The 112,533-nt window shown below is 71.9% G+C and carries 103 protein-coding genes and 2 pseudogenes (2 of these 105 cut by a window edge); 33 read left to right on the top strand and 72 right to left on the bottom strand.

Features of this window, described 5'->3' with window-relative positions; all coding sequences use genetic code 11:
• The 18 genes from ACIQZN_RS00995 to ACIQZN_RS00910 all read right to left on the bottom strand — a co-directional run.
• Positions 1-5, bottom strand: partial view of a DUF6126 family protein gene (locus ACIQZN_RS00995; protein ID WP_203602020.1) — the beginning only. It extends 172 nt beyond the left edge of the window; only the first 5 of its 177 coding nucleotides appear in the window; its start codon is at positions 3-5; the stop codon falls past the left edge of the window.
• Between the two features lie 10 nt (positions 6-15).
• The gene (locus tag ACIQZN_RS00990) at positions 16-624 is read right to left on the bottom strand and encodes a helix-turn-helix domain-containing protein (protein WP_403986421.1); all 609 of its coding nucleotides are present in this window, start codon (positions 622-624) and stop codon (positions 16-18) included.
• Between the two features lie 61 nt (positions 625-685).
• Entirely contained in the window at positions 686-2,083 is a 1,398-nt protein-coding gene (locus ACIQZN_RS00985) for an aspartate aminotransferase family protein (RefSeq protein WP_403986418.1), read from the bottom strand.
• Positions 2,080-3,987, bottom strand: coding sequence for a 1-deoxy-D-xylulose-5-phosphate synthase (dxs, locus tag ACIQZN_RS00980; RefSeq protein WP_403986415.1), 1,908 nt, complete (start codon positions 3,985-3,987; stop codon positions 2,080-2,082). Before dxs ends, ACIQZN_RS00985 begins: the two co-directional genes overlap by 4 nt.
• 82 nt (positions 3,988-4,069) lie before the next feature.
• On the bottom strand, positions 4,070-5,089 hold the full coding sequence (gene hpnH, locus ACIQZN_RS00975) for an adenosyl-hopene transferase HpnH (RefSeq protein WP_403986412.1): 1,020 nt from the start codon (positions 5,087-5,089) through the stop codon (positions 4,070-4,072).
• Positions 5,090-5,094: 5 nt separating this feature from the next.
• Complete coding sequence (locus tag ACIQZN_RS00970; protein ID WP_403986409.1) at positions 5,095-5,745, bottom strand: 1-hydroxy-2-methyl-2-butenyl 4-diphosphate reductase; 651 nt, start codon at positions 5,743-5,745, stop codon at positions 5,095-5,097.
• Entirely contained in the window at positions 5,745-7,748 is a 2,004-nt protein-coding gene (gene shc, locus ACIQZN_RS00965; protein WP_403986405.1) for a squalene--hopene cyclase, read from the bottom strand. Before shc ends, ACIQZN_RS00970 begins: the two co-directional genes overlap by 1 nt.
• A 106-nt stretch (positions 7,749-7,854) precedes the next feature.
• Positions 7,855-8,958, bottom strand: a complete 1,104-nt coding sequence (locus ACIQZN_RS00960) for a polyprenyl synthetase family protein (protein WP_403986402.1) — start codon at positions 8,956-8,958, stop codon at positions 7,855-7,857.
• The gene (hpnE, locus tag ACIQZN_RS00955) at positions 8,955-10,340 is read right to left on the bottom strand and encodes a hydroxysqualene dehydroxylase HpnE (protein ID WP_403986399.1); all 1,386 of its coding nucleotides are present in this window, start codon (positions 10,338-10,340) and stop codon (positions 8,955-8,957) included. The genes ACIQZN_RS00960 and hpnE overlap by 4 nt, the downstream gene beginning before the upstream one ends.
• A gap of 149 nt (positions 10,341-10,489) precedes the next feature.
• Complete coding sequence (gene hpnD, locus ACIQZN_RS00950; RefSeq protein WP_403986396.1) at positions 10,490-11,443, bottom strand: presqualene diphosphate synthase HpnD; 954 nt, start codon at positions 11,441-11,443, stop codon at positions 10,490-10,492.
• Complete coding sequence (gene hpnC / locus ACIQZN_RS00945) at positions 11,440-12,360, bottom strand: squalene synthase HpnC (protein ID WP_403986393.1); 921 nt, start codon at positions 12,358-12,360, stop codon at positions 11,440-11,442. Before hpnC ends, hpnD begins: the two co-directional genes overlap by 4 nt.
• A 440-nt stretch (positions 12,361-12,800) precedes the next feature.
• Positions 12,801-13,586 (bottom strand): ABC transporter ATP-binding protein, encoded by a 786-nt coding sequence (locus ACIQZN_RS00940; protein WP_018100148.1) that lies wholly within the window; start codon positions 13,584-13,586, stop codon positions 12,801-12,803.
• On the bottom strand, positions 13,579-14,508 hold the full coding sequence (locus ACIQZN_RS00935; protein ID WP_403986390.1) for an ABC transporter permease: 930 nt from the start codon (positions 14,506-14,508) through the stop codon (positions 13,579-13,581). Before ACIQZN_RS00935 ends, ACIQZN_RS00940 begins: the two co-directional genes overlap by 8 nt.
• Positions 14,509-14,614: 106 nt before the next feature.
• On the bottom strand, positions 14,615-15,487 hold the full coding sequence (locus tag ACIQZN_RS00930; protein ID WP_403987367.1) for a glycosyltransferase family 2 protein: 873 nt from the start codon (positions 15,485-15,487) through the stop codon (positions 14,615-14,617).
• 8 nt (positions 15,488-15,495) lie between these two features.
• Positions 15,496-16,275 (bottom strand): CDP-alcohol phosphatidyltransferase family protein, encoded by a 780-nt coding sequence (locus ACIQZN_RS00925; RefSeq protein WP_073965688.1) that lies wholly within the window; start codon positions 16,273-16,275, stop codon positions 15,496-15,498.
• A complete protein-coding gene (locus ACIQZN_RS00920; protein ID WP_403986386.1) occupies positions 16,253-17,314 on the bottom strand; it encodes an iron-containing alcohol dehydrogenase family protein in 1,062 nt (353 codons plus the stop codon). The genes ACIQZN_RS00925 and ACIQZN_RS00920 overlap by 23 nt, the downstream gene beginning before the upstream one ends.
• Positions 17,302-18,039 (bottom strand): sugar phosphate nucleotidyltransferase, encoded by a 738-nt coding sequence (locus ACIQZN_RS00915; protein ID WP_403986383.1) that lies wholly within the window; start codon positions 18,037-18,039, stop codon positions 17,302-17,304. The genes ACIQZN_RS00920 and ACIQZN_RS00915 overlap by 13 nt, the downstream gene beginning before the upstream one ends.
• Positions 18,036-19,859 carry a DUF5941 domain-containing protein gene (locus tag ACIQZN_RS00910; protein ID WP_403987364.1) on the bottom strand — a complete coding sequence of 608 codons (1,824 nt, stop codon included), beginning with the start codon at positions 19,857-19,859 and terminating at the stop codon, positions 18,036-18,038. The genes ACIQZN_RS00915 and ACIQZN_RS00910 overlap by 4 nt, the downstream gene beginning before the upstream one ends.
• 364 nt (positions 19,860-20,223) lie before the next feature.
• Between ACIQZN_RS00910 and ACIQZN_RS00905 the strand changes: the two genes are divergently transcribed.
• The 3 genes from ACIQZN_RS00905 (at position 20,224) to idi (ending at position 22,489) form a co-directional block, all read left to right on the top strand.
• Positions 20,224-21,162, top strand: a complete 939-nt coding sequence (locus ACIQZN_RS00905) for a cation diffusion facilitator family transporter (protein ID WP_403986380.1) — start codon at positions 20,224-20,226, stop codon at positions 21,160-21,162.
• Positions 21,163-21,263: 101 nt separating this feature from the next.
• Positions 21,264-21,770: a GNAT family N-acetyltransferase gene (locus ACIQZN_RS00900; RefSeq protein ID WP_403986377.1), complete on the top strand. Its 507-nt coding sequence runs from the start codon at positions 21,264-21,266 to the stop codon at positions 21,768-21,770.
• A 125-nt stretch (positions 21,771-21,895) separates the two neighbouring features.
• Entirely contained in the window at positions 21,896-22,489 is a 594-nt protein-coding gene (idi, locus tag ACIQZN_RS00895; protein ID WP_403986374.1) for an isopentenyl-diphosphate Delta-isomerase, read from the top strand.
• A 21-nt stretch (positions 22,490-22,510) separates the two neighbouring features.
• Here idi and ACIQZN_RS00890 read toward each other — a convergent pair whose 3' ends face one another.
• Positions 22,511-22,966: an ATP-binding protein gene (locus ACIQZN_RS00890; RefSeq protein ID WP_026171141.1), complete on the bottom strand. Its 456-nt coding sequence runs from the start codon at positions 22,964-22,966 to the stop codon at positions 22,511-22,513.
• A gap of 133 nt (positions 22,967-23,099) precedes the next feature.
• Complete coding sequence (locus tag ACIQZN_RS00885) at positions 23,100-23,744, bottom strand: HdeD family acid-resistance protein (protein ID WP_403986370.1); 645 nt, start codon at positions 23,742-23,744, stop codon at positions 23,100-23,102.
• 78 nt (positions 23,745-23,822) lie between these two features.
• Here ACIQZN_RS00885 and ACIQZN_RS00880 point away from each other — a divergent pair, with 78 nt between their 5' ends.
• Positions 23,823-24,584, top strand: a complete 762-nt coding sequence (locus ACIQZN_RS00880; protein WP_403986367.1) for an enoyl-CoA hydratase/isomerase family protein — start codon at positions 23,823-23,825, stop codon at positions 24,582-24,584.
• Here the strand turns inward: ACIQZN_RS00880 and ACIQZN_RS00875 are convergent.
• Positions 24,571-25,206 (bottom strand): DJ-1/PfpI family protein, encoded by a 636-nt coding sequence (locus ACIQZN_RS00875; RefSeq protein WP_403986364.1) that lies wholly within the window; start codon positions 25,204-25,206, stop codon positions 24,571-24,573. The two genes, ACIQZN_RS00880 and ACIQZN_RS00875, sit on opposite strands and share 14 nt — an antisense overlap.
• 32 nt (positions 25,207-25,238) lie before the next feature.
• Entirely contained in the window at positions 25,239-26,204 is a 966-nt protein-coding gene (locus tag ACIQZN_RS00870; RefSeq protein WP_403986361.1) for a GlxA family transcriptional regulator, read from the bottom strand.
• Between the two features lie 134 nt (positions 26,205-26,338).
• Between ACIQZN_RS00870 and ACIQZN_RS00865 the strand changes: the two genes are divergently transcribed.
• Together ACIQZN_RS00865 and ACIQZN_RS00860 are read left to right on the top strand one after the other, a co-directional pair.
• Positions 26,339-27,196 carry a hypothetical protein gene (locus ACIQZN_RS00865; protein ID WP_403986358.1) on the top strand — a complete coding sequence of 286 codons (858 nt, stop codon included), beginning with the start codon at positions 26,339-26,341 and terminating at the stop codon, positions 27,194-27,196.
• A gap of 154 nt (positions 27,197-27,350) precedes the next feature.
• On the top strand, positions 27,351-29,717 hold the full coding sequence (locus ACIQZN_RS00860; protein ID WP_403986355.1) for a Tex family protein: 2,367 nt from the start codon (positions 27,351-27,353) through the stop codon (positions 29,715-29,717).
• 71 nt (positions 29,718-29,788) lie between these two features.
• Here the strand turns inward: ACIQZN_RS00860 and ACIQZN_RS00855 are convergent, their stop codons facing one another.
• From ACIQZN_RS00855 to ACIQZN_RS00845, 3 genes are all read right to left on the bottom strand, one after another.
• Positions 29,789-31,015 (bottom strand): amidohydrolase, encoded by a 1,227-nt coding sequence (locus tag ACIQZN_RS00855; protein ID WP_403986352.1) that lies wholly within the window; start codon positions 31,013-31,015, stop codon positions 29,789-29,791.
• Between the two features lie 35 nt (positions 31,016-31,050).
• Complete coding sequence (locus ACIQZN_RS00850; RefSeq protein ID WP_403987361.1) at positions 31,051-31,719, bottom strand: GntR family transcriptional regulator; 669 nt, start codon at positions 31,717-31,719, stop codon at positions 31,051-31,053.
• Between the two features lie 107 nt (positions 31,720-31,826).
• On the bottom strand, positions 31,827-33,464 hold the full coding sequence (locus ACIQZN_RS00845) for an ABC-F family ATP-binding cassette domain-containing protein (protein ID WP_403986349.1): 1,638 nt from the start codon (positions 33,462-33,464) through the stop codon (positions 31,827-31,829).
• Positions 33,465-33,538: 74 nt separating this feature from the next.
• On the opposite strand from ACIQZN_RS00845, the gene ACIQZN_RS00840 reads away from it, so the two are divergent.
• The gene (locus tag ACIQZN_RS00840; RefSeq protein WP_403986346.1) at positions 33,539-34,462 is read left to right on the top strand and encodes an FAD-dependent oxidoreductase; all 924 of its coding nucleotides are present in this window, start codon (positions 33,539-33,541) and stop codon (positions 34,460-34,462) included.
• A 74-nt stretch (positions 34,463-34,536) separates the two neighbouring features.
• Here ACIQZN_RS00840 and ACIQZN_RS00835 read toward each other — a convergent pair whose 3' ends face one another.
• Complete coding sequence (locus tag ACIQZN_RS00835; RefSeq protein WP_403986343.1) at positions 34,537-36,282, bottom strand: BCCT family transporter; 1,746 nt, start codon at positions 36,280-36,282, stop codon at positions 34,537-34,539.
• Between the two features lie 74 nt (positions 36,283-36,356).
• A complete protein-coding gene (locus tag ACIQZN_RS00830) occupies positions 36,357-37,682 on the bottom strand; it encodes a M14 family metallocarboxypeptidase (protein ID WP_403986340.1) in 1,326 nt (441 codons plus the stop codon).
• A gap of 173 nt (positions 37,683-37,855) precedes the next feature.
• On the opposite strand from ACIQZN_RS00830, the gene ACIQZN_RS00825 reads away from it, so the two are divergent.
• Entirely contained in the window at positions 37,856-38,896 is a 1,041-nt protein-coding gene (locus tag ACIQZN_RS00825; RefSeq protein ID WP_403986337.1) for a LacI family DNA-binding transcriptional regulator, read from the top strand.
• On the opposite strand, the gene ACIQZN_RS00820 is transcribed toward ACIQZN_RS00825, so the two are convergent.
• The gene (locus ACIQZN_RS00820) at positions 38,859-39,758 is read right to left on the bottom strand and encodes an oxygenase MpaB family protein (protein WP_403986334.1); all 900 of its coding nucleotides are present in this window, start codon (positions 39,756-39,758) and stop codon (positions 38,859-38,861) included. The two genes, ACIQZN_RS00825 and ACIQZN_RS00820, sit on opposite strands and share 38 nt — an antisense overlap.
• 125 nt (positions 39,759-39,883) lie before the next feature.
• Here ACIQZN_RS00820 and ACIQZN_RS00815 point away from each other — a divergent pair.
• Positions 39,884-40,051: pseudogene (locus ACIQZN_RS00815) on the top strand (DUF2236 domain-containing protein); the annotation flags it as partial.
• 5 nt (positions 40,052-40,056) lie between these two features.
• On the top strand, positions 40,057-40,182 hold the full coding sequence (locus tag ACIQZN_RS00810) for a hypothetical protein (RefSeq protein WP_403987399.1): 126 nt from the start codon (positions 40,057-40,059) through the stop codon (positions 40,180-40,182).
• Between the two features lie 9 nt (positions 40,183-40,191).
• Here ACIQZN_RS00810 and ACIQZN_RS00805 read toward each other — a convergent pair whose 3' ends face one another.
• The 4 genes and pseudogenes from ACIQZN_RS00805 to ACIQZN_RS00790 form a co-directional block, all read right to left on the bottom strand.
• A complete protein-coding gene (locus ACIQZN_RS00805) occupies positions 40,192-41,001 on the bottom strand; it encodes a tetratricopeptide repeat protein (RefSeq protein WP_403986331.1) in 810 nt (269 codons plus the stop codon).
• Between the two features lie 56 nt (positions 41,002-41,057).
• Positions 41,058-41,657 carry a TetR/AcrR family transcriptional regulator gene (locus tag ACIQZN_RS00800; protein WP_403986328.1) on the bottom strand — a complete coding sequence of 200 codons (600 nt, stop codon included), beginning with the start codon at positions 41,655-41,657 and terminating at the stop codon, positions 41,058-41,060.
• 72 nt (positions 41,658-41,729) lie between these two features.
• Complete coding sequence (locus tag ACIQZN_RS00795) at positions 41,730-42,704, bottom strand: GNAT family N-acetyltransferase (protein WP_403986325.1); 975 nt, start codon at positions 42,702-42,704, stop codon at positions 41,730-41,732.
• A gap of 29 nt (positions 42,705-42,733) precedes the next feature.
• A pseudogene (locus ACIQZN_RS00790) lies at positions 42,734-42,895 on the bottom strand (Appr-1-p processing protein); the annotation flags it as partial.
• Positions 42,896-43,006: 111 nt separating this feature from the next.
• Here ACIQZN_RS00790 and ACIQZN_RS00785 point away from each other — a divergent pair.
• Complete coding sequence (locus tag ACIQZN_RS00785; RefSeq protein ID WP_403986322.1) at positions 43,007-43,738, top strand: MerR family transcriptional regulator; 732 nt, start codon at positions 43,007-43,009, stop codon at positions 43,736-43,738.
• Between the two features lie 18 nt (positions 43,739-43,756).
• Here the strand turns inward: ACIQZN_RS00785 and ACIQZN_RS00780 are convergent, their stop codons facing one another.
• The 4 genes from ACIQZN_RS00780 to ACIQZN_RS00765 are packed head-to-tail and all read right to left on the bottom strand — an operon-like array spanning position 43,757 to position 49,557.
• Positions 43,757-45,964: a 3-hydroxyacyl-CoA dehydrogenase NAD-binding domain-containing protein gene (locus ACIQZN_RS00780; protein WP_403986319.1), complete on the bottom strand. Its 2,208-nt coding sequence runs from the start codon at positions 45,962-45,964 to the stop codon at positions 43,757-43,759.
• A 32-nt stretch (positions 45,965-45,996) separates the two neighbouring features.
• A complete protein-coding gene (locus ACIQZN_RS00775) occupies positions 45,997-47,211 on the bottom strand; it encodes an acetyl-CoA C-acetyltransferase (protein ID WP_403986316.1) in 1,215 nt (404 codons plus the stop codon).
• Between the two features lie 52 nt (positions 47,212-47,263).
• Positions 47,264-48,406 carry an acyl-CoA dehydrogenase family protein gene (locus ACIQZN_RS00770; protein ID WP_403986313.1) on the bottom strand — a complete coding sequence of 381 codons (1,143 nt, stop codon included), beginning with the start codon at positions 48,404-48,406 and terminating at the stop codon, positions 47,264-47,266.
• On the bottom strand, positions 48,406-49,557 hold the full coding sequence (locus tag ACIQZN_RS00765; protein WP_403986310.1) for a CaiB/BaiF CoA transferase family protein: 1,152 nt from the start codon (positions 49,555-49,557) through the stop codon (positions 48,406-48,408). The genes ACIQZN_RS00770 and ACIQZN_RS00765 overlap by 1 nt, the downstream gene beginning before the upstream one ends.
• 213 nt (positions 49,558-49,770) lie before the next feature.
• Between ACIQZN_RS00765 and ACIQZN_RS00760 the strand changes: the two genes are divergently transcribed.
• Complete coding sequence (locus ACIQZN_RS00760; RefSeq protein ID WP_403986307.1) at positions 49,771-50,961, top strand: saccharopine dehydrogenase family protein; 1,191 nt, start codon at positions 49,771-49,773, stop codon at positions 50,959-50,961.
• Between the two features lie 6 nt (positions 50,962-50,967).
• On the opposite strand, the gene ACIQZN_RS00755 is transcribed toward ACIQZN_RS00760, so the two are convergent.
• Positions 50,968-51,630, bottom strand: coding sequence for an endonuclease V (locus ACIQZN_RS00755; RefSeq protein ID WP_403987358.1), 663 nt, complete (start codon positions 51,628-51,630; stop codon positions 50,968-50,970).
• Positions 51,631-51,698: 68 nt separating this feature from the next.
• Between ACIQZN_RS00755 and ACIQZN_RS00750 the strand changes: the two genes are divergently transcribed.
• From ACIQZN_RS00750 to ACIQZN_RS00735, 4 genes are all read left to right on the top strand, one after another.
• Positions 51,699-51,992 carry a YciI family protein gene (locus ACIQZN_RS00750; protein ID WP_403986304.1) on the top strand — a complete coding sequence of 98 codons (294 nt, stop codon included), beginning with the start codon at positions 51,699-51,701 and terminating at the stop codon, positions 51,990-51,992.
• A gap of 148 nt (positions 51,993-52,140) precedes the next feature.
• On the top strand, positions 52,141-52,554 hold the full coding sequence (locus ACIQZN_RS00745; protein ID WP_403986301.1) for an SsgA family sporulation/cell division regulator: 414 nt from the start codon (positions 52,141-52,143) through the stop codon (positions 52,552-52,554).
• A 315-nt stretch (positions 52,555-52,869) separates the two neighbouring features.
• Positions 52,870-54,501 carry an ABC-F family ATP-binding cassette domain-containing protein gene (locus ACIQZN_RS00740; RefSeq protein WP_403986298.1) on the top strand — a complete coding sequence of 544 codons (1,632 nt, stop codon included), beginning with the start codon at positions 52,870-52,872 and terminating at the stop codon, positions 54,499-54,501.
• A 174-nt stretch (positions 54,502-54,675) separates the two neighbouring features.
• A complete protein-coding gene (locus ACIQZN_RS00735) occupies positions 54,676-55,650 on the top strand; it encodes an acyl-ACP desaturase (protein WP_403986295.1) in 975 nt (324 codons plus the stop codon).
• A gap of 44 nt (positions 55,651-55,694) precedes the next feature.
• Here the strand turns inward: ACIQZN_RS00735 and ACIQZN_RS00730 are convergent, their stop codons facing one another.
• Positions 55,695-59,057: a hypothetical protein gene (locus ACIQZN_RS00730; RefSeq protein ID WP_403986292.1), complete on the bottom strand. Its 3,363-nt coding sequence runs from the start codon at positions 59,055-59,057 to the stop codon at positions 55,695-55,697.
• A gap of 72 nt (positions 59,058-59,129) precedes the next feature.
• Between ACIQZN_RS00730 and ACIQZN_RS00725 the strand changes: the two genes are divergently transcribed.
• On the top strand, positions 59,130-60,047 hold the full coding sequence (locus tag ACIQZN_RS00725; protein WP_403987355.1) for a chitosanase: 918 nt from the start codon (positions 59,130-59,132) through the stop codon (positions 60,045-60,047).
• Between the two features lie 28 nt (positions 60,048-60,075).
• Here ACIQZN_RS00725 and ACIQZN_RS00720 read toward each other — a convergent pair whose 3' ends face one another.
• Entirely contained in the window at positions 60,076-61,659 is a 1,584-nt protein-coding gene (locus ACIQZN_RS00720) for a GMC family oxidoreductase (protein WP_403986289.1), read from the bottom strand.
• A gap of 97 nt (positions 61,660-61,756) precedes the next feature.
• Positions 61,757-62,011, bottom strand: a complete 255-nt coding sequence (locus tag ACIQZN_RS00715) for a WhiB family transcriptional regulator (protein ID WP_018100193.1) — start codon at positions 62,009-62,011, stop codon at positions 61,757-61,759.
• Positions 62,012-62,156: 145 nt separating this feature from the next.
• Between ACIQZN_RS00715 and ACIQZN_RS00710 the strand changes: the two genes are divergently transcribed.
• On the top strand, positions 62,157-64,331 hold the full coding sequence (locus ACIQZN_RS00710) for a DEAD/DEAH box helicase (RefSeq protein WP_403986286.1): 2,175 nt from the start codon (positions 62,157-62,159) through the stop codon (positions 64,329-64,331).
• 9 nt (positions 64,332-64,340) lie between these two features.
• On the opposite strand, the gene ACIQZN_RS00705 is transcribed toward ACIQZN_RS00710, so the two are convergent.
• The 3 genes from ACIQZN_RS00705 to ligD all read right to left on the bottom strand — a co-directional run bounded on the left by ACIQZN_RS00705 (position 64,341) and on the right by ligD (position 67,497).
• The gene (locus tag ACIQZN_RS00705; RefSeq protein WP_403986283.1) at positions 64,341-65,288 is read right to left on the bottom strand and encodes a multicopper oxidase domain-containing protein; all 948 of its coding nucleotides are present in this window, start codon (positions 65,286-65,288) and stop codon (positions 64,341-64,343) included.
• Between the two features lie 140 nt (positions 65,289-65,428).
• A complete protein-coding gene (locus ACIQZN_RS00700) occupies positions 65,429-66,490 on the bottom strand; it encodes an ABC transporter permease (protein ID WP_403986280.1) in 1,062 nt (353 codons plus the stop codon).
• A complete protein-coding gene (ligD, locus tag ACIQZN_RS00695; RefSeq protein ID WP_403987352.1) occupies positions 66,487-67,497 on the bottom strand; it encodes a non-homologous end-joining DNA ligase in 1,011 nt (336 codons plus the stop codon). Before ligD ends, ACIQZN_RS00700 begins: the two co-directional genes overlap by 4 nt.
• Positions 67,498-67,594: 97 nt before the next feature.
• On the opposite strand from ligD, the gene ACIQZN_RS00690 reads away from it, so the two are divergent.
• Positions 67,595-68,659, top strand: a complete 1,065-nt coding sequence (locus ACIQZN_RS00690) for an ATP-dependent DNA ligase (protein WP_403986277.1) — start codon at positions 67,595-67,597, stop codon at positions 68,657-68,659.
• Positions 68,660-68,676: 17 nt separating this feature from the next.
• On the opposite strand, the gene ACIQZN_RS00685 is transcribed toward ACIQZN_RS00690, so the two are convergent.
• The 14 genes from ACIQZN_RS00685 to ACIQZN_RS00620 form a co-directional block, all read right to left on the bottom strand.
• On the bottom strand, positions 68,677-69,876 hold the full coding sequence (locus ACIQZN_RS00685) for a lytic transglycosylase domain-containing protein (RefSeq protein ID WP_403986274.1): 1,200 nt from the start codon (positions 69,874-69,876) through the stop codon (positions 68,677-68,679).
• Between the two features lie 20 nt (positions 69,877-69,896).
• Positions 69,897-70,640, bottom strand: coding sequence for a hypothetical protein (locus tag ACIQZN_RS00680; protein ID WP_403986271.1), 744 nt, complete (start codon positions 70,638-70,640; stop codon positions 69,897-69,899).
• Between the two features lie 33 nt (positions 70,641-70,673).
• A complete protein-coding gene (locus ACIQZN_RS00675) occupies positions 70,674-71,204 on the bottom strand; it encodes a nuclear transport factor 2 family protein (protein WP_403986268.1) in 531 nt (176 codons plus the stop codon).
• Positions 71,205-71,279: 75 nt separating this feature from the next.
• Positions 71,280-71,867 (bottom strand): hypothetical protein, encoded by a 588-nt coding sequence (locus ACIQZN_RS00670; RefSeq protein ID WP_403986265.1) that lies wholly within the window; start codon positions 71,865-71,867, stop codon positions 71,280-71,282.
• Positions 71,864-72,385 (bottom strand): hypothetical protein, encoded by a 522-nt coding sequence (locus ACIQZN_RS00665; protein ID WP_403986262.1) that lies wholly within the window; start codon positions 72,383-72,385, stop codon positions 71,864-71,866. Before ACIQZN_RS00665 ends, ACIQZN_RS00670 begins: the two co-directional genes overlap by 4 nt.
• Complete coding sequence (locus ACIQZN_RS00660; protein WP_403986259.1) at positions 72,382-73,644, bottom strand: MCE family protein; 1,263 nt, start codon at positions 73,642-73,644, stop codon at positions 72,382-72,384. The genes ACIQZN_RS00665 and ACIQZN_RS00660 overlap by 4 nt, the downstream gene beginning before the upstream one ends.
• Positions 73,641-74,813, bottom strand: a complete 1,173-nt coding sequence (locus tag ACIQZN_RS00655; protein WP_403986256.1) for an MCE family protein — start codon at positions 74,811-74,813, stop codon at positions 73,641-73,643. The genes ACIQZN_RS00660 and ACIQZN_RS00655 overlap by 4 nt, the downstream gene beginning before the upstream one ends.
• On the bottom strand, positions 74,810-75,949 hold the full coding sequence (locus ACIQZN_RS00650) for an MCE family protein (RefSeq protein ID WP_403986253.1): 1,140 nt from the start codon (positions 75,947-75,949) through the stop codon (positions 74,810-74,812). Before ACIQZN_RS00650 ends, ACIQZN_RS00655 begins: the two co-directional genes overlap by 4 nt.
• A gap of 1 nt (position 75,950) precedes the next feature.
• Positions 75,951-76,967: an MCE family protein gene (locus ACIQZN_RS00645; RefSeq protein ID WP_403986250.1), complete on the bottom strand. Its 1,017-nt coding sequence runs from the start codon at positions 76,965-76,967 to the stop codon at positions 75,951-75,953.
• A complete protein-coding gene (locus tag ACIQZN_RS00640; protein ID WP_403986247.1) occupies positions 76,964-77,995 on the bottom strand; it encodes an MCE family protein in 1,032 nt (343 codons plus the stop codon). The genes ACIQZN_RS00645 and ACIQZN_RS00640 overlap by 4 nt, the downstream gene beginning before the upstream one ends.
• Positions 77,992-79,296 (bottom strand): MCE family protein, encoded by a 1,305-nt coding sequence (locus ACIQZN_RS00635; protein WP_403986244.1) that lies wholly within the window; start codon positions 79,294-79,296, stop codon positions 77,992-77,994. The genes ACIQZN_RS00640 and ACIQZN_RS00635 overlap by 4 nt, the downstream gene beginning before the upstream one ends.
• On the bottom strand, positions 79,296-80,099 hold the full coding sequence (locus ACIQZN_RS00630; protein WP_403986241.1) for an MlaE family ABC transporter permease: 804 nt from the start codon (positions 80,097-80,099) through the stop codon (positions 79,296-79,298). Before ACIQZN_RS00630 ends, ACIQZN_RS00635 begins: the two co-directional genes overlap by 1 nt.
• Positions 80,100-80,102: 3 nt before the next feature.
• The gene (locus ACIQZN_RS00625) at positions 80,103-80,963 is read right to left on the bottom strand and encodes an ABC transporter permease (protein ID WP_403986238.1); all 861 of its coding nucleotides are present in this window, start codon (positions 80,961-80,963) and stop codon (positions 80,103-80,105) included.
• Complete coding sequence (locus tag ACIQZN_RS00620; RefSeq protein ID WP_403986235.1) at positions 80,960-81,955, bottom strand: ABC transporter ATP-binding protein; 996 nt, start codon at positions 81,953-81,955, stop codon at positions 80,960-80,962. Before ACIQZN_RS00620 ends, ACIQZN_RS00625 begins: the two co-directional genes overlap by 4 nt.
• 795 nt (positions 81,956-82,750) lie before the next feature.
• Here ACIQZN_RS00620 and ACIQZN_RS00615 point away from each other — a divergent pair.
• Positions 82,751-83,659 carry a hypothetical protein gene (locus ACIQZN_RS00615; protein ID WP_403986232.1) on the top strand — a complete coding sequence of 303 codons (909 nt, stop codon included), beginning with the start codon at positions 82,751-82,753 and terminating at the stop codon, positions 83,657-83,659.
• Between the two features lie 77 nt (positions 83,660-83,736).
• On the opposite strand, the gene ACIQZN_RS00610 is transcribed toward ACIQZN_RS00615, so the two are convergent.
• The 3 genes from ACIQZN_RS00610 to ACIQZN_RS00600 form a co-directional block, all read right to left on the bottom strand.
• Complete coding sequence (locus tag ACIQZN_RS00610; protein ID WP_403986229.1) at positions 83,737-85,206, bottom strand: DUF6801 domain-containing protein; 1,470 nt, start codon at positions 85,204-85,206, stop codon at positions 83,737-83,739.
• A 117-nt stretch (positions 85,207-85,323) separates the two neighbouring features.
• Positions 85,324-85,938, bottom strand: a complete 615-nt coding sequence (locus ACIQZN_RS00605) for a hypothetical protein (RefSeq protein ID WP_403986226.1) — start codon at positions 85,936-85,938, stop codon at positions 85,324-85,326.
• A 110-nt stretch (positions 85,939-86,048) separates the two neighbouring features.
• Positions 86,049-86,666 (bottom strand): hypothetical protein, encoded by a 618-nt coding sequence (locus tag ACIQZN_RS00600; RefSeq protein ID WP_403986223.1) that lies wholly within the window; start codon positions 86,664-86,666, stop codon positions 86,049-86,051.
• A 764-nt stretch (positions 86,667-87,430) separates the two neighbouring features.
• Here ACIQZN_RS00600 and ACIQZN_RS00595 point away from each other — a divergent pair.
• The 6 genes from ACIQZN_RS00595 to ACIQZN_RS00570 all read left to right on the top strand — a co-directional run bounded on the left by ACIQZN_RS00595 (position 87,431) and on the right by ACIQZN_RS00570 (position 93,949).
• A complete protein-coding gene (locus ACIQZN_RS00595; protein ID WP_403986220.1) occupies positions 87,431-88,645 on the top strand; it encodes a helix-turn-helix domain-containing protein in 1,215 nt (404 codons plus the stop codon).
• A 217-nt stretch (positions 88,646-88,862) separates the two neighbouring features.
• Positions 88,863-89,126: a hypothetical protein gene (locus ACIQZN_RS00590; RefSeq protein ID WP_403986217.1), complete on the top strand. Its 264-nt coding sequence runs from the start codon at positions 88,863-88,865 to the stop codon at positions 89,124-89,126.
• Positions 89,127-89,218: 92 nt separating this feature from the next.
• Positions 89,219-89,692: an SCP2 sterol-binding domain-containing protein gene (locus tag ACIQZN_RS00585; protein WP_403986214.1), complete on the top strand. Its 474-nt coding sequence runs from the start codon at positions 89,219-89,221 to the stop codon at positions 89,690-89,692.
• A gap of 4 nt (positions 89,693-89,696) precedes the next feature.
• Positions 89,697-90,911: an acyl-CoA dehydrogenase family protein gene (locus ACIQZN_RS00580; protein WP_403986211.1), complete on the top strand. Its 1,215-nt coding sequence runs from the start codon at positions 89,697-89,699 to the stop codon at positions 90,909-90,911.
• 82 nt (positions 90,912-90,993) lie between these two features.
• On the top strand, positions 90,994-91,821 hold the full coding sequence (locus ACIQZN_RS00575; protein WP_403986208.1) for a hypothetical protein: 828 nt from the start codon (positions 90,994-90,996) through the stop codon (positions 91,819-91,821).
• 55 nt (positions 91,822-91,876) lie between these two features.
• Positions 91,877-93,949 (top strand): MDR family MFS transporter, encoded by a 2,073-nt coding sequence (locus tag ACIQZN_RS00570; protein WP_403986205.1) that lies wholly within the window; start codon positions 91,877-91,879, stop codon positions 93,947-93,949.
• Between the two features lie 25 nt (positions 93,950-93,974).
• On the opposite strand, the gene ACIQZN_RS00565 is transcribed toward ACIQZN_RS00570, so the two are convergent.
• From ACIQZN_RS00565 to ACIQZN_RS00555, 3 genes are read right to left on the bottom strand one after another with little or no spacing between them, the layout of a single operon-like run.
• Positions 93,975-94,430: a YchJ family protein gene (locus tag ACIQZN_RS00565; RefSeq protein WP_403986202.1), complete on the bottom strand. Its 456-nt coding sequence runs from the start codon at positions 94,428-94,430 to the stop codon at positions 93,975-93,977.
• Positions 94,431-94,486: 56 nt separating this feature from the next.
• On the bottom strand, positions 94,487-94,723 hold the full coding sequence (locus ACIQZN_RS00560) for a DUF397 domain-containing protein (RefSeq protein ID WP_111339243.1): 237 nt from the start codon (positions 94,721-94,723) through the stop codon (positions 94,487-94,489).
• Positions 94,723-95,583 (bottom strand): Scr1 family TA system antitoxin-like transcriptional regulator, encoded by an 861-nt coding sequence (locus ACIQZN_RS00555; protein ID WP_391262344.1) that lies wholly within the window; start codon positions 95,581-95,583, stop codon positions 94,723-94,725. Before ACIQZN_RS00555 ends, ACIQZN_RS00560 begins: the two co-directional genes overlap by 1 nt.
• Positions 95,584-95,788: 205 nt before the next feature.
• On the opposite strand from ACIQZN_RS00555, the gene ACIQZN_RS00550 reads away from it, so the two are divergent.
• From ACIQZN_RS00550 to ACIQZN_RS00540, 3 genes are all read left to right on the top strand, one after another.
• Positions 95,789-96,247 carry an ATP-binding protein gene (locus ACIQZN_RS00550; protein WP_403986198.1) on the top strand — a complete coding sequence of 153 codons (459 nt, stop codon included), beginning with the start codon at positions 95,789-95,791 and terminating at the stop codon, positions 96,245-96,247.
• The gene (locus ACIQZN_RS00545) at positions 96,241-96,675 is read left to right on the top strand and encodes a hypothetical protein (RefSeq protein WP_403986195.1); all 435 of its coding nucleotides are present in this window, start codon (positions 96,241-96,243) and stop codon (positions 96,673-96,675) included. The genes ACIQZN_RS00550 and ACIQZN_RS00545 overlap by 7 nt, the downstream gene beginning before the upstream one ends.
• Positions 96,676-96,800: 125 nt before the next feature.
• Positions 96,801-100,160, top strand: coding sequence for a DUF4132 domain-containing protein (locus ACIQZN_RS00540; protein ID WP_403986192.1), 3,360 nt, complete (start codon positions 96,801-96,803; stop codon positions 100,158-100,160).
• Here ACIQZN_RS00540 and ACIQZN_RS00535 read toward each other — a convergent pair.
• From ACIQZN_RS00535 to ACIQZN_RS00495, 9 genes are all read right to left on the bottom strand, one after another.
• Complete coding sequence (locus tag ACIQZN_RS00535) at positions 100,155-101,507, bottom strand: 6-phospho-beta-glucosidase (protein WP_403986189.1); 1,353 nt, start codon at positions 101,505-101,507, stop codon at positions 100,155-100,157. The two genes, ACIQZN_RS00540 and ACIQZN_RS00535, sit on opposite strands and share 6 nt — an antisense overlap.
• Positions 101,508-101,558: 51 nt before the next feature.
• Positions 101,559-103,127 (bottom strand): cytochrome P450, encoded by a 1,569-nt coding sequence (locus tag ACIQZN_RS00530; protein WP_403986186.1) that lies wholly within the window; start codon positions 103,125-103,127, stop codon positions 101,559-101,561.
• Between the two features lie 137 nt (positions 103,128-103,264).
• Positions 103,265-103,879 (bottom strand): GTP-binding protein, encoded by a 615-nt coding sequence (locus tag ACIQZN_RS00525; protein ID WP_403986183.1) that lies wholly within the window; start codon positions 103,877-103,879, stop codon positions 103,265-103,267.
• A complete protein-coding gene (locus ACIQZN_RS00520) occupies positions 103,860-104,231 on the bottom strand; it encodes a DUF742 domain-containing protein (protein WP_073965758.1) in 372 nt (123 codons plus the stop codon). Before ACIQZN_RS00520 ends, ACIQZN_RS00525 begins: the two co-directional genes overlap by 20 nt.
• Entirely contained in the window at positions 104,228-104,635 is a 408-nt protein-coding gene (locus ACIQZN_RS00515) for a roadblock/LC7 domain-containing protein (RefSeq protein WP_073965759.1), read from the bottom strand. The genes ACIQZN_RS00520 and ACIQZN_RS00515 overlap by 4 nt, the downstream gene beginning before the upstream one ends.
• Entirely contained in the window at positions 104,632-106,251 is a 1,620-nt protein-coding gene (locus ACIQZN_RS00510) for an ATP-binding protein (RefSeq protein ID WP_403986178.1), read from the bottom strand. Before ACIQZN_RS00510 ends, ACIQZN_RS00515 begins: the two co-directional genes overlap by 4 nt.
• Positions 106,252-106,576: 325 nt before the next feature.
• Positions 106,577-107,083 (bottom strand): MarR family winged helix-turn-helix transcriptional regulator, encoded by a 507-nt coding sequence (locus tag ACIQZN_RS00505; RefSeq protein WP_403986175.1) that lies wholly within the window; start codon positions 107,081-107,083, stop codon positions 106,577-106,579.
• Positions 107,080-108,747 (bottom strand): FUSC family protein, encoded by a 1,668-nt coding sequence (locus tag ACIQZN_RS00500; protein ID WP_403986172.1) that lies wholly within the window; start codon positions 108,745-108,747, stop codon positions 107,080-107,082. The genes ACIQZN_RS00505 and ACIQZN_RS00500 overlap by 4 nt, the downstream gene beginning before the upstream one ends.
• 120 nt (positions 108,748-108,867) lie before the next feature.
• Positions 108,868-109,722 (bottom strand): phospholipid scramblase-related protein, encoded by an 855-nt coding sequence (locus ACIQZN_RS00495; RefSeq protein WP_403986169.1) that lies wholly within the window; start codon positions 109,720-109,722, stop codon positions 108,868-108,870.
• A 116-nt stretch (positions 109,723-109,838) separates the two neighbouring features.
• Between ACIQZN_RS00495 and ACIQZN_RS00490 the strand changes: the two genes are divergently transcribed.
• From ACIQZN_RS00490 to ACIQZN_RS00475, 4 genes are all read left to right on the top strand, one after another.
• Positions 109,839-110,258, top strand: coding sequence for a hypothetical protein (locus ACIQZN_RS00490; protein WP_403986166.1), 420 nt, complete (start codon positions 109,839-109,841; stop codon positions 110,256-110,258).
• A 95-nt stretch (positions 110,259-110,353) separates the two neighbouring features.
• Positions 110,354-111,034 carry a DUF3105 domain-containing protein gene (locus tag ACIQZN_RS00485; RefSeq protein WP_403986163.1) on the top strand — a complete coding sequence of 227 codons (681 nt, stop codon included), beginning with the start codon at positions 110,354-110,356 and terminating at the stop codon, positions 111,032-111,034.
• Entirely contained in the window at positions 111,031-111,681 is a 651-nt protein-coding gene (locus ACIQZN_RS00480) for a DUF305 domain-containing protein (RefSeq protein WP_403986160.1), read from the top strand. The genes ACIQZN_RS00485 and ACIQZN_RS00480 overlap by 4 nt, the downstream gene beginning before the upstream one ends.
• 75 nt (positions 111,682-111,756) lie before the next feature.
• Positions 111,757-112,533: the 5' portion of an ROK family protein gene (locus ACIQZN_RS00475; protein ID WP_403986157.1), read on the top strand. The gene runs 465 nt beyond the window's last position; the window shows 777 of its 1,242 coding nt (coding positions 1-777); it begins with the start codon at positions 111,757-111,759; its stop codon lies beyond the right edge, outside the window.

Below are 112,533 nucleotides of genomic sequence, written 5' to 3'. Positions count from 1 at the left end.
GACATGACGGGCCTCTCAGCGACGGTGGACCTGGCCACCGAGGCACAGGTCGGCGGCGGGGCTCTGCAGCAGGGTGTGGACGAAGAGCAGCTCGGCGCCCTCGGGTTCGGGGGCGGCGATCCGGTGCGGGGTGAGCGAGTCGAAGTGCGCGCCGTCCCCGGGCGCGAGGTCGTGGACCGTCTCGCCGAGCGTCACCCGGAGGCGGCCGCTCAGGACGTACAGCCACTCCTCGCCGGGGTGGACGCGGACCAGGTCGCCCTGGGCGCCGTACGGGACGCGGACGCGCAGCGCCTGCATCGCCCGGCCGGAGCCGCCGGCCTGCTGGTACAGCCAGCCGTCGGCGGCCGGGCCCTCGAACGGGCGGCCGCGGACGATCGCGTCACGTTCCGGGGGCATCTCGCCGAGCAGCTCGGAGACCGTCGTACCGTAGATCCTGGCCAGCTGGAGCAGCATCGGCAGCGAGGGCTGGCGCCGGCCCGTTTCGAGCCGGGAGAGGTGGGCGGGCGAGAGCCCGGCCCGCTGGGCCGCGGTCTCCAGGGTGAGACCACGGCCTCGGCGCAGATCGCGCAGGCGTGGCGCGACACCGGGCAGCTCACCGGCCGCCAGGTCGTCCGGAGGGTTCATACCTCCATTGGGCCCAAGAATTTCCCCTGAGGCAAATTTCTTGCCTCAGGGGCAAAACGCCTCAGCGGTTGGCGACGGCCTGCTTCACCAGGGTCCGTCCGAAGTCCCACATCAGTCCCCCGCCGCTGTGCGCGTCGTCCATGACGGCGGTGAACGCCTCCACGAAGCGGTCGACGTCCGCGTCATCGATGACCAGCGGCGGGATCAGCTTGATCACTTCGAGGTGGTCGCCGGAGACCTGGGTCAGGATGCGGTGCTTCTGGAGCAGCGGCACGACGACCATCTGCGCGAAGAGCCCCTTGCGGGCCGCCTGAAGCATGGTCCAGCGGCTGCGCAACTTCAGCGAGGTGGGGCGGCCGAACTCGATGCCGATCATCAGCCCGCGCCCCCGCACCTCGTGCAGCAGCTCGTAGCGCCCGACGAGCGCGGACAGCCGCTCACGGAGCAGGTCGCCGGTGCGGCGCGCGTGCGCGACGGTCTCCTCGTCCTCCATCACCGACAGCACCGCGAGCCCCGCCGCCATGGCCTGGGCGTTGGACCCGAAGCTCGCGGAGTGGACGAGGACCCGGTCCATCGAGGAGTAGACCCGCTTGAAGATCCAGTCCTTGCCGAGCGTCGCCCCGACCGGGACATAGCCGCCGGAGAGCGCCTTGGCAACGCAGACGAGGTCCGGTTCCACCCCCTCCTCGTGCTGGTACGCGTAGAAGTCGCCGGTCCTGCCGAGGCCGGTCTGCACCTCGTCGGCGATGAGGAGGGCCTTGTGCTTGCGCAGCAGCTCCTGCGCCTCGCGCAGATAGCCGGGCGGCGCGGCGAGCACCCCCTTGCCCTGGATCGGCTCCACCACCAGGGCGGCCACATCGCCCTTCTTCAGCTCGCGCCGCAGCGCGGCGAGGTCGCCGAGCGGGACCGCGGTGTCGGGCAGCAGCGGGGCGAAGCCGTCCCGGAACCCGCCCTCGCCGTTCACCGAGAGCGAGCCGGTGGTCAGCCCGTGGAAAGCGTGGTCGCAGTACAGGACGCGCGGCCTGCCGGTGGCGTACCGGGCGAACTTGAGGGCCGTCTCGACGGCCTCGGTGCCGCTGTTGCCGAAGAACACCCGGTCCAGGTGCGGGCTGTGGCTCAGCAGCTTCTCGGCGAGCAGCCCGGGCAGCGGCTGGCAGTCGAAGCGGGTCAGGTCGGCGAGCGAGGCGTCGAGGACGTCGTGCAGCGCCTTGCGTACGACGGGGTGGTGCCGGCCGAGGCCCATGACGCCGAATCCGGCGAGCATGTCGAGGTAGTCGTTGCCGTCCGCGTCCCAGAAGTGCGCGCCCTCGGCCCGTTCATAGACCTTGTCGAAGCCGATGGTGTGCAGCATGCGCGGCAGTTGGTGGTTGAGGTGCCTGGTGTGCAGCTCGTAGCGTTCGGCGCCGCGCTCGGCGAGGAGCCGCGCCAGATCGAAGCCCTTGGGCTCGTCGTCCTTCATGCCCCGCTCTCCTTGTGCCCGTTGCCGCCGGCCGCCTTCCGGGCGGCCGTGACGGCGCTGATCCGGCCGGCGATCTCGACCGGTGTGAGTCCGATGTCGGCCAGCACCTCGGACCGCTTGCCGTGCGCGAGGAACTGCTCGGGGATGCCGAAGGTGCGCAGCGGTACGTCGACGCCCGCGTCCCGGAGCGCCTGCCCCACCGCCGAACCGACGCCCCCGGCCCGGCTGTTGTCCTCCACCACCGCGACGAGCCCGTGCGCGGCGGCCAGCGGCGGCAGCTCCTCGTCGACCGGCTTGACCCAGCGCGGGTCCACCACGGTGCAGCGGATGCCGGCGCCTTCGAGGAGATCCGCGGTCCGCAGACAGACGGGCGCCATCACGCCGACGGCGACGAGGAGCACATCGGCGTCCTCGTCGCGCCGCAGCACGTCCATCCCGCCGATCCGGCCGACCGCCTCGATCGCCTCCCCGACCGACTCCTTCGGGAACCGCACCAGGGTCGGCGCGTCGTCCACGGCGACCGCCTCGCGCAGTTCCTCGCGCAGCCGTTCCGCGTCGCGCGGGGCCGCGATCCGCAGCCCGGGCACGACCTGGAGCACGGACAGGTCCCACATGCCGTTGTGCGAGGCGCCGTCGGGCCCGGTGACTCCGGCCCGGTCCAGGACGAAGGTGACCCCGCAACGGTGCAGGGCGACGTCCATCAGGAGCTGGTCGAACGCCCGGTTGAGGAAGGTGGCGTAGACGGCGACGACCGGGTGCAGCCCGCCCGTGGCGAGCCCCGCCGCACTGACCGCCGCGTGCTGCTCCGCGATGCCCACGTCCCAGACGCGGTCCGGGAACGCCTCGGCGAACTTCGTCAGCCCGACCGGGTCCAGCATCGCGGCGGTGAGCGCGACGACGTCCGGGCGCTCCGCCCCGATCGCCGCGATCTCGTCCGCGAACACGGAGGTCCAGGACGGGCCCGCGGCGGGCACGAGCGGGGCGCAGGTCAGGGGGTCCATCGCGCCGACGGTGTGGAAGCGGTCGGCCTCGTCGCGCAGGGCGGGGGCGTAACCGCGGCCCTTCTCGGTGATGCAGTGGACGAGGACCGGGCCGCGGAAGCCCTTGGCGCGGTGCAGGGCGGCCTCGACTGCGGCGGTGTCGTGCCCGTCGACCGGGCCGATGTACTTCAGCCCCAGGTCCTCGAACATGCCCTGCGGGGCGACGAAGTCCTTGAAGCCCTTCTTGGCCCCGTGCAGCGCCCCGTGCAGCGGCTGACCGATGACGGGGGTGCGTTCCAGGAGGCCTTTGCCCCAGGACAGGAAGCGTTCGTAGCCGTCGGTGGTGCGCAGGGTGGCGAGGTGGCGGGCGAGGCCGCCGATCGTGGGCGCGTACGAGCGCTCGTTGTCGTTGACGACGACGATCAGCGGGCGGTCCTTGGCGGCGGCGATGTTGTTCAGCGCCTCCCAGGCCATGCCGCCGGTCAGGGCCCCGTCCCCGATGACGGCGACGACATGGCTGCCGCGTCCGCGTACCTCGTTGGCCTTGGCGAGACCGTCGGCCCAGCCGAGGACGGTGGAGGCGTGTGAGTTCTCGATCACGTCGTGCTCGGACTCCTCGCGGGACGGGTAGCCGGAGAGCCCGCCCTTGCCGCGCAGCTTGGAGAAGTCCTGGCGTCCGGTGAGCAGTTTGTGTACGTAGCTCTGGTGGCCGGTGTCCCAGAGGATGCGGTCGACGGGCGAGTCGAAGACCCGGTGCAGGGCGATGGTCAGCTCCACCACCCCGAGGTTGGGGCCCAGGTGGCCCCCGGTCCTGGCCACGGCCTGCACCAGGAACGTGCGGATGTCGTCGGCGAGTTCGCCGAGTTGTGACGCGTTCAGTGCCTTCAGATCGTGCGGCCCCCGGATGCTCTGCAGCAGCGTCATGCCCGGGCCCCCTCTCTGTGGTCCTGTTCCTGCGAAAGGTGACGGCCGGGCTCCGCGCGGGAGCCCGGCCTGGTGTCGCGGCTCAGCCGTTGCCGCTGACGGTCTCGCGCATGGCACGCAGGGACTCCTTCAGGGAGCCCATGGTGGCGAGGACGGCGGTGGGTTCGTAGCCGCAGTGCGCCATGCAGTTGGCGCAGCGCGGGTCCTTGCCCCGGCCGTACTTGTCCCAGTCGGTCTCCTCGATGAGCTGTCGGTACGTCGGCACATAGCCGTCGCTCATCAGGTAGCAGGGCCGCTGCCAGCCGAACAGGGAGTAGTTGGGGATGGCCCAGGCGGTGCACGGGAAGTCGGCCTTGCCCTCCAGGAAGTCCAGGAAGAGCGGCGAGTGGTTCAGCCGCCACCGGCTCCGGTTGCCGCCGGCGAAGGACTTCTTGAACAGCTCGCGGGTCTGCTCGACGCCCAGGAAGTGCTCCTGGTCGGGTGCCTTCTCGTACGCGTAGGCCGGCGAGATCATCATCTCGTCGACCTTGAGGTCGTCGTTGAGGAAGTTGAGCACCTCGATGATGGTCTGCGGGGTGTCGGTGTTGAAGAAGGTCGAGTTGGTGGTGACCCGGAAGCCGCGCCGCTTGGCCTCCTTGATCGCCGCCACCGCCTCGTCGAACACCCCTTCCTTGGCGACCGATTCGTCGTGCCGCTCCCGCAGCCCGTCGATGTGCACGGCGAACGCGAAGTAGGGCGAGGGGGTGAACTTCTCGATCTTCTTGCGCAGCAGCATCGCGTTGGTGCAGAGGAAGACGTACTTCCTCTTCGCCACCAGCTGGCGCACGATCTCATCGATCTGAGGGTGCATCAGCGGTTCGCCGCCGGCGATGGAGACCATCGGGGCGCCCGATTCGAGCACGGCGCCGACGGCCTGGGCCACCGGCATGCGCTGCTTGAGGACTCCGGCCGGGTGCTGGATCTTCCCGCAGCCCTCGCAGGCGAGGTTGCAGGCGTACAACGGCTCCAGCTCGACAATCAGCGGGAACTTCTCCCGCTTGCGGAGCTTTTGTTCAATGAGGTACGTCGCAACCTTGATGGACTGACGAAGCGGCATGGCCATCTAGCTCACCTCCTGGGGAGCAGCAAAGATCGGTGCCATTCATAGAAAGCCGGCAGGACGGCACGAAGAACGCGGAAAGCCGATATTCCACCGCGGAACGTGCCGATGCGGACGAGCTCATGCTCCGGAGCGTCCACGACCACCCGTACGGCGGCAACCGGGCGGGGCCCGGACCGCAGGGCGGTGCGCAGGGTGGCGGCGGACTCCATGTCCACCGCGATCGCCCCGGTGGCCCGCAGTTCGGCCCGCTCATGTCCCCGGACGACATGGTCGGACCCGGTGAGCGGGCCGGTGTGTACGGTGTGCCCCGGTACGGCTCTGGCCAGCGCCTCGGCCAGCAGCTCCGCAGCGGTGCACGGGACGGGGTCCCCGGCGGCCCGGGTCTCCTCGGCCACCACGAGGTCGCCCGGGTGCATCCCGGGCGCCAGGCCGGCGCAGAACCCCGAGGCGATGACCGCGGTGTGCGGCGCCCCGCCGTCCCGTCCGAGCGCGCGCGCCACGGCGGTCTCGGCCGCCCTGGGGCCCATGCCGGTACGGAGCACGGTGACCCGGTCCGGGGCGTCCACCGCCCTCCCCCTGCCGGTGCGCAGGGCGAGCTGTTCGATGCCGAGCGCGCAGGCGATCAGCAGCGGGGCGGCCGGCCCGGCCTCTGCCATCAGGCCCCCTCGCGCGTCGGCGTGCGGCCCGCGAACGGGTCGCCGTGCACGTACCGCCCGAGGGCGGTGAGCGGGAAGACCTGCCGGTAGAGGTGGTAGTTGATGGAGAAGTCCCAGGGGAACCCGGTGCCGGTGAAGTAGGGCTCGTCCCAGGAGCCGTCGGCCTGCTGGGTCTCGGTCAGCCAGGCGATGCCCCGGGTCACGGCGACGGTGTCCCGCCGCCCCGCGGCAAGCAGTGCGAGGAGGGCCCAGGCGGTCTGGGACGCGGTGGAGGCGCCCTGGCCGATCCACTTCTCCTCGCTGTAGGAGCGCAGGTCCTCGCCCCAGCCGCCGTCGTCGTTCTGGACGGACTCCAGCCACTCGACCGCGCGCCGGATCGCCGGGTGCGACGGGGGCAGCCCGGCGGCGGTCAGCGCGGGAACCACCGACCCTGTCCCGTATACATAGTTGACGCCCCAGCGACCGAACCAGCCGCCGCTCACGTCCTGTTCGGCCAGCAGCCACTCGATGCCCCGCCGGGTGACGGGGTGTTCGGCACGGCCCTCGACGGCCAGCATCTCCACCACGTGCCCGGTGACGTCGGCGGAGGGCGGGTCGATTACCTCGCCGAAGTCGCAGAAGGGCAGCCGGTTGGGGAAGGGGCTGGTGTTGTCCGCGTCGAACGCGCCCCAGGCCCCGTTACGGGACCGCATGCCGACGTTCCAGCGCACACCGCGCTCGATCGCGGCGTCCACCCGGGCCTGGTCGGGGTGGCGGACCCGGCGCAGGGCGAGGACCACCTCCGCGGTGTCGTCGATATCGGGGTAGTTGTCGTTGTGGAACTCGAACGCCCAGCCGCCGGGCTCCAGTTGGGGCCTGCGCACCGCCCAGTCGCCCGGCCGGACGATCTCCTCGGCGAGCATCCAGTCCGCCGCCTTCACGAGCGCCGGGTGGTCAGGGGCGACCCCGGCGTCGGCGAGCGCGATGGTGGCCAGGCAGGTGTCCCAGACCGGGGACTGGCACGCCTCGATCATGCGGGTGCCGTCCTCGCGCCACACGGCGAAGCGGTCGAGCGATTCGAGGCCCGCCCGCATCACCGGGTGTTCGAGGTCGTAGCCGACGAGGTGCAGGGCGATGACCGAGTAGACGGCGGGCGGCTGGATCCCGCCCCAGCAGCCGTCGTTCTCCTGACGTTCGATGATCCAGCGGGCGGCGGCGTTCATCGCGACCCGGCGCAGTCCGCGCGGCGCGAACCGGTGGTAGACGTGCAGCGCCTTGTCGAGCCGCTGGAACAGCCCGTCCCAACTCCGCGCCGGCGCGGGGCGCTTGGGCGGGTTCGGGTCCGCGGGATCGGTGTGCAGCTCGTCCAGGGCGAAGGGGGCGGGCCGGACCGGCCGCTTCGCCGACACGATGGTGAGCGGCACGATGGTCTGGCGGGCCCAGCAGCCGAAGTCGTAGATGTTGAGCGGGACCCACTTCGGGAAGAACATCAGCTCCGGGGGGAGCTCCGGCAGGTCGTCCCATTTCCACCAGCCGAAGAGGGCCAGCCAGATCCGGGTGAAGACCCGGCTCGCGGCGATGCCGCCCTGTTCCCGGACCCAGCCCGCGGCGCGGGCCATGTGCGGGTCCTCCGGCCGGTCGCCCGCCAGCCTCAGGGCGACGTACGCCTCGATGGTGGTGGAGAGGTCCGCGGGGCCGCCGTGGAAGGTGGCCCAGGTCCCGTCGCCGAGCTGTTCGCCGCGGATGAATCCCGCGGCCGCCCGGACCGTCGCGGGGTCCTGGATGCCGAGGAACTGACGGAGCAGAAGGTCCTCGGCGTCCATCGTGACGTTGGTGGCGAGGTCGCCCTTCCACCAGCCCTGCTCGTCCTGCCTGCCGAGGAGATGCTCCACCGAGCGCTCCGCGGCCCGCCGCGCGGCGGCCTGTACACCGTCCGCGGCGATGGTTGATTCGATAGTCGGTCTACTGGCCGAGGCTGCGCGGGGATCAACGGCCCCAGTGCTTCCGTCGGTCGTCGCTGTCATGGCTTCCCCTTCGTGCAGGTGGTCCTCTGCTGTGCTGGGGTCTCCGTCGGCCGGCGCCCGTAAGGACGCCGGCCGGCGACTGCGAGTCATATGGACCAGATGGTGATCATCTCTTTCGTACGACGACGAAGTCCGCGAGCGCGGTGAGCTGCGCCCGCACGGGTTCCGGCATGTCGACACCGTGCAGCACCTCTATGGCGACCGCATGCTGACGACGCGCCTCCTGGGCGGTCCACTCGCGACCGCCCGCCTCCTCGATGAGCGCCGCACGGGCGGCGAACTCCTCCTCGGAGAAGCTGTCGAAGTCGCTGCTCTTGGCGTCGGCGGCGAGGAGCTCGCCCAGGCGCTCGGAGGCCGGTCCGCCCGCGGCGAGCGCGGCCACGACCGGCAGGGACTTCTTGCGCTGGCGCAGATCGCTCCAGGTCTGCTTGCCGGTGGACTCGGGGTCGCCCCAGATGCCGAGGAGGTCGTCGACCGCCTGGAAGGCGAGCCCGAGGTGGTGGCCGTACGCCTCCAGGACGTCGGCGGTGCGGTCGTCGGCGCCGCCGAGCACCGCGCCGATGGAGCAGGCGCAGGCGAGAAGGGCGCCGGTCTTGTTGCCCTCCATCTCCAGGCACTCCTCGACGGTGACGCGCTCGCGGTGCTCGTAGGAGATGTCCTGGGCCTGCCCGTCGATGAGCTTGCGGGTCGCCGTGGTCAACCGCCGGGCCGCCCGGCCCGCTTCGGCCGTGCCGAGCTCCAGCAGTATGTCGTAGGCCAGGGCGAACAGGGCGTCGCCGACCAGGATGGCCTGGGCGGGGCCGTGCACCTTCCACACGGTGTCGCGGTGGCGGCGCTGCTCGTCGCCGTCCATCAGGTCGTCGTGCAGCAGCGAGAAGTTGTGCACGAGCTCGACGGCCACGGCGCCGGGGATACCGGCCTCGGCCGAAGCGCCGGCCGCCTCGGCGGACAGCAGGGCCAGCGCCGGGCGGACGGCCTTGCCGCCGTCGCCGTCGGCGGGCCTGCCCTGGGCGTCGATCCAGCCGAAGTGGTACGCGGCCACGGTGTCCATGGGCGGTGCGAGCCGGTCGACCGCGGCCCGGAGCACCGGCGTGGAAAGGGCCCGTCCGCGCTCCAGAAGCGCGGTGACGTCCGTGGTGTCCGCCACGGTGTCGGAAGCCGGATTCGCCGGGGTCACTGACTCTCCTCTTGTTCCGGTGGTACTGCTCATGCCGCCTCCTGCAGCGGATGTTCATGGGGGCGGCCGAGCGCCAGGAGCGCGGCGTCCGCGGCACCCGCGCCGCTGCGGACCGCGCCCTCCATCGTGGCGGGCCAGCCGGTGGCGGTCCAGGCACCTGCCAGGAAGAGTCCGGGGGCGCGGGTGAGCGTCCCGGGGCGCAGCCGGCCGACGCCGGGCGCGGGCGCGAAGGTCGCGGTGCGCTCGCGGGTGACGAAGAAGTCCCGGATGCCGGCGCCCCGGGCGGCGGGCAGCAGCCGTTCCAGCTCGGGCAGGTAGCGGGCGCGCAGCTCGGCGACGGGCAGCTCGATCTCCTCGTCGGCCGCGGACTGGGAGACCGCGAGGTACTGCCCGGGGCCGGTGAGCCCGGACGCCTCGGTGCGGTCGAAGACCCACTGGACCGGGGAGCCGAGCGCGGCGAAGAAGGGCCGCTTCAGCACCTTGCGGTCGTAGACGACGTGCACGTTGAGGATCGGGGAGGTACCGATCTCCAGGAGCTTGTCCGGTGCGTCGAGCGCGCCCTCGGGCAGCAGGTCGTGGGTCTCGCGCTGCGGCACGGCCAGCACGACGGTGTCCGCCTCGATGTGTTCGGCGCCGGTGTCCACCAGCCAGTGCCCGTCCTCGGTGCGGGCGAGGCCGTGGGCCTTGGTGCGCAGCTCGGTGCGGACGCCGGCGGAGTCGAGGGCCTTGCGGCTCATCGTGTCGTGGATGTCCCCGAGCGGTACGGCGGCCCAGCCGATGTCGGCGGCGCCCGCGTCGGAGAGCAGCCCGGTCTTGAAGACCTTCGCGGCGAGCCCGAGCGAGGCGTTGGGCGCGGTGGCGTTGAGGGTGGCGACGCCGACGAGGTCCCACAGCGCCTCGATGGTGCGCGGCGACTGGCCGTGCCGGGCGAGCCAGCTGCCGAAGTCCTCCGCGTCGAGGGCCGGGTCGTCCGGGTCGAGCCGGCCGAGGGCGAGCGCGGCGCGGGCGACTCCGGCGCGTTCGGCGAGCGAGAGGTGCGGATATCCGGCGAGCCCGGCCGCGAGGTGCAGCGGGACCGGGAGCGCGTTGCGGCGCAGCCGTCCGAGCCGGGGGCCCGCGGGCCGGCCGACGTCCAGAACGGGCACGTCCAAACGGTTTTGCAGCGGGGCGAGGCGGGCGCCGTCGACGCGGTCGAGGAACCAGCGGTAGGCGGTGCAGCAGCGCAGGTAGACGTGCTGGCCGTTGTCCACCGTCAGCTCGCCCCGGCGGAAGGAGAAGGCGAGGCCGCCGAGCCGGGGCCGCCCTTCGAGCAGGGTCACGTCAAGCCCGGCATCGGCCAGGCGGAGCGCCGCCGTGACACCGGCGAGCCCGCCGCCGACCACGACCGCACGGGAACGCGGTGTGTCGTCGTTCATGCGCCCCCCTCTTGCCGGCTGCTCGCCCATCGGGCCTGGTCGGATCGGTCCTGCCCAGACAGGGACGCGGCCGCCGGGCCGGGGGTTGCCCGCCGTCCGCCGAGTTCGTCCTTGATGCACATGGTGCGCGAGATGTACCTGAGGCGCATTCAGACACGCCCTCGGGCCGTGCGCCGTGAGATGTGCCGGGCGTCGAGTCCGGACAGGCCGCGTACCGCGACGTACGCCTTCTCGTGGCCCGGGAGCGAGACCCGGCCGCGCAGCACCGCCTCGGGGTCGCGCTCGATGCGGTCGAGGAGCCTGCGGTAGATGCCGGCCATGGCCGCCACGCAGGCGCCGCTGCGCCGGTCGAGCATCGGGAGGAGCCGGTAGCCCTCGGCGAACAGGGCGCGGGCGCGCCGGACCTCGAAGTGGACGAGGCCCGCGAAGTCGGAGCCGGGCGGCGGGGTGGCCCGCTGGAAGCCCGCGGAGCAGCCGAACTTGGCGAGGTCGTCGGCGGGCAGGTAGGTGCGGCCGTTGCCCGCGTCCTCGCGGACGTCACGCAGGATGTTCGTCAGCTGGAGGGCGAGGCCGAGCGTGTCGGCGTACTCGGGGGCGCGCTCGGCGCCGGGGGCGCCGGGCTCCGTACCGAACACGCCGAGGCTGAGGCGCCCGATGGCGCCGGCGACGCACCGGCAGTAGACCTTGAGGTCGTCCCAGGTCTCGTAGACGGTGCCGTCCACGTCCATCAGGACGCCGTCGATGAGCTCGTCGAGCCCGTCGAGCGGGAGCGGGAACCTGCGGGCGGCGTCGGCGAGCGCGACGGCGACCGGGTCGGTGTCGTCCTCCTCGACCTTGCCGGCGCGGACGCGGTCGAGCAGGGTGCGGGTGCCCTCCAGGCGGACGCGCTTGGTCTCCGGCTCCAGTTCGCCGTCACCGATGTCGTCCACGCGGCGGGAGAGGGCGTACAGGGCCGACATGGCCTGCCGCTTCTCGGCCGGCAGCAGCCTGATGCCGTACGCGAAGTTGCGCGCCTGCTGTCCGGTGACGGCCTCGCAGTAACTGTAAGCGGCCTGTACCGGTGCCGACATGTACGTCGTCTGTCCCTCCACGGTCGGGCTCATCCCTCTCTACGCGCTTTTCGCAAGACAATCCCCACTTCGCGCAGCAGGCTGGGCTTGGTGGGTCCGGGCGGTCCGGGCAGTACGTCGAATCCGGCGGCCGCGATCGCGGTGAGGGCGGCGCGTCCTCCTCCCACGAATCCGGCGAGAAGCAGCCTGAGCCTGCCGTGGACGCTACCCACCAGGGGGGTGCCTTCATTCAGCAGATCCCGGGCGCGTTCCGCTTCGTACGCGATCAGGGAGCGGACCGAGGCGTTGGCGGTGGGCGCCGCGAGGTCGGTCTCGGTGACGTGGAACCGGGCCATGTCCTCGGCCGGAAGATAGATGCGGTCGCGGCCGAGGTCCTCGGCGACGTCCTGGAGGTGCTCCACGATCTGCAGCGCGGTGCACACGGCGTCGGAGCGGCGCAGCCGTTCGGGGCTCGCGGTGCCGGTGAGCTGGAGGACGAGGCGGCCCACGGGGTTGGCGGAGAGCTCGCAGTAGGCGAGCAGTTCCTCGTACGTGCCGTAGCGGCGGACCTTCTGGTCCTGCCGGTTGGCCTCGATGAGGCCGATGAACGGCTCGGGGGTGAGCGCGCGGCGCCGGGCGGTGGGGCGGAGCGCCCGCATCAACGGGTGGTGCGGGGTCTGGCCGGTGGTCGCGAAGACGCGGTGCAGGTCGCTCTCGAGCGCGTCGAGCATGGCGAGCCGGTCGTCGCTCTGAGCCGGGTCGAGTCCGAGGTACACGGCGTCGGCGCCGCCGGGGGCGAGGTCGCCGTCCCCGATGTCGTCCACCAGCCGGGCGAAGCCGTAGACGGCCATGAGGTCGTCGCGCCAGGCGCGGGGCAGGAAGAAGGGGGCGACCGGAAAGTTCTCGTGGGCTGCCTTGTCGAGGGTTCCGGATGCGGCGGTATCGAGCCGCGCCTGCCGGGTACGGGTCACTGCGGACCGCCCTGCGCGGGGACGGCGTGAGCACCTCGGAGCGGGAGATCTTCCGTCATAGCCGTCACAACTCCCGTTCTACACTGCTGACCCAAAATACCCCATTCCGGACACGCCGCCCGCCCTTCCGAGTGCCGAGGACGGCTCCCGGCCGTCCCCCCAGGCGGTATCGCCCCACTTGCGGCGAATCAGCACCGGTACAGCTTACGTTGTACAACGCTCATCCAAACGCCGGGGTACGGGCCCTGCGGCACCAGCCCCGGGGCCCGCGTCAACTTTCCTCCCGCCGGAGCGCGTTCACGTCATCCGGCGGGAGGAGATCGCGAAGGGCGCCGTACGACGAGGCGCGGATGTCCGGACTCCGGTCCACGGTCCGGACATGGCGCGGCCCCCGCCGGAAGGATCCGGCGGGGGCCGTCTGCCGTGCGACGCGGGGCGTCCTACTTACCGGTCTCCCGTTCGTAGGCCCGCAGGACCTCCTCGGTCGGGCCGTCCATCAGGAGCTCGCCCTTCTCCAGCCACAGGACCCGGTTGCAGGTGTCCCGGATCGACTTGTTGCTGTGGCTGACCAGGAAGACCGTGCCGGCCTCCTTGCGCAGCTCCCTGATCCGCGCCTCGGAGCGGATCTGGAACTTGCGGTCACCGGTCGCCAGCGCCTCGTCGATCATGAGGACGTCGTGGTTCTTGGCGGCCGCGATGGAGAAGCGGAGACGGGCGGCCATGCCGGAGGAGTAGGTGCGCATCGGCAGGGTGATGAAGTCGCCCTTGTCGTTGATGCCGGAGAACTCCACGATGTCCTCGTAGCGCTCGCGGATCTCCTCGCGGCTCATGCCCATCGCGAGACCGCCGAGCACCACGTTGCGCTCGCCGGTCAGATCGCTCATCAGCGCGGCGTTGACGCCGAGCAGCGAGGGCTGGCCGTCCGTGTAGACGCTGCCGCTCTCGGTCGGCAGGAGGCCCGCGATGGCGCGGAGCAGCGTCGACTTGCCGGAGCCGTTCGTCCCGATGAGCCCGATCGCCTCGCCCCGGTAGGCGGTGAAGGTGACCCCGCGCACGGCGTGCACCTTGCGCACCCCGCGCTCCTGGCCCTTCTCGCGGCGCATGATCCGGCTCAGTGCCGCGGTGGCGCTGCCCTTGCCACCGCCGCCGCCGTTGACCCGGTACACGATGTGCACGTCGTCGGCGATCACGGTGGGGACGCGCCCCGCGGTGTTGTCGTCAGCCACGGCCGTACCGTTCCTCTGCCTTCCAGAAGTACACGAAGCCCACGATGCCCACCACGATCGACCAGGCGAGGGCGACCGCCCAGACGTGGTCCGGCAGGTTCTCGGAGCCGTATCCGTCGATCAGGGCGAACCTGACCAGGTCCATGTAGATGGCCGCCGGGTTGTACTGGAGCACGTCGGTGATCCAGGCCGGCTTGTTCGCGAGCATCACCGGGATGGAGAACATGACGCCGGAGGCGTACATCCAGGTGCGCATGACGAACGGCATCAGCTGTGCCAGGTCGGGGGTCTTGGCGCCCATCCTGGCCATGGCGAGCGCCAGTCCGGTGTTGAAGAAGAACTGCATCACCAGGGCGGGGATCACCAGCAGCCAGGAGAGCCTCGGGTAGCTGCCGAATCCGACCGTGACCGCGATCAGCACGATCATCGAGTACAGCAACTGCTGGAGCTGCTGGAGCGAGAAGGAGATGGGCAGCGAGGCGCGCGGGAAGTGCAGGGCCCTGACCAGGCCGAGGTTCCCCGAGATCGCGCGTACACCCGCCATCACGGAGCTCTGCGTGAAGGTGAAGACGAACACCCCGGTCACCAGGAACGGGATGAAGACCTCCTGCGGGATCCCCTTCTTCGTGCCGAGGATCAGCCCGAAGATGAGGAAGTAGACCGCCGCGTTCAGGAGCGGGGTCGCCACCTGCCACAGCTGGCCCAGCTTCGCCTGGCTGTACTGGGCGGTCAGCTTGGCCCGGGAGAACGCCAGGATGAAATGGCGTCGCCCCTGGAGCTGGCGCACGTACTCGAGGAGTCCGGGCCGGGCACCGCTGACCGCAAGGCCGTACTTCGCGGCCAGCTCGGCCGCGCTCAGGCCGTCGTCGGCTGATGGCGGGCTGCTCACCGCAACCGCGCCGCCATGGGTTGTGTCACTCACCAGAAGAAACTCTCGTATTCGAAATGCGCAGCCAGTCGCGGGCGCGGCTCAGGGCGGACAGGTCCCGACAAGAAAAATACGCCTCATGCTCCCAGAGGGGAGCCTCTCAGATGACCGGAGGGCGGCCCAGCCTGGTCAGTCGCCACACCGTACGCCACTTCATCGGGCGGCGCGGTCCGCAGGGCGTCCGCCAGCCTTCCCGGAATCCGCCGAACCACGCCTTCAGCGCCTCGCCGGATGGCCTGCGCAGCAGGGTCAGGGCCATCCACACCCCGAGGTACACCGGGACGAGGGGCGCGGGGAGGTTGCGCCGGGCCAGCCAGACCCGGTTGCGGGCCACCATGCGGTGGTAGACGGCATGGCGGGACGGGGCCGTGGTGGGGTGGTGCAGCACCATGTCCGCGCGGTAGTCGATCAGCCAGCCGGCGTCCAGCGCCCGCCAGGCGAGGTCCGTCTCCTCGTGCGCGTAGAAGAAGTCGCCCGGCAGCGGGCCGACCTCGGCCAGCACCCGGGTGCGCACCGCGTTGGCGCCGCCCAGGAAGGTCGTCACGCGGGACGAGCGCATCGGGTCGGCGGCGCGCAGCCGGGGCACGTGCCGGCGCTGCGTGACCCCGGTCTCGGGGTCCGCGATGCGGAAGCTGATGATGCCGAGCCGGGGGTCCTCGGCGAACGCCTTCCGGCACAGCTCCGCGGTGTCGGTGAGGGGCAGCAGCCCGTCGTCGTCGAGGAAGAGCAGGGCGTCCACATCGGCGCCGGAGGGCCCGAACGCCTCGATGCCGACGTTCCGGCCGCCGGGGATGCCGAGGTTCTCGGGCAGCTCGACGGTGCGGACGCCCGGGGGGACGTCGGGGACGGGCGAGCCGTTGCCGACGACGACCACCTCGATCCGGTCGCCCTCCTGGGCGGCGACCGAATCGAGCAGGGCGCGCAGCTCGGCAGGGCGGTTGCCCATGGTGATGATGACCGCGCCGAGTTTCATGGGTGTGCTCACTTCAGCCTGCTCGACGCCAGGACCGACACGAGGTGCAGCAGGGTCTGGAGCAGGGCGATGCCCGCCAGGACCGCGACCGCGAGACGGCTGAAGAAGAAGTCGTCCCGCACCTCGTCCAGGACGGCGGCGACCAGGATGACCAGGGACGCCTCGACGCACAGGATGAGCCGGTGGAACTTGAGCGCGCCGGCGGCCCGGCGGGCGAACGCCATGCCGGAGGAGCGCGGCTCGGAGGCGGACTCCTTGACCGGCGGCAGTCCGCCCTGGTGGCGGGCGACGCCGACCAGGTCCGTCTCGGCCTTGATCAGGATCGCGCCGAGCGCGGCGAGCGTGCCGAGGAAGGCCCACAGCCAGTCGATGCGGCCGGTGCCCCACAGGTCGGCGGCGCGCAGGCCGAAGCCGACGAGCACGGCCGCGTCGCAGAGGTAGGCGCCGACGCGGTCGAGGTAGACGCCGCCGAGCGAGAACTGCTTCTTCCAGCGCGCGATCTCGCCGTCCACACAGTCGAGCAGCAGGTACAGCTGGACCATGACGACGCCGAGCACCGCGCCCCAGATGCCCGGGACGAGCAGCGCGGGGGCGGCGAGCACACCGGCCAGCGTCATCAGGTAGGTCAGCTGGTTGGGCGTGACCTTGGTGTTCACCAGGTACCGGTCGATGCGCAGGGAGACCTCGCGCATGTATATCCGGCCCGCCCAGTGTTCACCGCTGCGCCGGTCCTTGACGCCCGGCGGGTGAACGACCGGGCGGAGTTCAGCTACTGATGGTCTTGGCATAGTCGGCGTACGCGTCCCTGATCTGGTCGGTGGAGAGGCTGAGGTGTTCCAGGACCGTGAAGCGTCCCGGGCGGGTCTGGGGCGCGTACTCGACGGCCTGGACGAATTCGTCGGCGGTGAAGCCGATCTCCTCGGGCGTGACCGGCAGGCCGTGCCTGCGCAGTACGTCGGCGAAGAGGCCGGACTCGTCCACGGCCCCGCGCAGGTGCATGGCGAAGGCGGCGCCGAGGCCGACCTGCTCGCCGTGGCTGGCGGCCCGCTTCGGGAAGAGCAGGTCGAACGCGTGGCTGATCTCGTGGCAGGCGCCGGACGAGGGCCGGGTGTCGCCGCTGATCGAGATGGCGATGCCGGAGAGCACCAGTGACTCGGCGAGGACGGTGAGGAACTCGTCGTCGGCGACGGTGCCGGGGTGGCGCAGGACGGCTTCGCCGGCGGTACGGGCCATGGCGGCGGCGAGTCCGTCGATCTGTTCGCCGTTGACCTGGTGCGAGAGCTCCCAGTCGGCGATGGCGGAGATGTTGGAGATCGCGTCGCCGATGCCGGACCGTACGAAGCGGTCGGGCGCGGTACGGATCACCGACAGGTCGATCACCATGGCGATGGGCATGGGGACGCCGTAGGAGCCCCGGCCGTTGTCGTTGTCCAGGGTGGCGACGGGCGAGCAGAGGCCGTCGTGGGCGAGGTTCGTGGCGACCGAGACCAGCGGCAGGCCGACCCGGGCCGCGGCGTACTTCGCCACGTCGATGATCTTGCCGCCGCCGAGGCCGACCACGGCGTCGTAGCGCTTGCCCTTGATGTCGTCGGCCAGCTGCACCGCCGCGTCGATGTTGCCGCCGGCGACGCAGTACCAGTCGGCGCCCGGCAGGGCCGGGGCCAGCTTCTCGCGCAGGGCGAGGCCGGAGCCGCCGCTGATCGCGATGGCGAGCTTGCCGGAGGCGGAGATCCGCTGGTCGGCGAGGAGGCCCGCCAGGTCGTGCATGGCCCCCCGGCTGATGTCGACGAAGACCGGGGACGGGATGAGTCGGGTCAGTACCGGCACGCGATCTCCCGGCCCTTCGCGAGGTCGTCGTGGTTGTCGATCTCGACCCAGCTCACGTCACCGATGGGGGCGACGTCCACGGTGAAGCCGCGGTTGACGAGCTCCTGGTAGCCGTCCTCGTAGTAGAGGTCCGGGTCGCGCTCGAAGGTGGTCTTCAGCGCGTCGGCGAGCTCCTCGGCGGCCTCGGCCTCGATGAGGGTGAGGCCGATGTACTCGCCGGTGGCCTCGGCCGGGTCCATCAGCTTGGTGATCCGCTGAACGCCCTTGCCGTCCTCCACCACGACCTTCATCTCCTCGTCGGCGAGGTTCTTCACCGTGTCGAGGGCGAGGATGATCTTCTGCCCGTCGCCGCGCGCGGCCAGCAGGGTCTTCTCGACGGAGACCGGGTGGACGGTGTCGCCGTTGGCGAGGAGCACACCGCGCTTCAGGACCTCACGGGCGCACCACAGGGAGTAGGCGTTGTTCCACTCCTCGGCCTTGTCGTTGTCGACGAGGGTGAGCTTCAGGCCGTACGTGGCCTCCAGCTCCTCCTTGCGCGCGTAGACGGCCTCCTTGCGGTAGCCGACGACGATCGCGACCTCGGTGAGCCCGATCTCGGCGAAGTTGGCCAGCGTGAGGTCGAGGATCGTCTTGTCGCCGTCCACCGGCACGAGCGCCTTGGGCAGCGTGTCGGTGTAGGGGCGCAGGCGCCGTCCTGCGCCGGCTGCCAGTACGAGGCCGATCATGCGGGTTCTCCTTCGTCGTGAACGGCGGGCGCCCCGGAGGACACCCAGAAGCGGATGGACTCCACCAGCACGATCACTGCCACGGCCACGGCGAGCACGGTGAGCGCCGTGGTGAAACCGGAGGCTCCGGTGAGTGCGGCGGCGAGCACGGCCACGACCAGGGTCCGGCCCTCGTGTCCGCCGATCGTGCGCACCAGCCACTGGGGCGGGGCGCCGGTGCCGCCTCGGATGCGGTACACCGTGTCGTAGTGATGGTAGGCGACGGCCGAGACCAGTCCGAAGGCCGCGGGGAGCGCCCCGTCGATGTCGCTGCGGGCGGCCAGGATCAGGACCGTGCAGTACTCGGCGGCCCGGAAGACCGGGGGCACGAGCCAGTCGAGTGCGCCCTTGAGGGGGCGGGCCACGGCTATGCCGGAGCAGACCGCGTAGAAGACGGCGGCGATGATCGTCTGGCGGCTGCCGAAGGGCTGCTGGAGCGCGGCGGCGATCAGTGCGCCGGTGCCGACGAGGGCGACCGCTGGGGCGGTCCAGGCGCCGCCGATCTTCGGGCCCCGGGTGGCGATCAGCTGGGCGATCGGGCCGGAGTCCGCGAGGTCGGCGAGGGCCTGGGCGGCGCGGTCGGTGCGCTTCGCCTTGCGGGTCAGGGAACGCAGGAGGCGGCCCGCCGTGGTGTAGCAGGCGGCGAAGGCACAGCCGATGAGCAGGGCGTAGAAGACGATGCGCGGGGTGGTGACCGCGGTGAGGACGGCGATCATCGCCCAGCGCTCGCCGATCGGAAGCACGATCATGCGGCGCAGCCAGACCGTCCAGCCGACGCTGTCGAGCTTGTCGGAGAGGGCCGCGGTGGGGCTGCTGTTCGCCACCGCGTCGTGGTTGGCCTCGTTGAACGAGAAGTCGATGATATGGCGGCAGGACTGGAGGACCATCGCGCCGAGCGCCAGCGCCCAGACGTCGTCGCCGTTGCGGGCGGCGCCGAGGGCGAGGCCCGCGTAGTAGGCGTACTCCTTGGCGCGGTCGAAGGTGGCGTCCAGCCAGGCGCCCATCGTGGAGTACTGGAGCGAGTAGCGGGCGAGCTGCCCGTCGGTGCAGTCCAGGACGAAGGAGAACAGCAGCAGGACGCCCGCCGCGACATAGCCGCCCCGGGTGCCGGTGGCCGCGCAGCCGGCCGCTATCAGCGCGGTGAGCAGGGACGCGGTGGTGACCTGGTTCGGGGTGAGCCCCCGGCGCGCGCACCAGCGGGCGATGTAGCGCGAGTAAGGGCTGATGAAGTGGGTGGTGAAGAAGCCGTCGCGGGCCTTCACCGCGCTGCGCAGCCGGACCGCCTCGTCGTCCACGGCCTCGACGTCCGTACGGGCGGCGGCGCGGGCGGTCCCGTCGGTGGGCACGGTGGCGACGAGCGAGCCCAGCTCGGGGCGCTGCACCTCGGTGCCGCCGGCCTCCATGGCCGCCGCGAGCCTGCCGGGCACCGTGCGGTCGGTGACCGTGGCGGTGCCGCCCGCGGGCACTCCGGCGCCGACCGCGTCGGTGGTGGCGCGGAGGGCGACGACCAGGGCGGGGCGGGCCTCGGCCTGTGCGGTGAGGGCGCCGGGCACGGCCGCCGCGGGGAAGCGGGGGTCGGTCAGGGCGAGCCGCAGGGCGTGGCGGTGGCCGACGAAGCGGGGGTCGACCAGGGCGACGCGGTGGGCCGCCGGGACGGCGGCCAGCAGGGTGGCCGCTTCGGTGACGTCGGCGGCTGCCCGGACGTCGAAGCCCAGCGACCGCAGATCGTCCTCCAGCGACGATCCGGGCAGCGGAGCACCTGTGAGAATGGCGGTCGACAGACGAACTCACTCCTTGGGTGCTGACACGGATCGGCACGCGACAGTGCGGCCAGATGCGGCCGGCGGCATGTCGGCAGAGGCTATCGGATGAACGGAAGCGCGAGTTCACCACCCGTTTGTGCCCCGTTCCGGGCGGGGCCGGACCACGCGCTCCGTCCGCGATCATCATTGTCGATGGCCGCCCCGCCTGACAAAGCCGGGTCGCCCTGCGCCGTACAGGGGCTCTGACCTGCATACGTTTCCGCAGGTCAGTGGCGTTGACAACGGTGTTCAGTGCCGTGTTGCCCGATACCCCCCACCCGTAGTTGACTGGCAGGGCCCGGGCCGGAAGCCCGGGTCCGCGAGACGACCGGGAGGCGTCCCCATGGGGGCAGGGCACGATCACGGACACACGCACGGGCCGGCGCCGACCGGCACGGCGGCCGCCGCACACAAGGGGCGGCTGCGCATCGCACTCTGCATCACCCTGGCCGTCACGGTCATGGAGGTCGTCGGCGGTGTGCTGTCCGGCTCCCTCGCGCTGATCGCCGACGCGGCCCACATGGCGACCGACGCCCTGGGGCTGGGGCTCGCCCTGCTGGCGATCCATTTCGCCAACCGGCCGGCCGGCCCGAACCGCACCTTCGGTTACGCCCGAGCCGAGATCCTGGCCGCCCTCGCCAACTGCTGCCTGCTCCTCGGGGTGGGCGGCTATCTCCTCTTCGAGGCGGTGGAGCGCTTCATCGACCCGGCGGAGACCCGGGGCGGGCTCACGATCGCCTTCGCCCTGGTGGGTCTCGTCGCGAACGCGGTGTCGCTGTCGCTGCTGATGCGCGGGCAGCAGGACAGCCTCAATGTGCGCGGCGCCTATCTGGAGGTGCTGGCGGACACGCTGGGCTCGGTGACCGTGCTGATCTCGGCGGGCATCGTCATGGCGACCGGCTGGCAGGCGGCGGACCCCATCGCCTCGTTGATCATCGGGCTCATGATCGTCCCGCGTACGGTGCGGCTGCTGCGCGAGACGCTGAACGTGCTCCTGGAGGCGGCGCCCCCGGGCGTCGACATGGGCGAGGTACGCGACCACATCACGGCGCTGCCCGGGGTGCTGGACGTCCACGATCTGCACGCCTGGACGATCACCTCGGGGATGCCGGTGCTCTCCGCCCATGTGGTGGTCCAGCAGGACCTGCTGGACTCGATCGGCCACGAGAAGCTGCTGCACGAGCTCCAGGGCTGCCTGGGCGACCACTTCGACGTGGAGCACTGCACCTTCCAGCTGGAGCCGAGCGGGCACGCGGAGCACGAGGCGAGGCTCTGCCACTGAGCCCCGGGGCCGTGCGGCCCGAGGTGTAGGGTTTCCCGGACGTGTACGAACCGGCCCGCCGGCCGGTGCCCGCCCACCCGAGGGTCCCCACGTTGACCGACATGACCTGGCGCGTCCGCCCCGAGATGCGGGACGACGCCCCCGCCGTGCGCGCCGTGAACGCCGCCGCGTTCCCGACGGAGGCGGAAGCCACGCTCGTGGACACGCTGCGCAAGGACTCGCTGCTCTGGCTGCCTGGCCTCTCGTGGGTCGCCGAGTCGCCCGACGGCTCGATCGCCGCGTACGCCCTGCTGAGCCGGTGCTGGGTCGAGGGAGTGCCCACCCTGGCCCTGGCCCCGGTCGCCACCGCTCCCGAGCACCAGCGCCGCGGTGCGGGCTCGGCCGTGGTGCGGGCGGTGCTGGAGGCGGCGCGGTGGTACGGGGAGCGGCTGGTGCTGGTGCTCGGGCATCCGGAGTACTACCCGAGGTTCGGTTTCGTACCGGCCTCGCGGTACGGGATCCGGCCGCCCTTCGAGGTTCCGGACGAGGCCATGATGGCGCTGGTGCTCGATGATTCCGCGCCCGTCCCGATGGGCACGATTGAGTATCCGCCCGCCTTCGGGGTCTGAGGACCGGCCGGGGCGGGGCGGACATGCCAGGACCCTAAGTACGGACAAGCCGCTTTTGTACGGCAGACTTGATCGGACTCGACGGGACCGGCTGCACGGGGCCGGGACCACAGCGAAGGATGGGTATGCCGACCACACCAGTCACCGCGGCGAACACCTCGTCGAACGGCACAGCGGACGCGATCATGCTCGAACTGGTCGATGAGAACGGCACCACCATCGGTACGGCGGAGAAGCTCGCCGCCCATCAGGCGCCCGGCCAGTTGCACCGCGCGTTCTCCGTGTTCCTCTTCGACGAGCAGGGCCGGCTGCTGCTCCAGCAGCGCGCCCTGGGCAAGTACCACTCCCCCGGTGTCTGGTCCAACACGTGCTGCGGCCATCCCTACCCGGGTGAGGCGCCCTTCGCCGCCGCCGCCCGGCGTACGTACGAGGAGCTGGGCATCTCGCCCTCGCTGCTGGCCGAGGCGGGCACCGTCCGCTACAACCACCCGGACCCGGCGTCGGGTCTGGTGGAGCAGGAGTTCAACCACCTCTTCGTGGGCCTGGCGCAGGAGCGGCTGCGGCCCGATCCGGAGGAGGTCGGCGGGACGGCCTTCGTGACGGCGGCGGAGCTGGCCGAGCGGCATGCCCGTGAGCCGTTCTCCGCGTGGTTCATGACCGTGCTGGACGCCGCCCGGCCGGCGATCCGCGAGCTGACCGGGGACACCGCCGGCTGGTGAGCCGGCGTGGTGGCGGAGGGGTCAGAGGGCGGTGCTCAACGGGAGGGCCGCCCAGATGACCTTGCCGCCGCCCGCGGTGTGCTCGACGTCGCAGGTGCCGCCCGCTTCCCGGGTGATCTCGCGGACGAGCAGCAGGCCCCGGCCGCCGGTCTGCGCGTAGTCGGTCTCCAGGGCGGTCGGGCGGTAGGGGTGGTTGTCCTCGACGGACACCCTGACCCAGTCCTCGCCCACGGCCACCTCCACGGCGAGCTCGGGCGAGAGCAGCGCGGCGTGCTTCACGGCGTTGGTGACCAGCTCGGAGACGATGAGCAGCAGTCCCTGGGCGATGTCGTCCTCGATCGGCACGTTCTGGCGCTTCAGCAGATCGCGTACGGCGTGCCGGGCCTGGGGTACGGAGACGTCCGAGGCCGGGGCGGTGAAACGCCAGACCCCTTCGTACGGCACGGGCCGGGCGGGGGTGCTCCCGCGGCTCTCCATAGTCCGGTACCCGCTCTCCACTCGTAGTGACTTCACGTCGAGTACAGGGTGGCGGGCGAGGTTGCTCCGGTCCGTACTATTGAACAGAAGTCGACTCCTATTGAACGGACTCGACTTCATTCAAGCGGAAGTGTCAGTTTTCGGACCGCTTCTGACCGTCCTGGGTGAGCGGGTCCGTTCCTTCTCCCTTGTCCGCCTCGTCTTGTCCCGGCGCCATCTGCTCGGAGACCATCGAGACGATGCGTCGGCCGCCGATCCCGATGGCGATGAGCCCGAGCCCGTCGAAGAGCAGGGCCAGCGAGAAGAAGCAGCCGAGTACGTAGAGGCTGCTGTGCGGCCAGTCGAAGAGGACGAGCAGGCCGAGGAGCAGCCCGAAGGCGCCCTGGAGCAGCGTCCAGCCGAACTGCGGCCCGCGCACCACGACGCTGCCGACGAGCCGGAAGACCCCGCCGGTCAGGAAGAGCAGCGCCGCGAACATGGTCAGCGCCTCGGCGGTGCCGTGCGGGTGGCGGATGACGACGAGCCCGGCGGCGATGTTGAGCGCGGCCACCACGACGCCCAGCCAGAAGTAGCTGGTGCCGCGCGACTGGATGGCGTGCAGCAGTCCGACCAGGCCGCCGACGAGCAGCAGCCAGCCGAAGAGGATCATCGAGGTGAGCGTGGCGACGCCGGTGTAGACGAGGCCGACCAGGCCGGCGACGACGAGCAGGATGCCGAGCAGGGCCAGACCGCTGAAACTGCGGTGGAGCTTCCTGCCTTCGCGTTCGGGACCGTCCACGTGGGGCTCCTCGGGTGCGTGCCTGTTTCGCGGCCCCTTGCTGATCGTAGGTTCGAACACCACGGATAGCATCCGGCCATGGACCGTACGGAACCCCGTTTGGAGCACACCGTCGCGGACGGCGTCGCCACCGTCGTCATCGGCAACCCCGCCAAGCGCAACGCGATGACGGCCGCCATGTGGGAGGCGCTGCCGGTCCTGCTCGACAAGCTGGCGGCCGATCCCTCCGTGGGCGCCCTGGTCCTGACGGGCGCGGGCGACACCTTCTGCGCGGGCGCCGACATCTCCTCGCTCCGGGACCCCGGGAGCGATCCGCAGCGCCTGGCCGTGGCCGCCGAGGAGGCGCTGGCCGCGTTCCCGCTGCCGACCCTCGCGGCGGTGCGCGGCTACTGCGTGGGCGGCGGGAGCCAGCTCGCCGCCGCCTGCGATCTGCGCTTCGCGGCCGAGGGCGCCCTGTTCGGGGTCACCCCGGCCAAGCTGGGCATCGTCTACCCCGCCTCGTCCACCCGCCGCCTCGTCGCCCTCACGGGTCCGGCGACGGCCAAGCACCTGCTGTTCTCCGGTGAGCTGATCGACACCGAACGGGCGCTGCGGACGGGCCTGGTGGACGAGGTGCTGCCGGCCGACGGGCTGGACGAGCGGGTCGCCGCCTATGTACGCACCCTGGTGTCCCGGTCGCGGCTGACCCAGGCCGCCGCCAAGGAGTTCGCGGCCGGGCGCGAGGACCGGGACGCGCACTGGGCCGGGCAGGCGCGGAACAGCGGCGACACCGCGGAGGGGGTCGCCGCCTTCCTGGAACGCCGCGCGCCCCGGTTCACCTGGGCGCCTACTGAAGGATGAACCGGCTCCGGCCCCGCCACTCCTCGACCAGGTCGGCCGGCGCCTTGTCCGGCGACCCCGCGTCGTAGGGCGGCTGGGGGTCGTACTCCGTCAGAAGCTGTACGGCCTGTGCGGTACGGTCGCCGGCGATGCGGCCGAGCAGGGCGAGGCCCATGTCGATGCCGGACGAGACCCCGGCGGCGGTGACGTACTTGCCGTCGAAGACGACGCGTTCGCCGGTGGGCTCCGCGCCGTGGTCCTTCAGGGTGTCGAGGGCGAGCCAGTGCGAGGTGGCGCGGCGCCCCTTCAGGAGTCCCGCGGCCGCGAGCAGCAGCGATCCGGTGCAGACGGAGGTCGTCCAGGTGGTGGCCTCGTCCGCGCGGCGCAGCCACCCGAGCAGGTTCTCGTTCTCCATCTGGTGGTGCTGTCCGGGGCCGCCGGGGACGATCACCAGGTCGGGGGCGGGGACCTCGTCGAACGTCCGGTGCGCGACCAGGTCGAGGCTGCCGTTGTCGTTGCGGACGGCGCCCGCCCGTTCAGCGACGAAGACGGTCTCGGCGCCCGGGGTGCGGGACAGGATCTCGTAGGTGCCGACGGCATCCAGCGCGGTGAAGCGGTCGAAGAGGGCGATGGCGATCTGCATGGTCTTCCTGTCTCTCGGGTCTCTCGGGTGGGTCAGGAGTGGTCGGTGGTGTGGGAGCCGAAGCGGCGGCGGTATTCGGCCGGGCCCGCGCCGAGGGCCTTCACGAAGGCCCGGCGCATCGCCTCCGGCGTGCCGTAGCCGCAGCTGCGGGCGATCCCGGCGACCCCGTCGGTGGTGTCCTCCAGAAGCCGGCGGGCGTGTTCGAGGCGGACCCGGTCGACGTACCGGCCGGGGGTGGTGCCCGTCTCCGCCTGGAAGGCGCGGGCGAAGTGGCGGGGCGAGAGGCGGGCGCGGGCGGCCAGGGCCTCGACGGAGAGGTCGGCGCCGGGGTGCTCGGTGATCCAGTGCTGCACCTCGCGCAGCGGTTCACGGCGCGCCGTCTGGGCGCTGAGCTGGGCGCTGAACTGGGACTGGCCGCCCGGTCTGCGCAGGAAGACGACGAGGTGCCGGGCGACCGTGAGCGCGACGTCCCGTCCGTGGTCCTCCTCGACCAGGGCCAGCGCGAGGTCGATGCCCGCGGTGACCCCGGCGGAGGTGGCGATCCTGCCGTCGCGTACGAAGATCGGCTCGGGGTCCACCTCGACGGCGGGGTGCTCGCGGGCCAGCTTCTCGCACACGTTCCAGTGCGTCGTCGCCCGGTGGCCGTCCAGCTGTCCGGCCGCCGCGAGCAGCAGCGCCCCGCTGCACACGGAGACCAGCCGCTCCGGCAGCGGGCCGTGCGCGCGCAGCCAGTGGACGAGCGCGGGGTCGGGGTCGCGGGTGCCTCCGCCGCCGGGGACGAGGAGGGTGTGGGGCACCGGCGCGTCGGCGAGGCTGCCGTCCGGGACCAGGGTGAGGCCGCAGGAGGTGCGGACCGGGGCGCCGTCCGGCGAGGCGGTGCGCAGCGCGTACGAGACCTCGGGGAAGCGGGATGCCCCGGCGAAGACCTCCATGGGGCCGGTGACGTCGAGGCTCTGGATGCCGTCGAAGAGGACGACGAGCACGGATCGCTGCTTCATGTCCGCCATCCTGGGCGGGCCCCGGGATGGCCGCAATGACGGGTCCCCCACCTTTCCTGCCATCGGCGGCTGCGGCACAGCTCACGTGGACCCGGGGGTTCCTACCCGTACCGACCAGTCGGTAACGTGCGGGTATGAGTACTCTCCCGCCCCGTGCCGGCCGGCGCTGCCACAACGCCCTGAACCCGCTGCACTCCTCGCTCTACTTCTCCCCCGACCTCGGCAAGGAGCTCGGCGGGATCGGGATCGAGGATCCCTCCGCCGCCTACTTCGCCACCCGCGCCGCCGCCATGGGCGCGGTCGGGGCGGACACGGTGACCGCGACCTTCTACAACTTCAACCACGCGCTCGTGGCCCAGCACGTGCCCGCGATCTGGGACATCGCCTCGCCGGCGAAGGTCCTGGACGCGCGGCTGCGCGCCGCCGACACGACGCTGCGCCGACTGCTCGGCGAGGAGATCATCGCCTCGCCCGAGATGGCCGAGGCCGCGCGGCTGGCCCTGCGCGCCACGGAGGGCTGCACCCGCCACGCCCGGCCGCTGTACGCCGCACACGCCGGTCTGCCGGTGCCCGACGAACCGCACCTGGCGTACTGGCACGCGGCGACGCTGCTCCGCGAGCACCGGGGCGACGCCCATCTCGCCGCGCTCCTCACGGCGGAGCTCGACCCGCTCGAAGCGCTGGTCAGCCACACCGCGACGGGCAAGGGCATGGCGATCCGCTGGATCCTCGCCAGCCGGGGCTGGCGGCGCGCCGACTGGGAGGACGCGTCGGAGCGGCTGCGCGGGCGCGGGCTGCTCACGGCGGACGGCGAGCTCACCGAGGCCGGCGCCGCGCTGCGCCAGGAGGTGGAGGAGGCCACGGACCGGATGGACCTGGGCCCGTACGAGCACCTGGGCGGACCGGGTGTGGCCCGGCTGACCGAGCTGGGGCGCGGCTTCCTCGCGACGGCTGCGGCGGCGGGCGCGTTCCCGTCGAGCGCGACAGGCTGAACCGCGTAAACCGAAAGCCCGCTCCCTGGGGTGGCCGGGCGACACGGCGCCCGGCCACCCGGCACAATGCAGGGCGTGTGGCTCCGGGACCGTCCCAGCGGCGGTCCGGGGCCCGACCAGCACAGCCAGCAGGAGAAGGCGAGTCGGTAGAACCGTGACGACGTCCATCGAAGGCAGGATCGCCGAGGAGCTCGGCGTACGCGAGCGACAGGTGAAGGCGGCCGTCGAGCTGCTCGACGGCGGGTCGACCGTGCCGTTCATCGCGCGCTACCGCAAGGAAGCGACCGAGATGCTCGACGACGCGCAGCTGCGCACGCTAGAGGAGCGGCTGCGGTATCTGCGGGAGCTGGAGGAGCGCCGGACGGCGGTCCTCGAATCCGTACGGGAGCAGGGCAAACTGGACGAGGCGCTGGAGGCGCGCATCCGGGCCGCCGACACGAAGGCGCGCCTGGAGGACATCTACCTCCCGTTCAAGCCGAAGCGGCGGACGAAGGCGCAGATCGCCCGGGAGGCCGGCCTCGAACCGCTCGCCTCCGGTCTGCTCGACGACCCCTCGGTCGACCCGCTCGCCGCCGCGGCGGCCTTCGTGGACGCGGACAAGGGTGTCGCGGACGCGGCAGCGGCCCTGGAGGGCGCCCGCGCCATCCTCACCGAGCGCTTCTCGGAGGACGCCGACCTCACCGGCGAGCTGCGCGAGCGCATGTGGACGCGCGGGCGGCTGGTGGCCCGGGTGCGGGACGGCAAGGAGGAGGCGGGCGCCAAGTTCGCGGACTACTTCGACTTCGCCGAGCCGTTCACCGCACTCCCCTCGCACCGGGTGCTCGCGATGCTCCGGGGCGAGAAGGAGGACGTGCTCGACCTGGTCCTGGAGCCGGAGGAGCCGTCCGAGGCGCCCGGCCCGTCCTCGTACGAGAACATGGTCGCCCGGCGTTTCGGCGTGAACGACCGGGGGCGTCCCGGCGACAAGTGGCTGGCCGACACCGTGCGGTGGGCCTGGCGGACCCGGATCCTGGTGCACCTCGGCATCGACCTGCGGCTGCGGCTGCGCACGGCGGCGGAGGACGAGGCGGTACGCGTCTTCGCGTCGAACCTGCGCGATCTGCTGCTCGCCGCGCCGGCCGGGACGCGGGCCACGCTGGGGCTCGACCCCGGGTTCCGTACGGGTGTGAAGGTCGCCGTCGTGGACGCGACGGGCAAGGTCGTCGCGACCGACGTCATCCACCCGCACGTCCCGGCCAACAAGTGGGACCAGTCGCTGGCCACGCTGGAGCGGCTGGCGCGCGAGCACCACGTCGACCTCATCGCCATCGGCAACGGAACGGCGTCCCGGGAGACGGACAAGCTCGCGGGTGAGCTGTGCGCGAAGCACCCGGAGCTGAAGCTGACCAAGGTGATGGTCTCGGAGGCGGGCGCCTCCGTGTACTCCGCCTCGGCGTTCGCCTCGCAGGAACTGCCCGACATGGACGTGTCGTTGCGCGGTGCCGTCTCGATCGCGCGCCGGCTCCAGGACCCGCTGGCCGAGCTGGTGAAGATCGACCCGAAGTCCATCGGTGTCGGGCAGTACCAGCACGACCTGTCCGAGGTGAAGCTCTCGCGGTCGCTGGACGCGGTCGTGGAGGACTGCGTGAACGGGGTCGGCGTCGACGTCAACACCGCGTCCGCGCCGCTGCTCTCCCGGGTCTCCGGCATCGGCTCGGGGCTCGCCGAGAACATCGTGGCGCACCGCGACGCGAATGGGCCCTTCCGGTCCCGCCGGAGCCTGAAGGACGTGGCCCGGCTGGGTCCGAAGGCGTACGAGCAGTGCGCGGGCTTCCTCCGCATCCGCGGCGACGACCCGCTGGACGCGTCGAGCGTGCACCCGGAGGCGTATCCGGTGGTGCGCGCGATGGTGAAGAAGACCGGCGGGGACGTGGCCGCGCTGATCGGCAACACGGGCGTCCTGCGGTCGTTGCGGGCCGACGAGTTCGTGTCCGAGAAGTTCGGGCTGCCGACGGTGAGCGACATCCTGAAGGAGCTGGAGAAGCCGGGGCGCGACCCGCGCCCCGCCTTCAAGACCGCCACCTTCAAGGACGGCGTCGAGAAGATCGGCGACCTGGAGGCCGGGATGGTGCTGGAGGGCGTCGTGACGAACGTCGCCGCGTTCGGGGCCTTCGTGGACGTCGGGGTGCATCAGGACGGGCTGGTGCATGTGTCGGCGATGTCGCGGACGTTCGTGAAGGATCCCCGGGATGTGGTGAAGCCGGGGGATGTGGTGCGGGTGAAGGTGATGGAGGTCGATATTCCGCGGAAGCGGATTTCTTTGACGCTGCGGTTGGACGATGAGCAGGCGGCCGGTGGCCGTGGGGCTTCGTCCGGGGGTGAGCGGGGTGGGCGGCCGCCTCGGCCTCGGCAGGGGGGTGGGGGTGGCGGTCGCCAGTCCCGCGGCGGAGGCGGTGGGGGGCGGTCCGCGTCTGCGGCGGCTCCGGCGAGTGGGGCGATGGCCGATGCGTTGCGGCGGGCGGGGTTGTTGAAGGGCGAGTAGGGGGTGGGGCGGCCTTGTCCCCTACCCGCCCCTTCCCGAAACCGGGGGCTCCGCCCCCGGACCCCCGCTCCTCAAACGCCGGAGGGGCTGAAATCACGCGGCGTCAGGCCGTCCGCGACCACGCGGCCCTCGTGCAGCACCGTGCGGTCCTCGCTGCGGTCCATCACCGCGGACGTCACCGTCTCGCCCGCCAGGAGGAGCAGGTCCGCCCTCGCGCCCACCGTGACGCCCGGGCGGTCCGTCGTGGAGGTCAGGCGGGGCGGGCCGCCCTGGAGGATCGAGGCGCCGCCCATCGTGGCCACGGCCATGGTGTGTTCGATCAGGGCGTCCGCTCGGAAGCCGTTCGTGAAGGCCAGTTGCCAGGTGCGGTCCAGCATGTCGCCGTTGCCGTACGGGGACCAGAAGTCGCGCTGGCCGTCCTCGCCCAGGCCCACCCGGACGCCGGCGGCGGTCAGGTCGGCCAGGGGCAGGGAGTGGTGGCGGGCGGGGGCGATCGTGGCCATCGCGATGTCCAGTTCGGCGAACTCCTCGATCAGGCGGCGCGTCGTCGCCTCGTTCACCGAGCCCAGGTCGTACGCGTGCGAGAGGGTCACCCGCCCGGCCATGTCCAGGGCGCGCACCCGCTCCAGGATCAGGTCGACGCTGAACACGCCGAGCGCGCCCGGCTCGTGGAGGTGGATGTCGACCGGCGCCCCGTGGCGCTCCGCGAGGTCGAAGACGATGTCCAGGTGGCGTACGGGGTCCCGGTCCAGGGTGCACGGGTCGATGCCGCCGACCACGGCGGCGCCGGAGGACAGCGCCCGGTCCATCAGTTCCGGCACGCCCTTCTCGCGGAGCAGGCCCGCCTGCGGGAACGCCATGATCTCGACCTCGCACCGGCCGGCGTGCGCCTCCTTCGCCGCGAGGACGCCCTCGAAGCGTTCGAGGCCGCAGTCCGCGTCGATCTGGGCGTAGCTGCGTACGCGGGTCGTGCCGCGCTCGATCATCCGGCCCAGGGTGTACGTGGCCCGCTGGGCGACGTCCCACTCGTCCTCGCGCCAGTGCTCGCGGTCGTTCAGCATCATGCCCCAGACGCCGGGGGCGCCCGTGTGCGGGCGGAAGGGCAGGCCCATCCGTGTGGAGTCCAGGTGGCAGTGGACGTCCGAGAACGACGGCAGGGCGAGCCGTCCCCGGCCGGCCACCGTGTCCTCCGTGGCGGCGCGGGCCGGGTCGTGCGGGGTGATCGCGGTGATCACCCCGTCCTCCACGGTGAGGTCACTGGGCTCTCCGCCCCACGGACGGACGTCGCTGATCAGCATGTGGCGCTTCTCCTGTGTGGGTGTGTGCGGTGGTGTCACTCGGGCGGAAGGATTCCGGACAAGGCCGTCAGGGACGGCTCCCTCCCCCGTTCGATGTGCGCGTACGCGAGTGCCGCGGCCAGGTCCGGCTTGCCCGCGTGGATCGCGGCGCAGATGTCCCGGTGCTCGGCGCACTGGACGCGCGGGTCGCGGCCGCCGGTGAGGCCGAACAGCCACTGCACCAGGCCGAGCGAGGGCTGGAGGGCGTCCCGGAGCAGCCGGTTGCCGGTCATCGCGACGATCTCCGCGTGCAGGGCGGTGTTGGCCGCCGGGATCTCCGCCGCGTCGCCCCGCGCGGTGGCGGACTCCGCCGCATCCATCGCGGCCCGCAGCGGCTCCCCGTCTCCCCCCGCCGCGCACGCCTCGGCGGCCCGGCGGGCGGCGAAGACCTCCAGGCTGAGGCGGAGGTCGAAGAGCTCGGCGACGTCCCGCAGCGAGAGGTCGCGTACGGAGGCGCCCCGGCGCGGGGACATGACGACCAGGCCCTCGCCGGTCAGCCGGGTGAGGGCCTCGCGGACCGGGATGCGGGAGACGCCCAGGCTGTCGGAGAGCTCGCGTTCGCGCAGCCGTGAGCCCGGTGGGTGGGCGCCGGACAGGATGCCGGCGCGGATCGTCCGCTCGGCCTGGTCCGCGTGCGAGGCGGCGGGGTCGCCCGCTTGAGTCATCACTGGGCGACCGTAGCACTTGGTATGCCAAGTGCTACGGTCGCCCAGTGATCATGCGTAACCATGCAGCATTGAGAGCTGGGATCAGACATTTGGCATACCAAACATCAGACCTCCGTCACCCTGCCCTCCGCCACCCCGATCCGGCGCGTCGTGCGGACCGCTTCCAGCATCCGGCGGTCGTGCGTCACCAGGAGCAGGGTTCCGGTGTACGAGTCGAGCGCCGATTCCAGCTGTTCGATCGCCGGAAGGTCCAGGTGGTTCGTGGGCTCGTCCAGCACGAGGAGGTTGACGCCCCGGCCCTGGAGCAGGGCGAGCGCCGCCCGGGTGCGCTCCCCCGGTGACAGGGTGGTCGCCGGGCGCATCACGTGGTCGGCGCGCAGTCCGAACTTGGCGAGCAGCGTGCGTACGTCGGCGGGCTCCGTCTCCGGGACCGCCGCGCAGAACGCGTCGAGCAGCGTCTCCGTGCCGTGGAAGAGCTTGCGCGCCTGGTCCACCTCGCCGACCACCACGCCGGAGCCAAGGTGCGCGTGCCCCGAGTCCAGCGGGAGGCGGCCGAGCAGCGCGGCCAGCAGGGTCGACTTGCCGGAGCCGTTGGCGCCCGTGATGGCGACCCGGTCCGCCCAGTCGATCTGGAGCGAGGCGGGGCCGAACACGAAGTCGCCGCGCACGACCCGGGCCTCGCGAAGGGTGGCGACGACCGAGCCGGAACGGGGCGCGGAGGCGATCTCCATGCGCAGCTCCCACTCCTTGCGCGGCTCCTCCACCACGTCGAGCCGTTCGATCATGCGCTGCGTCTGCCGGGCCTTGGCGGCCTGCTTCTCGCTGGACTCGCTGCGGAACTTGCGGCCGATCTTGTCGGAGTCGGTGGCCTTGCGGCGGGCGTTCTTGACGCCCTTGTCCATCCAGGAGCGCTGCATCAGGGCGCGGCTCTCCAGCGACGAGCGCTTGTCGGCGTACTCCTCGAACTCCTCGCGGGCGTGCCGCCGGGCGCGCTCGCGCTCCTCCAGGTAGGCCGCGTAGCCACCGCCGTACAGGTTGATCTGCTGCTGGGCCAGGTCGAGTTCGAGGACCTTGGTGACCGTGCGCATCAGGAACTCGCGGTCGTGGCTGATGACGACGGTGCCGGAGCGCAGCCCGGAGACGTACTTCTCCAGGCGTTCGAGGCCGTCCAGGTCCAGGTCGTTGGTGGGCTCGTCGAGCAGGAAGACGTCGTAGCGCGACAGCAGCAGCGAGGCGAGGCCTGCGCGGGCCGCCTGGCCGCCGGAGAGCGCGGTCATCGGCAGGTCGAGGCCGACGGTGAGGCCGAGTTCGGCGGCGGTCTCCTCGGCTCGCTCGTCCAGGTCCGCGCCGCCGAGGGACAGCCAGCGCTCCAGGGACTCGGAGTACGCGTCGTCCGCGCCGGGGGCGCCCTCGACCAGGGCCTCCGTGGCGGCGTCCATGGCGGTCTGGGCCTCGGCGACGCCGGTCCGGCGGGCCAGGAACTCCCGTACGGTCTCGCCGGGGTGCCGCTCGGGCTCCTGGGGCAGGTGGCCGACGGTGGCGGTGGGCGGGGAGAGCCGCAGCTCGCCCTCCTCCGGCTGGTCGAGACCGGCGAGCAGCCGGAGCAGGGACGATTTTCCGGCGCCGTTGACTCCGACGAGACCGATCACGTCCCCGGGGGCGACCACGAGGTCGAGCCCGGCGAACAGCGTGCGGTCGCCGTGTCCGGCGGCGAGATCCTTGGCGACGAGGGTGGCAGTCATCAGGGTGCAGATCCTAATGTGCCGGGGGCGGCGCGCCGGGCGGGCGCCCAGGACTGTGGACGGAGGCGGCAGTGGTGGCGGACGTGATCGTGGTGGGCGGCGGGGTCAGCGGGCTGACCACGGCGAAGGTGCTGGCCGAGCGGGGCCACCGGGTGCGGGTGTGGTCGCGGGAGCCGGCCGGCGACACGACCTCGGCCGTGGCGGGCGCCCTGTGGTGGCCCTACCGGATCGAGCCGCTGGACCGCGTCGGCGACTGGTCCCTGGACTCGCTGCGGTGGTACGAGGAGCTGGCCGTACGCCCGGAGGAGACCGGCGTACGCCTGGTCGAAGGGCTGCACCGGGGCGAGCGCCTGGCGAACCTCGGGCCGTGGGCCGGGGAGCTGACGGACGCCGTGGAGACGGCCGACGGTCTGCGGTGCCGGCTGCCGCTGATCGACATGCCGGCGCACCTGGCGTGGCTGGAGGACCGGGTGCGGGCGGCCGGGGGCGCGGTCGAGCGCCGCACGGTCACCTCGTTCGCCGAGGCCGCCGCGGAGGCGGGCACGGTGGTCAACTGCGCCGGTCTCGGCGCCCGCGAGCTGGTCCCGGATGCCGGGGTGCGCCCGGTGCGCGGGCAGTTGGTGCTGGTGGAGAACCCGGGCATACGGGAGTGGTTCACGGAGGCCGACCCGGCGTCGAGCGCCACCACGTACTTCTTCCCCCAGCCCGGCCGCCTGGTGCTGGGCGGCACGGCGGTGGCCGACGACTGGACCGCCGCGCCCGATCCCCGTACGGCCGAGGAGATCGTGGCGCGGTGCGCCCTGGTCCGCCCGGAGATCGCCGACGCGAAGGTCATCGGCCACCGCGTGGGCCTCCGCCCGGCCCGCGACGCGGGCGTCCGCATCGAGGCGGAGTCCCTGCCCGGGGGCGCCCGGCTGGTGCACAACTACGGACACGGGGGCGCGGGCGTGACGGTGGCCCTGGGCTGCGCGCGGGAAGCGGCGCGGCTGGTGGGGTAGGGCCCCGGTGCGGGCCCGGCGACGGCGGTACCCGGGCCGCCCACGCCCGAGACCCGCCCGCCCCGGCGGGCCCCTCAGGCCGGGCTGGAGCCCCCCGGCTTCTCGCCGTCGTGGCGTTCCGTCGTGATCTGGCTGCCGCCCGGGCCGATGCGGATCTCGAAGTCGCCGTCGTACTTGGCGTGGCCCTCGATGACGGCCGACTCCACGGCCTCCACGCCGAACTCGCGGCGCACGATCAGGGGGTCCTGGCGCAGGTCGCGCATCAGGGCCACGCACATGCAGAGCATGACGATGGTGAAGGGCGCCGCGACCAGGATGGTCAGGTTCTGGAGGCCCGCCAGGGCGTCGCCCTTGCCGTTGCCGATGAGCAGCATGATCGCGGCGACCGCGCCGGTGACGACGCCCCAGAAGATGACGACCCATTTGGCGGGTTCGAGGATGCCCTTCTGGGACAGGGTGCCCATCACGATGGACGCGGCGTCGGCGCCGGAGACGAAGAAGATGCCGACGAGCACCATCACCAGGATGCTCATCAGCGTGGCGACGGGGAACTGCTGGAGCACGCCGAAGAGCTGCGCCTCCTGCGTGTCGGCGCCGCCCAGCTTGCCGCCCTCCTGGAGCTTGATGGCGGTGCCGCCGAAGATGGCGAACCAGATCAGGCTGACGGTGCTGGGCACCAGGATGACGCCGCCGATGAACTGGCGGATGGTGCGGCCCTTGCTGATGCGGGCGATGAACATGCCGACGAAGGGCGTCCAGGAGATCCACCAGGCCCAGTAGAAGACGGTCCAGCTGCCGAGCCAGTCCGCGACCTCGCCCTCACCGGTGGCCTCGGTGCGGCCCGCGAGCTGCGGGAGGTCGCCGAAGTAGGAGGCGATCGAGGTGGGGATGAGGTCGAGCACGATGATCGTGGGGCCCGCGATGAACACGAACACGGCCAGGATCAGGGCGAGCACCATGTTGATGTTGGACAGCCACTGGATGCCCTTCTCCACGCCGGAGACCGCCGAGGCGATGAACGCGACGGTCAGCACGGCGATGATCAGGACGAGCAGACCGGTGCCGGTCTTCTCCTTCCAGTTCAGCTCGTGGAAGCCGCTGCCGATCTGAAGGGCGCCGAGGCCCAGCGAGGCGGCCGAGCCGAAGAGGGTCGCGAAGATGGCCAGGATGTCGATGAACCGGCCGAGGCCGCCGTGGGCGTGGCGGGGGCCGATCAGCGGCTCGAAGACCGCGCTGATGGTCTGCCGCCTGCGCCGCCGGAACGTGCTGTACGCGATGCCGAGGCCGACCACGGCGTAGATCGCCCACGGGTGCAGCGTCCAGTGGAACAGGGTGGTGGCCATCGCCGTCTGCATCGCCTCCGCCGCGTCGGCGGGGCGGGTGCCGGGCGGCGGGTCGGTGAAGTGGGCGAGCGGTTCGCTGACCCCGTAGAACATCAGACCGATGCCCATACCGGCGCTGAACATCATCGCGACCCAGGAGACCGTGCGGAACTCCGGCTCCTCGTCCTCCTGGCCGAGCGTGATGTTTCCGTACCGGCTGATCGCGAGCCACAGGGCGAAGACCACGAACCCGGACGCGGCCAGCATGAACGCCCAACCGCCGTTGTGGATGAGCCCGTTGAGGGCCTTGTCGGAGACGTCCTCCAGCGAGTCGGTGGCGGTGGCCCCCCAGATGACGAAGGCGAGGGTGAGGCCAGCTGTGACGCCGAACACCACCCGGTCGGTGACGGGGCGCCGGTTCTGGGACGGGTCGCCGGGGAGGTCCGCCGTCACCGACACGTCCCCTCTGCCGTCCGCTCTCTGATCGTCCTGCGACACGAATGGCACCTTTCACGGAAGCTGACAAATAGCTCTCCGTAGGCAGTACCACACCAAACGTCAATCTTTCGGGATCAACAAGCGGTATCGGGTTGACCGTTTGTGAGGTGATATGCGGCCCGTACGTCCAGCAGGAGCGGGATCAGCTTCCGGGCGGGCTGCCGCAGGGGTACGTAGACCCCGGTGCCAGCGGGCCGGGAGGTGACGGCGTGCAGCGCGAGTTCGTCCCGGACGCGCGCGAACTGCTCCGCCGTGAGGCGGTAGCCGCACGGCGGGTCGGTGAGGGTGTCCTCCGGCGCCGGGGCCTCGTCGTCCGAGCCCCCGAGGAACACGGGTCCCCGGTCGTCGGCCCCCGTGGCACGGGAGGCGGCGGTGGCGGCGGCGATGCCCGCCCGCTGCTCGTCCGCGTACCGGAAGAGTGCTTTCAGGACCACGAGTTGGGAGGTCACGCGGCGGCGGGCGTTGCGGGCGGGGTCGGCGCGCTCGGGCGCGGAGAGCGCGTCCGTACGGGATTCGGCCAGCAGTCCGACCGCGTGAGTGAGGCCGGCCAGGTTGCGCAGGATGCGCTCCTGGCCGTCGCCGGCGGTCCGCTTGACCGGGTGGCCGGTGGCCGGGTCGGTCCAGACGCCGTACAGACCGGTGCCGAAGCCGGCTTCCTCGGCGGCGGGCCGCACCCGGTCCAGGGCCAGGGCCCGCGCCTCGTCGTGCAGCCGTGCGTCGGTGTTGGGGTTGCGGGGCCACAGGACGAGGACGTCCTTGTCGTAGTACGGCGCTGTCGCGGCGTACTCGTGCAGGTCCGCGATCACATCGGGCTCGTGGTCGCGCAGTACGGCGGCGACGGCACGGGCCTCCGGGCTGCGCAGGGCGAGGTGGTCGCGGTTGACGTCCACGCCGTCGGCGTTGGTACGGGTGCCCGCGGCCAGGCCGTCGGGGTTGGCGGTGGGCACGACCAGGACCTCGGTCCGGGCGAGGAGGGCGCGGGTGCGCGCGTCGGTGGCGTACGCGAGGTCCCGGACCGTGCTCAGGCACGCCTCGCGCGCTGCGGGTTCGTCGCCGTGCTGGCCGCAGACCAGGAGCACGGTGAGCGCGTCGGGGTCGGCGCTGCCGATCCGGACGAGGCGCAGGGGGCGGCCCTCGGACGTGGTGCCGATCCGCCGCACGGAGACGTGGTCGCCGCGCCGGGCGATCCCCGCGAGCAGGGACGCCTCCTCGGACTGCCGGGTCCAGCGCGCCCCGCCGGAGACCTCGAAGCCGGTGCGGGGCGGGGTGGTGCGGGCGGCGTCCGAGGGGACGGTGAGCAGGGGGACGGTCAGGGCGGCGGTGGCGACCGCCAGGGCGAGATCGCGGGCACGGCCGCGCCGGGGCAGCCGCCGTCCCCCGGCCGTCGGCGCGATCGGCATGGGCGGAAGGTACTGCGGCGCGGTCCCGGGCGGTAGCCCCGTGCACGCGGGATTTCCGGAACCGGGCAGGCGGACCGGGCCTGTTGGGTCCCGGCCCGGGCCCACCCCGGCCGGGACTAGGCTGGCGGGGCCGGCCGACCGGCCGGACCCGATGTACCACAGAGGAGCGTCCCTTGCCCGGTCCGTCCCCCGATGCCCCGCTCCACGCACGTCCCACGCTCGAAGCGGTGGCGGCCCGTGCCGGAGTCTCGCGGGCGACGGCCTCCCGGGTGGTGAACGGGGGCGCGGGCGTCCGGCAGCCGCTCGTGGACCAGGTGCGCAAGGCGGTCGAGGAGCTGGGCTACGTCCCGAACCACGCCGCGCGCACCCTGGTGACCCGGCGCAACGGGGCGGTGGCGGTCATCATCGACGAGCCCGAGGTGCGGATCTTCTCCGACCCGTTCTTCTCCCAGCACATCCGGGGCATCAGCCGGGAACTGAACGCGCACGACGCGCAGTTGGTGCTGCTCCTGGTGGAGGGCCGGGGCGACTTCGAGCGGGTCAGCCGCTATCTGGGCGGGGGCCATGTCGACGGCGTGCTGGCCTTCTCGCTGCACACCGACGACGAACTCCCCGCCGCCATCCGGCGGTTCCGCGTCCCGGCGGTCTACGGCGGCAGGCCGGGGCGGCCGGGTGCGCCGACCGACGCGGTGCCGTTCGTGGACTGCGACAACCGGGGCGGGGCCCGGGAGGCCGTACGGCATCTGGCCGGGCTCGGCCGCCGGAACATCGCGCACATCGCGGGCCCGCGCGACCAGACCTCGGCGCTGGACCGGATCGACGGCTACGCGGACATCCTGCCGGACGCCGACCCGGCACTGCTCATCGAGGGCGACTTCACGGTGGAGGGCGGCGCCCGGGCCATGGCCGAGCTGCTGGAGCGGAGGCCGGACGTGGACGCGGTGTTCGTGGCGAACGACCTGATGGCGTCGGGCGCGCTGCGGGTGCTGCGGGAGCGGGGGCGGCGGGTGCCGCAGGACGTGGCGCTGGTCGGCTTCGACGACATGGAGTCGGTCGCCGAGGCGACGGACCCGCCGCTGACGACGATACGTCAGGACGTGGTGGGCATGGGCCGGTTGATGGTCCGGCTGCTGATGGAGCGGCTGGAGGACGGGGGCGCGGGACCGGAGTCGGTGATCACGCCGACGCGGCTGGTCCGCCGCGCCTCGGCCTGAGCCCTCCCCCGCGCGTCGCCCGGTACGCCGCCCGGGCGCGTCGGGCCCGGGGCAGATAGCGCAGCCGCTCCGGCAGGACGGGGACGACGAGCCGGACGACCGCGCAGAACCTCCGCAGGGCGCGCTCCTTCGCGTCGGTCCACTCCAGGCCGATGGCCTCCCGGGCGTCGGGCGGCATCACCCCGACGGTCAGGAACGAGCGGAACCGGGCCAGCGGCGGGAGCAGCACCGGCCACACCGCCCTGAGCAGCAGCCGCAGCGCCCACGGTCCCCGGTCCGGCGGCGGGACGGCGGTATCGGTGGCGACGAGCTCGGCGACGACGGGGGTCTTCTCGATCTCGTCGGCCAGCATGGCGCGGTAGTACGGCCAGAACTCCTCGATCGTCTGCGGCATGTCCCGGTCCTGGATGCCGAGCACCCGGCCCACCTGGAGCCATTCCGCGTACAGGGCGCGCTCCTGCTCATGGCTGAGCGGGCGCACCAGGTAGCGGGCGCCGTGCCGGTAGACCGGGTAGCCGGTGGCGTGCACCCAGGCGTAGTTGGCCGGGGTCAGGGCGCGGTAGGGCCGGCCCCGGGTGTCGGTGCCCTGGATGGCGCGGTGCAGCCGGCGGAGCCTGCGCCCCTCCTCGGCGGCCTCCTCGCCTCCGTACACCCAGAGCTGGAGCGAGCTGAGCGAGCGCTCGCCGCGCCCCCAGGGGTCCGTACGGAACACCGAGTGCTCGTCCACGCCCGCGCCGACGGCGGGGTGCGCGACCTGGAGGGTGAGGGCGGCGGGCAGCATCAGCAGGGCCCGGACGTCCCCGGACAGGCTCCACAGCACGCCGCCGGGCGGGGGCGGCGCGGGGTCGTTCCTGTGGCTCATGCGGTGCTCCCGGCGGTGGTGCTGACGGCGTCGATGAAACAAGTCGATAGTATTTGTCACTTTGACTCTCCGGAACGGACGTGCCGTCACCTCGTTCCGCGACGGGCGCGTTGAAGATCCGCCGGATGGATCCGGCGCGGGACTGCGCCGAGATCCTTCGGCTGATCTCCCAGTACGAGTTCCCGTGGGACTACCGGCAGGGCGTGAGCGTGGCGTTCCTGCGTGATTACGGTGTCCCCCGGATCTCCGTGCTCCTCGACCGCACCCAGGAGTTCGAGCGAGCTGGTACCCGCGCCCGTTGCGGCCGCGTTCGTACCCCTTCGGCAGGCGGCTGGACGACCTCGGGCCGCACTGGGCGCGGAGCCGGCCGCTGGAACCGCTGCCGGACGAGGCGGCCGCCGGTCCGGGGACCCAGCGCGGCTGAGGCGCACGGTCAGGCAGCGTCGATACGGGCCAGCAGCTCCCGGGCCTCCACGGTGCGGTAGTGGTCGGGGCCGAAGGAGGCGAGGCACGCGGTGCGGCCGGCGTCGGCTCGGGTCCGGGCTTCCGTGAGGCGGCCCAGTTCCAGCAGGGCGGTGGCGGCGATCACGTGCGCCGCTCCGACCTCCGGACGGCGATGCGCCTCGGGCAGGGCGCGGCGCAGCTCATCGGCTCGTTCGGCCTCGGCGAGGGCTTCCTCGTGACGCGCCTGGCCGTTGAGACTGCGGGCCAGGCCGAGCTGGAGCGTCACGTGGCCGCGGTGTGTCTCGCCCGGCGTCGCCAGGGCGTCACGGGCCAGTGCCTCGGCCTTCACGTGCTGCCCCCGCTTGTTGAGGGCGTAGACGAGTCCGTTGGTGGCGGCGGCCGCGACGACCCGCATGTCCTCGTCGACGGCGCCGGCCGTGGCGCGGACGAGGGCCTCGCACTCCGCCTCGCACTCGGCGTGCCGGCCCCCCACGGCCAGCTGCTGGGCGCGGTCGGAGCGGAGTTTCAGGGTCTGCCAGTGCCCGGCGCCGTAGCACGCGTGGGAGACCGCGAGGGCCTCCTCGTACGCGCTGACGGCTTCGGTGTGGCGGCCCTGGGTGCCCACCGAGATGGCGACCACCGTCCACGCCACCACGAGTTCCCTCTCGGACAGCGGCGACCTGACCAGGGCACGCCCCTCCTTCTCCGCCTCGGCGTACTGACCGGCGTGGAACAGCTCGGCGAGCCGGAAGACGGGGGACGGTTTCGTACGTCTGGCGCGCGATCGGAAGAACTTCATGACCGGAGCTTAGGGAGGGGGCGCGCGGGGTCCGGCAACGGGTGGGTGCTTCCCGCTCAGGCGGCGAGCAGCGGCACCAGGCAGCGGCGGGCGAAGTCGCGGACCTGGGCGTCGTCGTCCAACTCGAAGCAGCTGACCGGGTTGAGGAGGAACGAGACGGTGATCCGGACCATGAGTTCGGCGACGGGCGTCGGGTCCGTCTCCGGTCCGCCCTCCAGCCGCCGCACCTCGCGCAGCCTGCCCGCCAGATAGCCCCGGATCGCGAGGAAGGCGGGGCCGCTCTCCACGGTCAGGAAGGGCAGCATGGTCTCGGGCTCCAGGCGCAGCAGCCCGCCGATGAGCGGGTGTTCGCGGATGTGCCGCAGCACGGCGACGAAGCCCTCGACCAACCGGTCCTCGGGGGTGGGCAGCGCGGCGACGGCCTCGTCCACCTCCGCCACGAACCTGCGGTACTCACGCAGCAGGCACGCGGACACCAGGCTGTCCTTGTTGCCGAACCGCCGGTACACGGTCACCCGGGACACCCCGGCGCGCTTGGCCACGTCGTCCACGGTGGAGCGGCGCAGCCCGAAGGTCATGAACTGCTCGCGCGCGGCATCGAGGATCTGCTCCCCCAGCGCGTCGGAGACCGCCGCTTCCCTGCCGCGCCCCACCATGAGCCCTCCCCGGTCCGCCCGCACACCCGCAACAGAGTGGCACGCCCCGTATCCCCGTACCAGGCCGGGGCGTCAGCCCGGCAGCGGCTTGCGGTAGCGCACGTACTCGTTGCGGCGCCGGAAGCCGACGCTCTCGTAGAGGTCGTACGAGCGGTGGGGGTTGGCCGTCCCGGTGTACAGGCGGGCGCTGGTGGCGCCGTGTTCGCGCAGGCCGCGCAGTCCGGCGAGCAGGACGGCCCGCCCGACGCCCAGCCGTCTGGACCCGGCGCGCACGCTCAGCTCCTCGACCTCGCCGGTCGTGCGGTCCCGGGCGCGGAGCGAGCACAAGGCGACCCCCGCCATCTCCTCGCCCTGCCAGGCGGCCCGCCAGCAGGCCGGGTCCGCCGTGGCCAGGAAGCGTGCGTACGGCCACTCCTCGGTGAAGGCGGCGTCCCGGTACGAGTCGACCACGGTCCGCCAGGCCGCGCGGTAGTCATCCGGCCCGACGGGCCCGATCCGGATGCCGGGCGGCGGCTCACCGGCGTCGGGCAGCGTGCCCAGGTCCGGCAGTTCCAGCTCCACCAGGCTGAACACGCGCCGGTATCCGGCGTCCGTGAGCAGCCGCGCGGCCTCCCGCTCCCCGGCCATGGCATTGGCGCCGAACACCGCTGTCGCCGCCGTGCCCTGCTCCGCGACGAGCCCCCGGACGCGCTCCTCGGCCCACGCGAGCATGGCCGACCCGACGCCGCGCCCCCGGTGGCCGGGCAGCAGGTGGCCCCGGTGCAGATACAGCCAGGTCCCGTCCCGCTCCCGCCACCACCGGACGGCCGCGTACCCGACGACGGCGCCGCCGTGCTCGATGAGGACCTGGTCGCGGGCCGGGTCCGCGAGCGCGGCGGACGCCGTGCCGATCGCCTCCGCGTCCGGCAGCCCCTCCACGACCGAGCCGGGGTCGACCCGGTCGTGCTCCGCGCAGCCCGCGCGCACGGCGGCCATCGCGCTGTGGTCCTCGGCGCCCCGGTACGCCCTCAGGACGTACCCGGGCACGCCGGTCCCGCTCCCCTTCATGACTCCCCCTCAGGTGCCCCGTGCGGGGCTCAGTCGAAGTCGTACACGGTCACCGACAGATTCCTTGCCGTCAACCGGCTTTCTATGAGGGGCTCGATCCGGGACCACGTGCCGCCCGCCAGGCCGCAGCCGATCCGGGGCATGTGCAGCGAGGCGCCGAGCTCCAGGGCGTGATCGGCCACGGTGGCCAGCGGACATGTGTTCAGGCTAGGGGGCGGCACTGACAGGGGCTCGGTCGCACTTTCACATCGGTGGTGAGACAGCAATACTGTTGCACTTGGCATCGGACACGAGGAGCGGACATGGCGACCGAGGGCGAGGAGCCGAAGCTCACCGTCGATGAGCTGGCGGCTCGTGCCGGGGTGACCGTGCGGACCGTGCGGTTCTACAGCACCCGGGGGCTGTTGCCGCCGCCGGTGATCGGGCCGCGCCGGGTCGGGCACTACGGGCACGACCACCTGTCGCGGCTGGCGCTCATCGAGGAGCTTCAGCACCAGGGCATGACGCTCGCCGCGATCGAACGGTACCTGGAGCAGCTGCCGCCCGATCTGAGCGCCCACGATCTGGCCATCCACCGGGCCCTGGTGGCCTCCTGGGCACCGGACTCGCCGGAGGACGCCTCGCGGGCGGAGCTGGAGCGGCGGGCCGGGCGGTCGCTGAGCGGCCAGGATCTCGACCGGCTGGCCGCGATGGGGGTGCTGGAGCGGTCCGCGCCCGAGGGCGGGGTCTTCCGGCTGGACCCGGGGCTGCTCCGGCTCGGCGTGGAGCTGCTGGACGTGCCGATCGCGCACGAGACGATCCTCGCCGCCCGTACGGTCCTGCTGCAGCACACCCGGTCCGCCGCGCAGGAGCTGACCCGGCTCTTCCGGGACGAGGTGTGGAATCCGTACCGGGAGCGGGAGGCGGACCCCGAGCACGTCAAGGCGATGAAGTCGCTCTCCGCGCACATGCAGCCGATGGTGCTCCAGGCCCTGGTGACCGCGTTCCAGCGGTCGCTCAAGGAGGAGCTGCGGGCCGCGTTCACCGCCGAGTGAACGCGGCCGCGCATCGGGTCAGTCGTGGAAGGTCTCGCCCTTCTCCGCCTTCTCCACCAGCAGCGCGGGCGGCAGGAAGCGGTCCCCGTAGCGCTCGGCGAGCTCCCGGGCGCGGGCCACGAAGCCGGGCAGGCCGCCCTCGTAACCGTTGATGTACTGGAGCACGCCGCCGGTCCACGGCGGGAAGCCGATGCCCATGATGGAGCCGATGTTGGCGTCGGCGACGGTGATGAGGACGTTCTCCTCCAGGCAGCGGACGCTGTCCAGCGCCTCGGAGAAGAGCATGCGCTCCTGCATGTCGGTGAACGAGATCTCGGTGTCCGGCTCGGTGCTGTGTCCGTCCGGGGAGCGACCCCCGGAACCCCCGAAATGCTCGCGCAGACCGGGCCAGAGGCGGGTGCGCTTCCCGCTCTCGTCGTACTCGTAGAAGCCCGCGCCGCCGCTGCGGCCGGGCCGGCCGAACTCGTCCACCATCCGGTCGATCACCGTGTCCGCCGGGTGCTCGGGCCAGGTGCCGCCCGCCTCCTCGACGGCCTTGCGGGTCTCGTTGCGGATCTTGCGCGGCAGGGTGAGCGTCAGCTCGTCCATCAGCGAGAGCACCTTCGCCGGGTAGCCGGCCTGCGCGGCGGCCTGCTCGACCGAGGCGGGCTCGACGCCCTCGCCGACCATCGCCACGCCCTCGTTGATGAACTGGCCGATGACGCGCGAGGTGAAGAAGCCGCGCGAGTCGTTGACGACGATCGGGGTCTTCTTGATCCGGCGGACCAGGTCGAACGCGCGGGCCAGCGCCTCGTCCCCGGTCTTCTCGCCCTTGATGATCTCGACCAGCGGCATCTTGTCGACCGGCGAGAAGAAGTGCAGCCCGATGAAGTCGACGGGGCGCGAGACACCCTCGGCGAGAACGGTGATCGGGAGCGTCGACGTGTTGGAGCAGAGCAGCGCGTCGGGCTCGATGACGTCCTGGATCTCCTGGAACACCTTGTGCTTGAGGGCGGTGTCCTCGAAGACGGCCTCGATCACCGCGTCGCAGCCCGCGAGGTCGGCCACATCACCGGTCGGGGTGATGCGGGCCAGCAGCTCGTCTCGCTTGGCCTCGGTCGTACGGCCCCGGGACAGGGCCTTGTCGAGCAGCTTCTCGCTGTACGCCTTGCCCTTGGCGGCGGCCTCGGCGGAGACGTCCTTGAGGACGACGTCGATCCCGGCCTTGGCGCAGGAGTACGCGATGCCCGCGCCCATCATGCCGGCGCCGAGGACGGCGACCTTGCGGACCTGGCGCTCCTCGATGCCCTTGGGGCGGCTGGCACCGGAGTTGACGGCCTGGAGGTCGAAGAAGAACGCCTGGATCATGTTCTTGGAGACCTGGCCGGTGACCAGCTCGGTGAAGTACCGGGCCTCGATGGTCAGCGCGGTCTCGAAGTCGACCTGCGAGCCCTCGACGGCGGCGGCGAGGATGTTGCGCGGCGCGGGCATGGGCGCGCCCGCGATCTGCTTCTTCAGGTTCGACGGGAAGGCCGGCAGGTTCGCGGCGAACTTCGGGTGCGACGGGGTGCCGCCGGGGATCCTGTAGCCCTTGACGTCCCAGGGCTGCTGGGACTCGGGGTGGGCGTCGATGAAGGCGCGGGCCTTCTCCAGCATCTCCTCGGGCGTGGCGGCGACCTCGTGGACGAGGCCGTTCTCCTGTGCGCGGCGCGGGGTGTACTGGGTGCCCTGGAGGAGGACCTTCAGCAGGGCGTCCGCGATGCCCATGAGGCGTACGGTGCGGGTGACGCCGCCGCCCGCGGGGAGCAGGCCGAGGGTGACCTCGGGGAGGCCGATGCGGGAGCCGGGCGCGTCGAGGGCGATGCGGTGGTGGGAGGCGAGCGCGATCTCGTAACCGCCGCCGAGGGCCGCGCCGTTGATGGCGGCGACGACCGGCTTGCCGAGGGTCTCGATGCGGCGCAGCGAGTTCTTGATGGCGGTGCCGGTGTCGAACGCGAGCTGCGCGTTCTCCGGACCGATCCGGATCATGTCCTTGAGGTCTCCGCCGGCGAAGAAGGTCTTCTTGGCGGAGGTGTAGATGATGCCCCGGATGGAGTCCTTCTCGGCCTCGGCGCGGTCGGCGACGGCCGCGATGGAGTCCTTGAACGCCTGGTTCATCGTGTTGGCGGACTGGTTGGGATCGTCCAGTACGAGGGTGACGACGCCGGTCTCGTCCTGTTCCCAGCGGATGGTCGTGCTCTCGTTCATGGGTGTGTCTTCTCCGTAGGAAGGGGGGACGGTCAGAGACGCTCGACGACGGTGGCGATGCCCATGCCGCCGCCCACGCACAGGGTGGCGAGGCCGTAGCGCTGGTCCCGGCGCTCCAGTTCGTCGATGAGGGTGCCGAGGATCATGGCGCCGGTGGCGCCCAGCGGGTGGCCGAGCGCGATGGCGCCGCCGTTGACGTTGACCTTGTCGAGGGAGACGCCCATGTCCCGGACGAACCGCAGGACGACCCCGGCGAAGGCCTCGTTGATCTCGATGAGGTCGATGTCGTCGATGGTCAGTCCGGCCTTGGCGAGCGCCTTGCGGGAGGCGGGGGCGGGGCCGGTGAGCATGATGGTCGGCTCGGAGCCGGAGACGGCGGCGGAGACGATACGGGCGCGCGGGGTGAGCCCGTATCGCTCGCCGATCCCCTGATTGCCGATGGCGACGAGGGACGCGCCGTCCACGATGCCGGAGGAGTTGCCCGCGTGGTGGACGTGGTCGATCTTCTCGACCCAGTGGTACTTCTGGAGGGCCACCGCGTCGAAGCCGCCCATCTCGCCGATCGTCGCGAAGGAGGGCTTGAGCCCGGCGAGGGAGTCGGCGGTGGTGCCGGGGCGCATGTGCTCGTCGTGGTCGAGGACGACGAGGCCGTTGCGGTCCTTGACGGGGACGACGGACCGGGCGAAGCGGTTGTCCTTCCACGCCTCGGCGGCCCGCTCCTGGGAGAGCGCGGCGTACTCGTCCACATCGCGGCGGGAGAAGCCCTCGATGGTGGCGATGAGGTCGGCGCCGATGCCCTGCGGTGCGAAGCCGGTCTCGTAGTTGGTCATCGGGTCCATCGCCCAGGCGCCGCCGTCGGAGCCCATCGGCACCCGGGACATCGACTCGACGCCGCCCGCGAGGACCAAGTCCTCCCAGCCCGAACGCACCTTGGCGGCGGCCAGGTTGACGGCTTCGAGGCCCGAGGCGCAGAAGCGGTTCTCCTGGACGCCGGCGACGGTGTCGGGGAGGCCGGCCGCGATGGCGGCGATCCGGGCGATGTCGGAGCCCTGGTCGCCGAGCGGGCTGACCACGCCGAGGACGATGTCGTCCACGGCGGCCGGGTCCAGGCTCGGGAAGCGGGCGCGGATCTCGTGGATCAGGCCGACGACGAGGTCGATGGGCTTGGTGCCGTGCAGGGCGCCGTTGGCCTTGCCGCGGCCGCGCGGGGTGCGGATCGCGTCGTAGACGAATGCTTCGGTACTCAAGACAGCTGCCTTTCGGGGGTGGTGGCGCGAGCGTGGTGCGACGAGGGTGGGGTCAGGCGAGCAGCGAGCGGCCGATGATCTCCTTCATGATCTCGGTCGTGCCGCCGTAGATGGTCTGGATGCGGCCGTCGGTGAACGCCCGGGCCACCGGGTACTCCGCCATGTAGCCGTAGCCGCCGTGCAGTTGGAGGCATCGGTCGGCGACGCGCTTCTGCAGTTCGGTCGCCCACCATTTCGCCATCGAGGCGTGCACGGCGTCGAGGGTGCCGTCGGAGTGGTCGACGATGCAGCGGTCGAGGAAGGCCCGGGTGACGGCGCACTCGGTGGCCATCTCCGCGATCTCGAAGCGGATGTGCTGGAGCTTGGCGAGCGGCCGGCCGAATGCCTCGCGCTCCTTGACGTAGGCGGTGGTGATCTCCAGGAGGTGTTCGGCGGCGGCGATCCCGGCGACGGCTATGCCCATGCGTTCCTGGGCGAGGTTGGTCATCAGGTGGATGAAGGCGCCGTCGCGCTCGCCGAGCAGGTTCTCCTTGGGGACGCGCACGTCGTTGAAGAACAACTCGGCCGTGTCCTGCGACTTCTGGCCGATCTTGTCGAGGTTGCGGCCCCGCTCGAAGCCCTCCGCGCCGCGCTCGACCACGATCAGCGAGAGGCCCTTGGCGCCGCCTTCCGGGGTGGTCTTCGCGACGACGACCACCAGGTCGGCCAGGATGCCGTTGGAGATGAAGGTCTTGGAGCCGTTGAGCAGCCAGTGGTCGCCCTTGTCCTCGGCGGTGGTGCGGATGCCCTGGAGGTCGGAGCCGGCGCCCGGTTCGGTCATGGCGATGGCGGTGATGGTCTTGCCGCTGCAGAAGCCGGGCAGCCAGCGCCGCTTCTGCTCGTCCGTGGCGAGGCCGGTGAGGTACGGGCCGATGATGTCGTTGTGCAGCCCGAGCGCGATCCCGGGGGTGCCGGCCCGGGTGAACTCCTCGGCCAGGACCGCGCTGTAGCGGAAGTCGGTGGTGCCGCCGCCCCCGTACTCCTCGGGCACCGCGAGGCCGAGGAGGCCCTGCCGGCCTGCAGCGCGCCACGCCTCGCGCGAGACGATGCCGTCCTTCTCCCACTGCTCGTAGTGCGGAAGGACCTCCTTGGCGAGGAAGGTGCGCACGGTCTCGCGGAACGCGTCGTGCTCTTCGGTGAAGATCTGCCGCTGCATCAGGGGGTGGTGTCCTTCCGGGTGGTCCGCAGGCCGGGCACGTCCCAGTCGGCGGCGACGGCATCGGTGTCCGCGCCCGGCAGGACGGGCCCGGTGCGCACGGAGGTGGGTGTGGCCGAGAAGCGGGGCGCGGGCGCGGGCTGGGTGAGTCCGCCGTGCTCCACGAAGGTGGCGCGGGCGGCGAGATGCGGGTGGTGCGGGGCCTCGCGGAGCGAGAGGACCGGGGCCGCACAGGCGTCCGACCCGTCGAAGACCTCGGTCCACTCGGCGCGGGTGCGGGTGCGGAACCGGTCCGCGACGGCGGCGCGCAGCTCGTCCCAGCGGGCCAGGTCGTTCCGGTCCGGGACGGTCTCCGCGATGCCGAGGAGCGTGACGAACTCCTCGTAGAACCGCTGCTCCAGCGGGCCCACCGCCATGTACTGCCCGTCGGCGGTCTCGTACGAGCCGTAGAACGGGCAGCTGCCGTCCAGCAGGTTGGCGCCGCGCCGGTCCTGCCAGCTCCCGGCCGCGAGCATGCCGTGGATCATCGTGGCGAGGTGGGCGGCGCCGTCGACGATCGCCGCGTCGACCACCTGTCCGGTGCCGCCGGGCGTACGGGCGTGCTGGAGGGCGGCGAGGATGCCGACGACGAGGTAGAGCGAACCACCCGCGTAGTCACCGACGAGGTTGGCGGGGACGGTGGGCGGTTCGCCGGGCCTGCCGATCATGGAGAGGGTGCCGGTGAGCGCGATGTACGCGATGTCGTGCCCGGCGCGCTCGGCGAGCGGTCCGTCCTGGCCCCAGCCGGTCATCCGCCCGTAGACCAGCTTCGGGTTGCGGGCCAGGCAGGCTTCGGGGCCCACTCCGAGGCGTTCCGCGACGCCCGGCCGGTAGCCCTCGATGAGGACGTCGGCGCGGGCGGCCAGGTCCAGGACGGTGGCCGGGCCGTCCGGGGCCTTGAGGTCGACGAGCACGGAGCGCTTGTTGCGGTTGGTGAGGTCGCGGGCCGGGTCGATGCCGAGTCCGGCGCCGCCGGGGCGGTCGACGCGCACCACGTCGGCGCCCAGATCGGCCAGGAGCATCGCGGCGAACGGGCCGGGGCCGATACCGGCGAGCTCCACCACCCGCAGGCCGTCGAGCGGCCCGCGCGGGCCGTTCCCTGGTGTCGCCATCGAGCCCCCAGTGGTATGACACAACTGATGTAACATCGATGATGCTAAGAACGCACCGCGCTCCGCACAACCCCCTGGGCCGAGCAAGCGCTTAGTTCTTCTCGCGGATACCCATGGATACTCCCCCATGACCCCCTCCCGCCCGCACACCGCCACGGCGGCCGCGCTAACCTCTGCTCGCTCCGTCCGGCGCCGTCCTCCGTGGAGGCTTTCGTGAACAGGCAGAACGGGCCCGCACGCCCCTATGACGTAGTCCTTTTCGGCGCCACCGGTTTCGTGGGCGCGCTCACCGCCGAGTATCTGGCCCGGCACGCCCCCGAGGGCTGCCGCTGGGCCCTCGCCGGACGCGACCGCGCCAAGCTGGAGAAGCTGCGCACCCGGCTGACCGCCCTCGATCCGCGCTGCGCGGACCTGCCGCTCATCCAGGCGGACGCCTCCGACAAGGGTTCGCTGCGCGAACTCGCCGAGTCCACGCACGTGGTGGCGACGACCGTCGGCCCCTACGTCTGGTACGGCGAGGAGCTGGTCGCCGCCTGCGCGGAGGCGGGGACGGACTACACGGACCTCACGGGCGAGCCGGAGTTCGTGGACCGGATGTACGTGGCGCACGACACCCGGGCCCGCGAGACCGGCGCCCGCATCGTGCACGCCTGCGGCTTCGACTCCGTGCCGCACGACCTCGGCGCCTACTTCACGGTCCGGCAGCTGCCCGAGGACGTGCCGCTGCGCGTCGACGGCTTCGTCCGCAGCAACGCCGTCTTCTCCGGCGGTACGTTCGCCTCGGCGCTCACCGCGATGGGCCGTGGCGCGCAGACGGCGCGCGCCGCGAAGGAGCGCCGGCTGTACGAGCCCCGGCTGGCCGGCCGCCGGGTCCACGCCCCGCTCGGCCGCCCGCACTTCAGCCCGGAGACCGGCACCTGGGCGCTTCCGCTGCCGACGCTCGACGCGCGGATCATCGCCCGCTCGGCGAAGGCGCTGCCCCGCTACGGCCCCGACTTCCGCTACCGCCACTACGCCTCGGTCAAGCGCCTCCCCGTGGCCCTCGGCTCCACCGCCGCGCTCGGCGTGCTGCTCGGCGCCGCGCAGGTACCGGCCGCGCGGGAGTGGCTGATGGGGCGTTACGAGCCCGGGGCGGGCCCGGACGCGGAGCGCAGGCGGCGCAGCTGGTTCACCGTGCGGTTCGTCGGCGAGGGCGGCGGGCGGCAGGTGTTCACGGAGGTCTCGGGCGGCGATCCGGGGTACGACGAGACGGCGAAGATGCTGGCGGAGTCCGCGCTGTGCCTGGCGCTGGACGAGCTGCCGGCCACCTCGGGGCAGGTCACGACGGCCGCCGCGATGGGCGACGCGCTGCTGGACCGGCTGGTGGCGGCGGGGCTGCGGTTCCGGGTGGCGGCGGTGCGCTGAGCGCCTTCAGCCGGTGGCCTCGCGCAGGGCCCTGCGGCAGAGGGCGTCCGCCCTGCGCGTGGTCTCCGGCTGCCGGAAGTCCCGGGCGAGCGCGAGGGTGTGCGCGACGGCGTTGTCCAGACCGGTGCGGTGTCCGACCGAGACGTAGACCGGTTTGGTGCCGGCCCGGGTGCGCAGGGCCCGGCCGACCTCCTCCGCCCCGTCCAGCAGCGGCGACTGGTCCCCGCGCTCCGGGCCGGGCGGCTCGTGGGTGAAGGTGAACGGGTTCTTGGCGACGCCGATGACCGGGAGCCCGGTGAGGACGCCGAGGTGGCTGGCGAGGCCGAAGCGGCGGGGGTGGGCCCTGCCGTACCCGTCGCAGACGACGAGCCCGGGGCCGGTGCGCAGGTTCTCCAGGGCGGCCAGGACGGTCGGGATCTCGCGGAAGGCCAGCAGCCCCGGGACGTACGGAAAGCTGACCCGCCCGACCGCGGTCGCCTCCTCGACCACCTCCAGCGTCGCGGCGTCGAGCACGACGGCCGCCGCCGCCACGATGTCCCGGTCGTCGTCGTAGGCGACGTCGACCCCGGTCACCCGGCCGGTCCCCGGCGGCGGGCCCGGCTCGTCGAGGATCACCCGGCCGCGCAGGGCGTCCTGGACGGCACGGGCCTCGGCGGCGTCGGAAGGCATGTGCAGCGCTGTCATGGTGCGTCCACCCTAGGCGGTGGCCCCGACGCCCCCGCCGGTAGCCTGAGATCATGTTCGTACTTGAGCTGTCCTACACCGCCCCGCTGGACCGCGTCGACGCGGCGCTGGACGCGCACGTCGCCTGGCTCGACCGGCAGTACGAGGCCGGGGTGTTCATCGCCTCCGGGCGCAAGAACCCCCGGGACGGCGGGGTGATCCTCGCGGTCGGGGACGACCGGGCGGCGATCGAGCGGCTGGCGGCGACCGATCCGTTCGTGGTCGAGGGCGTCTGCGCGTACCGAATCACCGAGTTCATCGCCACCAAGACCTCGGACGCGCTCGCCCCGTACCGCCAGCGGCTCTGACGGGTGCTCCGCCCGTAACGGGGCACGTGAACAGGCAGCGGTGTGCGGTGATACAGCTCACGCCGACTCCCGGTGCACGGATCGGCGGCTTCCGTCGTCTTTACGGGTGCCGGGAACCGTTCGTCCGGTCGCGAGAGGGAGCAGGTTCGTGTCCACGGTCATCGAACAGTCCGTACAGGCCCGCATGGTGGCGTCCGCGCCGCAGATGGAGACACTGCCCGCCGTCCTGAGCTATGACCGGGCGGACCCCTTCGCCGTACGCATGGCGTTCCCCGCGCCGGCGACGCTGGAAGGGACCGAGGTGTCCTGGCAGTTCTCCCGGGACCTGCTCGCCGCCGGGATGGAGGTCCCGTCCGGGCTCGGGGACGTACGGGTCAGACCGTTCGGCTACGACCGCACGGTGCTGGAGTTCCACGCCGCCGAGGGGATCGCGATGGTGCATGTCCGCACCGAGGATCTGCGCCGGTTCCTGCGCCGGGCCCAGGAGCTGGTGCCCTGCGGCCACGAGCGCCGCTTCCTCGACCTGGACCGGAATCTGACCGAGCTGTTCGGTTCCCGCTGAGTCCGCTCCCCTCGCGCGCGGGGCCCGTTAATTCGGTTGCTCCCTCTCCGAGCCCCGCGTAACTTCTCCGGTGTCCTTGTCGTCGCCGAATGGAGCAGGCCGTTGAAGGTCTGAGGTCCCGAGACACCGTGTCGCGTGCCATGACCGGCCTTTGCCGTGTCCGCGCGCCCGAGTGCGACCTCAGCTCTCCGAGCCGTCCTCCGCGACCAGGGCCTTCCCTCCGCGATCCCGGAATCTCCGCCGGAACGCGTCGAATGCCAGTGGCCGGTGTCTCGTCCCGTTGCCCTGTCCTTCCTCGCAACCGGGAGATTCCTCATGTCTGTCCCCACCGCCCACATCACCTGTTCCGGCCTCTCCCTGGTCTGGCCGGACGGCGGCCGCGCCCTGGACGGCCTCCAGCTCTCCGTGGGCCCCGGCCGCACGGGGCTCATCGGCCTCAACGGGGCCGGAAAATCGACCCTGCTCCGGCTGCTGGCCGGGGAACTGGCGCCTACCGAGGGCCGGATCAGCGTCTCCGGCGACGTGGGCTATCTGCCTCAGAACCTGGTCCTGGACACGGAGTTGCGGGTCGACGCCGCGCTCGGGATCGACACGGTCCGTACGGCGCTGCACGCCATCGAGGCCGGTGACGTCGGCGAGGAGCACTTCGCCGCCGTCGGCGACGACTGGGACGTCGAGGAGCGGGCCCGCGCCACCCTCGACGGGCTGGGCCTCGGCCACATCGGGCTCGACCGCACCATCGGCGAGATGTCGGGCGGCGAGTGCGTGCTGCTGCGGCTGGCCGCGCTGCTGCTGGCCCGGCCCGATGTGCTGCTGCTCGACGAGCCGACGAACAACCTGGACATGTACGCCAGGCAGCGCCTGTACGCGGCGGTCGACGCCTGGCACGGGGTGCTCGTCCTCGTCAGCCACGACCGGGAACTCCTGGAGCGCGTCGACCAGATCGCCGACCTGCGGGACTCCACCGTCACGTGGTACGGCGGCAACCTCTCCGCGTACGAGGAGGCGCTGGCGGTCGAGCAGGAGGCGGCGGAGCGCATGGTGCGCGTCGCCGAGGCCGATATGAAGCGGCAGAAGCGCGAACTGGCCGAGGCCCAGGTGAAACTGGCCCGGCGCAAGCGGTACGGGCAGAAGATGTCCGAGCAGAAGCGCGAGCCCAAGATCGTCATGGGGGCGCGCAAACGGGCCGCGCAGGAGTCCGCGGGCAAGCACCGGATCATGCACGCGGAGCGGCTGGCCGAGGCGAAGGAGCGCCTGGACGACGCCGTCGAGCTGGTCCGCGACGACGACGAGATCCGCGTCGAGCTGCCGCACACCCGGGTCCATCCGGGCCGGGGCGTCCTGGTCCTGCGCGATCTGGAACTCGCGTACGGGGCACGGGTGCGGGGCCAGTACGAGGTGCGCGGTCCGGAGCGCATCGCGCTGGTGGGGCGCAACGGGGCGGGCAAGACGACGCTGCTCCGTACGCTCGCCGGAGAGCTGGCACCGGTCTCCGGGGAAGCGGTCACCGAGGTCCCGCTGCGCTTCCTGCCCCAGCGGCTCGACGTGCTGGACGACGGGCTGAGCGTGGTGGAGAACGTGGCGCGGTTCGCCCCGGACGCCACCAACAACCACATCAGGGCGAGGCTCGCGCACTTCCTCTTCCGGGGTGCGCGGGCGGACCGGGCGGCGGGGACGCTGTCGGGCGGTGAGCGGTTCCGGGCGGCGCTGGCCGCGCTACTGCTGGCCGAACCGGCGCCCCGGCTGCTGATGCTGGACGAACCGACGAACAACCTCGACCTGGCGAGCGTACGACGGCTGACCGAGGCGCTGGCGGCGTACGAGGGGGCGCTCGTGGTGGCCGGCCACGATGTGCCGTTCCTGGAATCGCTGGGGATCACCCGCTGGCTGCTGCTCGACGGGGAGCTGCGGGACACCACGGCCGAGGAGGTGCGTGCCGGGCTCTGACAAGGGGACGAGGGGGGTGTGTGCCGGGCCGGCACACACCCCCCTTCGGCCTTTGATCACACAGAGTGAGCGACGCTCGCCCGTTCGGGCTTGGCCAGAGCCTTACCGTCGCTTTAACCTACGGTCTCGTAACCTACGAGTCCGTAGGTAATTCTCCCGTCCCCAGGAGCCCCCGTGACGATCACTTCTCCCCACCTCGGCAGTTCACAGGCGTGGACCGATGCCCACCTCCTGTATGCCCTCGAAGAGGTGGTCGAGAAGGAGCTCAACCGGCATCTCAAGGTCGCCAAGGACTGGATGCCGCACGAGTACGTCCCCTTCTCCGACGGGCGCAACTTCCCCGGCGTCTTCGAGGACGGCGAGGCGTGGCAGGCCGAGCAGTCCAAGGTCACCGACATCGGCAGGATCGCGCTCGTGGTCAACCTCCTCACCGAGGACAACCTCCCCAGCTACCACCACGAGATCGCCTCGCTCTTCGGCCGCGACGGTGCCTGGGGCACCTGGGTGCACCGCTGGACGGCCGAGGAGGGGCGGCACGGCATCGTGATGCGGGACTACCTGCTCACCTCGCGCGCCGTCGACCCGGACAAGCTGGAGCAGTTCCGGATGGCGCACATGGCGGAGGGCTTCGAGTCCGACAACCGGCACTCGATGCTGCACTCCGTGGCCTATGTGGCCTTCCAGGAGCTGGCGACCCGCGTCTCGCACCGCAACACCGGGCACCAGTCGGGCGACCCGGTCTGCGACCGCATGCTGGCGCGCATCGCGACCGACGAGAACCTGCACATGGTCTTCTACCGCAACCTGCTGGGCGCCGCCTTCCAGCTGGCCCCCGACCTGACGATGCAGTCCGTGCGCGACGTCGTCGTCAACTTCCGGATGCCCGGCCACGGCATGCCCGGCTTCGAGCGGGCCGCCGCGCAGATGGCGATCGGCGAGATCTACAACATGCGCATCCACCACGACGACGTCATCCAGCCGGTGCTGCGCTATCTGAAGGTGCTCGACATCGACGGGCTGGGCCCGGAGGGCCTGAAGGCGCAGGAGGAGCTGGGCCTGTACATGCACGGCCTGGACACCGAGGCCGCGAAGTTCGACGAGAAGCTGGCCGCCCGGAAGGCCCGCATGGCCGCCCGCGCCCAGGGCTGACCGCCCAGGCCCGACCGCACGGAGGTGACGCTCCGGGAGACCGCTCACTCCCGGACCGTCACCTCCGCGTACGCCGCGTCGCGCACCTCCGCCTCCGGGTGGCGCCGCAGCAGCCGCAGCTGGGTCCGCCACGGACCGGTCCACCCCGTGTGCCGCCCGCCGGCCGCGATCAGCCGCACCGCCAGCAGGCCGTGCGCGAGGCCGCCGTCCTCGGCGAGGCGCCCCGCCACCGCGAGCAGCATCGCCGCCCCGTCCTCGCCCTGCGGGAGACCATGGTGCGTGGCGTACAGGAGGGCGATGCGGGCGGCGAGCACCGGCCGGCCGGTGACCAGCAGGGCGATGCGGTCCAGCGCCGCGTGCAGCGTGTCCGCGTCGCTCTCCGGGTCCACCGCCCTGGCCAGCAGCTCGACGGCCTGCGGTACGTAGTCGCGGTGGCGGGCCAGCCGGTCGCCGGCGGCGGCGAGAACGGGGCGCAGGCTCGCGTCGGCGCGCGCCCCGGCCGCCGAGGCGAGGCGGTTCACCAGATGCACGGCCCGCTGCCGCTCGGGCCGGTCGCGGTCGCTGCCCGCGTCGTCCATGGCCACGGAGTCCGTGAGCGTGGCCAGCGCGCCCATCAGCGCCCGGGCGGCCTCCCCGGAGGCGGCGGGCGCGGCACCGGCCAGCGCGTCGGCGGCCGAGCGCCAGGAGCGGCGGCGCGCCAGGTCCGTCGTGGCGGCGGCCAGCACCTCGCAGATGCCCGGTTCCCACGGTATCCAGCGGCCCACCACGGCGTGGGCGGCGGCGGCCAGCTCCTCGTCGTCCGTGCCGCACACCTCCCGCACCAGGCGCGCGTAGCCGGTGCGGTGCGCGCCGGGCAGGTCCAGGGGCCGCACGCGCAGGACGGCGGTGCGCAGAACGGCGGGCCCGGCGGCGGCGTCCGCGAGCAGCCGCCACATCCGCCCGTCACCGAGCAGCCCGATGGCTCCGGCCACGCAGGCGGCCCGGACGTCCGGGTGCTGGTCGGGGGTTTCGTAGCCCTCGGTGACCAGGTCGGCCGCGGTCTCCCGGGGGAGCCGGGCCGCGGCGAGCCGGACGGCCTCCTTGCGGCTGGTGACCTTGCCGGTGCCCGGGGCCAGCCGGGCGCGGAGCATCGGGGCGAGGACGGAGGGGCGGACGTCCTGGGAGGCCCGGCCGGCCGCGAAGACGGCGACCCGGGCGCGGTCGTCCCCGGTGTGGGCGAGCAGGACGGGCAGCACCTCGGGGGCGCGGTCGGTGTGGCCGAGCGCGGTGAGCGCGGCCTCGGCGAGCACGACGTCGTCGGAGCCGGTCCACTCCCCCAGCGACTCGGCGCCGGTCCCGGGGATGCGGGCCAGGGCGGCGACGGCGCGCGCCCGCCCGTGCAGCGGCAGCTTCCCGTCGCGCGCCGCGTGGCGCAGGGCGCGTTCGGCGGCGCGGTGCTGGCGGGGCACCCAGCGGCGGATCTCGGGTCCGGGGTGGACGGTCCAGGGGCGGCCGGGGGTCAGGAAGCGGCCGTGCGGCGGCGGGGTCGCGAGGTACGGGTCGAGCAGGTCGGTCCGGGTGCGGGTGAGGACCGCCAGCACCTCGGGCAGGGTGCCGGCCGAGGGGTCGAGCGCGAGCAGCCGTTCGACGCGCTCGCCCCGGTCCGTGTCCGGTTCCAGCCACAGCCGGACGGCGGTCCGCGCGGTGGTGACCGAGCCGTAGCGGATCGCCTGCCACAGCAGGTCCTGGAGCTCGGGCAGCCCGGACGCGCGGCGGCCCAGCGCCCGGACGAGCGCGAACGCGAGCCCGTAGTCGCTCTTCTCCGCGCCCGCCTCCAGCCAGGGCCGCAGCGCCTCGAACACGTCGTGCTCCTGGCCCCTGCGCAGGGTGCGGTCGAGCCGTCCGAGGTCGGCGCCGCCGGTGTTGCCGGAGATCCGGACGAGGGTGCGCAGCGACCAGCTGACCAGGTTGCGGCGGCCCGTGACGGCGTGTTCGCGCAGCAGTCGCACGGCGAGGGTGCTCAGGGCGTGCCGGGTGGCGTAGGAGGAGTCCCGGGCCTCGACGGCGTCGGCCGCGATCCGGTCCAGGGCCGGTTCCATGGCCTCGGTGAACAGGGCGGCGGGTATGGACGCGAGGGCGAGGAGGGCGGCCGAGCGGACGGGGTCCTGTTCGTTGCGGAGCCTGGCCATGTCGTCCAGGAGTACGGCGACGGGTCCGGGTGCGCCGGTGCGCCCGGCGTTGCGGACGAGCAGCGGCCAGACGAGGGCCCGGTCCGCGGCGGCGGGCCGGCGGGTCGCGGCGAGCAGCCGGTCCCACACTTCGGCGGCCGGGAGGTATGACTCGGCGAGCAGCACGGTGTGCCAGTCCTCGCCGCGTTCGGCGGCCCTGGCGGCCATGCGGCGCGCCTCCTCGGCGACGCCGCTGCGGGGCAGGGCGTCGAGGAGGTCCGCGTCGACGGCGGGGCCGCCGGGGCCGCGTCCGGCGGTGACCGAGGCGTGCAGGGCCGTGCGCCGGCCGGGCGGGAGGGCGGCCAGGAGCCGGGCGAGTCCGGCCGAGTCCTGGGCCATGGCGCGGCCGAGCTCCACGACGAGCCCTTCGGGCGCGGTGCGGGCGAGGCGGAACAGGACGCCGTCGGGCACCCTGCGCGCCCCGTGCTCCAGCATCGGCCGGGTCTCGGGGCGCAGCAGCAGCCGGGCGGTGCGGGCCGGGTCGGCGGCGGCGAGGGCGCCGAGGCGGTGGGCCAGCGGCCAGGGCAGGGTGGCGGGGCCGAAGCGTTCGAGCAGATCGAGGACGCGGGCGGGCCGGGCGGCGGTGGCGGCGGCGATCCCGGGGGCGTACCGCTGCCACCACTCCGGGCGCTGCGGCTCGGGCAGTTCGGCGAGCTGGCGTTCGACGGCGTCGAGGAGGGGGCCGGGGTGGCTGCGGCCCAGGCCGCTCCAGCCGCGTACGGCGTACAGCAGCTCGGGCAGCAGCCGGGCCACGAGGTCGGCGGGGCAGCCCGGCAGCAGCACGGCCGCCTCGGCGTCGCCCCAGTCGGCGCGGACCCGTTCGAGGAGGCGGGTGGCGAGGTCGGTGCGCCGGTCGCGGACGACGGCCCGCAGCAGGCGGCGGCGCGCGGTGCGGGGCAGGTCGTCCAGGGCCCGTTCGTACGCCTCGTCGGGGACGCCGAGGCTCCGGGCGGCCCGCAGGGCGTGGCCCTGCACGAAGGGGTCCGGGTCGGCGAGGTGCGCGCCGGTCCACTCCGCGTCGCCGCCGACGGCCGCCGCGACGACGGCGATGCCCCGCTCGTACGGGCCGCCCCCGTCCAGCTCGTCAAGCACGCGGCGCAATTCCCCCGAAGCGGACAGAACGCGTGCCCGGGCGGCGAGTTCGCGCATGCGTCGGGGGTACGGGAGCGGGTCGATGGCCTTCAGCAGGGCGTCGGTCATGGGGCGATTCTGCCGTGCGGGGGTGTGCCGTCGGGGGTCGGGCGGGGACCGTACGCTGTGCCGGTGAAACCTGTGACCCGCTTCGTTCTCATCGGTGCGCCGCTGGCGATAGCCGTCGCCCTCGTCCTCAACACCGGCGGCGACGACGCCGGGCTGCCCACGGACTCCCCCAAGGCCGCCGAGGCGTCGCCCACCGGGCCGGTGAACCCGGACCCGTTCGCGGCGGCGGACGACGAGGAGCGGGCCGAGATGAACAAGCGGGTCGGCCGGGCGCCGGCCGGGCTCGCCGCGCCGGAGATGCGCGAGATCGCGTGGGAGCTGCTGGCCAGCGCGGAGGGCTCGACGCTGGAGTGGCGCACCCAGTACGCGACGATCGAGGACAGCGGCGACGGCACCGGTTACGCGGCGGGTCTCGTCGGTTTCTGCTCCGGTACGCACGACATGCTGGCGTTCGTCGAGGCGTTCACGGAGGACCACCCGGACAACCCGCTCGCCCCGTATATCCCCGCGCTGCGCAAGGTCGACGGGACCGGTTCGCACGAGGGCCTGGACCCGGGGTTCACGGGTGCGTGGAGGAAGGCGGCGGAGGACCCGGCGTTCCGCACGGCGCAGGAGGAGGTCCGGGACAAGCAGTACTTCGAGCCGGCGGTGCGCCTGGCGAAGCTGGACGGTCTCGGCCCGCTGGGCCAGTTCATCTACTTCGACACCATGGTGCTCCAGGGGCCCGGGCACGAGTCGGACTCCTTCTACGGCATCCGGCAGGCGGCGCTGGCCGAGGCGGACACGGTCGCGGAGGGCGGTGACGAGTCGGCGTATCTGGACATCTTCCTGGACACCGCGCGGGCCGTGATGAAGTCCAAGAAGAACCAGCAGCACGACACCTCGCGCATCGACACCGCGCAGCGCGTCTTCCTGGAGGACGAGAACCTCGGTCTGGAGCCGCCGCTGACCTGGAAGATGTACGGGGAGACGTTCCGTATCCCGTCGTGATCCCGGCCCCGCGGCGGCCCCTGGCCCCTTATGCGCGGGCGTCCTGCCTGATCAGTTCGGCGGCCTTCTCGGCGATGGCGACCGTGGGCGCGTGGGTGTGGCCCCGGGTGATGCGCGGCATGACCGAGGCGTCGACCACGCGCAGCCCCCGGACACCGCGCACCCGGAGCCGGGGGTCGGTGACCGATCCCGGGTCCTCGCCCATCCGGCAGGTGCCGACGGGGTGGTAGAGGGTTTCGGCCCCGGTCCGGATGGCCTCGGCCAGGCGGTCGTCGTCCACCTCGCCCGGGTAGTGGCCCATGGGCGTCGAGGTGTGCGGGGCGAGAGCCGTGTGCGCGAAGAGGCGTTCGGCGTGGCGGACGCCGTCCATCATGCGCCGCAGATCGGTGTCGGCGGCGAGATAGCCCGGGTCGATACGGAGGGCGGAGCGGGGGTCCGGGTGGTCCGTGTCCAGGGTGATGCGGCCGGTGCTCTCCGGCTGGAGGAGGACCACACCGATCGTGACGCCGTGTTCGGTGGGCGGGGTGAGTCCGTGGTCGATGAACGGGGCCGGGGCGAAGATCAGTTCGAGGTCCGGGGCGGCCGGTGCGGAGGCGCTGCGGACGAAGGCGACGGCCTCCGCGAGGTTGGAGCTGAGCGGTCCGCGTCCGGTGAGCAGGTAGCGGGCGATGTTCACCGGGGTGTCGGCGCCCGTCATGGTGACCGGGCGCGGGCAGTGCAGGGTGACCGCGAAGGACAGGTGGTCCTGGAGGTTGCGGCCGACGTCCGGTGACGCGGCGCGCACCTCGACTCCTGCACGGCGCAGTTCGCCGGGGTCGCCGATGCCCGAGCGCAGCAGCAGGTGCGGGGAGCCGATGGCACCGGCGCTGAGGATCACCTCCCGGCGGGCGGTGAGGGTCCCGGAGCCCTCGGTCTCCACGCCGGTGGCCCGGTCGCCGTCGAAGGCGAGGGCGCGGACGCGGGTGTGCGGGAGGATGTCCAGATTGGGGCGCCGGGCGGCCGGTTTGAGGTAGCCGTCGGCCGCGCTCCAGCGCCGCCCGCGCCGCTGGTTGACGGGGGTGAGGGCGACCCCGCTGTGGTCGGGCGCGTTCAGCTCGGGCAGGAACGTCAGGCCGTCGTCGCGGCAGGCGGTGACGAAGTCGGCGGTCAGCGGGGACGGGCTGCGGGGCGGCGCGATGTGCAGCGGGCCCTCGGTGCCGTACACCGTGGTGTCGCCGGCCGGTCCCGACCAGCGCTCGGCGCGCCGGAAGTAGGGCACGATCGCGTCGTGGCCCCAGTCCGGCCCGGCCGCCCCCGCCCACGCGTCGTAGTCGTCGCGGTGGCCGCGCACCCACATCATGGCGTTGATCGAGGAGGAGCCGCCCAGGGTGTGACCGCGCGGCCAGAACAGCTCACGGCCGCCGAGCGCGGGCTGCTTCACCGTGCTGAAGTCCCAGTCGAACGGGGTCTTGAACAGCTGCGGGAAGGCGGCCGGGATCCGGATCTCCTGCTTGCGGTCGGGTCCGCCCGACTCGACAAGGGCGACCCGCACGGTGGGGTCCTCGGACAGCCGCGCGGCCAGCACGCAGCCGGCCGAACCCGCCCCGACGACGACGTAGTCGTACTCGCTCAACTCGGCTTCTCCTCCAGGTCGACGCGGGTTCCGTCACGGTCACGGGGTCCGCGTACGGAAACGGTGGAGGCCGAAGTCTCGCACGTACAGCGCCGTTTCAGGCCCGCTCGCGGCCAACTCTGCGCAGCCGCTCCCGCTCCTTCTCGGACAGGCCGCCCCACACGCCGAAACGCTCGTCGTTGTCGAGGGCGTACTCCAGGCACGCCTGCCGCCCCTCGCAGGCGTTGCAGAGCTGCTTGGCCTCACGGGTGGAGCTGCCGGGGGCCGGGAAGAAGAACTCGGGGCCCGCCTGGGCGCACAGTGCTGTTTCCTGCCAGGAGAAGGCGGGGTCTGTCGCGGTGTTGATCAGCATGACGCCACAGTGCCGTGTCGCGATAAACGACTGATCAACGCCGCGTCAATCGCGCGTCCGCCCGGCCGGGGTGCCGGCGTCGCATGGGACGATATGAGCCATCGTGCGCCGAGGGCGGCGGGGTCGCGGAGACAGAGGGACGTACATGACCGAGGGCGGGGCACCGGCCGGGCGGGCCGCCCGGGAGCTGCTCGTACGCGCCGACGGTCTGCTGGACGCGGCGCGCGGGGTCCTCGCGGATCACGCCCGGGCCGTCACCGCCGTCCGGACGTGTCTGGATCCCCTGCTCGACGCCCTGGTGCGCGCCGATCTCGACTCCATCCCCGTCTCCCGGCTGAAGGACGTCACCGAGGGCCGGCTGCGCCTCGGCGCGATCGAGCAGGCGGGTTTCACGACGGTCGGGCAGGTGTACGGCGCCGGCCGCTACGAGCTCCGCCAGATCCCCGGCGTCGGTGCGCAGACGGCCGACCAGGCCCTGGCGGCGGCGGGCGGCATCGCGCACGCGGTGCGGGACACCGTCGCGGTGCGCATGGACGTGGACGACCGGAACGAGGCAGTGACCGCGCTGCTCGGCGCGCTGAACGGGCTGGTGGCGGCGGGCCCGGACGCCCGGCGGGCGGTGGACGGGGCGCGGGCGCTGGCCGGGCACCTCGATCCGCTGCTGACGGCGGCCGGTCCGGCGCGGACGCGGCTGCGGATGCTGCTCGCGGGGCGGCGGTCGCGGGCCGGGGTGCGGGAGGCGGTGACCGGGGTCCGGGCGGCCGTCGCCGACGCGGCGGAGCGCGGGCTGCCGCCGCTGTTCGCCCAGGTGTCGGCCGATCTGCTGCGGGAGCCGGGGTCCCCGGCGGCCGCCTGGGTCGACTTCGAACTCCGGTCCGCCGAGTACTACAGCCTGCTCGCGGAGCTGTCGGGCTCGGGGCCGGACCGGGACGCGGCGGAGGGGTTCCTGCCGTCGGGGACAGCCGACCGGGTGCGCGGGCTGCGGCTGGACGACGCCCGGCTGCGGGTCTCCCTGCGCGGCTACCAGTCGTTCGGTGCCCGGTTCGCGCTCGTCCAGAAGCGGGTGATCCTGGGCGACGAGATGGGGCTCGGCAAGACCGTCCAGGCCATCGCGGCCCTGGCGCACCTCGCGGCGCGCGGCGAGACGCACTTCCTGGTGGTGTGCCCGGCGAGCGTCCTCATCAACTGGACGCGGGAGGTCCGGGCCAGGTCCACGCTGCGCGCGCTGCCGGTGCACGGACCGGAGCGGCGGGAGGCGTTCGCGGAGTGGCGGGATTCCGGCGGGGTCGCGCTGACCACCTTCGACGCGCTGCACGCGCTGCCGGACGCCGGCGAGAGCGGGGTGCGGCCGGGGATGCTCGTGGTGGACGAGGCCCATTACGTGAAGAACCCGGAGACCCGTCGTTCGCGCGCGGTCTCCGGCTGGTCGGGGCGGACGGACCGGGTGCTGTTCCTGACCGGGACGCCGATGGAGAACCGGGTGGAGGAGTTCCGCAGCCTCGTCCGCCAGCTCCGGCCCGAGCTGGCCCCCTCGGTCGGCGCCGGGCACGGCGCGGCGGGCTCGCGGGCGTTCCGGCGCGCCGTGGCCCCCGCCTATCTGCGGCGCAATCAGGAGGACGTCCTCGCCGAACTGCCCGCCGTGGTCCAGGTGGACGAGTGGGAGGAGTTCAGCGAGGGCGACCTGCTGGCGTACCGGGAGGCGGTGGCCGAGGGGCACTTCATGCGGATGCGCCGGGCGGCGTACGCCCGTCCGGAGACCTCCGCCAAGCTGGACCGGCTGCGCGAACTGGTCACGGAGGCGGCGGGCAACGGCCTGAAGGTCGTGGTGTTCTCGTACTTCCGCGAGGTCCTGGAGACGGTGCGCGGCGCGCTCGGTGACGGGGTGTCCGGTCTGCTGTCGGGGAGCGTGGCGGCGGCCCGGCGCCAGGAAATGGTCGACGCGTTCACGGCGGCGGACGGTCACGCGGTGCTGCTGAGCCAGATCCAGGCGGGGGGCGTCGGGCTGAACATGCAGGCCGCGTCCGTCGTCATCCTGTGCGAACCGCAGATCAAGCCGACGACGGAGCACCAGGCCGTGGCCCGGGTGCACCGGATGGGCCAGATACGGACGGTCCGGGTGCACCGGCTGCTCGCCACGGACAGCATCGACCAGCGCATGCTGGACGTCCTGGCCCGCAAGGAGCGGCTGTTCGACGCGTACGCCCGGCGCAGCGATGTCGCCGAGACGACGCCGGACGCGGTGGACGTGTCGGAGGGCGAGCTGGCCCGCCGGATCGTGGAGGAGGAGCAGCGGCGCCTCGGCGCGGCGGCCCGTCCATGACGTAGGGCCCTACCCGTCGTGTCCCGGCACGCTGCCGTCCCGGTCGGCGACGAGGAGCATGCCGCCCATGCCCCGGTCGGCGTGGCTCTGCACATGGCAGTGGTACATCCAGGCGCCGGCGCCCACGTGTTCGCCCGCGATGACCTGGAAGCCGAAGGAGTCCGCCGGTCCGACGATCTTCGTGTCGACGACCCGGCTCGGGTCGTCGGGGCCGGTGAGCATGCCCGTGCGGTTGTCCGCCCAGCGGTGACCGTGCATATGGAACGTGTGGTAGAAGTCGCCGTGCGTGATCATGACGACTTCGAGCCGGTCCCCGAGCGTGGTCGTGAAGTCCGGGCTCTCGCCGGCCGGGGTGTTGTTGATGGACATGCCGTTGAAGACGATCGTGATCGTCTTGTCGGGCAGGATGTCGCCCCGCCGCCGGACGACCAGCGGTCCGTACAGCCCGTCGCGGATGCCGCCGGTGCCGTGGTCGGAGCCGACGGCGTGGTCGTGGTAGTGCCAGTAGCCCGCGCTGCCGGGCTGCCAGGTGCCGTCGCGGCGCAGGCCGGGGGTGTGGGTGCGCCAGGTGTACGTACGGGTGGCGCCGGGTTCGACGGTGCTGTGGTTCATCCGGGTGCCGTCGCTGGCGATGTCGTAGTCGACGCCGTGCGCGTGCAGCCCGGCCGGTACGTCCAGGGTGTTCACGAACTCGATGTGCAGGGTGTCGCCCTCGTTGAGCTCGATGAGCGGGCCGGGCACGGTGGCCTTGCCCTTTTCGAGCCCGTAGCCCATCCGGCCGTCCGGCAGCTTCTCCACGTACATGCGGATGTGCCGGACCACTCCCCCGGCGGGCGCGCGGCGGACCGGGTGCGGCAGGGCGGCGGCGGGTGCCGGGAGGGACAGCGACGCCACCCCCGCCGCCGCCACGGCCCCGCCGCCCATCAGCATCCGCCGGCTGAAACTTCTGCGGTCCATGTCGAACTCCCCACTGCTGCTGCCGAGGCTTTGGCGACGGGCCGTGACGGACCCGGGAAAATTGCTTACCCACAGTAAGGACAAAGTCCGCCTCAGGGCCGCCAAGCCCGGTGGGCGAGTCGCGAAATACGCCTGGCGGATCAGGTGGCCGTCGCCGCGTGCTGCGGCATGTGCGCGCGGCCGCCGGGGTGGCGGTGGCGCCAGACCCAGAAGACGGTGCACGAGACCAGCGCCCAGGCCGCGAGGACCAGATAGGGGAAGACGCGCTGGTGGCCCTGGTAGTAGACGGCGGTGTGCTGGGCGTTGACGGAGGCGCCCGGGGGCAGCCAGCGTCCGATGTGCCCGAGGAGCGAGGGCAGCAGCGGCCAGGAGACGGCCCCGCCGGACGAGGGGTTGCCGAGGAGCACCATGACGCCCCAGGTGGGCAGCATCGCCCACCGGCCGATCAGGGTGTTGAACATGGTGAAGACCATGCCCGAGGTGAACATCGTGAACGCGAGGATCAGCCAGGACTCGACGAAGGGCAGGTCCACCGCGCCCAGCAGCCAGTCGACCACGGCGGCGATGGCGAAGGCGCCCAGGAGCGAGTAGAGGATCGTGAAGCCGATCCGCTCCAACGGGATCAACGACCGGGCGTGCACGCTGAGCTGGATGGCGCCCACGAAGCCGATGATCACCGCGGCGAGCGAGATGTAGAAGAGCGCGAGCCCGCGCGGGTCGCCCTTCTGGAGGGGTTTGACGTCCTGCACGGCCACCGGGACGGAGAGCGCGTCCCCCACCTTCACGGCGGACTCGGCGAGCAGCTGGGCGACGGCCGCCCCGGAGGCCGCGGCCACGTCCAGGGACACGCCCCGGGCGCCGGACCGCACGATGGCGAAGACCTCCTGCTCCTCCAGGGCCTCGCGCGCGGCGGCCGCCGTCGGGTAGACGTGGATGACCAGGGAGGCGTCGAGGGCCTTGTCCATCCCGGCGACGAACTCCCGGCCGCGCGCGGTCTCCGGCTCGCTGACCACGGCGGTGGGAATGCTGTGCGGGGTCGGGTTGGCCATGGCGTACGTGTAGGAGCCGGCGAAGAGCCCGGCGGCGGCCGAGAGGATGAACAGCAGCACGATCGCCGGGAAGTACGGGGACTCCTTGAAGCCCTGCCACTTCTGGCCCCGGGTCAGCGGCCGGCCGTGCGCCCCGTGCTCCGGCTCGCTCACGCCTGGTCGTCCTCGTCACGGCGGGCGCGGCTCGGCTGCACGCGCTTGGGCTCGCCGGGCATCTTCGGGTACTCGGGCGGGTAGGGCAGGTCGCCGGGGCCGCCGTCGCTCGCGTGGCGGTCGGCGAGTTCCAGCAGCGAGTCCAGGCGGAACGCCTCCTGGTCCATGTCGGCGTGCACATCGCCGTGTTCCGCGTACCGCACGGGCATGGTGCGGAGGTCGAAGTCGCGGGGCTCGGCGTCGTCCATCTCCTCCCAGCGCAGCGGGGCGGAGACCGGGGCGTGCGGGAAGGGCCGTACGGAGTACGCGGAGGCGATGGTGCGGTCGCGGGCGGTCTGGTTGTAGTCGACGAAGATCCGCTCGCCGCGCTCCTCCTTCCACCAGGCGGTGGTCACCCGGTCCGGCATCCGGCTCTCCAGCTCGCGCCCGACCGCGATGGCCGCGCGCCGCACCTCGGTGAAGGTCCAGCGCGCCTCGATGGGCACGAAGACGTGGATGCCGCGCCCGCCGGACGTCTTGGGCCAGCCGCGCAGCCCGTGCTCCTCCAGGACACCGCGCAGCTCCTGGGCGGCGCGGACCGCGTCGGCGTAATCGGTGCCGGGCTGCGGGTCCAGGTCGATGCGCAGTTCGTCCGGGTGGTCGGTGTCCCCGCCTCGGACGGGCCAGGGGTGGAAGGTCAGGGTGCCGAGATTGGCGGCCCAGAGGACGGCGGCGACCTCGGTGGGGCACATCTCCCGGGCGGACCGCCCGCTCGGGAAGGCGATCGTGGAGGTGGGGATCCAGTCGGGGAGGTTCTTGGGGGCGCGCTTCTGGTAGAAGAACTCGCCCTCGACGCCGTCCACGAACCGCTGGAGGGTGGTGGGCCGGTTGCGCAGGGCGCGCAGGATGCCGGGGCCGACGGCGAGGAAGTACTCGGCGACGTCCCTCTTCGTATAGCCCTTCTCCGGGAAGTAGACCTTGTCCGGATTCGACAGCCGGACCGCCCGCCCGGCCGCGTCCAGCTCCACCGCTGTGCCCGCTGCTGCCATGTCGGCCACGGTAGGCCGGGCACACATATGCCGCATATCGGGAGACTCCGGTCGCCGTACGGTTCAGAATCGGGCCATGGACCTGCCGGTGATGCCGCCCGTGAAGCCGATGCTCGCCAAGTCCGTGAAGCGGATTCCGCCGGGCATGCAGTACGAGGCGAAGTGGGACGGCTTCCGGGCGATCGTGCACCGGGACGGTGACGAGGTGGTGATCGGCAGCCGGACCGGCAAGCCGCTCACCCGGTACTTCCCCGAGCTGGTCACCGCCGTCCGGGACAATCTGCCGGAACGCTGCGTGGTGGACGGCGAGATCGTCGTCGCGCACGAGGGCCGCCTCGACTTCGACCGGCTCAGCGAGCGCATCCACCCCGCCGAGTCCCGGGTGCGGCTGCTGGCCGAGCAGACCCCGGCCGCCCTGATCGCCTTCGACCTACTGGCGCTGGGCGACGAATCGCTCCTGGACACCCCGCAGGCGGACCGCCGCACGGTCCTGGAGGCGGCGCTCGCCAAGGCGTCGGCCCCCGTGTATCTGGCCCCGTCCACGACCGACCCGGCCCGCGCCGGTGAGTGGTTCGAGGAGTACGAGGGGGCGGGGCTCGACGGGGTCGTCGCGAAGCCGCTCGACGCGCCGTACCGGCCGGACGTCCGGGCCATGTACAAGATCAAGCACGAGCGGACCGCCGACTGCGTGGTGGCCGGCTACCGCTTCCACAAGAGCGGCCCGGTCGTCGGCTCGCTGCTGCTCGGCCTGTACGACGACAGCGGCGCGCTCCAGCACGTCGGGGTGTGCGCGGCCTTCCCGATGAAGCGCCGCGCGGAGCTCGTCACCGAGCTGGAGCCCCTGCTGACCGACGCCGACGACCACCCGTGGCGCGCCTGGGCCGAGGCCGAGGCGCACCTGGGCGCCCGGCTGCCCGGCGCCCCGAGCCGCTGGTCCGGCAAGAAGGACATGTCCTGGGTGCCGCTGCGGCCGGAGCGGGTCTGCGAGGTGGCGTACGACCACATGGAGGGCGACCGCTTCCGGCACACGGCCCAGTGGCGCCGCTGGCGCCCCGACCGTACGCCGGACAGCTGCACGTACGCACAGCTGGAGGAGGTCGTGCGCTACGACCTCGCCCAGGTGCTGGCGGGCGGCGGCTGAGCCCGTCGAGAGACCCCTTAGTCCGCCGTGGGCGGCAGGGTGGGCGTGGTGCAGGGTTCGGCGGTCTCCGTGGGGTCCGGTGAGGGCGAGCCGGTGGGCTCGGTGGTGTCGGTCGGGTCGGGCGTCGGCGTGGTCGTGCAGCCCGGGTCCGGCTTCGTCGTGGTCGGGTCCGGGTCGGGGGTGGTGCTCGGGTCCGGCGTCGTGGAGCCGGGGTCCGACGGGTCGGGCGAGGGGCCGGCGGTGTCCGTCGGGTCCGGGTCGGGCGTGGTGCTCGGGTCCGGGTCGTGGGTGCCCGGTGTGGTCGGGCGGGTACTGGGCTGCGGGCCGACCTCGATGCCGCCGCCGTCGTCCTTGGAGCCGGAGCCGCCCAAGGGGTGCTTGGGCTTGTTGGGGCTGCCCGCGCCGGGGCTCCTGGGGATGGGGCCCGTGCCGTCGGTGACCGGGTGGATGCCCTTGCGGTAGAACTCCAGCCAGGACAGGACCGTACGCAGATACGTTTCGGAGTGGTTGTAGCTGAGGATCGCCCGGTTCATGTCGGAGGGGATCGACAGATCGCGGATCCCGGCGCAGAGGTAGGCCCCGGCGGCGAGCGCCGCGTCGTACACGTTGTTCGGGTCCCGGCGCCCGTCGCCGTTGCCGTCGCGGCCCCAGTGCGCCCATGTCGAGGGGATGAACTGCATCGGGCCGACCGCCCGGTCGTACGTCGCGTCCCCGTCGTAGGCGCCGCCGTCGGTGTCCGCGATGTCGGCGAACCCGGCGCCGTTGAGGACCGGGCCGAGGATCGGCGAGACGGTCGTGCCGTTCTTGTCGACCCGGCCGCCGGCCGCGTGCCCGGACTCGACCTTGCCGATCGCCGCCAGTAACTGCCAGGGCAGCCGGCAGCCGGGATCGCTGCGCCCCGTCGTCGTCTCGGCCTTGCGATAGGCGGCGAGCACGGTCGCCGGGATGCCGGCCTCGGCCCACGACTGCTTGGCGGCGGGGCTCTGCTTCGCGCCCTTCTTCGGCGGCTTCGGGCTCTTCAGCGGCGGGAGTTCGGTGTGGTACGAGTCGTCGTTGGGGACCTCGGACCAGACGACGTCGTCGGTCTTGTGGCGGGGCTTCGGGGTCTCCTCGTGCGCGGCGAGCTGGGGTGCCTGGGAGGCCGTGAGCGCGGCCATCGCGGCGACGGCGGCGGCGGTGCCGCCGAGTCCTCGGCGCATGGTGCCGTTGAACCTCATGCGTACCTTCCTCCGTGGGGTCACCGGGTGAACGTGTCGATCGCGGAGATCCGCCAACTGCCGCCCTTGCGGACGGCGTCCACGCTGAACATGGCGGCGGCGTACGTGGTCTCCTCGGACTTGCCGGTACGGGTGTTGCGCTGGTCGGCGTAGATCAGCAGCCGGGCCCGGTCGCCGTCGAGCATCTCGACGCCGCTGTCGGTGACGGTCGTGGTGAGGACCAGCTTCTGCTTCGGCGCCTGCGCCCGGACCTCGGCGAGCATGTCCGCGTGCTGCTGGACCGCCTTGCCGGTCAGATACTTCGTCACCGCCGCCTCGGCCTTGGTGGGTGAGGCGTAGTCGTACGAGAAGACCGCGCCGACGGCCTCGGTGATCTGGCCCTTCACCTCGCTGGTGCGGCTGATGTCGGTCAGGGCGGTGTTCTGCCGGCCGGGGTCGTCGCGCAGGCTCGCCGCCGAGGTGAACGCCCAGGCGGCGACGGCGCCGAGGAGGAGGGTGAGGACGCAGAGGACGGCGGGCAGGCCGAGGCGCGGGAGGCGCCGGGCGGTGGCCTTCTTCGCGTCCGGCTCCGCCTCTCCTTCGTCCTCCTTCTGGCTCTCCTCGCTCTCCTCGCTCTCCGGAGCCGCCTCGTCCTGTGTGGCGTCGGGCTTTTCCAGGTCCGGCCCGCGCCCGGGGCGGGGCGGGGCGGGCGTCGCGGCGCGCTCGGCGGCGGCGACGGTGGCCAGGCGGCGCTGACGATTGACCAGGTGACGGGTGGTCGACATGTCCGGGTTCCTCTCGGTGCGGGGGCGGGGGTGTCAGCCGGCGGTGTTGCCGACGGGCGCCTGGCCGAGGGCGCTGAGCTTCCACCCGTCGGGGGTGCGGGTGAGCTGGCCGAGCATCCGGCTCTCCTTCACCGCGGGCTTGCCCTTCGGCGCGGTCACGGTCACCCGGAGCGCCACCATGACCCCGGCCTTCCCGGCCCGGTCGTCCAGCTCGGTGACCGCGCCGGCCATCACCTTGGCGGTGCTGACGGTCTTCGCCTCCTGGATCTGTTTCACGAACCCGCCGCGACCGTCGACCAGTTGCTGGTGCAGGTCACCGGTGGTGGAGTCCTCCCAGCTGTCGAGCCCTTCGTCGATCCGCGCGTGGTCCAGCGTGTTCATGTTCTGCACGGCCTGCTCCCCCGCCGCCAGCACCTCGTCGCGGGTCTGGGCGTACGTGGCCGAGCTGTCGTGCCCCGCCTGGTACCGGGACACCCCGCCCCAGCCCGCGGCGCCGGCCGCCGCGACCGTCAGCACGATCGCCGCCGCCACCAGCGGATTCCTCGTCATCGCTACCCGTGCCATCGCTGCCTCTCCCTGCCGGCGGTCCCGCCGTGCTGTGCTGTCCGTGCTCGGTGGTGCGGTGGTGCTTCTCGCGATTTACCGGGAGGTGATCTCCACGATCGTCCAGTGCCCATCGCGCAGTCGGGCCGTGACGGAGAGCTGCGCGGCCGCCTTGCTCGCCGCCTTGCCCTTGCGCTCGTAGACCTGGTCGAGGAAGACGAGCAGGTGGGCGCTGTCGGGCGTCAGCCGGGTCACCCCGGCGCGCACGACATGGGTGGTGAGGGTGAGCTTCTGGTCGGCCGACTGCTTCTCGACCTGGCCGAACAGTGCCGCGTACTGCTGGAGCGCCTTGCCCGCGAGCAGCTTCTGCGCGGACGCCTTGGTGGTGGCGGTGCCGTCGGGGCTGTACGAGAAGACCTTGCCGAGGGCGTTGGTGACCTCGCCGGCCACCTGGGCGGTCGCCGCGCTGTCGGTCAGCGCCCGGTTGGACGTGGCGGGCGTGTCCCGCAACTGCCTCCCCGCCACGTACATCACGGCTCCGGCCGCGAGCAGCGCGACGACGAGGACTCCGGCGAGGACGCGCGGCCAACGGCGGGCCGGGCGGGTGTCGGTGTCCCCGGTGCCCCCGGTGTCCTCGGGCGGCTCGACGGCGGCCTCCGGCTTCTCCTCGACGTCCGTGTTCATGCGCCGCTCCCTATGCCGAGCGCCGTGAGCGCCTTGATCTTCCAGCCGTCCCCGGTCCGGGCGAGCGTGGCCTCGAAGCGTTTGCGCTCGGTGCCCGCCTTGCCGGTGCGCGGGGTGACCTCGACGTCGACGGTCGCGATCATCAGCGCGGTGCCGGTCCGCTCGTCCAGCTCCGTGAGCGCGGCGTCGGTGACCTTGCCGCGTGCGGTGGCGCCGGATGCCTTGAGGTCGGCGGCGTCCTTCTTCCGGGTCCGCTTCAGCTGGTCGTACAACGGGCCGGTGGCGGACTCCAGCCAGCCGGCCAGGCCGGTGTCCACGCCGGCCGCGTCCTTGCCGTCCAGAGAGTTGAGCCGGGCCAGCGCCTGCCGGCCGTCCGCGAGGGCGGCGTCCCGGCTCTTGGCGTAGGCCAGGTCGTCGTCGCCGCGCGCCTGGGCGTACGACCAGCCGCCCAGGGCGCAGACGAGGGCCGCGATCAGCAGGACGGCCCAGCCGCCGAGGCTTCGCGTACGGGGGTTCACTCGCCGTCCTCCTGTCCCAGGCCGAGCAGCCCGGCCATGCCCCGGGCCTCCGGTGCCGCGTCGGTCGCGGCGCCGAGCACTCTGGGCAGCCGGTCCTCGCCGGTGTCCCCGACGAGCAGCGCGCCGGCCTTCGCCGGTGCGGGGAGCGGGCCGCCCGTCGGGGCGTTGGCGCTGCCCCGGACGTCGATGCCGGTGCCGGGCGAGGCGGCGCAGCGGGCCTTGGTGTTGAGGGCGGGGGCGGTCGAGAGGTCGAGGCCGTTGCGGTAGGTCGTGCCCTCGTAGCCGGCGGTGCAGGGCAGCGGCTCGAAGAAGGTGATCGACATGCCGAACCGGGCGCCGTCCTCGTCCACCGCGCTGGCCCCGGCGGCCGCGACGGCGGGGAGCTTCACGAGCAGTTCCTCCAGGCCGCGCTGGCGGGTGACGGCGACGTCGGAGGTGGTGAGGAGGTTGGCGACGACGACCCCGAAGCTGGGTTCGACGTCCCGGAGGAGTCCGCTGATCTGGTTCGTCGCGTCGGGGGCGGCGGCGATCAGTTTCCGCAGATCGGTGTCGGACCCCTTGAGCTGGGCGGCCAGCTCCTTCGCGCCGGAGGCGAAGCCCTTGAGTGCTTCGCCCTGTTCGACCTGGGTGCGCAGGACGGTCTTGCCGTCCTCCATCAGCCGGGTGGTGACGGGCAGCGCGTCGTCGGCGGCGTCCACGAAGTCGCTGCCGGTGTCCAGGAGGACCTGGAGGTCGTCGCCGCGCCCGCTGAACGCGGTGCCGAACTCGTCGACGACGGTGCGCAGGGACTCCAGGTCGACCGAGGAGGTGAGGTCGTTGACGCTGGTGAGGACGTTGGTCACGGGTGCCGGGACGGTGGTCTCGGCCTGGTCGATGACCGAGCCGTTCGCGAGGTAGGGGCCCTCGGTGCGGGTCGGCCGCAGGTCGACGTACTGCTCGCCGACGGCGGAGAGGTTGGCCACGACCGCCTTGAGGTCGTCGGGGATGCTGGGTGCGGACTTGTTGATCCGCAGCTCGGCCTCGACGCCGTCGTCGGTGAGTTCGATGGGTCCGACCCGGCCGACCGAGACCCCTCGGTAGGTGATGTTGGAGTGGGTGAAGAGGCCCCCGGTGCGCGGGAGTTGCATCTTGACCGTGTAGTAGTCCCGCATGCCGACGTAATGGCCGAGGTCGGCGTAGCGCACCCCGAGGTAGGCGAGCACCAGCACGGAGATGATGAGGAAGGCGATGTTCTTGAGCCGGATGGCGAGGGTGATCATCGGTTGCTCCCCTTCGAGTCCGTGGGCCGGCTCGTCGTCGGCGCCGAGGTCGCGGGGAGCGGCAGCGGCAGTCCGGCGCCGGCGGCCGACGGGGCCTGAGCGGGTGGCGTCTCCGGGTCCGGGTTGTAGGCGGGGATGATCTGGGTGCCGGGTTCGGCCGTCAGGTCCAGGTACACGTTGAGGTAGTCGCCCTTCACGCCGCGCAGCACCTCGTCCGTGAACGGGTAGGTGAGCAGCACCTGGAGGGAGTCGGGCAGGTCGTTGCCGGAGTCGGCGAGGGCCTTCAGGGTGGGGGCGAGGGCCTTGAGGTCGGCGATGGTGTCCGCCTTGCTCCGGTTGATGGTGGTGACGGCGACGTCGGAGAGGGTGTCCAGGGAGCGGAGCATCGTCATGAGCGATCCGCGCTGTTTCTCCAGGACCTTCATGCCGGGGCTGAGCTTGGTGAGGACCGTGCCGACCTGCTCCTTGCGGCCGGCGAGGGTGCTCGAGAGCCGGTTGACGCCGTCGAGCGCGGCGGTGATGTCGCCGCGGTGGTCGTCCAGGTTGGTGACGAGCTTGTCGACCCGGTGGAGCATGGACTTGACCTGGGGTTCCTGCCCGCTCAGGGCCTTGTTGAGTTCGGTGGTGATGGTCTTGAGCTGCTGGACGCCGCCGCCGTTGAGGAGCAGGGACAGGGCGCCGAAGACCTCTTCGACCTCGGGGTTGCGGTTGGTGCGGCTGAGCGGGATGCGGTCGCCGTCGGCGAGGGTGCCCTGCTCCTTGCCCTTGGCGGGCGGCTGGAGCTGGACGTACTTCTCGCCGAGCAGGCTGGACTGTTCCAGGTGGGCGTAGGCGTTGGCGGGAAGGTCGATCTTCCCGTTCACCTTCATGGTGACCCGGGCCTGCCAGCCGTCGGGCGCCAGCGAGATCCTGGTGACCCGGCCGACGGCGACGTCGTTGACCTTGACCGAGGACTGCGGGGAGAGGCTGAGCACGTCCCCGAAGTCCGCGGTGATCTCGTACGGGTGGTCGCCGAGGTCGGCGCCGCCGGGCAGCGGCAGGTCCTCGATGCCGGAGAAGTGCGGGGCTCCGCATCCGGTGACGAAGAGGGTGCAGCACAGGCCGAGCGCGACGAGTGCCGGTCCGCCGGTGGTGCCGAGGGCCGCGGGTCTGCGCGGTCGCCGGTTCATCGGTTCGCCCCCTTCGTGTCCTTGGCGTCCTTGCCGCCCTTGGCGTCGGCGGCTTCCTTCGGGGTGCCGTAGACCGTGCCCACGGCCGGGAGCGGCAGCGTGGGAAGGGCCTTCTGCCGTTCGGTGTCCACCGGGGAGAGTCCCTGGAGGGCGAGGGAGGATTCGAGGAGCGGGCCGCCCATGCTGAGCTCGTTGAGGTTGGTCCGGCCGTTGAGGGTGCGGTGTTCGGGGTCGTACGCGTTGAGGACGTTGCCCGCCGCGAGCGGCAGGACGTCCATCGACTCGGCCAGCGAGGCGCGCTGGTCGACGAGGGCCTGGGTGATCGGCACGAGGGCGTCCACGTTCTTCTTGAGCTCGCCCCGGTTGTCCTTGATGAAGGTCTTCACCTGGCCGAGCGCGGTGCCGAGTTCCTTGAGGGCGGCGCCGAGGTTCTTCTTGTCGTCGGCGAGGAAGCCGGTGACGGAGTTCAGCTGCTGCTCGGCGGCGCGGACGTTGCCGTCGTTGTCCTTGAGCATGGTGGTGAAGGTCTGGAGGTAGGACAGCGTGTCGAAGAGGTTGCCGCTCGACTTGTCCAGGGTCTTGGTGGCCTTGCCGAACTGCTCGATGGAGTCGCCGATGTCCTTGCCGTTGCCCTTGAGGTTCTTGGCCCCGGTGTCCAGGAGTCCGGCGAAGGCCCCTTCGGCGTTCGCCCCGTCGGGGCCGAGCGCGGTGGAGAGTTCGGTGATGGAGGCGTAGAGCTGGTCGACCTCCACCGGGGTCGCGTTGTTCGCGGCGGGCAGCTGGGCGCCGTCCTCCATGGCCGCTCCGCCGGTGTAGGCGGGGGCGAGCTGGACGTACCGGTCGGCGACCAGGCTGGGGGCGACGACGACGGCGTGCGCGTCCTTGGGGACCTGGACGCCCTTGTCGATGTGCAGGACGACCTTGACGTCCTTGCCGCGCGGTTCGACGGATTCGACGCGGCCCACGCGTACGCCGAGTATCCGCAGGTCGGAACCGGCGTACACGCCGGTGACCTGGTCGAAGTAGGCGGTGACGGTGGTGCCGCCCTGCTCCTCCAGGGCCGAGACCCCGGAGGTGGCGGCGACGGCCACGACGACGAGGCCGGCGCCGATGCCGATGACGCGGGTGAGTCTCATCTCAGTGCCCGCCTTCCTGCTTCGGCGGCATGCAGCCGGTCGCCGGGGGTGTGTTCGCGGGCAGGTAGTTCTTGGGAACGACCCCGCAGACGTAGTTGTCGAACCAGCGGCCGTTGCCGAGGGTGTTGCCGACGAGCCGGTTGTAGGAGCCGGCGAGCGCGAGGACCTGGTCGAGGCTCTTGCGGTTCTTCTTGAGCACCTCGGTGACCCGGCCGAGCGCCTTGAGGGTCGGCTTCAGCTGCTTGTTGTTGTCGGAGACGAGACCGGTGAGCTGGGTGCCCAGGTCGCGGGTGCCGGTGAGCAGGAGGTGGATGGAGTCACGGCGGGCCTGGATCTCGCCGAGGAGCAGGTTGCCGTCGTCCAGGAGGGTTTCGAAGCCGCTCTTCTTGTCGGCGAGGGTCTTGGTGAGCTGCTTGCTGCCCTTGAGCAGGGTCGCCAGCTGGGCGTCGCGTTCGGAGACGGTCTTCGACAGCGCGGAGAGTCCCTTGGCGGCGCTCTTCACGTCGGGCGGGGAGTCCTTGAAGGTGGCGGAGATCGTCTCGAAGCTCTTGGCGAGCTGCTTGGTGTCGATCTCCCCGATGGTCTCGCCCAGTCCGTTGAACGCCTGGGTGACGTCGTACGGGGAGGTGGTGCGGGAGGCCGTGATGCGCTCGTCCGGGTCCTGCGGGGAGTCGCCGAGCGGGTCGACGGCGAGGTACTTCTCGCCGAGGAGCGTCTTGATGGCGATGCCGACGGTGCTGGCGTTGCCGATCCAGGCGTCCTTGACCTTGAAGGTGACCTTCACTTTGGCGCCGTCGAGGGAGACCCCGGTGACCTTGCCGACCTTGACGCCGGCGATGCGGACCTCGTCGCCCGCGCCGAGCCCGGCGGACTCGGTGAAGTCGGCGCTGTAGGTGGTGCCGCCGCCGATGAAGGGGAGTGAGTCGGCCCGGTAGGCGCCGAATCCGATGAGGGCGAGCAGGAGCAGGCCCACGATGCCGACGGCGACGGGGTTGCGGTGGCGTATCGGCTTGATCATGACAGGCACCTCGGCTGGGTGATCTCGATGCCGGTCGGCGGGGTGCTGCCGTCGCTCGTCGTCACGCCGCTGACCTTGGCCTCGCAGAGGTAGAGGTTGAGCCAGGAGCCGTACGAGGTGAGGCGGCCGATGGCCTCCATCTTGGCCGGGGTCTTCCGGAGGAAGTTCTCGATCTTCGGGGTGTTGTCGGCCAGGTTCCCGGAGAGCCGGCCGAGCTGCTTGATGTCGTCCTTGAGGGGTTTGCGGCCGTCCTCGAAGAGGTCCGCGGTGACCGTGGTGAGCGCGCCCATCGCGGTGACGGCCTCACCGAGCGGCTTGCGGTCGCCCGCGAAGCCGGTGACGAGGGCCTGGAGGGTGTCGACCAGGTCGTTGAAGCCGGCTTCCCGGTCGTTGACGGTCTTCAGGACCGAGTTGAGGCTCTTGATCACCTCGCCGATCACCTGGTCCTTGGCGGCGACCGTGCCGGTCAGCGAGCCGACGTGCTGGAGGATGGAGTCGACGGTGCCGCCCTCGCCCTGGAGCACCTGGACGATGGAGCCGGCCAGCTCGTTGACGTCGGGCGGTGAGAGCCCTTCGAAGAGGGGCTGGAAGCCGTTGAAGAGCTGGGTGAGGTCGAGCGCCGGGGTGGTGCGCGACAGCGGGATCGTGGCGCCGGCGGCGAAGCTCTCGCCGACGGGGCCCGCGCCCTGGTCCAGGTCGATGTAGCGCTGGCCGACCATGTTGAGGTATTTGATCGACGCGGTCACGGAGGCCGGGAGCCTCTTGCTCTTGCGGACGCTGAAGCGGACCTCGGCGAGCCGGCGGTCGGCGACCTCGATGGACTCGACCTGGCCGACCTTGACTCCGGCGATGCGGACGCTGTCGCCGGCGATGAGGCCGGTGGCGTCGGTGAACCGGGCCTTGTACGAACGGGTCTCGCCCACACCGGTGTTGGCGATGGACAGGGCCAGGACCGTGGTGGCCAGGCTCGTCACCACGATGAACACGAGGGATTTCGCGAGCGGCCCCGCGAGGGAACGGCGCTTCACTTGAGCTTCACCTCCACACCGCGGAAGGCCGGGCCGATGAGCACGCTGCTCCACTCGGGCAGGGCCTGCGGCCGGACTTTCAGTGAGGGAGCGACCAGCTCGTTGACGAGCCGGCTCTCCTGCGGCGAGTTGGGCATGCCCAGCGACGGGTCGGCGGCCGGGATCTCGACCGGCGTGGCCGGGTCCGGGTCGGCCGGGGCGGTGTCGGCGGCGGTCCTGGCGTCGGCGGTGGGCACGGTCTGGCCGACGTACGGGATGGCGTAGCAGTGCGGTCCGCCGGTGGCGTTGTAGACCGGGGTGTCCTTGCCGGCGACGTACTTCCCCTTGGAGGGAACGGTCTTGAGGGTGACGTGCAGCCCGGGCCGGCCGGTGCCCTTGCCGAGCGCCTTGTCCATGGCCGGGACGAAGTTGGCCACGGTGCGCAGGGTGCAGGGGAACTCCGAGGAGTACTTCGCCAGGGTCTCCAGGGTGGGCCTGCCGCTCGCGGCGAGCCGGATGAGGTTGTCCTTGTTCCGCTGGAGGAAGGCGGTGACGTCGCGGGCGGACGCGGTGGTGGAGCCGTACACGTTGGCGAGGTTCGCCTGCTGTTCGGCGAGGGTGCCGCTCGTGGTGGTGAAGTCGGTGAGGGCGTCCAGGACGTCGGGGGCGGAGTCCGCGTAGAGCCGGCTCACCTTGACGAGTTCCTTGATGTCCTCGTTGAGCGTGGGGAGTTGGGGGTTGAACTTCTGGAGGTGGGCGTCCAGCTTCACCAGGGTGTCGCCCAGCTTCTCGCCCCGGCCCTCCAGCGCGGTGGAGACCGCGTTGAGGGTGGCGGACAGCTTCTCCGGCTTCACTGCGGTGAGCAGCGGCAGGACGTTGTCGAGGACCTCTTCCAGCTCGATGGCGTTGCTGGACCGGTCCTGCGGGATGACGTCCCCGGCGTCGAGGGTCTTCGTCGAGGGCACGGGGGGCGGTACGAGGGCGACGAACCGTTCCCCGAAGAGGGTGGTGGGCAGCATCTGGGCGGTGACGTCGGCCGGGATGCGGTCCAGCTTGTCGGGCTTGATCGCGAGGGTGAGCCGGGCCCCTTCGCCGTCGGCCGAGATGTTCCGGACCTGGCCGACGACGACGCCGCGCAGTTTCACATCGGCGTTCTCGTGCATCTCGTTGCCGACGCTCGATGTGCGTACGGTGACGGTCGCGTCGTGCGTGAAGTCCTTCTCGTACACCGAGACCGAGACCCAGATGAGGACGGCGGGCACGAGGAAGAGGGCGACTCCGGCGGTTCTGCGGGTGGCGGTCCGGGCGGCGCGGGATGTCATCAGCCGGCCACCTTCACCGTCGTCGTGGCGCCCCAGATGGCGAGCGAGAGGAAGAAGTCGGTGACGCTGATCAGCACGATCGCGTTCCGCACGGACCGGCCGACGGCCACACCCACCCCGGCGGGACCGCCGGTGGCGTGGAATCCGTAGTAGCAGTGGGCGAGGATCACCATCACGCTGAAGATCAGCACCTTGAGCACCGACAGGAGCACGTCCGCCGGGGACAGGAAGAGGTTGAAGTAGTGGTCGTACGTGCCCGCGGACTGCCCGTTGAACAGGACGGTGACGTAGCGGGACGCGACGTACGAGGAGAGCAGCCCGATCGCGTACAGCGGGATGATCGCGACGACCCCGGCGATGATGCGCGTGGTGACGAGGTAGGGCATCGAGCGCACGCCCATCGATTCGAGGCCGTCGACCTCCTCGTTGATGCGCATGGCGCCGAGCTGCGCGGTGAAGCCGGCGCCGACGGTCGCGGAGAGGGCGAGTCCGGCGACGAGCGGGGCGATCTCGCGGGTGTTGAAGTACGCGGAGATGAAGCCGGTGAACGCGGCGGTGCCGATCTGGTTGAGGGCCGCGTAGCCCTGGAGTCCGACGACCGTGCCGGTGGCCAGGGTCATCGCGATCATCACGCCGATGGTGCCGCCGACGACCCCGAGGCCGCCGCTGCCGAAGGCCACCTCGGCCAGGAGGCGCTGGACCTCTTTGAGGTAGCGGCGCAGGGTGCGCGGAATCCAGATCAGGGCCCTTACGTAGAAGGTGAGTTGGTCACCGGATCTGTCGAGCCAGCTGAGCATTGACATGGGTCAGCTCCCCTTCGCGGGGACGATCTGAAGGTAGATCGCCGTGAGGACCATGTTCACGAAGAACAGCAGCATGAAGGTGATGACGACGGACTGGTTGACCGCGTCGCCCACCCCCTTCGGGCCGCCGCGCGGGTTGAGGCCGCGGTAGGCGGCGACGATCCCGGCGATGAAGCCGAAGATCAGCGCCTTGACCTCGCTGACGTAGAGGTCGGGCAGCTGGGCGAGGGCGGAGAAGCTGGAGAGGTACGCGCCCGGGGTGCCGTGCTGGAGGATCACGTTGAAGAAGTAGCCGCCGAGGGTGCCGACGACCGAGACGAGGCCGTTGAGCAGGACGGCGACGAGCATGGTGGCGAGCACGCGCGGGACGACCAGGCGCTGCACGGGCGAGACGCCCATGACCTCCATGGCGTCCAGCTCCTCGCGGATCTTCCGCGAGCCGAGGTCGGCGCAGATCGCGGACCCGGCGGCCCCGGAGACCAGCAGGGCCACGATGATCGGGCTGGCCTGCTGGATGACGGCGAGGACGCTGGCGCCGCCGGTGAAGGACTGGGCGCCGAGTTGCTGGGTGAGCGAGCCGACCTGGAGGGCGATGACCGCGCCGAACGGGATGGAGACGAGGGCGGCGGGCAGGATGGTCACGCTGGCGACGAACCAGAACTGCTCGATGAACTCCCGCACCTGGAAGGGGCGTCGGAAGGTCTCCCGGGTCACGGTCCCGGCCAGCGCGAACAGCCGTCCGGTCTCGCGCAGCGGCGCGGCGAGCTTGCTGGGGCGCGGGGCCTCCGGCGCCTTCGCCGGCTCCGGGGCGCGGTCCACCGGCTCCGGTTCGCCGGGGGGCCGTACGGGCAGGGGGGCGGTCACCGGCGTCCACCGCCCACGGCCGGGCTGTAGCTGTTGAGGATGGCGGTACGGGCCGCCTCCGGCAGCTCGCCGAGCATCGACATGACGCGTTCCCGGCGGCGCAGGGCGCCTTGGCGCACCGGCAGGCCCGGTGAGGGCTCCAGCTGGGGGACGACGGTGCGGGGGGCGTTGGCCGAGCTGATGCCCTGGCCGTAGCCGTTCAGTTCCTCGGCGGCGAGGGTGGCGGCGTCCTTCTCCTCGGACATGCCGATGGGCCCCTCGCAGCGGCCGGCGAGGAACTGGTTGACGACGGGCAGGTCGCTGGTGAGCAGCACCTCGCGCGGCCCGAAGGTGACGAGGTTGCGGCAGAACAGCATCCCCATGTTGTCCGGCACGGTGGAGGCGATGTCGAGGTTGTGGGTGACGATGAGCATCGTCGCGTCGATCTGCGCGTTGAGGTCGACGAGGAGCTGGGAGATGTACGCCGTGCGGACCGGGTCGAGGCCGGAGTCGGGCTCGTCGCAGAGGATGATCTGCGGGTCGAGGACGAGGGCCCGGGCGAGGCCGGCGCGCTTGCGCATGCCGCCGGATATCTCACCGGGGAGCTTGTTCTCCGCACCCAGGAGGCCCACGACGTCGATCCGCTCCATGACGATGCGGCGGATCTCGGATTCCTTCTTCCGGGTGTGCTCCCGGAGCGGGAACGCGATGTTATCGAAAAGCGACATGGACCCGAAAAGGGCGCCGTCCTGGAACATGAGACCGAAGAGCTTGCGCGTCTCCATGATGTCCCGCTCGGAGCCGTTCACCATGTCGACGCCATTGACGAGAACGCGTCCGCGTTCAGGTTTGAGGAGGCCGATGATGGATTTGAGGAACACCGTCTTTCCCGTCCCGGACGGGCCGAGCATGACACTGACCTCGCCTGCGGGAAGCGTGAGCGACACATCCTGCCAGATGTTCTGCTTGCCGAAAGACTTGGTGAGCCCTTCGACCACTACTTCGATTCCCATCCCACCTCCTGCGTGCGCTCACGAAGTGACAGAAATGCGCCGAGGGGCGCACGTTAAGTTCACCGGCACCGCCAGGACAAGCCCTTGAGCAGCCCCTTCGCAAAGATCCGGTCCGTTTGTCATCGGATGACAAATTTCGGTTCCGATCTTGTGAAGTACTGCGCACTGCCGTCCGTCGGTGCAGGCCGGAACCCCGCGGCCCAGGGGGCCGGATATGCGTCCGGGCTCCCTGCCGACGGGTGAGCAATCTCCGGACGCGCCGGAGGAGTTGCTGACGGAGGCGACGCTACGGGTGGGTAACCTGGGCCGCAATACCAGGTCATCAAGTTTTCGCGCGAGGGCGCGAAGGGGGTGATTCTTTCTCATCTGCTGAGCAGAGCGGCCGGAAAAACTGTCGCCGGGTGACAAGTTCCGGGGTCGGCCGGCGGGGCCCGTACGCCGCACAGCGCATCGAGAGGCGCTCGGGACCGGCTCGAATACACAAGCGGCAGGCGGGATTCCGCATATCCGGCCGGCCGGCCTCGCGGCCGTGCCCGCGAGGAGCTGCGCACGAAGTGACAAGAAGGCCGGATCCCGTACTCATCCCTGACGGAGATGCACGACCTGTCCATAGATTCTCATACGGCGGGATTGTGTACCGGTGTTTCCCGCCAGTAACCTCACGGCTCGGTGAATGGGATTTCGTATCGGCCCCGTCCGACGCGCTCCCGGCACCCGCATTCCGCATTCCGTGCTCAATTCGCTGCGCACATCGGAAACAAGGGGAAGACATTGAGAACCTCGAACCGGGTACGTATGGGGCTGTTGGCCTCCTTCACCGCTCTCGCCGCCGTCGCCTCCATCGGGTCAGCCACTGCCGCCACCCAGCTGAACGGCGACTGGGCACCCTTCAGCCGCTGTCCGGTGGACAGCCCGGCCATGCTGGCGGCGGACGGGGCGACTGACATCGCCATCTGCGTCTCCTCGCACTCGGCGAGCGGCTCCATCAAGCTGGGCAACACCGTGGTGCCGGTCGGCGCCAGCGACCTCCAGATCGGCGTGGTCAACCACCCGGGCGCCGTCTCGACCGTGGTCTCCCCGAAGGAGGGGGCACTCGTCGCGGACTCCGCGAAGGTGCCGGGCGGCCTGCTCGGCCTGATGTGCCCCAGCGACGTCCCCGTGATCACGGGGATCTGCAACACGCTCACCGACGTCAGCCTGAACCGGGTGACGGCGACCATCGAGTCGGTCAACACCCCGACCGGCTTCCAGCTCCTGGCGGGCGCGACCACCGGCAAGCCGATCATCACCCTCCCGGTCCGCATCCACCTGCAGAACCAGATCCTCGGCGACAAGTGCTACATCGGCTCCGCCTCGGACCCGATCCTGCTGAAGCCGCAGAACCTGACCCAGCCGGCCGTCACCAGCGAGAACTTCGCCGGTGACGGAACCCCGGACCCGAACGGTCCGATGAGCCGGCTCAGCCTCCAGGGCGCCACCCAGACCGACACGACGTACGCGGTCCCCGGCACCAACGGCTGCGGTCTGCTCGGCTCGCTGAACTGGGCGGTGAACCTGAAGACGGGTCTGCCGGCGGCCTCGGGCAAGAACAGCGTCACGCTGAACAGCGCGCAGACCGACGTGGCGGCGATGGCCGCCCCGGGTGACATCGCCCCGAACGCGGGGAAGGTCATGTCGCAGTACTGGCACTCGGCGGCGCGGTAACCGTCCTCGCGTCCGGAGCCCGAAGGGGCCACCTCCCCGGAGGTGGCCCCTTCGGGGTGTGCCGGCCGGGCGGCGGGCTACGGCGCGGGCTGTTTGCCGGGCAGTTCCGCCGGGGCGGGCGGGCAGTAGGAGTTTTCGGGATTGGTCGGAATACAGGTCGAAGCCTGGTTCATGAAGATCCGGTTTCCGGGCCCCGAGATCGAAGCGGTGAAGAGCGGATTCAGATCCTCGCCGCCCGTCCCGCAGCCGGTGAAAGGCGGGATGGTGACCTCGCCGTCCAAGCGTCCGCCCACCCCCACGTTCACATACGCCGCACCGCCGTTCAGTACCACCTTGAACGGCTTCGACGTCCTGCAGTCGCTGCCCACGTCCAGGGGCGTGCCGTTGATCTTGACATCGTGGAGGCGCAGGGACTGACGGAAGGAGGCCGTGGAGAACGCTTCGGTGCCCACGTTGCCCGTCGAGATGGTGATGGGACCGTTCTCGAACGACACCTTCGCCGTCACCGGCTGAAAGCCGAAGGCGAGAAAAGTGGACTCGGCATCGGGGAGTTCAAGGTTCGCAAGGTTGTCGAACCGGATGTAGTACCCGCCGGCCGCGTCGGGCGGCCGGTTGGTCACGTGCGTCAGTGTCTTCACGCTGATGAGTGCCGGATGATCGGCCGGGTCATTGATGATCATGGCCCCGTCCATCTTCCACACGTTGGCCAAGCCCGCCGCGTTGGCACAGCTGGCCTGCGCATTCGGGTTCTCGAACGACGACACGGGGTCACCCGGCGGGGGCTGCGGTGCGTCGCTCGGGTCCTCCACTCCCACCGGCGGTTCGACAGGGCAGTAGTCGGGGTCCTCATCGTCCTCGGCTGCCGCGGGTTCCACCGCGATGTCCTTGTCCGCCGCCCGCCCGGAGCCATCCACCGGAGTCGTGGGCGTCTCGGGGGTTGCCGACGGCTCGGTGCCGGTGCCGTCGGTCACCCGCGTGGTCGCGAGGTGTCCGTTCTCGCCCTCCTTCAACCGGCACGTCACCGTGGTCAGGGGCGACGCGGTCTTCTCGGGTTCCGCCGCGGCGGACCGCAGCTCGATCTCCAGCTCCTTGACGGAGAAATCGACATCGCCCGCGGACCCCAGCGTCACGTAGGGGACCTCACCGGAGTGGACGAGCGCAACGTCACCCTCGGCGGGGAGAGGGGTGCTCGGCGCGTACAGCTCCCACGGGGCCTCTGTGGACTCGCCGTTCTGGGCGACTTTCACCCTGAGCGCCGCTCGGCTCACGAACGCCTCGGTGCCCTCCGGCAGCAGCCCCGCGAGATCCGCCCTCGAGAGGGTGACGGTGAGCGTCACCGGTCCCGGCTGCACCGGACGGCCGACCTCACCGGTCGCCGGTACGTCCATCGACACGGCGACCGTGGCCGCCACGGTCGCCGTACCGCTGTCCTCGGCTCCGCAGGCGGCGGCGAAGCCGGCCGGCCCGGTGCTCTCATCAGCGGCCGAACCTCCGCCGGACAACAGACCGGCGAGCAGGGCGAGACCCGCGACGGAGGCGACCTTCACGGAACGCCCCGCACGGGTCACGTGTATCTCAGTGTGCATATCGGGCCTGTCCTCCACGAGGTGCGATCGGTTGTACAACTGCGGTGGCGCGGTCAGTCCACGCCTGCGCATTGCGCCCTACAGGGCCCTGATCACCGGTGCCTTGCCGGTCGACGCCATGGCCATGCGCAACGATGCCCTGAGCGCGACGACGTCGCCGTTGTTGACGAGCCCCAGGCAGTTCGCGTTGGACGCGAGCAGGTCACCGGACTTGTCACCGATGACGAGCCTGCCGGTGTCGTTCTCGTAGTGTCCGTGGAGCGTTCCCTTGAAGTCGGCAACGCAACCGAACCCGGCCCAGTGGGCCGAGACTTCGCTGATCCTGACGTCCACCCAGTTCGCATGGGAAGGGTTCTGCCCCACGAGGTCGATGGCCCACGGCGTGGTGCTCGTCGTCACAACCTCGCCGAAGCCGAACTGACAGTTGTGGGTGGTGATGGCATCGATCGTGCCTATCCTGCCGCCGGTCGCGCCGGTCGCTTCGAGTTTTCCAGCATTCACGTCCAACGAATCGCACGCAATGGTCGCAGCTGGAAAGGTCCATGGCGGATGGACAGCATGCGCCGTATACGCCCCTGCGGGCGTCACGCTCCACGACCCCGTCGTGGCGGCCGAGGCCGAGGACACCACCGCCCCGAAGGCAGCAACGAAAGCGGCGGCCACCACGGCGAATCGTCGTGCGGGGATGTTCACGAACTCACGTCCTCAAGATCATGGCGCGGCGTCCGCGCCCCCCAACGAGAAGGCCGGGCCGGCCACGAAGAGGCTTCGTGGCCGGCCCGTACCCGTGTGCTGCTGGGGTCCTACGGCGTCGTGATCTTCGGCGAGGTGCCCGTCGAGGTCACCTTGACGAGGTACGAGGCCTTGAAGGAGGCCACGTCCCCGTTGTTGATCAGGCCGAGGCAGTTGGCGTTGGACGCCTTCAGCTCCGTGCCCGAGCCGTCGATGACCAGCCTGCCGGTGCTGTTGTCGTAGTACCCGTACGCCTTGCCCTTGAAGTCGGCCACGCAGCCGAAGCCGGTGATGTGGGCCGAGATGCCGGTGACGTTGCCCTTGACCCGGTTGGCGTTGGAGGGGTCCACCCCGGTGACGTTGATCGTCCACGGCGTCGCGGTCATGGAGACGGTGAAGGTGATGCCACCGACCGAGCAGCCGGTGAAGCCGATCGTGCCGATGGTCGCCATGTTGGCCCCCGTGGCGCTGGTCGCGGCGACGTTGCCCGCGGTCACGCTGGAGGAGGTACACGTCAGGGTCGCGGCGGGGACGGTCAGCGTGGGGCTGGTCGCGCTGGCGGTGTACGCGCCGTTCGGGGTCGCCGACCACGAGGCCGTGGCGCCGGCGGACGCCGAGGTGGCGGCCATGCCGAGAGCGGCGCTGGCGGCGGTGGCGATGATTGCGGCTCTACGTGCAAGGGTGTTCACGGAATCCGGTTCCCTTCGAGGGTGTGTGACCTGCACCGGGGGGCCACTTCCGGCCGGGTGAGCGGCGCTCCCGGAGTGGGGGGTCACGAGACAGGAATGTGGCAGCCCGACCTGACGGACTGCTCGACCTCTTGCGTTCGGCGATGACGCTACGGGCGAGTAATGTCGCTCCGCAACACGCTGGAACAAAGAATCTCCACAATCATCGTTCCCTCTCAGAAATTGCTTGCGAGGCGAGTACGGCCTGCGGTTTTTTTATCGCGAAGTGAGCAGTTCTCCCGGAGCCGGGGTGCCCACTCCTGCTCACCCGATGACGGAACGGCACCCCGCTCGACCCAACGCCCCACGTCACGGCCCTGCCGTACGGCCTCCCCCGCCACCACCGCCCAACGCGCCGATCGCCCCTCCACGCCCTTGACTTCCCCCCGCCGGCCCGCTGGAATTCACCGCGAATAGCAAGGCGAAAATTGTTCGGGGAGCCGGGAGCACGCGGCGGAGCGGCCGCCGAATTACCGGAATCCGGGCCCCCGCATCAGCACCGCACGAGCGATCCGCGAGTCCGTCGCACGCGCGGGGGCCCACCGAAGCGGTGGCTGAAAACAGCCGATACATGGCCCATACATTTCGTCTTGTCCTGCCTGTGTTCAGAGCCACATACGTGGACTATCTTCGGCAGCCGAAGTTGGTACGCACCTGAGAACTGCTGGGAGCGCTCTCCCGTCCGTCACCCCATCGGGCGCCGAAGAGCAAGAAGGGGTCAAGGTATGCCGGGAGTTGCGCAACCCTCGGAGCTGGGAGAGCCGCTGGGACCGCTGCCGCAGGAGTTCGCCACGATCGTGCGGCCCGAACTTCCCAGCCTCATCAAGGAGATCGGCCTTGAGGTCACCCGCGCCTACCCCGAGTACGCGCGGCTCCTCGACGGACCGTACGGCCAGGGCATCCGGGTCGGTGTCGAGCAGAGCATCTCCGTGTTCGTGGACCAGGTGGCCGAGCCGGCCGCCCCCTCCGCGCTGCGCGACGAGATGTGCCGCAGGTTCGGCCGGTTCGAGGCGTACGAGGGGCGCAGCCTGGACCAGTTGCAGGGGGCGTACCGGCTGGGCGCCCGCGTCGCGCTGCGCCGGGCGAAGAAGATCGGCAGGCGCTACAACCTCTCCCCCACGATGATGCTGACGTTCGCGGACGCGTTGTTCAGTTACGTGGACGAGCTGGAAGCCCTGTCGCGCGAGGGGTACTTGGAGGTGAGGTCGGCCTCCGACGACCACACGGACACCTTGCGGCGCAGGCTGCTGCATCTCATCCTCGCGGGGCGGCCGGTGCCGCGCGTGGCCATCGCCGAGCTGTGCGAGCAGACCGGCTGGACGCTGCCGGACGAGGTGACCCTCGTCGCCGTCCGCCCGTCCCCCGATCTGGACCGGCTGGCGATCGACCGCGACGTACTCGTCGACTTCACCGATCCGCAGCCGCACTTACTGATCCCGGGCCCCTTCGACGACATGCGAAGACGCATGCTGGAACACGCGCTGCCGGGGGTCCGCGCCGCCGTCGGCCTGACCGTCCCCTCCTCGCTGGCCTCGGACTCGATCCGCTGGGCCCGGCGGGTGCTGGAACTGGTGGACGCGGGCGTCATAGACGACGCGCCGGCCATCCTCTGCGACGACCACCTCATCACCCTGTGGCTGCTCTCCGATCCGGTTCTCCTCGACCAGCTCGCGCGCCGCGAACTCGCCCCGATGGCCAACATCAGCGCCAACCGGCGCGAACGGCTCATCGAGACCCTCAGGATCTGGCTCGACACCCGGGGCACGGCGGCCCAGATGGGCGAGCTGCTCGACGTACACCCCCAGACCGTCCGCTACCGGATGCGCAATCTGGAATCGATCTTCGGCGATCAACTGGTCGATCCGGAGGCGCGGTTCTCGACGGAGACCGTGCTCCGCGCCATGCAGCTGCGGGCCCGCAGCAACGACACACCCATCTGAACAGCGCGCGACGCACCTTCGGCCCGACGAGCACCTCACGCGAAGTCAACCTACTTGCTGGTAAGGGGAAATAGCCGGTCATTCCCAAACGGTTGCCACACGGAGACGTACTCAACGAGAAACCAGGAACTGCGTCTCGTTATATGGAGTGGAGTCGGTCCGCCCACCCGGCGATCCGACGCCCGACCTCCTGGCCACCATCGAGAGGGAACCCCCCATGACCGCCTCGCACCTGCTCGTCCCCGTCCCCATCCCGGACCGCATCGCCGCGCTCATCGGCGCCTGCACCCCCGCACACATCCTCCAGGCCGAGCTCGACGCGGACTGCGCCGCGCGCGAGGTCCGCAGGTTCCGTGGGCCCAGGTTGGGCATCGAGGACCAGGCCGACCGCGAGCTCGCCCTGTCGGAACTGGCCCGCGCCAACAAGGTGCTCGCCGCCCATCATCCCCGGCTCGTGGTGCGCCCCGGCTCCGCCTGGTGACCTCGCACGACGGCCCGTCGCCCACCTTGCGAAGAGACCGCCACACCCTTACCTTACTCAAAAGTAAGTTTACTTCAGAGTAAGGAACTGGCGTGGCCGACAACAGCAGCGGCAAGGTCACCGACGAACTGGCCGCCCTCGACTTCGCGGCCGTCTCCCCCGAGGAGTTCGCGCGGATCGTGAAGGGGCTGTCCGCCAAGCAGCTCGCCGAGGTCATGCACGGGGAGCTGCGCGCCCGGGTGCTCGGCGAGGTCTTCGGCCGGATGAAGCAGCAGTTCCGCCCGGAGGCGGCCGGGGGGCTCACGGCGCTGATCCGCTGGAAGATCACCGGTGACACGGAGGTGGTCTACGAGACCTCGATCGCGGACGGCACCTGCGCCGTCAGCGAGGGCCGCTCGGAGGCGGAACCGCGTACGACGCTGATCATGGCGGACGCGGAGTTCCTGAAGCTGGTCTCCGGCAACGGCAACCCCATCACCATGTTCATGATGCGCAAGCTGAAGGTGGCCGGTGACGTCGGCCTGGCCTCAGGGCTCACCCGCTACTTCGACATCCCGAAGGCGTGAGCCGATGAGCTACTTCTCCCTCGCGCTCACCGAGGAGCAGCAGGACCTGCGCAACTGGGTCCACGGCTTCGCCACCCAGGTGGTGCGCCCGGCGGCGGCCGAGTGGGACGCCCGCGAGGAGACGCCCTGGCCGGTCATCCAGGAGGCCGCCCGGATCGGCCTCTACGGCTTCGAGTCGCTGGCCGACATGTACGGCGACCCGTCGGGGCTCTCCCTCCAGATAGCCAACGAGGAGCTGTTCTGGGGCGACGCCGGCATCGGCATGGCCCTGTTCGGCACCTCGCTCGCCGTCGCCGGGATCTTCGCCTCCGGCACCCCCGACCAGCTCGCCGAGTGGGTGCCTCAGTGCTACGGCGACGAGGACGACCCGAAGGTCGCGGCGTTCTGCGTCTCCGAACCGCAGGCCGGCTCCGACGTCTCCGCGATGACCACGAGGGCCCGGTACGACGAGGCGAAGGACGAGTGGGTGATCTCCGGCCAGAAGGCGTGGATCACCAACGGGGGCATCGCCGAGGTCCATGTGGTCGTCGCCTCGGTCGACCCGGCGCTCGGCGCGCGCGGGCAGGCCGCGTTCATCGTGCCGCCCGGAACGGAGGGCCTGGCCGCGAGCCGCACCATCAAGAAGCTGGGGCTGCGCGCCTCGCACACGGCGGACGTCTTCCTGGACGACGTCCGGGTGCCGGGGCACTGCCTCCTCGGCGGCAAGGAGAAGCTGGACGCCCGCCTCGCCCGCGCCCGCGAGGGCTCCACCGCGAAGGGGCAGGCCGCGATGGCCACCTTCGAGGTCAGCCGCCCCACGGTCGGCGCCCAGGCGCTCGGCATCGCGCGGGCCGCGTACGAATACGCGCTGGAGTACGCCGGCGACCGCGAGGCGTTCGGGCGGCCCATCATCGAGAACCAGTCGATCGCGTTCGCCCTGGCCGACCTGCGTACCGAGATCGAGGCCGTACGGCTGCTGATCTGGCAGGCCGCGTGGATGGCCCGCAACGACCGCACCTTCGACGCCGGACAGGGCTCCATGTCCAAGCTCCGCGCGGGCGAACTCGCGGTGGCCGCCACGGAGAAGGCCGTCCAGATCCTGGGCGGCGCCGGCTACAGCCGGGAGCACCCGGTGGAACGGATGTACCGGGACGCCAAGATCTACACGATCTTCGAGGGCACCAGCGAGATCCAGCGCCTGGTCATCGCGCGGGCGATCTCGGGCCGCCACATCCGCTGACCGCAGGGGCGGCGGGCCGGTGCGGAACCGGGCCAGCGAGGATGGGCGGGTCCGCACCACCGCCGCACCCGGGGGAAACGCCATGCCCGCCGTCCCGCGCCCGTCCGTCCTCTTTGTCACCGACCTCGCCTACGAGGCGCGCGGCCGGCGCTACTGCGACGAGGACATCGGGCTGACGGCGCGGCTGCGCGAGAGCTTCGACCTCGCGCTCTGCCACCCGCGCGACGCCGCCGCCCTGCTGGACGGCTTCGACGCCGTCGTCGTACGCAACAGCGGCCCGGTCCTGCATTACCAGGAGGCGTACGACGCGTTCCGGGCGCGGGCGCTGGAGCTGGGCACCCGGGTCTACAACCCGCTGACCGGGCGCGGGGACATGGCGGGCAAGCAGTACCTGGTAGACCTGAGCCGCGCCGGATACCCGGTCATACCCACCGTGGACCGGGCGGCGGACCTCGGGCTCCTTCCGCAGGCCGAGGGCTACGTCGTCAAGCCGAAGCTGGGCGCGGACTCGGTCGGGCTCAGCTTCGTGGCGACGCCGGACATCGGGCCCGGCGCGGACGGCACCCTGCTCGTCCAGCCCCGGATCGACTTTCGCTACGAGGTGTCCTTCTATTACGTCGACCATGACTTCCAGTACGCGCTGTACGCCCCGGACCCGGAGCGGCGATGGGTGCTGGAGCCGTACGAGGCGAGCGCGGCGGACCTGGCGTTCGCCCGGTCCTTCGTGGAGTGGAACACGCTGGACCACGGCATCCAGCGCGTGGACGCCTGCCGGACGGCGGACGGCGACCTCCTCCTCGTAGAACTGGAAGACCTCAACCCGTATCTCTCGCTGGACCGGGTAGCCGCCCCCGTACGGGAGGCATTCGCCACCCGTATGACCGCCTCCCTGCGGGATCTGCTCGCCTGACACGTCCGGACGTGCCCCGCATGCGGGTGACACGACGCGATGTGAGGGTGCAAAGGTGACCACTGCCAGCGAGACCGCCCCCGCCGCGCAGAGTGCCGCCGCGCCGCCCGTGCTCGATCCGCGCCGCCGCAACATCGTCTTCGGCACGATCGTGCTGGGCATCCTGCTGGCCGCGCTGGACCAGACGATCGTGGGCACCGCGCTGCCGACGATCGTCTCGGACCTCGGGGGCGCCGCCCATATGTCGTGGGTGGTCACCGCCTATCTCCTCGCGGAGACCGTGGCGACGGTGCTGGTCGGCAAGTTCGGCGACCTGTTCGGGCGGAAGATCGTCTTCCAGCTGTCCGCGGTCATCTTCATCACCGGCTCGTTCCTCTGCGGGCTCGCGACGAACATGACGCTGCTGATCGTGTGGCGCGGCCTCCAGGGCATCGGCGCCGGCGGTCTGATGGTCACCTCGATGGCCCTGATCGCCGATGTCATCCCGCTGCGCGACCGGGGCAAGTACCAGGGTGCGATCGGCGCCGTCTTCGGTGTGTCGACGGTGATCGGACCGCTGCTCGGCGGTCTGTTCACCGACCATCTGACGTGGCGCTGGGCGTTCTACGTCAATGTGCCGATCGCGATCGTGGTGGTCATCGCGGCCGCCCGTACGATCCCCTCCGTGAAGGCGGCCGGGCGGCCGGTCATCGACTACCTGGGCATCGCGATGGTCACGGTCGGGGCCAGCGCCCTGATCCTGGCCACCAGCTGGGGCGGGAACGAGTACGCCTGGGGCTCCGGCGTCATCATCGGCCTGTTCGTCCTCGGAGTCGCGGCGCTCGCGCTGTTCTGCCTGGTCGAGTTCCGGGCGAAGGAGCCGATGCTGCCGATGCGGCTCTTCGGCAACCCGGTCTTCACGGTCTGCTCGATCCTCAGCTTCATCGTCGGGTTCGCGATGCTCGGCGCGATGATCTTCCTGCCGACGTATCTCCAGTACGTGGACGGCGACTCGGCGACCCTGTCGGGGGTGCGGACGCTGCCGATGGTCGTCGGTCTGCTCGCCGCGTCCATCTTCAGCGGCAACGTGGTCAGCAAGACCGGCCGCTACCGGATCTTCCCGATCATCGGCTCGCTGGTCATGGCGGTGGGTCTGTTCCTGCTCTCCCGGATGGGCCCGGACAGCGGGGTCTGGCTGGAGTCGCTGTACATGCTGGTGCTCGGCATCGGCATCGGGCTCTCCATGCAGGTCCTGACGATCGCCGTGCAGAACACCGTGGACTACGCGGACCTGGGCACGGCCACCTCGGGCGTCACCTTCTTCCGTACGCTCGGCAGCTCCTTCGGCACCGCCGTCTTCGGGACGATCTACGCGAACGCCCTCGGCCCGCACCTCAGGGACGGGATCACCGAGGCCGCGCGGGCGGGCGGCGATCCGGCGGTGCTGGCGAAGGCGTCCCAGAGCCCGGAGGGGCTGCACGCGCTGCCCGCCGCCCAGTCGGAGCCGCTGGCCCAGGCGTACGCGGACACCCTGCACACGGTGTTCCTGTGGACGGTGCCCGTGGCCCTGCTCGGGTTCGTCGTCGCGCTGTTCCTCAAGCAGGTGAAGCTGCGCGACACCGTACGGGCGGGCTCGACGGACATGGGTGAGGGCTTCGCCTCGCCGAACACCCAGGACTCGGCGCAGCTGCTCGAATTCTCGGTGGCCAAGGTGCTGCGGCGGGTGGACCCGCAGACGGCACGGCGGATCGTCGTGGAGTCCGACACCCGGCTCGACATGGCGGGCGCCTGGGCGGTGATGCAGGTCGAGCTGTTCACGCGGATGGTCGGCCACGCGGGGCTTCGGCTGATCGCGTCCCGGCATCGGATTCCGCCCGAGGTCCTGGTGCCGGTCTTCGACCGCATGATCGAGGAGGGCTTCCTCACCGGGGACGGCCATCTGTTCCAGCACACCGCGGCCGGCAGCCGTGAGGCGCGGACCATCACGGACGCCTGGGCCCGCTGGCTCCACGACCAGCTGGGCGAGGACGGCGAGCGCCCGGACGACGCCCGGCTGCGCGCGGCGGTCGACGTGATCGCGAAGCGGCTGCTGGCGGAGGACCTGACGCAGGAACTGGCGCCGGTCGCCCCGGCGGGCGCGCCCGTCTGAGCCCGGCCCCTCCTCAGTCCGCTCCTCAGTCCGCGAAGACCGCGGTCTCGTACACCCAGGCACCCTCGTGCCGGACGAAGCGGCTCTTCTCGTGCAGGGAGTCGGCGCGCCCGCCCGCCGTGTAGTGGGCGCGGAAGGTGACGGTGCCGGTGGTGTGGAAGGCGCTGCCCTCCGTGGTCTCCAGGACCTCCAGGCCCAGCCAGCGTTGCCCGGGGTCGAAGTCGAGGACGTCGGGGCGGTGGTCCGGGTGCCAGGTGCGCAGCAGATACCCGGCGTCCCGGACGACGAAGGCGGCGTACCGCGACCGCATCAGCGCCTCGCACGTGGCGGCCGGGGCCCCCGCGTGCAGCCGGCCGCAGCACTCGGCGTAGGCAGCGGGCAGCCCACAGGGGCACGGCGAAACCGCGCTGATCTCGGGGAGGGGGGTGGTGCGGGGGCTCGCGGCGGGCGGGCGCCGGGAGCGGGAGGTGCGTCGGGACATGGGTCCATTGTGACGTGCGCGGATGCGCGGCCCCGACGGAGGGCTTTCGGCGCGGCTCAGGTCAGCAGGAAGTCGGCCTGGCCGGCCTTGGCGCCCTGGATGAACGCGGCGATCTCGTGGTGGGTGTAGATGAGGGCCGGACCGTCGGGGTCCGCGGACTGGCGCATGGCGATTCTCCCGTCGGCCAGTTTCATGGCCTCGACGCAGGTACCGCCGTTGCCGCCGCTCCATGGCTTGTACCAGCCTTCGGAGCCGAGGTCAGCGGCAGGCATGCCGTTGTATATGGGTGTCATCACAGCTCCTTGCGGAAGTCCCGGAGGAGTTCCTTCGTGCGTTGTGCCGTCGCGGCCTGGGCCGCCATGCGGTCCATGACCTCGAGATAGGAGGCCACCTCCGGGCGCGCGTCGAAGTAGACGGCCCCGGTCAGATATTCGCTGTAGACCATGTCGGGCAGTTCGGGCACGGCGAACCGGAACAGCACGAACGGCCCGTACGTCCCCGGGTGGTGACCGGTGGAGAACTCCGCGATCTGCAACGTCACATTGGGCATCGACGTCGCTTCGAGGAGCTTGTCCACCTGGGCGCGCATGATGTCGGCACTGCCCACCGGGCGGCGCAGGACGGTCTCGTCCATCACCACCCACAGGCGCGGGGCGTCCGGCTTGGTCAGCAGGGCCTGCCGCTCCATCCGCAGCGCCACATGGCGCTCGATGTCCTCGGCCCTGACCTGGCCCACGGCCCCGGTGCGCATCACGGTACGCGCGTAGTCCTCGGTCTGGAGGAGTCCGGACACGAAGTGCGGCTCGTAGATGCGCAGCAGGCTAGCCGCGCCCTCCAGGCTGACGTACATGCTGAACCAGTCGGGCAGGACGTCGTGGAACCGCTGCCACCAGCCGGGCCTGTTGGCCTCCTCCGCGAGCTCCACGAAGGCGGCCGTCTCGGCGTCCGGGATCCCGTACGCCCTGAGGAGCGCCTGCACGTAAAGGATCTTGAGGGCGACCTCGGCGGTCTCCATCCTGCGTACGGTCGCCGGGGCGACGTGCAGCACCTTGGCGGCCTGGTCCCGGCTCATGCCGGCACGCTCCCGCAGATCCTGCAGCCGCTTGCCGAGAACGACCTGGCCCACGGTCGGGGCGGACCGCGGTTCGCTCACTTCAGACCTCCCCCTGCGCTGTATCCGTGCAGTGTGCCATGTGGTCGCCAACATGGACACAGCCACTCTGGAATTTTCAGAGTGCCTCTTGCCAAGTGTTCGCGACAGGGGGAGAGTTGGGGTGCGAAACCAGTTGACCTGTCGCGCCCGCGGCCTTTTCGAAGATCGCGAAGCGTGACGCAGCCCCCACTGTGAGGATTCGGTCGTGGCACCTGGCAGTGCGCTCATCCCCCGGCTCGTGGAGACCGGACCGGGGACCGAAGCGCTCCGGTACTGCTTCGCGCTGCCCGCGCATCCCGAATCGGTCGCCGCCGCCCGGCGCCTGACGAAGGCCCGGCTCGCCGATTGGCGCGCCGGCGGCGACACCCTCGACGCCGCGGTCCTGATCGTGTCCGAACTGGTCACCAACGCGGTGGTGCACACCACCAGCGCACGGGTCCTGTGCGAGCTGCGGTGCCTCGACGGCCGGCTGCGCGTCTCCGTACAGGACCAGGGGCAGCAGCCGGACGGGCCCCGCCTCGGCAGAGGCGCGGACGACGAGCACGGACGCGGCCTGCTGCTCGTCGACTCACTGGCCCGCTCCTGGGGTTCGCGCGACGCCGGGGACGGCTCGGGCCGCATCGTCTGGGCAGAACTGCCGCACGGCTCGGAGCACTCATGTTGAAGAACGCCATGAACAACTTCCTCGGACACCGCCGCTCCCGCGAGCCCGCCGGCTCCCCCGGCCGGGTGCAACTGCCGCTGCCCACGACCCTCTCGGCGAGTCTCGGCTGCGACGCGGTCGGGGTGCCCGCGCGCCACGGCTTCCGCCTGATGTCCCATCTGCCGCGCACCGGCTGCGTCTTCGCGGACGCCGAGCGCTGGTGGTGGATCGTGCCCGCCGGCTCCGACCTCGACCTGGACTGGCCGGAGCAGGTGGCGTACGCCCGGGGCGCGTGTGTGCCCGCGGTACGCCCCCGGCTCATCCACCAGCCCGACAGCCGCACGCCCTACACTCCGCCCATCCCGCTGTTCCTGATGGTCTGCCAGGTGACCGGCGTGACGCCCTCATGGACCCAGGCGTACGGTCCCCGAGCCGTCTCCGCTCCCTGATCCGGCCGCGCCCCCGGCCTCTCCCCGCCCCGGTCACCCCGCGTTGTCAGTGGTCGGTTCTACTGTGGAACCACTGATCGAAACCCGTGGAATACGGGGTCAACGGGTGTGAAGGGGGCGGGCCGGTGCGTGCTGTGGAGCCTTTCGAGGGCGGTACGTCGCAGTTCGAGGAGACCGGGACGGACGAGGACACGTTCGTCTTCCCGGACGGCTGGCGGCGCCTGGTCCACCCCCGGCGCGGGGGCATCGCGAGGAAGCCGGCGCGGGTGGACGGGAAGCTGGTCGACGCGGTCGCGGAGCGCACGGCCGAGGAGCACGCCTGGATCCAGGAGTATCTGGACGCGCCGCGCAGCGACGCCGCCCTGGTGGCCGAGGTCCGGCGCCACTTGGACGGGGAGCCCTCCCCCGCCGGGGCCGCGGCGGTGGCGGCGATGGTCGGGATGTACGCACCGCCCGGGAACGCCTGGGCGGACAGCTGGGTGCGGCTCCACGGGCTGCCGTTCGCGGCCCGCGCCGCGGTGGAGCTGTTCATGATCGAGCCGCACTGGATACAGAGCGGCCCCCGCCGCTCCGACGCCTGGCTGGAAAGGCTCTCCCGCGCCCGGGGCACCCACGCGCCCGAGTACCGCCGGCAGGCCGCCGACCGGGTCCGGTCCCTGCTCGCCGCCGCCGACGACGAGACGTACCGGGCCACCGTCGACGCACTCTCGGGCTCCCGGACCGACGCGCACCGGAGAATCATCGCGGCCTATCTGGCGCCGAGCGAGGCCGACTGGGTGGCCGCACTGTGCGCGGACCCGGAAGCGACCGGCGAGACGGACGCCGGGCTCGGCTTCCTGATCCTCTGCACGCTCGGCTCACCGGACCAGGCCGCCCTCTTCCCCCGGATCACCGGTTTCGACCGGAGTCCGAAATCGATCGCCACGGCCGCCGAGGGCATCGGCAACATGCTGGCCCCGCTGCTCGCCGAGCAGCTGAGGACGGGTCACCTCTACGGGGAGGAGCGGCGGAAGCTCGCCCAGGCGCTGGTCGAGTTCCCCACGGACGACGCCTTCGGCGCGCTGCTCGTCCACGCGGACAACAAGCTGGTCCGCCCGGTCCTCCTGGACGCGATGGACCGCTGTCCGGCCCGCGCGCTGCGGCTGCTCGCCGCGGACGCCCACCCCTCGGCACCCGGCCTGCTCCGCACGCACATCGCCCGCCACCGCCCCCTCGTGGAGCGGATGCTGCCGACGCTGGACGACGGCCTCGCGGCCGTCGTGGAACCCCTGCTGAACCCGGCCGGCCGCATCGCGGACGCGCCCGCCGAGGCCCTTCCGGCCGTGCTCACCGCACCGACGTGGACCCGGCAGCGGACCATGGCGCGCCCCATCACCGTCACCGGCCTCACCCCGGACACGGGGAAGGCCGTGCGGTGGCAGGCCGGTGAGCGGGAGGAGTGGGCGTCCACCAGCAGCTTGTACACCCGGGGCGAGGCGGTGGACGACTGGGAGCAGACCATCGACTCGCTTCGCCACGGGCTCGACTCGGCGGACCTGCGCCCCGCCTGGGTCTACGTCCACGGGCCGAAGGAGCGGGTCGCGCCCCTGCTCGACAGCTGGGACCCGACCGATGTGTGGGACGCCGCCGACACGCTGAAGCCGGTGGCCGCCCGCTTCAGCCTCGGCGCCCTGCCCCTGCTGCTCCGCGTCGCACCGCGCCGGCCCAGCTCGCTCGCCCCGCTGCTGATGCCGTACGTCGACGCACGGGTCGCCCGGCTCATGGCCGACTGGGCGGTGCGCCTCAAATCCGCGGCCGCCGTCTCCCGTTCCTGGTTCGAGCGGCACGGCGTGCGGGCGGCGCCGCTGCTCGTGCCGGACGCGGTCGGCAGGGCCGGGGCCGCACGGCGCGCCGCCGAGCAGGCGCTGCTGCTGATCGCCGGGCTGCACGGCGACGCGATGGTGCGCGAGGCCGCCGAGGGGTACGGCGGAAAGGCGGAGGACGCGGTGGCCAGGCTGCTGGCCGCGGATCCGCTGGAGCGGGCACTGCCCGCCGACATGCCGGAGCTGCCGCGGTGGGCGGACCCGGTGCTGCTGCCGCAGATCGAGGTGGCGTCGGGCGGAGCGCTGCCGGCGGAGTCCGTCCGCCATCTGCTGACCATGCTCGCCCTGTCCCGGCCCGGCGAGCCGTACCCGGGGCTCGCCGAGGCCCTCCGGGTCGTGGACTCGGCCTCGGCCGCCGAGTTCGCCTGGGCGCTCTTCGAGGGGTGGCGCGCCGCCCTCCTGCCCGCCGACGAGGTGTGGGCGCTGCACGCCCTGGGTGTGCTGGGCGACGACGGGACGGTGCACCGGCTGACCCCGGTGATCCGCGCCTGGCCCGGCGAGAACGCCCATCACCGGGCAGTGGAGGGGCTCGACGTCCTGGCGGCGATCGGCAGCGACGCGGCCCTGCTCCAGCTGCACACCCTCGCGCAGCGCGTGAAATTCAAGGCCCTGAAGGCGCGGGCCACGGAGAAGATCGCCGAGGTCGCGGCGGGCCTCGGCCTGACGGGCGAACAGCTCTCGGACCGGCTGGTCCCGGACCTCGGTCTGGACGCGGACGGCTCCACGGTCGTGGACTACGGCAGCCGGACGTTCACCGTGGGCTTCGACGAGCAGCTGCGGCCCTACGTCCGGGACGACGAGGGCAAGCTCCGCAAGGACCTGCCGAAGCCGGGGGCACAGGACGACGCGGAGCTCGCCGCGACCGAGCGCAAGCGGTTCTCGGCCCTGAAGAAGGAGGTGCGGGCGATCGCCTCCGACCTGGTGCGCCGACTGGAGGCCGCCACGCTGGGGGGCCGCTCCTGGACGGCACGGGAGTTCACCGAGCTGTTCGTCGGCCACCCGCTGGTGTGGCACCTGGTCCGCCGGCTGGTGTGGCTGAGCGAGGCGGACGGGGTGACCACGGCGTTCCGGGTGGCGGACGACCGCGGCTTCGCCGGTATCGGCGGCGAGGATTTCGCCCTGCCCGAGGGGGCGACCGTGCGGCTCCCGCACCCGTTGCGGCTGGGCGAGGCGGTGGCCGCCTGGGCGGAGGTGTTCGCGGAGCACGCGATCACCCAGCCCTTCCCCCAGCTCGGGCGCCGGGTGTTCGCGCTGACCGAGCAGGAGGCCGCCGGTCACCGCCTTGAGCGCTTCGAGGGGATCAAGGTGCCCACGGGCAAGGTCCTCGGCCTGGAACGGTACGGCTGGCGGCGCGGCAATCCCGAGGACAACGGCGTGGAGCGCTGGATCTCCAAGCGGCTGGGCGACCACCGCCACCTGGTGATCGCCCTGGACGGAGGCATCGCGGTCGGCGCGGTCGAGGCCTACCCGGAGCAGACCCTGGAGACCGTCTGGCTCGGTGTCGAACCGTCCGACTACTGGCCCGGCCGCCCCCACGAGCTGCGGTTCGACAGCCTGGGCGCGGTGACCGCCTCCGAGCTGCTGGCCGACCTGACCGCGCTCACCGAGGACGCCGCCTCATGACCGTACGGCCCCCAGATACGCCAGCCCCGGGTGCGCCTTCACATAGCCGTCCACCAGGCGGTGGGCGACGGAGACCGAGTCGACCAGGGGGTGCAGGGCGAAGGCCCGGACCGCGTCCGCGCGCGATCCGCTCGCCGCCGCGTCCAGCACCGCGCGCTCGACGGCCTTCACCGAGGTGACCAGGCCCACCGCGTGGTACGGCAGCGGGTCGACGGAGACGGGGCGGGCGCCGTTGGCGTCGACCAGGCAGGGGACCTCGATCACGGCGTCCGCGTCCAGGACCGAAAGGGTGGACCGGTTGCGGACGTTGAGGATCAGGGTGGTCCGCTCGTCGCGGGCGATCGCCCGCATGAGGGCGAGGGCGACCTGTTCGTAGCCGCCGGACTCCAGGTCGCTCTCCTCGCGCTCACCGGCCCCGGCGACGTCCCGGTTCTCCGACATGTAGGTGGCCTCGCGCTCCGCGCGGGTGCGGTCCCAGGTGGCCAGGGCGGGGGTCGCCGGGTCCTTCATCCGGCCGTAGAAGCCCTCCTGCTGCTCGCGGAGGAAGGCGCCCCGGGTCTGCGCGGCGTCCTGGTAGGCGCGGACGGCCTCGCGATTGAAGTAGTAGTAGTGCAGGTACTCGTTGGGGATCGCGCCCAGCGAGCGCAGCCAGTCGGCGCCGAACAGCCGGCCCTCCTCGAAGGAGCCGAGCAGGTCGGGGTCGGCGAGCAGGCGCGGGAGTTCGTCGCGGCCGGCCACGTACAGCCCGCGCACCCAGCCGAGGTGGTTGAGGCCGACGTAGTCGACGCGGGCCAGGTCCGGATCGGCGCCGAGGACGCGGGCGATGCGGCGGCCGAGGCCCACCGGTGAGTCGCAGATGCCGATGACGCGGTCGCCGAGGTGCCGGGACATCGCCTCGGTGACGAGCCCGGCCGGGTTGGTGAAGTTGATGACCCAGGCGTCCGGGGCGAGCCGGGCGATGCGCCGCGCCAGGTCGACGGCGACCGGGACGGTGCGCAGCCCGTACGCGATGCCGCCGGCGCCGACGGTCTCCTGGCCGAGGACGCCCTCGTCGAGCGCGACGCGTTCGTCGGCGGCCCGGCCCGCGAGTCCGCCGACCCGGATCGCCGAGAAGACGAAGTCGGCGCCGCGCAGGGCCTCGTCCAGGTCGGTCGTGGCGCGGACGGCCGGCGCGTCCGGGATTCCCTCGGCCTGCTCGGCGAGGACCCGGGCGACGGCGGTGAGCCGGTCGGGGTCCGTGTCGTAGAGGGTGACGGCCGTGACCCGGCCCTCGGCGTGGTCGGCGAGCAGCGCCCCGTACACCAGTGGAACCCGGAATCCGCCGCCGCCCAGAATTGTCAGCTTCACGCTTCCGCATGGTACGGGGCGCCCCAGGGGCGCCCCGTACTCACGAGGACTTCAGTCGCCGTTCCACCAGCGGGTCACGACGCGCCAGAGGCGGGCGGGCCCGCCGGGCTTGCGCTGGCGCGGGACGCGGCCGACTGCCGTGTCGTCGCCCGCGGCGCCGGACAGCGCGTCCGCCGATCCGTCGACGGTCGCGGTCGCCCCGGCCGGGGCGCCGGACGACGGCGCGTGGGCCCCGTCCAGGCGGGCGCGGACCGGGGTCGGGGCGGTGTGCCGTACGGCGGACTGGACCTCCCAGTCCTGGCGGGCCGCGTTGGGCCGGCCCATGGAGGGCGGCTCACGGTCGTCCTGCGGGGAGCGGGGGGCGAATTCGGCCGGGAGCTCCACCAGGTGACGGCTCATGAAGTTGCCGACCCATTGCAGATCCTTCTCGTCCACCGCGAGTTCGAGGTCGGGCAGCCGCATCAGGAGGGCGTCGACGCCGACGTCCGCGATGGCGCGGCCGATGTCCTGTCCGGGGCACTCGTGGGGGCCGCCGCTGAAGGCGAGGTGCGAGCGGTTGCCCTCCATGTTGGCGGTCAGGTCGGGGCGGACCACGGGGTCGGTGTTGGCCGGTGCGATGCCGACGATCAGGGCGTCACCGGCCTTGATGTGCTTCCCGCCCAGTTCGGTGTCGCCGACGGCCCAGCGGCCGAAGACGGCGGTGAACGGGGGCTCGTCCCACAGGGTCTGCTCGACCGCCTCGGGGACGGTCATGTGGCCGCCGCTGAGCCGGGCCCGGAAGCGCGGGTCGGTGAGGACCATGCGCAGGACGTTGGCGATCAGGTTGGCGGTGGCCTCGTAGGACGCGATCAGGATGAGCCGCAGATGCTCGGCGACCTCCTGGTCGTTCATGTTCGCGGGGTGCTCGACCAGCCAGGTCGCGAAGTCGTCGGCCGGCTCGCGGCGGCGGCGCTCGACCAGGCGGGTGAGCGCTCCCACCACATAGGCGTTGCTCTGGACGGCGGTGGCGGTGCCCTTGATCATGTCGCGGGCCGCCTCGACCATCCGGTCGTTGTACTCCTCCGGCATGCCGAGGATGGCGCACATGACCATCATCGGCAGCCGTTCGGCGAACTCGGCGACGAGGTCGGTGCGGCCCTCCCGGCAGAAGCCGTTGACGAGCCGGTTGCTGTACCGGTTGACGTGGCGCCGCACACCGCGCGTGTCGATGCGGGCCATGGAGTCGGTGACGGCGCCGCGCTGGCGTTCGTGGGTGGCGCCGTCGGCGAAGACGCAGATCGGCTGCCAGGTGAAGATCGGCGCCAGCGGGTGGTCGGGGGCGACGCTGCCGTCCTGAAGGGCCCGCCAGCGGCGCGAGTCGCGGGAGAACTGCGAGGGCGTACGCGTCATGTGCAGGTTCTCGCTGTGCCCGAGGACCAGCCAGGCGGGCACGTCGCCGTGCAGCAGGACGGGGGCCACCGTGCCGTGTTCGGCGCGCAGTTTCTCGTACAGGCCGTGCGGGTCCTGCTCGGCCTCGGGGCCGTAGAGCCGGCGCAGACCGCCGGGCCCGACGCTCAGGCCGTGGGCCGGGCACTCGGGGGGCGGGACCGGGCCGTGCTCGTAGGGGAAGGGGCTTGTCACGATCGCTCCAGGGGTCGGGCCGCGGGGGCCTGACGGTCGGGGGCGCGGTGGGGACGCGCGGAACGGGTTCGGGAAGGGTGCTCGGAAGGGGCGGCCGAGGGACGGGCAGCCCAGGGACGGGTCAGCCGAGGGACGGGTCAGCCGGTCGGGCGGGTGATGCCGTGCAGATAGCGCATCAGGGTCATCAGCACATCGCGGCTGGAGCCGCGCAGCCGGGCGTCGCAGTCGACTATCGGGACCTCGTCCGGGAGGTCCAGGGCGGCGCGCAGCGTTTCGACGGGGTGCTTCGGGGCCTCGGGGAAGGTGTTGATGGCGACGACGAACGGCACACCGCGCTCCTCCAGGCGCCCGATGACGTCGAAGCTGGTTTCGAGCCGCCGGGTGTCGACGAGGACGACGGCGCCGAGCGCGCCCTCGAACAGGCCGTTCCAGAGGAACCAGAAGCGTTCCTGGCCGGGGGTGCCGAACAGGTAGAGGATCAGCTCCTCGCTGATGCTGATCCGGCCGAAGTCCATGGCGACGGTGGTGGCGGTCTTGCTCTCCACGCCGAAGTTGTCGTCCACGCCGACGCCGGCCTGCGTCATCGTCTCTTCGGTGGTCAGGGGCCGGATCTCGCTGACCGAGCCGACCATGGTCGTCTTGCCGACCCCGAACCCCCCGACGATCACGACCTTCACCGCGGCAGTGGCCGTGGTGGGCAGGACGTCCTCGCTGCGGGGGCCCGTGATCGTGTCAGAGCTTCTGAAGTCCATGCATCACCGCTTCGAGGAGGGAACGGTCCGGGAGGGTCGCGCGGACGATCGGCGCGCGCGATTCGATCAGACCGGTGGCGAGGAGTTCGGTGAGGAGCGACGTCACCACGCTGAACGGCAGGCTGAGGTAGGCGGAGAGCTCCGCGACGGATAACGGGGCCTGGCAGAGCCGGAGGATCACGGCCTGCTCGGGCTGGACCGTCGGTGACGGCTCCGACTTCGAGACAATCATCGTGACCAGGTCGAGCGCTGCCCGCTCGCTGCCGTCGGGATCGCCGGTGATGACGTAGAGCCTCTCCGGATCGCTGAGCGCCGGGTCGGTCTTGCGGCGTTCTCGTCGGGGAGAGTTCATCCGGCCTGCCCGTCGTGGCGGGGCGGGCTCGTGAGGTGGCCGCCGATGCGTACGACCATGTCGCGCATCCGCGCCCCGACGTGCCCGGCGTCCACCGTCTCGCCGGCGAGCACCGCGAGGTAGGCGCCGGCGCCTGCGGCCATCAGATAGAAGAAGCCGCCGGTGACCTCGATGACGACGAGCCTCATCCGGCCGTCGCTGTACGGGATCTCGGAGGCGACGGCCGCCGCCAGGCTCTGGAGACCGGCGCAGGCCGCCGCGAGCCGGTCGGCGACGTCGGGGTCGCCGCCGTGCTGGGCGATGCGCAGTCCGTCGGCGGAGAGCACGACGATCTGGTGGACGTCCGGGACGTCGTCGGCGAGTTCCTTGAGCATCCAGTCCATGTTGCCCCGCTGCTGGATCACCGCTGATCTCCCTTGTCCCACGCGTCGTCAGAGTCTTCGTCCGCCCTGGGCTCCTGGGGCACACCGTTGGCGGCCTTGGTGAACGCCTCCAGCCAGATGCCGGGGGGCGGTTCCTTGCTGTTGTCCTGGCCGTAGCCGTGGCCGTGGCCGTTGGTGCGGCCGGCGGTGGGGTCGGCGGCCTGTGCGGGAAGGTTGTGCGAGCCGAGCGGGGCGCGGCCCCGGCTGCGGCGCTGCGGGAGTCCGCCGCTGGTCCACTCGGTCACGACGGGCACGTCGTCCTGCATGGCGACGGCCGGGGTGACCGGGGCGGCCGGGCGGGACTCGGAGACCACCGGGCCGGTCGCGGGGCGCGCGGCGACGGGGCTCGGCTTGCGGCGCTTGCCGCGCGGCGGCACGACGTGCTTCATGTCGGCGAGGTCGATGTCGCTGGTGGGCCGCGAGGTGGCGCCGATGCCGTGGGCGATGCCGGGGGCCGGTCCTGTGGTGATCATGGCGCGGGGCACGATGAGCACGGCGCGCACGCCGCCGTACGCGGACTGGCGCAGCGAGACCTGGAGGTCGTACATCCGGGCGAGGCGGCCGACGACGGCCATGCCGAGGCGCGGGGACTCGCCGAGGTCGTTCATGCTGGACCCGGCCTGGGCCCTCGCGAGCATGTTCTCGGCGCGGGCGCGGGCCTCCTCGCTGAGGCTGACGCCGCCGTCCTCGATCTCGATGGCGATGCCGGTCTGCACCTCGACCGCGGTGACGTGCACCCGGGTCTGCGGGGGCGAGTAGCGGGTGGCGTTGTCGAGGAGTTCGGCGCAGGCGTGGATGAGCGGTTCGACCGCGGTGCCGATGATGGCGACCTTGGCGATCGAGTGCAGGTCGACGCGCGGGTACTCCAGGATGCGCGACATGGCGCCGCGCAACACGCTGAACAGCGGTACGGGCTTGGGCCACTGGCGGCTGGGGCGGGCGCCGCCGAGGACCGCGATGGAGTCGGCGAGGCGGCCGATCAGGGCAGTGCCGTGGTCGATGCGGAGCAGGTCGTCGAAGACGTCGGGGTTGCGCCCGTGGTGCTCCTCCATCTCCCGCAGCTCGCTGGCCTGCCGGTGGACGATCGCCTGGACGCGGCGGGCGACGTTGACGAAGGCGCGCTGCGCGGAGTCCCTGGTCGCCTCCTCGTTGTCGATGATGTCGAGCACCGTGTAGACGAGGGAGCGCTGGGAGTCGGGCAGGTGGCGGTAGACCGGGTCGGAGTCCACCACGTCGCGCAGCACCTCGTCGGGCGAATTGCCCACGCGCAGACGGTGGATGGCGGACGGCAGCAGCTCCTTGCTGATGCGTACGGTCTCTTCGTCGTGGTCGGCGATGCGCCGTTCCAGGGCGGAGACGCGCTGTTGGTGCTCGGCGTTGCGGCGGCGGATCGTCCGGCCGCGCCGGGCGATCTCCACGGCGAGCGTGGCGACCACGACGGTGGCGAACGCGCCGCACCAGACGACTGGTATCCGCGCGGGCTCGGCAACCAGCGCCGCCGCGGCGGCGGTTGCGCCCGCCATCACGACGACGGGCAGCAACAGGGCGCGGGCGACGGGGGCTTCCCGGCCGGCCGGCGGTGATTCAACACGGGCCATCTGAACCTCTGGCGGTTGATTCGGGATGTATTCCGGAGATTCGGCGCTTGCATGAACATAGAGAACAAGCGCGCGAATTCATCTCAACTCGGCTTCACTGCGCGTGAGCTTAGTCAGATCGAATCAGCGCTTTCGCACATTCCTCCAACCCCCTGCGCGAGCGCTCCCGCGGTAGTACGCTCACGAGTTTTTGCACGCACCGCCTTCAGGCGTGTGCGGGGAGTGACGGGGCGGAGGAATGAGGAAGAAACGCCCCGCGAGGCCATGCAGGGGCACATACGAGCGAAGACGCCCGTACGAGTGATGCGGGACAGGCTCCAGCGGTCTAGCGGCGGGCGCCGCCGATGCGGCCCTCCAGTTGCACCAGGAGCTCGCTGAGCTGTGCGCTGAGCCGGTCGCGGGAGTCGGCGTCGAGTCCGGAGAGCACCGTGCGTTCGTACGCGAGCTGCCGGGGCAGCAGTCCGTCGACCAGGTCGCGGCCCTCGTCGGTGAGGCGGACGTAGGCGACCCTGCGGTCGCGCTCGTCGCCGCGCCGGGTGATCAGGCCGCGCTCCTGGAGGACGCGCAGCCGCTTGGTGACGGCGGCGCCGGAGGAGAAGGTCTCCCGGGCCAGTTCGCCGGGGGTCAGTTCGCGGTCGGTACGGCGTACGGCTCCGAGGAGGTCGAACTCCGCGCGGGTCAGCCCGGCCGCCCGCAGCGGGGCGTCCTCGGCCTGCTGGAGGAGCGCGGAGCAGCGGTTGATCCGGCCGATGAGCTCCATGGGCCCGGTGTCCAGTTCCGGGTTCACGGCCTGCCACTGCCGGACCACCGAGGCGACGATGTCGTCGGTCACACCGCTCCGTTCTCCTGGGCGGGGACGAACAGCCCCTGCCGTTTCGCTGTCGCCGCGAGCGTACGGTGTCCGGCCTGCTCGGCCGCGAGCACCGCCTCCCGGGGCAGCCCGGGCTGCCACCACTCGCCGGCCGCGGTGTCGTCCGCCTCGCGCAGCTCCACCAGGGTGCCGGTGAGCCGGCGGCGGGCGGCGTCCAGGGCGGCGGGCGCGGGCTCCGGCGCGGCGAGGGCCTGCACGGCGTGGGCGCGGGCGCGTTCGGCGTCGGCCAGCGCGCGTTCGACGCGGCCGGTGGCGCGGCGGTTGGTGACCAGGACGGCGGCGAGGAAGCCGACACCCGCGCCGATCACGGTGTCCAGGACCCGGTCGCCGATCAGCTCACCGGCCGGGTGGCTGCCCGCGTACTCCAGGACGAGGAGGGCCATCGGGGTCACGGCGACGGAGCCGAGCCAGTAGTTGCGGGTGATCAGCGCCTCGGCCGAGAAGGCGAAGAGGAGGCAGAAGCCGATGAGGGCGAGCGGCGCGGTCCGGGCGACCGGGAGGACGGCGGCGAAGACCAGGACGCCGATGAGGTTGCCGAGGGTCCGCTGAAGGGTGCGGTTCCAGGAGAGCGTGACGTTGGCCTGGTAGAGCGAGGCGGCGGTGACGAGCGCCCAGTACGGACGGCCGACGCCCACCGCCGAGCAGACGTACCCGGCCAGGGCGCAGCCGACGAGCGTGCGGGCGGCGACCGGGAGGAGCGGGGAGCCGGGGGCGAGGCCGCGCAGCAGCGTACGGAACGAACCGCGGCGGGCGGCGCGTTCGGCGTCGAGCCCGAAGAGTTCGGCGCCGGTGCCCGGGGCGGGCGGCGGGGTGGGCACGGGGCCCCGGGCGCGGGTGAGCCGGGCCCACTCGCGGAGCCGGCCGGCCTCGGCGGGATCGGGGGTGCCCGCGAGGACCGAGGTCTCGGCGTGGACGACGAGGCGTTCCAGGGCCCGGCGGGGGCGGCCGGTCGCGACAAGGGTCTGCCAGGCGGCGTGCACGGCGGCGACGGCGGCGCGGCGGGTGGCGTGGCCGGGTTCGGCGGCGTGCGCGGCGGCGGCGTTCAGGGCCCGGGCGGTGGCGCGGCGCTCGGGTCCGTCGCGGCGGACGAGCGCGGGGGCGACGACCGCGACGAGCCAGGCGACGGCGCCCGCGCCGAGGGTGAGGGCGAGGTGGCCGGGGACCTGGGCGAGGGTCTGCGGGACGAAGAGCGCGGCGGAGCTGACGAAGGTGAAGATCACCGGTCCGGGCGGGCCGATCCGGGTCGCGTCGCAGAGCAGCTTCTGCCCGGCGGCCAGGAGCGCGCCGGCGGCGATGAGCACGGCGGTGGATCCGGTGAGCGAGGCGAGGACGAGGGCGGTGCCGAGCCCCGCGGTCATGCCGAGGACGACCCCGGCGACGGTGCCGGCGCGACGGGCGTACGGGAGGTTGTGGCCGTACAGCGCGCAGAGCGAGCCGGCCATCGTGTACATCACCAGGTCGAGCCGGCCGAGGGCGAGCAGCACCAGGTTGGGTATCGCGGTGGCCACGACGACGCTGGTGGCGGGCTTGAACCACATGTCGGACGGCCGGTTCAGGCGCAGTGGGCCGGTCAGCGGGAGCCTGCGGACGGCGGGCCTGGGGGACCTGATGGTTGTATCGCTCACTCATTTACTTTAACAGGTATTACACAAGTAAAACACCTGGAGCGAAACCAGCACCCGGACACAGCACCGCCCGCGCTCCCCGGACGGGGGGCGCGGGCGGTCGGGCGTACGGGGCCGGACTCAGCCGAGGCCGCGGGCGTCCTGCTTGAGGGCGGTGTCCACGGTCAGGGCCGTCGCCACCACGAGGCTCAGCAGCGGCTCGGGCAGCTGGTAGTGGATCTGGAGGACGTAGTTGTCCGCCGTCGTGAACAGCGTCTTCGCAAGCCCTTCCCAGGTCTTGGTGATCCGGGCGACCTCCTGGTCGTTGTGGTCCACGATCGCGAAGTTCCAGGCGCGCCAGTTCTCGGCCTTGATCGCGCCGATCTGCTGCCCGCCGGCCATGATCGCGAAGTTGATCTTGCCGATGGCGTTCTGCTGGACGATCTCGCCGACCGGCTGACCGTCGGGGCGCTCCACGACGACCCGGGACTTGATGAACTTCGCGGGGCGGGTCAGCAGCAGCTGCGGCTGCCCGTACGCGTCGCGGATCTCCAGGCGGTGGGTCAGGTACTGGTCGATGCTGGTCAGGAAGCGCAGCACCTTGCGCAGGGCGCCCTGGCCGACCTGGACGACCGAGCCGATGGTGTTGCCGTGCTGGTCGAAGACGCTGTACTCGTTCGTCAGCTCGATCAGCTTGGCCTTCTGGTTCACGACCAGGACCTGCTGGTTGAAGAGCGAGCCGCCGGGGGCGCCGCCCTGCGCGTGCTGCGGGGCACCCTGCTGGGGGACGGCCGCGGGCTGCTGCGGCACCTGGGCGGCGGCCTGCGGCTGCTGCGGCGGCGTCGCCTGCGGCTGCGGCTGCGCGGGGGCCTGGGCCTGGTCGCCCGCCGGGTGGGTGTGCTCCGTCCACTGGGAGCCGTCCCAGTAGCGCAGCAGCTGAGAGGCGCCGTGCGGATCGGGATACCAGCCCGCAGATACGTTCGAGTGCGTGGTCACCGGGGCACACTATCTCGCCATGGCCGAAATCGAGCCGCGCGGCCGTTGATCCACAGGTTCACCGCTTCCTCCCGCGCACTGCTTGAATCTTCAACGCGCCGCGTACGATGTGCGGGATGAACAGGGTGAGCGAGGGGGCGGAGCGGCTGCGCGGCACCGGTGCGCCGGTCGTGCTCGCCTGGCTGTTCGTCCTGGTCGCGCTCGTCTCGTGCTGCGCGCCCCAGTCCGTACGCCCCCACCCCTCCCCCGAGTACGCCCCCGCCTCGGCCCTCGCGACGCTCACCGATCTCACGGTGGTCCGGGTCGTGGTGGCCGACACCCCCCGCGACCGGGGCGTGGGTGACTCCTGCCACGACGCCTCGGACCATTCGCCGCCCGTCGTGCTGCCCGCCCCGCCGGGCCCGGCGGCGGTCCCCTCGGCGGCCGTGGCGCTTCTCCCGCACCGCCCCCTGACCGGCGGCGGGTCCATCCGGGGTCCCTCCAACGACGCGGTCGGCGAGGTCGACCCCCTGCGCCTTCAGGTTCAGCGGACCTAGGACGGCCGGGAATGCCCCGTGCCCTTTCCCGGGTGCGGCGGCTCCCCCTGCCGTACGCAGTCCGTCTCACGATCCTATGAACCGAAGGACCCGTCATGGCTTCCGCCGACAAGCAGAACACCGGCAAGCAGAACACCGGGAACAAGAACAACCCCGCAGCCGCCCGCCGCGCCAAGCTGGAGGAGGCGCGCCGTCAGGAGCGGGCGCGTGAGCGCCGCTCCCGGATCATCACGCTCTCCGTCGGCGTGCTGGTGGTCGCCGGGCTCGTCGTCGGGGGCGGTTATCTGATGAACGCCGCCGATGAGCAGGACAAGGCCGACGCCAAGGCGAAGACCTCGCCCGTCACCGGCGAGAAGAGCTGGGACAAACTCACGCAGAACCATGTGGAGAAGACGGTCGACTACCCGATGAACCCGCCGGTCGGCGGCGACCACAACCCGGTGTGGATGAACTGCGACGGTGACGTCTACACCGAGTCCATACCGAAGGAGAACGCCGTCCACTCGCTGGAGCACGGCGCGGTGTGGGTCACGTACACCAGCAAGGCGAAGCCCGCCGACCTCAAGAAACTTGACGAGCGGGTGTCGTCCACGCCGTACTCGCTGATGAGCCCGGTGGAGGACCAGGCGGCGCCGCTGATGCTCAGCGCCTGGGGGAAGCAGCTCACGGTGAAGAGCGCGACGGACGCGCGCGTCGCGCAGTTCTTCACGAAGTACGTGCAGGGCCCGCAGACCCCGGAGCCGGGCGCCGCCTGCACGGGCGGGATCGCCAAGTGACGGCCGCGCCGCGCACCTCGCGGCCCCTGGTGCTGGCCGGCGGTGCGGTGCTGCTGCTGGCGCTCGCGCTGATCGCGCTCACCTTCGTACGCCCTTCGACGTCGGCGCCCGCGGCGGCGGCTTCCGCGTCCGCGCCGGCCGAGTCCTCGGCCGATGTGGGGTTCGCGCGTGACATGGCGGTCCACCACCAGCAGGCGGTCGAGATGGCGTTCATCGTCAGGGACCGGACCTCGGACGAGGCGGTGCGCCGGCTGGCGTTCGACATCATCAACACCCAGGCCAACCAGCGCGGCATGCTGCTGGGCTGGCTGGAGATGTGGGGCCGGGCGAAGAGCTCCCCCGGGCCGCCCATGGCGTGGATGGGGCACACCTTCACCCCGCGCGGTGACGGCGCTCTGATGCCCGGCATGGCGACCGACGCCGAACTGGACGAACTGCGGGCGGCCAAGGGCAGGGACGCCGAGATCCTCTTCCTGAAGCTGATGACCGCGCACCACAAGTCCGGCGCCGAGATGGCGCAGGCGGCGGCCTCGGCGGCGAAGACCGAGCAGATCAGGGACCTGGCGTCGGGCATGGCCCTGGCCCAGAAGTCGGAGATCGCGCTCATGGCCGACATGCTCAAGGAGCGCGGGGCGTCCGCGTCCTGAGGCGGGCCGGGGCCGGTTGGCCCCGGCCCGGCTCGACCGTACTGGCGTACGGAATCGCATAGGCTCGGGACCGATATGAAGAGCAACCTCACACCGCTGGGGCCCAAGGCCGACAAGGACACCGTCCGGCGCAGCAATCTGAGCCTCGTGCTGCGGGCCGTCCGCGACGAGGGCGAGGGCGAGGCGACCCGGGCCGGGGTCGCCGCGCGCGTGGGGCTGACCCGGGCCGCCGTGTCCTCGCTGGTCGAGCAGCTGCTGGAATCCGGCTTCCTGACCGAGTCCGGCAAGACGTTCAGCGGGCAGGCCGGCCGCCCCGGGACCGCGCTGAAGACGGCCCGCACGGGCCCGGCCGGGCTCGGGGTCGAGGTCAACATCGACTACGTGTCGGTGTGCGTGGTCGACCTGGCCGGCACCGGCCGGGTCCGCCTCACCGAGCACCTCGACAACCGGGGCACCCCGCCCGCCGAGGTCCTGGCACGGGCCGCCGGGATCGCCGCGCGCACCCTGGACTCGGCGCGGGAGCAGGAGCTGTACCCGGTCGGCGTGGCCCTGGCGCTCCCGGGCCTGGTCTCGGGCGGCGCGGTGCGCCAGGCGCCGAACCTGGGCTGGAACCAGGTCCCGGCCGAGGAGCTGTTCGCCGCCGCGCTGACCGCCGAGCACCCCGGCCATCAGGAGCTGCCGGTCCGCTCGGAGAACGAGGCGAATCTGGCGGCCCTGGCCGAGCTGTGGTTCGGCGGCCTGGAGCGCATCCGCAGCTTCCTCTATCTGACCGGCGAGATCGGTGTGGGCGGTGCGCTGGTCATCGACGGCGAGCTGCTGCGCGGGGCGCACGGCTTCGCCGGGGAGATCGGC

The organism is Streptomyces sp. NPDC097595 (assembly GCF_044761525.1).
GTDB lineage: Bacteria > Actinomycetota > Actinomycetes > Streptomycetales > Streptomycetaceae > Streptomyces > Streptomyces drozdowiczii_A.
The sequence above is the reverse complement of the archived record's forward strand: the minus strand, read 5'-3'. Positions and strand labels throughout refer to the sequence as shown.

Coding starts and splice junctions, on each gene's coding strand:
- ACIQZN_RS00990 (WP_403986421.1), bottom strand. CDS start 624: ATGAACCCTCCGGACGACCTGGCGGCCGGTGAGCTGCCCGGTGTCGCG.
- ACIQZN_RS00985 (WP_403986418.1), bottom strand. CDS start 2,083: ATGAAGGACGACGAGCCCAAGGGCTTCGATCTGGCGCGGCTCCTCGCC.
- dxs (WP_403986415.1), bottom strand. CDS start 3,987: ATGACGCTGCTGCAGAGCATCCGGGGGCCGCACGATCTGAAGGCACTG.
- hpnH (WP_403986412.1), bottom strand. CDS start 5,089: ATGGCCATGCCGCTTCGTCAGTCCATCAAGGTTGCGACGTACCTCATT.
- ACIQZN_RS00970 (WP_403986409.1), bottom strand. CDS start 5,745: ATGGCAGAGGCCGGGCCGGCCGCCCCGCTGCTGATCGCCTGCGCGCTC.
- shc (WP_403986405.1), bottom strand. CDS start 7,748: ATGACAGCGACGACCGACGGAAGCACTGGGGCCGTTGATCCCCGCGCA.
- ACIQZN_RS00960 (WP_403986402.1), bottom strand. CDS start 8,958: ATGAGCAGTACCACCGGAACAAGAGGAGAGTCAGTGACCCCGGCGAAT.
- hpnE (WP_403986399.1), bottom strand. CDS start 10,340: ATGAACGACGACACACCGCGTTCCCGTGCGGTCGTGGTCGGCGGCGGG.
- hpnD (WP_403986396.1), bottom strand. CDS start 11,443: ATGAGCCCGACCGTGGAGGGACAGACGACGTACATGTCGGCACCGGTA.
- ACIQZN_RS00930 (WP_403987367.1), bottom strand. CDS start 15,487: ATGAAACTCGGCGCGGTCATCATCACCATGGGCAACCGCCCTGCCGAG.
- ACIQZN_RS00925 (WP_073965688.1), bottom strand. CDS start 16,275: ATGCCAAGACCATCAGTAGCTGAACTCCGCCCGGTCGTTCACCCGCCG.
- ACIQZN_RS00915 (WP_403986383.1), bottom strand. CDS start 18,039: ATGATCGGCCTCGTACTGGCAGCCGGCGCAGGACGGCGCCTGCGCCCC.
- ACIQZN_RS00905 (WP_403986380.1), top strand. CDS start 20,224: ATGGGGGCAGGGCACGATCACGGACACACGCACGGGCCGGCGCCGACC.
- ACIQZN_RS00900 (WP_403986377.1), top strand. CDS start 21,264: ATGACCTGGCGCGTCCGCCCCGAGATGCGGGACGACGCCCCCGCCGTG.
- idi (WP_403986374.1), top strand. CDS start 21,896: ATGCCGACCACACCAGTCACCGCGGCGAACACCTCGTCGAACGGCACA.
- ACIQZN_RS00890 (WP_026171141.1), bottom strand. CDS start 22,966: ATGGAGAGCCGCGGGAGCACCCCCGCCCGGCCCGTGCCGTACGAAGGG.
- ACIQZN_RS00880 (WP_403986367.1), top strand. CDS start 23,823: ATGGACCGTACGGAACCCCGTTTGGAGCACACCGTCGCGGACGGCGTC.
- ACIQZN_RS00875 (WP_403986364.1), bottom strand. CDS start 25,206: ATGCAGATCGCCATCGCCCTCTTCGACCGCTTCACCGCGCTGGATGCC.
- ACIQZN_RS00870 (WP_403986361.1), bottom strand. CDS start 26,204: ATGAAGCAGCGATCCGTGCTCGTCGTCCTCTTCGACGGCATCCAGAGC.
- ACIQZN_RS00865 (WP_403986358.1), top strand. CDS start 26,339: ATGAGTACTCTCCCGCCCCGTGCCGGCCGGCGCTGCCACAACGCCCTG.
- ACIQZN_RS00855 (WP_403986352.1), bottom strand. CDS start 31,015: ATGCTGATCAGCGACGTCCGTCCGTGGGGCGGAGAGCCCAGTGACCTC.
- ACIQZN_RS00850 (WP_403987361.1), bottom strand. CDS start 31,719: ATGACTCAAGCGGGCGACCCCGCCGCCTCGCACGCGGACCAGGCCGAG.
- ACIQZN_RS00845 (WP_403986349.1), bottom strand. CDS start 33,464: ATGACTGCCACCCTCGTCGCCAAGGATCTCGCCGCCGGACACGGCGAC.
- ACIQZN_RS00830 (WP_403986340.1), bottom strand. CDS start 37,682: ATGCCGATCGCGCCGACGGCCGGGGGACGGCGGCTGCCCCGGCGCGGC.
- ACIQZN_RS00820 (WP_403986334.1), bottom strand. CDS start 39,758: ATGAGCCACAGGAACGACCCCGCGCCGCCCCCGCCCGGCGGCGTGCTG.
- ACIQZN_RS00805 (WP_403986331.1), bottom strand. CDS start 41,001: ATGAAGTTCTTCCGATCGCGCGCCAGACGTACGAAACCGTCCCCCGTC.
- ACIQZN_RS00800 (WP_403986328.1), bottom strand. CDS start 41,657: ATGGTGGGGCGCGGCAGGGAAGCGGCGGTCTCCGACGCGCTGGGGGAG.
- ACIQZN_RS00795 (WP_403986325.1), bottom strand. CDS start 42,704: ATGAAGGGGAGCGGGACCGGCGTGCCCGGGTACGTCCTGAGGGCGTAC.
- ACIQZN_RS00785 (WP_403986322.1), top strand. CDS start 43,007: ATGGCGACCGAGGGCGAGGAGCCGAAGCTCACCGTCGATGAGCTGGCG.
- ACIQZN_RS00780 (WP_403986319.1), bottom strand. CDS start 45,964: ATGAACGAGAGCACGACCATCCGCTGGGAACAGGACGAGACCGGCGTC.
- ACIQZN_RS00770 (WP_403986313.1), bottom strand. CDS start 48,406: ATGCAGCGGCAGATCTTCACCGAAGAGCACGACGCGTTCCGCGAGACC.
- ACIQZN_RS00765 (WP_403986310.1), bottom strand. CDS start 49,557: ATGGCGACACCAGGGAACGGCCCGCGCGGGCCGCTCGACGGCCTGCGG.
- ACIQZN_RS00755 (WP_403987358.1), bottom strand. CDS start 51,630: ATGCCTTCCGACGCCGCCGAGGCCCGTGCCGTCCAGGACGCCCTGCGC.
- ACIQZN_RS00750 (WP_403986304.1), top strand. CDS start 51,699: ATGTTCGTACTTGAGCTGTCCTACACCGCCCCGCTGGACCGCGTCGAC.
- ACIQZN_RS00740 (WP_403986298.1), top strand. CDS start 52,870: ATGTCTGTCCCCACCGCCCACATCACCTGTTCCGGCCTCTCCCTGGTC.
- ACIQZN_RS00730 (WP_403986292.1), bottom strand. CDS start 59,057: ATGACCGACGCCCTGCTGAAGGCCATCGACCCGCTCCCGTACCCCCGA.
- ACIQZN_RS00715 (WP_018100193.1), bottom strand. CDS start 62,011: ATGCTGATCAACACCGCGACAGACCCCGCCTTCTCCTGGCAGGAAACA.
- ACIQZN_RS00710 (WP_403986286.1), top strand. CDS start 62,157: ATGACCGAGGGCGGGGCACCGGCCGGGCGGGCCGCCCGGGAGCTGCTC.
- ACIQZN_RS00705 (WP_403986283.1), bottom strand. CDS start 65,288: ATGGACCGCAGAAGTTTCAGCCGGCGGATGCTGATGGGCGGCGGGGCC.
- ACIQZN_RS00690 (WP_403986277.1), top strand. CDS start 67,595: ATGGACCTGCCGGTGATGCCGCCCGTGAAGCCGATGCTCGCCAAGTCC.
- ACIQZN_RS00685 (WP_403986274.1), bottom strand. CDS start 69,876: ATGAGGTTCAACGGCACCATGCGCCGAGGACTCGGCGGCACCGCCGCC.
- ACIQZN_RS00680 (WP_403986271.1), bottom strand. CDS start 70,640: ATGTCGACCACCCGTCACCTGGTCAATCGTCAGCGCCGCCTGGCCACC.
- ACIQZN_RS00675 (WP_403986268.1), bottom strand. CDS start 71,204: ATGGCACGGGTAGCGATGACGAGGAATCCGCTGGTGGCGGCGGCGATC.
- ACIQZN_RS00670 (WP_403986265.1), bottom strand. CDS start 71,867: ATGAACACGGACGTCGAGGAGAAGCCGGAGGCCGCCGTCGAGCCGCCC.
- ACIQZN_RS00660 (WP_403986259.1), bottom strand. CDS start 73,644: ATGATCACCCTCGCCATCCGGCTCAAGAACATCGCCTTCCTCATCATC.
- ACIQZN_RS00655 (WP_403986256.1), bottom strand. CDS start 74,813: ATGAACCGGCGACCGCGCAGACCCGCGGCCCTCGGCACCACCGGCGGA.
- ACIQZN_RS00650 (WP_403986253.1), bottom strand. CDS start 75,949: ATGAGACTCACCCGCGTCATCGGCATCGGCGCCGGCCTCGTCGTCGTG.
- ACIQZN_RS00645 (WP_403986250.1), bottom strand. CDS start 76,967: ATGATCAAGCCGATACGCCACCGCAACCCCGTCGCCGTCGGCATCGTG.
- ACIQZN_RS00635 (WP_403986244.1), bottom strand. CDS start 79,296: ATGACATCCCGCGCCGCCCGGACCGCCACCCGCAGAACCGCCGGAGTC.
- ACIQZN_RS00630 (WP_403986241.1), bottom strand. CDS start 80,099: ATGTCAATGCTCAGCTGGCTCGACAGATCCGGTGACCAACTCACCTTC.
- ACIQZN_RS00620 (WP_403986235.1), bottom strand. CDS start 81,955: ATGGGAATCGAAGTAGTGGTCGAAGGGCTCACCAAGTCTTTCGGCAAG.
- ACIQZN_RS00615 (WP_403986232.1), top strand. CDS start 82,751: ATGGGGCTGTTGGCCTCCTTCACCGCTCTCGCCGCCGTCGCCTCCATC.
- ACIQZN_RS00595 (WP_403986220.1), top strand. CDS start 87,431: ATGCCGGGAGTTGCGCAACCCTCGGAGCTGGGAGAGCCGCTGGGACCG.
- ACIQZN_RS00590 (WP_403986217.1), top strand. CDS start 88,863: ATGACCGCCTCGCACCTGCTCGTCCCCGTCCCCATCCCGGACCGCATC.
- ACIQZN_RS00580 (WP_403986211.1), top strand. CDS start 89,697: ATGAGCTACTTCTCCCTCGCGCTCACCGAGGAGCAGCAGGACCTGCGC.
- ACIQZN_RS00575 (WP_403986208.1), top strand. CDS start 90,994: ATGCCCGCCGTCCCGCGCCCGTCCGTCCTCTTTGTCACCGACCTCGCC.
- ACIQZN_RS00565 (WP_403986202.1), bottom strand. CDS start 94,430: ATGTCCCGACGCACCTCCCGCTCCCGGCGCCCGCCCGCCGCGAGCCCC.
- ACIQZN_RS00560 (WP_111339243.1), bottom strand. CDS start 94,723: ATGACACCCATATACAACGGCATGCCTGCCGCTGACCTCGGCTCCGAA.
- ACIQZN_RS00545 (WP_403986195.1), top strand. CDS start 96,241: ATGTTGAAGAACGCCATGAACAACTTCCTCGGACACCGCCGCTCCCGC.
- ACIQZN_RS00525 (WP_403986183.1), bottom strand. CDS start 103,879: ATGGACTTCAGAAGCTCTGACACGATCACGGGCCCCCGCAGCGAGGAC.
- ACIQZN_RS00520 (WP_073965758.1), bottom strand. CDS start 104,231: ATGAACTCTCCCCGACGAGAACGCCGCAAGACCGACCCGGCGCTCAGC.
- ACIQZN_RS00510 (WP_403986178.1), bottom strand. CDS start 106,251: ATGGCCCGTGTTGAATCACCGCCGGCCGGCCGGGAAGCCCCCGTCGCC.
- ACIQZN_RS00490 (WP_403986166.1), top strand. CDS start 109,839: ATGAACAGGGTGAGCGAGGGGGCGGAGCGGCTGCGCGGCACCGGTGCG.
- ACIQZN_RS00485 (WP_403986163.1), top strand. CDS start 110,354: ATGGCTTCCGCCGACAAGCAGAACACCGGCAAGCAGAACACCGGGAAC.